The 115,343-nt window shown below is 41.2% G+C and carries 104 protein-coding genes and 11 pseudogenes (1 of these 115 only partly in view); 74 read left to right on the top strand and 41 right to left on the bottom strand.

Features of this window, described 5'->3' with window-relative positions; all coding sequences use genetic code 11:
- Positions 1 to 274: 274 nt before the first annotated feature.
- From cobT to GQR42_RS24310, 6 genes are all read left to right on the top strand, one after another.
- The gene (gene cobT, locus GQR42_RS24285; RefSeq protein ID WP_158201933.1) at positions 275 to 1,354 is read left to right on the top strand and encodes a nicotinate mononucleotide-dependent phosphoribosyltransferase CobT; all 1,080 of its coding nucleotides are present in this window, start codon (positions 275 to 277) and stop codon (positions 1,352 to 1,354) included.
- 277 nt (positions 1,355 to 1,631) lie between these two features.
- Entirely contained in the window at positions 1,632 to 1,838 is a 207-nt protein-coding gene (locus tag GQR42_RS24290; protein ID WP_158201934.1) for a type II toxin-antitoxin system HicB family antitoxin, read from the top strand.
- Complete coding sequence (locus GQR42_RS24295; protein ID WP_158201935.1) at positions 1,831 to 2,043, top strand: type II toxin-antitoxin system HicA family toxin; 213 nt, start codon at positions 1,831 to 1,833, stop codon at positions 2,041 to 2,043. The genes GQR42_RS24290 and GQR42_RS24295 overlap by 8 nt, the downstream gene beginning before the upstream one ends.
- A gap of 371 nt (positions 2,044 to 2,414) precedes the next feature.
- Entirely contained in the window at positions 2,415 to 2,948 is a 534-nt protein-coding gene (locus GQR42_RS24300; RefSeq protein ID WP_158201936.1) for a transposase, read from the top strand.
- A gap of 317 nt (positions 2,949 to 3,265) precedes the next feature.
- The gene (locus GQR42_RS24305) at positions 3,266 to 4,090 is read left to right on the top strand and encodes a tetratricopeptide repeat protein (RefSeq protein ID WP_233271156.1); all 825 of its coding nucleotides are present in this window, start codon (positions 3,266 to 3,268) and stop codon (positions 4,088 to 4,090) included.
- Between the two features lie 174 nt (positions 4,091 to 4,264).
- A complete protein-coding gene (locus GQR42_RS24310; RefSeq protein WP_158201938.1) occupies positions 4,265 to 4,726 on the top strand; it encodes a tetratricopeptide repeat protein in 462 nt (153 codons plus the stop codon).
- Positions 4,727 to 4,876: 150 nt separating this feature from the next.
- Here GQR42_RS24310 and GQR42_RS24315 read toward each other — a convergent pair whose 3' ends face one another.
- Together GQR42_RS24315 and GQR42_RS24320 are read right to left on the bottom strand one after the other, a co-directional pair.
- Complete coding sequence (locus GQR42_RS24315; protein ID WP_158201939.1) at positions 4,877 to 5,146, bottom strand: hypothetical protein; 270 nt, start codon at positions 5,144 to 5,146, stop codon at positions 4,877 to 4,879.
- A 207-nt stretch (positions 5,147 to 5,353) separates the two neighbouring features.
- Complete coding sequence (locus GQR42_RS24320) at positions 5,354 to 7,975, bottom strand: O-linked N-acetylglucosamine transferase, SPINDLY family protein (RefSeq protein WP_158201940.1); 2,622 nt, start codon at positions 7,973 to 7,975, stop codon at positions 5,354 to 5,356.
- Positions 7,976 to 8,219: 244 nt separating this feature from the next.
- On the opposite strand from GQR42_RS24320, the gene GQR42_RS24325 reads away from it, so the two are divergent.
- Positions 8,220 to 9,275, top strand: a complete 1,056-nt coding sequence (locus GQR42_RS24325) for a Fe(3+) ABC transporter substrate-binding protein (RefSeq protein WP_158201941.1) — start codon at positions 8,220 to 8,222, stop codon at positions 9,273 to 9,275.
- A gap of 263 nt (positions 9,276 to 9,538) precedes the next feature.
- On the opposite strand, the gene GQR42_RS24330 is transcribed toward GQR42_RS24325, so the two are convergent.
- Positions 9,539 to 10,153, bottom strand: coding sequence for a DUF938 domain-containing protein (locus GQR42_RS24330; protein ID WP_158201942.1), 615 nt, complete (start codon positions 10,151 to 10,153; stop codon positions 9,539 to 9,541).
- 863 nt (positions 10,154 to 11,016) lie between these two features.
- On the opposite strand from GQR42_RS24330, the gene topA reads away from it, so the two are divergent.
- On the top strand, positions 11,017 to 13,629 hold the full coding sequence (gene topA, locus GQR42_RS24335; protein WP_158201943.1) for a type I DNA topoisomerase: 2,613 nt from the start codon (positions 11,017 to 11,019) through the stop codon (positions 13,627 to 13,629).
- Positions 13,630 to 13,750: 121 nt separating this feature from the next.
- Here the strand turns inward: topA and GQR42_RS24340 are convergent, their stop codons facing one another.
- On the bottom strand, positions 13,751 to 14,536 hold the full coding sequence (locus GQR42_RS24340; RefSeq protein WP_158201944.1) for an SWIM zinc finger family protein: 786 nt from the start codon (positions 14,534 to 14,536) through the stop codon (positions 13,751 to 13,753).
- Between the two features lie 185 nt (positions 14,537 to 14,721).
- Here GQR42_RS24340 and GQR42_RS24345 point away from each other — a divergent pair, with 185 nt between their 5' ends.
- The 13 genes from GQR42_RS24345 (at position 14,722) to GQR42_RS24405 (ending at position 41,994) form a co-directional block, all read left to right on the top strand.
- Positions 14,722 to 18,981 (top strand): SDR family NAD(P)-dependent oxidoreductase, encoded by a 4,260-nt coding sequence (locus GQR42_RS24345; RefSeq protein WP_158201945.1) that lies wholly within the window; start codon positions 14,722 to 14,724, stop codon positions 18,979 to 18,981.
- Between the two features lie 243 nt (positions 18,982 to 19,224).
- On the top strand, positions 19,225 to 21,105 hold the full coding sequence (locus GQR42_RS24350; protein WP_158201946.1) for an FAD-dependent monooxygenase: 1,881 nt from the start codon (positions 19,225 to 19,227) through the stop codon (positions 21,103 to 21,105).
- Between the two features lie 117 nt (positions 21,106 to 21,222).
- Positions 21,223 to 26,007, top strand: coding sequence for a non-ribosomal peptide synthetase (locus tag GQR42_RS24355; RefSeq protein ID WP_158201947.1), 4,785 nt, complete (start codon positions 21,223 to 21,225; stop codon positions 26,005 to 26,007).
- 39 nt (positions 26,008 to 26,046) lie between these two features.
- Complete coding sequence (fni, locus tag GQR42_RS24360) at positions 26,047 to 27,090, top strand: type 2 isopentenyl-diphosphate Delta-isomerase (RefSeq protein ID WP_158201948.1); 1,044 nt, start codon at positions 26,047 to 26,049, stop codon at positions 27,088 to 27,090.
- Entirely contained in the window at positions 27,084 to 27,707 is a 624-nt protein-coding gene (locus tag GQR42_RS24365; protein WP_158201949.1) for a LysR family transcriptional regulator, read from the top strand. Before fni ends, GQR42_RS24365 begins: the two co-directional genes overlap by 7 nt.
- A 105-nt stretch (positions 27,708 to 27,812) precedes the next feature.
- Positions 27,813 to 28,439, top strand: a complete 627-nt coding sequence (locus tag GQR42_RS24370) for a cupin domain-containing protein (protein WP_158201950.1) — start codon at positions 27,813 to 27,815, stop codon at positions 28,437 to 28,439.
- Positions 28,440 to 28,596: 157 nt separating this feature from the next.
- Entirely contained in the window at positions 28,597 to 29,397 is an 801-nt protein-coding gene (locus tag GQR42_RS24375; RefSeq protein WP_158201951.1) for an SDR family oxidoreductase, read from the top strand.
- A gap of 31 nt (positions 29,398 to 29,428) precedes the next feature.
- The gene (locus GQR42_RS24380) at positions 29,429 to 30,373 is read left to right on the top strand and encodes a putative capsular polysaccharide synthesis family protein (RefSeq protein WP_158201952.1); all 945 of its coding nucleotides are present in this window, start codon (positions 29,429 to 29,431) and stop codon (positions 30,371 to 30,373) included.
- Between the two features lie 91 nt (positions 30,374 to 30,464).
- Complete coding sequence (locus tag GQR42_RS24385) at positions 30,465 to 33,743, top strand: non-ribosomal peptide synthetase (protein WP_158201953.1); 3,279 nt, start codon at positions 30,465 to 30,467, stop codon at positions 33,741 to 33,743.
- 56 nt (positions 33,744 to 33,799) lie between these two features.
- On the top strand, positions 33,800 to 34,576 hold the full coding sequence (locus GQR42_RS24390; RefSeq protein ID WP_158201954.1) for an SDR family NAD(P)-dependent oxidoreductase: 777 nt from the start codon (positions 33,800 to 33,802) through the stop codon (positions 34,574 to 34,576).
- 90 nt (positions 34,577 to 34,666) lie between these two features.
- On the top strand, positions 34,667 to 39,130 hold the full coding sequence (locus GQR42_RS24395) for a non-ribosomal peptide synthetase family protein (RefSeq protein ID WP_158201955.1): 4,464 nt from the start codon (positions 34,667 to 34,669) through the stop codon (positions 39,128 to 39,130).
- Positions 39,131 to 39,208: 78 nt separating this feature from the next.
- Complete coding sequence (locus GQR42_RS24400; RefSeq protein ID WP_158201956.1) at positions 39,209 to 39,817, top strand: acyltransferase; 609 nt, start codon at positions 39,209 to 39,211, stop codon at positions 39,815 to 39,817.
- Positions 39,818 to 39,999: 182 nt separating this feature from the next.
- Positions 40,000 to 41,994: an ABC transporter ATP-binding protein/permease gene (locus GQR42_RS24405; RefSeq protein WP_158201957.1), complete on the top strand. Its 1,995-nt coding sequence runs from the start codon at positions 40,000 to 40,002 to the stop codon at positions 41,992 to 41,994.
- Positions 41,995 to 42,108: 114 nt separating this feature from the next.
- On the opposite strand, the gene GQR42_RS24410 is transcribed toward GQR42_RS24405, so the two are convergent.
- Positions 42,109 to 42,561, bottom strand: coding sequence for a porin (locus tag GQR42_RS24410; protein ID WP_158201958.1), 453 nt, complete (start codon positions 42,559 to 42,561; stop codon positions 42,109 to 42,111).
- Between the two features lie 53 nt (positions 42,562 to 42,614).
- On the opposite strand from GQR42_RS24410, the gene pyrE reads away from it, so the two are divergent.
- From pyrE to nuoK, 5 genes are all read left to right on the top strand, one after another.
- Positions 42,615 to 43,304 (top strand): orotate phosphoribosyltransferase, encoded by a 690-nt coding sequence (gene pyrE / locus GQR42_RS24415; RefSeq protein WP_158201959.1) that lies wholly within the window; start codon positions 42,615 to 42,617, stop codon positions 43,302 to 43,304.
- Positions 43,305 to 43,875: 571 nt separating this feature from the next.
- Positions 43,876 to 44,994, top strand: a complete 1,119-nt coding sequence (nuoH, locus tag GQR42_RS24420) for an NADH-quinone oxidoreductase subunit NuoH (protein WP_002734266.1) — start codon at positions 43,876 to 43,878, stop codon at positions 44,992 to 44,994.
- Positions 44,995 to 45,036: 42 nt separating this feature from the next.
- Complete coding sequence (gene ndhI, locus GQR42_RS24425) at positions 45,037 to 45,609, top strand: NAD(P)H-quinone oxidoreductase subunit I (RefSeq protein ID WP_158201960.1); 573 nt, start codon at positions 45,037 to 45,039, stop codon at positions 45,607 to 45,609.
- A gap of 145 nt (positions 45,610 to 45,754) precedes the next feature.
- A complete protein-coding gene (locus tag GQR42_RS24430; protein WP_158201961.1) occupies positions 45,755 to 46,351 on the top strand; it encodes an NADH-quinone oxidoreductase subunit J in 597 nt (198 codons plus the stop codon).
- A gap of 25 nt (positions 46,352 to 46,376) precedes the next feature.
- Complete coding sequence (nuoK, locus tag GQR42_RS24435) at positions 46,377 to 46,682, top strand: NADH-quinone oxidoreductase subunit NuoK (protein ID WP_197533180.1); 306 nt, start codon at positions 46,377 to 46,379, stop codon at positions 46,680 to 46,682.
- A 584-nt stretch (positions 46,683 to 47,266) separates the two neighbouring features.
- Here the strand turns inward: nuoK and GQR42_RS24445 are convergent.
- The 3 genes and pseudogenes from GQR42_RS24445 to GQR42_RS24455 all read right to left on the bottom strand — a co-directional run bounded on the left by GQR42_RS24445 (position 47,267) and on the right by GQR42_RS24455 (position 48,841).
- A pseudogene (locus GQR42_RS24445) lies at positions 47,267 to 47,895 on the bottom strand (DUF1361 domain-containing protein).
- Positions 47,896 to 47,898: 3 nt separating this feature from the next.
- Positions 47,899 to 48,315: an acyl-CoA thioesterase gene (locus tag GQR42_RS24450; RefSeq protein ID WP_158201963.1), complete on the bottom strand. Its 417-nt coding sequence runs from the start codon at positions 48,313 to 48,315 to the stop codon at positions 47,899 to 47,901.
- A 7-nt stretch (positions 48,316 to 48,322) separates the two neighbouring features.
- On the bottom strand, positions 48,323 to 48,841 hold the full coding sequence (locus tag GQR42_RS24455; RefSeq protein WP_158201964.1) for a cofactor assembly of complex C subunit B: 519 nt from the start codon (positions 48,839 to 48,841) through the stop codon (positions 48,323 to 48,325).
- 135 nt (positions 48,842 to 48,976) lie between these two features.
- Between GQR42_RS24455 and GQR42_RS24460 the strand changes: the two genes are divergently transcribed.
- Positions 48,977 to 49,882: a metal ABC transporter permease gene (locus GQR42_RS24460; RefSeq protein WP_158201965.1), complete on the top strand. Its 906-nt coding sequence runs from the start codon at positions 48,977 to 48,979 to the stop codon at positions 49,880 to 49,882.
- 239 nt (positions 49,883 to 50,121) lie between these two features.
- On the opposite strand, the gene GQR42_RS24465 is transcribed toward GQR42_RS24460, so the two are convergent.
- Together GQR42_RS24465 and GQR42_RS24470 are read right to left on the bottom strand one after the other, a co-directional pair.
- Positions 50,122 to 50,460, bottom strand: a complete 339-nt coding sequence (locus tag GQR42_RS24465; RefSeq protein WP_158201966.1) for a DUF5615 family PIN-like protein — start codon at positions 50,458 to 50,460, stop codon at positions 50,122 to 50,124.
- On the bottom strand, positions 50,457 to 50,681 hold the full coding sequence (locus GQR42_RS24470) for a DUF433 domain-containing protein (RefSeq protein ID WP_158201967.1): 225 nt from the start codon (positions 50,679 to 50,681) through the stop codon (positions 50,457 to 50,459). Before GQR42_RS24470 ends, GQR42_RS24465 begins: the two co-directional genes overlap by 4 nt.
- A gap of 264 nt (positions 50,682 to 50,945) precedes the next feature.
- Between GQR42_RS24470 and GQR42_RS24475 the strand changes: the two genes are divergently transcribed.
- Entirely contained in the window at positions 50,946 to 51,170 is a 225-nt protein-coding gene (locus GQR42_RS24475; RefSeq protein ID WP_158201968.1) for a hypothetical protein, read from the top strand.
- Positions 51,171 to 51,260: 90 nt separating this feature from the next.
- Here GQR42_RS24475 and GQR42_RS24480 read toward each other — a convergent pair whose 3' ends face one another.
- From GQR42_RS24480 to dxr, 5 genes are all read right to left on the bottom strand, one after another.
- On the bottom strand, positions 51,261 to 51,866 hold the full coding sequence (locus GQR42_RS24480; RefSeq protein WP_158201969.1) for a DedA family protein: 606 nt from the start codon (positions 51,864 to 51,866) through the stop codon (positions 51,261 to 51,263).
- Positions 51,867 to 52,020: 154 nt separating this feature from the next.
- Positions 52,021 to 53,298, bottom strand: coding sequence for an adenosylhomocysteinase (gene ahcY / locus GQR42_RS24485; RefSeq protein WP_158201970.1), 1,278 nt, complete (start codon positions 53,296 to 53,298; stop codon positions 52,021 to 52,023).
- 144 nt (positions 53,299 to 53,442) lie between these two features.
- Positions 53,443 to 54,114, bottom strand: a complete 672-nt coding sequence (locus GQR42_RS24490) for a riboflavin synthase (RefSeq protein WP_158201971.1) — start codon at positions 54,112 to 54,114, stop codon at positions 53,443 to 53,445.
- A 15-nt stretch (positions 54,115 to 54,129) separates the two neighbouring features.
- A complete protein-coding gene (locus GQR42_RS24495; RefSeq protein WP_158201972.1) occupies positions 54,130 to 55,425 on the bottom strand; it encodes a glutamate-5-semialdehyde dehydrogenase in 1,296 nt (431 codons plus the stop codon).
- A 328-nt stretch (positions 55,426 to 55,753) separates the two neighbouring features.
- Positions 55,754 to 56,926, bottom strand: a complete 1,173-nt coding sequence (dxr, locus tag GQR42_RS24500) for a 1-deoxy-D-xylulose-5-phosphate reductoisomerase (protein ID WP_158201973.1) — start codon at positions 56,924 to 56,926, stop codon at positions 55,754 to 55,756.
- Positions 56,927 to 57,073: 147 nt separating this feature from the next.
- On the opposite strand from dxr, the gene GQR42_RS24505 reads away from it, so the two are divergent.
- Together GQR42_RS24505 and GQR42_RS24510 are read left to right on the top strand one after the other, a co-directional pair.
- Positions 57,074 to 57,421 (top strand): hypothetical protein, encoded by a 348-nt coding sequence (locus GQR42_RS24505; protein WP_233271157.1) that lies wholly within the window; start codon positions 57,074 to 57,076, stop codon positions 57,419 to 57,421.
- A gap of 97 nt (positions 57,422 to 57,518) precedes the next feature.
- Entirely contained in the window at positions 57,519 to 57,665 is a 147-nt protein-coding gene (locus GQR42_RS24510) for a hypothetical protein (RefSeq protein WP_158201974.1), read from the top strand.
- Between the two features lie 509 nt (positions 57,666 to 58,174).
- On the opposite strand, the pseudogene GQR42_RS24515 reads toward GQR42_RS24510, so the two are convergent.
- Positions 58,175 to 59,492 (bottom strand): annotated as a pseudogene (locus tag GQR42_RS24515) (NF041680 family putative transposase).
- A gap of 1,230 nt (positions 59,493 to 60,722) precedes the next feature.
- Here GQR42_RS24515 and GQR42_RS24520 point away from each other — a divergent pair.
- From GQR42_RS24520 to GQR42_RS24540, 5 genes and pseudogenes are all read left to right on the top strand, one after another.
- A complete protein-coding gene (locus GQR42_RS24520) occupies positions 60,723 to 60,881 on the top strand; it encodes a hypothetical protein (RefSeq protein ID WP_158201975.1) in 159 nt (52 codons plus the stop codon).
- A gap of 77 nt (positions 60,882 to 60,958) precedes the next feature.
- On the top strand, positions 60,959 to 61,195 hold the full coding sequence (locus tag GQR42_RS30205) for an alpha-ketoglutarate-dependent dioxygenase AlkB (protein ID WP_371731327.1): 237 nt from the start codon (positions 60,959 to 60,961) through the stop codon (positions 61,193 to 61,195).
- 37 nt (positions 61,196 to 61,232) lie between these two features.
- A pseudogene (locus GQR42_RS24530) lies at positions 61,233 to 62,387 on the top strand (ISL3 family transposase).
- Positions 62,388 to 62,414: 27 nt separating this feature from the next.
- Positions 62,415 to 62,780: pseudogene (locus tag GQR42_RS24535) on the top strand (alpha-ketoglutarate-dependent dioxygenase AlkB); the annotation flags it as partial.
- The gene (locus GQR42_RS24540) at positions 62,780 to 62,932 is read left to right on the top strand and encodes an HAD hydrolase-like protein (RefSeq protein ID WP_257792654.1); all 153 of its coding nucleotides are present in this window, start codon (positions 62,780 to 62,782) and stop codon (positions 62,930 to 62,932) included. The pseudogene GQR42_RS24535 and the gene GQR42_RS24540, both read left to right, overlap by 1 nt.
- 47 nt (positions 62,933 to 62,979) lie before the next feature.
- Here GQR42_RS24540 and GQR42_RS24545 read toward each other — a convergent pair whose 3' ends face one another.
- Positions 62,980 to 63,225, bottom strand: a complete 246-nt coding sequence (locus tag GQR42_RS24545) for a hypothetical protein (RefSeq protein WP_158201978.1) — start codon at positions 63,223 to 63,225, stop codon at positions 62,980 to 62,982.
- A gap of 438 nt (positions 63,226 to 63,663) precedes the next feature.
- The gene (locus GQR42_RS24550; protein WP_158201979.1) at positions 63,664 to 63,873 is read right to left on the bottom strand and encodes a hypothetical protein; all 210 of its coding nucleotides are present in this window, start codon (positions 63,871 to 63,873) and stop codon (positions 63,664 to 63,666) included.
- A gap of 194 nt (positions 63,874 to 64,067) precedes the next feature.
- On the opposite strand from GQR42_RS24550, the gene GQR42_RS24555 reads away from it, so the two are divergent.
- Entirely contained in the window at positions 64,068 to 64,487 is a 420-nt protein-coding gene (locus GQR42_RS24555) for a hypothetical protein (RefSeq protein WP_158201980.1), read from the top strand.
- Between the two features lie 69 nt (positions 64,488 to 64,556).
- The gene (locus tag GQR42_RS24560; protein WP_199273235.1) at positions 64,557 to 65,240 is read left to right on the top strand and encodes a hypothetical protein; all 684 of its coding nucleotides are present in this window, start codon (positions 64,557 to 64,559) and stop codon (positions 65,238 to 65,240) included.
- A 159-nt stretch (positions 65,241 to 65,399) separates the two neighbouring features.
- Here GQR42_RS24560 and GQR42_RS24565 read toward each other — a convergent pair whose 3' ends face one another.
- From GQR42_RS24565 to tnpA, 3 genes are all read right to left on the bottom strand, one after another.
- Positions 65,400 to 66,026, bottom strand: coding sequence for a hypothetical protein (locus GQR42_RS24565; RefSeq protein ID WP_158201981.1), 627 nt, complete (start codon positions 66,024 to 66,026; stop codon positions 65,400 to 65,402).
- 539 nt (positions 66,027 to 66,565) lie between these two features.
- Positions 66,566 to 67,195 carry a hypothetical protein gene (locus GQR42_RS24570; RefSeq protein WP_158201982.1) on the bottom strand — a complete coding sequence of 210 codons (630 nt, stop codon included), beginning with the start codon at positions 67,193 to 67,195 and terminating at the stop codon, positions 66,566 to 66,568.
- A gap of 78 nt (positions 67,196 to 67,273) precedes the next feature.
- Positions 67,274 to 67,684, bottom strand: coding sequence for an IS200/IS605 family transposase (tnpA, locus tag GQR42_RS24575; RefSeq protein ID WP_158201983.1), 411 nt, complete (start codon positions 67,682 to 67,684; stop codon positions 67,274 to 67,276).
- Between the two features lie 78 nt (positions 67,685 to 67,762).
- Here tnpA and GQR42_RS24580 point away from each other — a divergent pair, with 78 nt between their 5' ends.
- The 5 genes from GQR42_RS24580 (at position 67,763) to GQR42_RS24600 (ending at position 71,342) form a co-directional block, all read left to right on the top strand.
- A complete protein-coding gene (locus GQR42_RS24580; RefSeq protein WP_158201984.1) occupies positions 67,763 to 69,058 on the top strand; it encodes an RNA-guided endonuclease InsQ/TnpB family protein in 1,296 nt (431 codons plus the stop codon).
- An 85-nt stretch (positions 69,059 to 69,143) separates the two neighbouring features.
- Positions 69,144 to 69,443: a hypothetical protein gene (locus GQR42_RS24585; protein WP_158201985.1), complete on the top strand. Its 300-nt coding sequence runs from the start codon at positions 69,144 to 69,146 to the stop codon at positions 69,441 to 69,443.
- 39 nt (positions 69,444 to 69,482) lie between these two features.
- Complete coding sequence (locus tag GQR42_RS24590; protein WP_158201986.1) at positions 69,483 to 69,875, top strand: hypothetical protein; 393 nt, start codon at positions 69,483 to 69,485, stop codon at positions 69,873 to 69,875.
- A 139-nt stretch (positions 69,876 to 70,014) separates the two neighbouring features.
- Positions 70,015 to 70,275, top strand: a complete 261-nt coding sequence (locus tag GQR42_RS24595) for a hypothetical protein (protein ID WP_158201987.1) — start codon at positions 70,015 to 70,017, stop codon at positions 70,273 to 70,275.
- On the top strand, positions 70,272 to 71,342 hold the full coding sequence (locus GQR42_RS24600) for an IS630 family transposase (protein WP_158201988.1): 1,071 nt from the start codon (positions 70,272 to 70,274) through the stop codon (positions 71,340 to 71,342). Before GQR42_RS24595 ends, GQR42_RS24600 begins: the two co-directional genes overlap by 4 nt.
- Before the next feature lie 22 nt (positions 71,343 to 71,364).
- Here GQR42_RS24600 and GQR42_RS24605 read toward each other — a convergent pair.
- A pseudogene (locus tag GQR42_RS24605) lies at positions 71,365 to 72,360 on the bottom strand (MFS transporter); the annotation flags it as partial.
- Between the two features lie 139 nt (positions 72,361 to 72,499).
- Between GQR42_RS24605 and GQR42_RS24610 the strand changes: the two are divergent.
- Genes GQR42_RS24610 through GQR42_RS28020 form a run of 3 tightly spaced genes read left to right on the top strand, consistent with a single transcriptional unit; the run spans position 72,500 to position 74,263 of the window.
- Positions 72,500 to 73,426 carry a chromate resistance protein ChrB domain-containing protein gene (locus GQR42_RS24610; protein ID WP_158201989.1) on the top strand — a complete coding sequence of 309 codons (927 nt, stop codon included), beginning with the start codon at positions 72,500 to 72,502 and terminating at the stop codon, positions 73,424 to 73,426.
- Between the two features lie 48 nt (positions 73,427 to 73,474).
- Positions 73,475 to 73,801, top strand: a complete 327-nt coding sequence (locus tag GQR42_RS28015) for a chromate transporter (protein ID WP_199273236.1) — start codon at positions 73,475 to 73,477, stop codon at positions 73,799 to 73,801.
- A gap of 30 nt (positions 73,802 to 73,831) precedes the next feature.
- Positions 73,832 to 74,263: a hypothetical protein gene (locus GQR42_RS28020; protein WP_199273237.1), complete on the top strand. Its 432-nt coding sequence runs from the start codon at positions 73,832 to 73,834 to the stop codon at positions 74,261 to 74,263.
- Here GQR42_RS28020 and GQR42_RS24620 read toward each other — a convergent pair.
- The 3 pseudogenes from GQR42_RS24620 to GQR42_RS24630 form a co-directional block, all read right to left on the bottom strand.
- Positions 74,250 to 74,402: pseudogene (locus GQR42_RS24620) on the bottom strand (IS630 family transposase); the annotation flags it as partial. The gene GQR42_RS28020 and the pseudogene GQR42_RS24620 sit on opposite strands and share 14 nt — an antisense overlap.
- A gap of 68 nt (positions 74,403 to 74,470) precedes the next feature.
- Positions 74,471 to 75,489: pseudogene (locus tag GQR42_RS24625) on the bottom strand (IS4 family transposase).
- Positions 75,490 to 75,522: 33 nt separating this feature from the next.
- Positions 75,523 to 75,706 (bottom strand): annotated as a pseudogene (locus tag GQR42_RS24630) (hypothetical protein); the annotation flags it as partial.
- On the opposite strand from GQR42_RS24630, the pseudogene GQR42_RS24635 reads away from it, so the two are divergent.
- Positions 75,697 to 75,876 (top strand): annotated as a pseudogene (locus GQR42_RS24635) (IS4 family transposase); the annotation flags it as partial. The pseudogenes GQR42_RS24630 and GQR42_RS24635 overlap by 10 nt on opposite strands.
- Before the next feature lie 155 nt (positions 75,877 to 76,031).
- On the opposite strand, the gene GQR42_RS24640 reads toward GQR42_RS24635, so the two are convergent.
- A complete protein-coding gene (locus tag GQR42_RS24640; RefSeq protein WP_158201990.1) occupies positions 76,032 to 76,490 on the bottom strand; it encodes a hypothetical protein in 459 nt (152 codons plus the stop codon).
- Positions 76,491 to 77,602: 1,112 nt separating this feature from the next.
- Positions 77,603 to 78,851, bottom strand: a pseudogene (locus GQR42_RS24645) (ISNCY family transposase).
- 387 nt (positions 78,852 to 79,238) lie between these two features.
- Here GQR42_RS24645 and ltrA point away from each other — a divergent pair.
- The gene (gene ltrA, locus GQR42_RS24650; RefSeq protein ID WP_233271429.1) at positions 79,239 to 81,008 is read left to right on the top strand and encodes a group II intron reverse transcriptase/maturase; all 1,770 of its coding nucleotides are present in this window, start codon (positions 79,239 to 79,241) and stop codon (positions 81,006 to 81,008) included.
- A gap of 625 nt (positions 81,009 to 81,633) precedes the next feature.
- Positions 81,634 to 82,725: a DEAD/DEAH box helicase family protein gene (locus GQR42_RS29235; RefSeq protein ID WP_233271161.1), complete on the top strand. Its 1,092-nt coding sequence runs from the start codon at positions 81,634 to 81,636 to the stop codon at positions 82,723 to 82,725.
- Positions 82,726 to 82,876: 151 nt separating this feature from the next.
- Here the strand turns inward: GQR42_RS29235 and GQR42_RS24660 are convergent.
- Together GQR42_RS24660 and GQR42_RS24665 are read right to left on the bottom strand one after the other, a co-directional pair.
- A pseudogene (locus GQR42_RS24660) lies at positions 82,877 to 83,716 on the bottom strand (IS5 family transposase).
- Between the two features lie 281 nt (positions 83,717 to 83,997).
- A complete protein-coding gene (locus GQR42_RS24665; RefSeq protein WP_158201992.1) occupies positions 83,998 to 84,831 on the bottom strand; it encodes an acyl-CoA desaturase in 834 nt (277 codons plus the stop codon).
- A 119-nt stretch (positions 84,832 to 84,950) separates the two neighbouring features.
- On the opposite strand from GQR42_RS24665, the gene GQR42_RS24670 reads away from it, so the two are divergent.
- The 3 genes from GQR42_RS24670 (at position 84,951) to GQR42_RS24680 (ending at position 89,297) form a co-directional block, all read left to right on the top strand.
- The gene (locus GQR42_RS24670; RefSeq protein ID WP_158201993.1) at positions 84,951 to 86,174 is read left to right on the top strand and encodes a methionine gamma-lyase family protein; all 1,224 of its coding nucleotides are present in this window, start codon (positions 84,951 to 84,953) and stop codon (positions 86,172 to 86,174) included.
- A gap of 836 nt (positions 86,175 to 87,010) precedes the next feature.
- Entirely contained in the window at positions 87,011 to 87,826 is an 816-nt protein-coding gene (locus GQR42_RS24675; RefSeq protein WP_158201994.1) for a prohibitin family protein, read from the top strand.
- A 220-nt stretch (positions 87,827 to 88,046) separates the two neighbouring features.
- Entirely contained in the window at positions 88,047 to 89,297 is a 1,251-nt protein-coding gene (locus GQR42_RS24680; protein WP_158201995.1) for a vWA domain-containing protein, read from the top strand.
- Positions 89,298 to 89,302: 5 nt separating this feature from the next.
- Here GQR42_RS24680 and GQR42_RS24685 read toward each other — a convergent pair whose 3' ends face one another.
- Complete coding sequence (locus GQR42_RS24685) at positions 89,303 to 90,205, bottom strand: DMT family transporter (RefSeq protein WP_158202571.1); 903 nt, start codon at positions 90,203 to 90,205, stop codon at positions 89,303 to 89,305.
- Positions 90,206 to 90,536: 331 nt separating this feature from the next.
- Between GQR42_RS24685 and acsF the strand changes: the two genes are divergently transcribed.
- Together acsF and GQR42_RS24695 are read left to right on the top strand one after the other, a co-directional pair.
- Positions 90,537 to 91,613 (top strand): magnesium-protoporphyrin IX monomethyl ester (oxidative) cyclase, encoded by a 1,077-nt coding sequence (gene acsF / locus GQR42_RS24690; RefSeq protein ID WP_158201996.1) that lies wholly within the window; start codon positions 90,537 to 90,539, stop codon positions 91,611 to 91,613.
- A 157-nt stretch (positions 91,614 to 91,770) separates the two neighbouring features.
- Complete coding sequence (locus GQR42_RS24695; protein WP_158201997.1) at positions 91,771 to 92,298, top strand: zinc ribbon domain-containing protein; 528 nt, start codon at positions 91,771 to 91,773, stop codon at positions 92,296 to 92,298.
- A gap of 111 nt (positions 92,299 to 92,409) precedes the next feature.
- Here GQR42_RS24695 and GQR42_RS24700 read toward each other — a convergent pair whose 3' ends face one another.
- The gene (locus tag GQR42_RS24700) at positions 92,410 to 92,547 is read right to left on the bottom strand and encodes a hypothetical protein (protein ID WP_158201998.1); all 138 of its coding nucleotides are present in this window, start codon (positions 92,545 to 92,547) and stop codon (positions 92,410 to 92,412) included.
- A gap of 123 nt (positions 92,548 to 92,670) precedes the next feature.
- Between GQR42_RS24700 and atpD the strand changes: the two genes are divergently transcribed.
- Genes atpD through GQR42_RS24745 form a run of 10 tightly spaced genes read left to right on the top strand, consistent with a single transcriptional unit; the run spans position 92,671 to position 99,412 of the window.
- The gene (gene atpD, locus GQR42_RS24705) at positions 92,671 to 94,071 is read left to right on the top strand and encodes a F0F1 ATP synthase subunit beta (RefSeq protein ID WP_158201999.1); all 1,401 of its coding nucleotides are present in this window, start codon (positions 92,671 to 92,673) and stop codon (positions 94,069 to 94,071) included.
- Positions 94,068 to 94,475, top strand: a complete 408-nt coding sequence (locus tag GQR42_RS24710) for a F0F1 ATP synthase subunit epsilon (RefSeq protein WP_158202000.1) — start codon at positions 94,068 to 94,070, stop codon at positions 94,473 to 94,475. Before atpD ends, GQR42_RS24710 begins: the two co-directional genes overlap by 4 nt.
- A 30-nt stretch (positions 94,476 to 94,505) precedes the next feature.
- Entirely contained in the window at positions 94,506 to 94,850 is a 345-nt protein-coding gene (locus GQR42_RS24715; RefSeq protein WP_158202001.1) for an AtpZ/AtpI family protein, read from the top strand.
- Positions 94,843 to 95,136 (top strand): ATP synthase subunit I, encoded by a 294-nt coding sequence (locus GQR42_RS24720; RefSeq protein ID WP_158202002.1) that lies wholly within the window; start codon positions 94,843 to 94,845, stop codon positions 95,134 to 95,136. Before GQR42_RS24715 ends, GQR42_RS24720 begins: the two co-directional genes overlap by 8 nt.
- Before the next feature lie 12 nt (positions 95,137 to 95,148).
- Entirely contained in the window at positions 95,149 to 95,865 is a 717-nt protein-coding gene (locus tag GQR42_RS24725; RefSeq protein WP_158202003.1) for a F0F1 ATP synthase subunit A, read from the top strand.
- Complete coding sequence (locus tag GQR42_RS24730) at positions 95,858 to 96,136, top strand: F0F1 ATP synthase subunit C (protein ID WP_002768905.1); 279 nt, start codon at positions 95,858 to 95,860, stop codon at positions 96,134 to 96,136. Before GQR42_RS24725 ends, GQR42_RS24730 begins: the two co-directional genes overlap by 8 nt.
- Positions 96,137 to 96,140: 4 nt before the next feature.
- Entirely contained in the window at positions 96,141 to 96,929 is a 789-nt protein-coding gene (locus GQR42_RS24735) for a F0F1 ATP synthase subunit B family protein (protein ID WP_158202004.1), read from the top strand.
- Positions 96,926 to 97,567 carry a hypothetical protein gene (locus GQR42_RS29750; protein ID WP_305848822.1) on the top strand — a complete coding sequence of 214 codons (642 nt, stop codon included), beginning with the start codon at positions 96,926 to 96,928 and terminating at the stop codon, positions 97,565 to 97,567. The genes GQR42_RS24735 and GQR42_RS29750 overlap by 4 nt, the downstream gene beginning before the upstream one ends.
- Entirely contained in the window at positions 97,560 to 98,453 is an 894-nt protein-coding gene (locus tag GQR42_RS29755) for a hypothetical protein (RefSeq protein WP_305848823.1), read from the top strand. The genes GQR42_RS29750 and GQR42_RS29755 overlap by 8 nt, the downstream gene beginning before the upstream one ends.
- A gap of 56 nt (positions 98,454 to 98,509) precedes the next feature.
- Complete coding sequence (locus tag GQR42_RS24745; RefSeq protein ID WP_158202005.1) at positions 98,510 to 99,412, top strand: F0F1 ATP synthase subunit gamma; 903 nt, start codon at positions 98,510 to 98,512, stop codon at positions 99,410 to 99,412.
- A 395-nt stretch (positions 99,413 to 99,807) separates the two neighbouring features.
- Here the strand turns inward: GQR42_RS24745 and clpB are convergent, their stop codons facing one another.
- The 4 genes from clpB to GQR42_RS24765 form a co-directional block, all read right to left on the bottom strand.
- Positions 99,808 to 102,468, bottom strand: a complete 2,661-nt coding sequence (gene clpB, locus GQR42_RS24750) for an ATP-dependent chaperone ClpB (protein ID WP_158202006.1) — start codon at positions 102,466 to 102,468, stop codon at positions 99,808 to 99,810.
- 92 nt (positions 102,469 to 102,560) lie between these two features.
- A complete protein-coding gene (locus GQR42_RS24755) occupies positions 102,561 to 103,046 on the bottom strand; it encodes a GNAT family N-acetyltransferase (protein WP_158202007.1) in 486 nt (161 codons plus the stop codon).
- Positions 103,047 to 103,068: 22 nt separating this feature from the next.
- Positions 103,069 to 103,377: a hypothetical protein gene (locus GQR42_RS24760; protein WP_002781238.1), complete on the bottom strand. Its 309-nt coding sequence runs from the start codon at positions 103,375 to 103,377 to the stop codon at positions 103,069 to 103,071.
- A 119-nt stretch (positions 103,378 to 103,496) separates the two neighbouring features.
- The gene (locus GQR42_RS24765; protein ID WP_158202008.1) at positions 103,497 to 104,390 is read right to left on the bottom strand and encodes a methylenetetrahydrofolate reductase; all 894 of its coding nucleotides are present in this window, start codon (positions 104,388 to 104,390) and stop codon (positions 103,497 to 103,499) included.
- A 226-nt stretch (positions 104,391 to 104,616) separates the two neighbouring features.
- Between GQR42_RS24765 and GQR42_RS24770 the strand changes: the two genes are divergently transcribed.
- Entirely contained in the window at positions 104,617 to 105,330 is a 714-nt protein-coding gene (locus tag GQR42_RS24770) for a GDSL-type esterase/lipase family protein (RefSeq protein ID WP_158202009.1), read from the top strand.
- Between the two features lie 124 nt (positions 105,331 to 105,454).
- Entirely contained in the window at positions 105,455 to 106,666 is a 1,212-nt protein-coding gene (locus GQR42_RS24775) for an RNA-guided endonuclease InsQ/TnpB family protein (protein WP_158202010.1), read from the top strand.
- A gap of 50 nt (positions 106,667 to 106,716) precedes the next feature.
- Here the strand turns inward: GQR42_RS24775 and GQR42_RS24780 are convergent, their stop codons facing one another.
- A complete protein-coding gene (locus tag GQR42_RS24780) occupies positions 106,717 to 106,923 on the bottom strand; it encodes a type II toxin-antitoxin system Phd/YefM family antitoxin (RefSeq protein ID WP_158202011.1) in 207 nt (68 codons plus the stop codon).
- 332 nt (positions 106,924 to 107,255) lie between these two features.
- Between GQR42_RS24780 and GQR42_RS24785 the strand changes: the two genes are divergently transcribed.
- The 5 genes from GQR42_RS24785 (at position 107,256) to GQR42_RS24805 (ending at position 110,621) form a co-directional block, all read left to right on the top strand.
- Positions 107,256 to 107,510, top strand: coding sequence for a ribbon-helix-helix domain-containing protein (locus tag GQR42_RS24785; protein ID WP_158202012.1), 255 nt, complete (start codon positions 107,256 to 107,258; stop codon positions 107,508 to 107,510).
- 1 nt (position 107,511) lies between these two features.
- On the top strand, positions 107,512 to 107,865 hold the full coding sequence (locus GQR42_RS24790; protein WP_158202013.1) for a type II toxin-antitoxin system PemK/MazF family toxin: 354 nt from the start codon (positions 107,512 to 107,514) through the stop codon (positions 107,863 to 107,865).
- A gap of 377 nt (positions 107,866 to 108,242) precedes the next feature.
- Positions 108,243 to 109,052 (top strand): dCTP deaminase, encoded by an 810-nt coding sequence (locus GQR42_RS24795; protein WP_158202014.1) that lies wholly within the window; start codon positions 108,243 to 108,245, stop codon positions 109,050 to 109,052.
- A 22-nt stretch (positions 109,053 to 109,074) separates the two neighbouring features.
- Complete coding sequence (locus tag GQR42_RS24800; RefSeq protein WP_158202015.1) at positions 109,075 to 109,821, top strand: HAD family hydrolase; 747 nt, start codon at positions 109,075 to 109,077, stop codon at positions 109,819 to 109,821.
- A 149-nt stretch (positions 109,822 to 109,970) separates the two neighbouring features.
- Positions 109,971 to 110,621, top strand: a complete 651-nt coding sequence (locus GQR42_RS24805; protein WP_158202016.1) for a TIGR04282 family arsenosugar biosynthesis glycosyltransferase — start codon at positions 109,971 to 109,973, stop codon at positions 110,619 to 110,621.
- Here the strand turns inward: GQR42_RS24805 and GQR42_RS24810 are convergent.
- The 3 genes from GQR42_RS24810 to speD form a co-directional block, all read right to left on the bottom strand.
- Complete coding sequence (locus GQR42_RS24810) at positions 110,583 to 111,095, bottom strand: L,D-transpeptidase (protein ID WP_125730612.1); 513 nt, start codon at positions 111,093 to 111,095, stop codon at positions 110,583 to 110,585. The two genes, GQR42_RS24805 and GQR42_RS24810, sit on opposite strands and share 39 nt — an antisense overlap.
- Before the next feature lie 78 nt (positions 111,096 to 111,173).
- Entirely contained in the window at positions 111,174 to 111,479 is a 306-nt protein-coding gene (locus GQR42_RS24815) for a DUF6464 family protein (RefSeq protein ID WP_158202017.1), read from the bottom strand.
- A gap of 59 nt (positions 111,480 to 111,538) precedes the next feature.
- The gene (speD, locus tag GQR42_RS24820; RefSeq protein WP_002781248.1) at positions 111,539 to 111,946 is read right to left on the bottom strand and encodes an adenosylmethionine decarboxylase; all 408 of its coding nucleotides are present in this window, start codon (positions 111,944 to 111,946) and stop codon (positions 111,539 to 111,541) included.
- A 194-nt stretch (positions 111,947 to 112,140) separates the two neighbouring features.
- On the opposite strand from speD, the gene GQR42_RS24825 reads away from it, so the two are divergent.
- Entirely contained in the window at positions 112,141 to 112,425 is a 285-nt protein-coding gene (locus GQR42_RS24825; RefSeq protein WP_158202018.1) for a type II toxin-antitoxin system RelE/ParE family toxin, read from the top strand.
- 15 nt (positions 112,426 to 112,440) lie between these two features.
- Positions 112,441 to 112,794 carry a HigA family addiction module antitoxin gene (locus GQR42_RS24830; protein WP_158202019.1) on the top strand — a complete coding sequence of 118 codons (354 nt, stop codon included), beginning with the start codon at positions 112,441 to 112,443 and terminating at the stop codon, positions 112,792 to 112,794.
- 10 nt (positions 112,795 to 112,804) lie between these two features.
- Here the strand turns inward: GQR42_RS24830 and GQR42_RS24835 are convergent, their stop codons facing one another.
- Both GQR42_RS24835 and GQR42_RS24840 read right to left on the bottom strand, forming a co-directional pair.
- Complete coding sequence (locus GQR42_RS24835) at positions 112,805 to 113,458, bottom strand: DUF4335 domain-containing protein (RefSeq protein WP_158202020.1); 654 nt, start codon at positions 113,456 to 113,458, stop codon at positions 112,805 to 112,807.
- 2 nt (positions 113,459 to 113,460) lie between these two features.
- The gene (locus GQR42_RS24840) at positions 113,461 to 114,087 is read right to left on the bottom strand and encodes a DUF3038 domain-containing protein (RefSeq protein ID WP_158202021.1); all 627 of its coding nucleotides are present in this window, start codon (positions 114,085 to 114,087) and stop codon (positions 113,461 to 113,463) included.
- 98 nt (positions 114,088 to 114,185) lie between these two features.
- On the opposite strand from GQR42_RS24840, the gene GQR42_RS24845 reads away from it, so the two are divergent.
- Together GQR42_RS24845 and GQR42_RS24850 are read left to right on the top strand one after the other, a co-directional pair.
- The gene (locus GQR42_RS24845; protein ID WP_158202022.1) at positions 114,186 to 114,704 is read left to right on the top strand and encodes an adenine phosphoribosyltransferase; all 519 of its coding nucleotides are present in this window, start codon (positions 114,186 to 114,188) and stop codon (positions 114,702 to 114,704) included.
- Between the two features lie 10 nt (positions 114,705 to 114,714).
- On the top strand, positions 114,715 to 115,343 hold the 5' portion of the coding sequence (locus GQR42_RS24850; RefSeq protein ID WP_158202023.1) for an ABC transporter permease. Its footprint extends 433 nt past the window's final position; only the first 629 of its 1,062 coding nucleotides appear in the window; its start codon is at positions 114,715 to 114,717; the stop codon falls past the right edge of the window.

A 115,343-nucleotide genomic window follows, 5' to 3' on the forward strand; every position in this document is an offset into this window, starting at 1 on the left:
GAGGCATGAAACCCAACGCCCGCATCGGTTACGCTACTGCTAACCCATACTACAAATAATTGTGCCTCCCTACTTATTCAAAGAGGGCGAATGCAATTCGCCCCTACAATAATATTATTGCGCCAATCGTAGGGGCGCACCGTGGTCAGTGAGTTGATCGAACTGCGTGCGCCCAAAATATCATCTAGATATTTCGACAAAATTGAGATGCAGCCTCAACTATTATCTCATGGAGAGAGCGAAATAGTGATAAGTAATGGGACAAAATCAACGGATGATTAAAATTTACACGGAAGTCGAACGGGGGCAAAATTGGTTACAGCGCCATCAAAAATCTTGTCCGATATTTGCCCTAGTTTTAGGCTTTACCGAGACAGGATTAATCCCCGGAATCTCCACCGCCGGTGCTACCCCGGAAGATAGAAAATATACAGCGATCGCCGATGCCGAATTTATCGTTAAAGGAGTTTCACCCCATCCCCGTTATCCCTTGCCTCCCCTAACGGTGGGAGCCTCCCCTGCCTATATTACCCGCGCCGTAGTGGAAAAATTAGCTATTCCTGTCCGGGTTTTTAACGCCGGTTTACCCTTGCCCCCGGCCGTCGATTATATCGAACTGGGGGGACAACCGGCCCGTTGTCTCTCCACCGGCCGCGCCCTAGATCTCCCCATAGTAAAACACCTGTTCGCCCAAGGATTAGCTTGGGGAGAAAAATTAGCCCGCCAGTCTGGTTATCTAATTATCGGCGAGTGTGTGGTCGGTGGCACCACCACCGCCCTCGCCATCCTAACTGGATTGGGTTATCGAGCCAAGGGCAAAGTGAATAGCAGCCATCCCCAGTGCAATCATGCCCAGAAACAGGCAATAGTTGAGCAGGGATTAGCCCGAAAAGAAATTTTTGATCCTTTTGAGGTAATCGCCGCACTAGGCGATCCTCAGCAGATTTTCGTTGCTGGCATGGCGATCGCCGCCAGTGGGCAGGGTGGGGTACTCCTCGCCGGAGGAACCCAAATGTTAGCCGTTTCTGCCCTAATTCAAGCTCTAGTGGCTAAATATGCCTATCCCGTTAACTGGGAAAATATCCTCGTCGGCACAACTCGCTGGGTAGCGGAAGATAAAACGGGGGATACGGTGGGATTAGCCCGCCTGATCGGAAAATTGCCCCTATTAGCCACACAATTAAACTTTTCCGCCTCTAAATACCCGGTTTTGCAAGCTTATGAACAAGGTTTCGTCAAGGAAGGAGTCGGTGCGGGGGGATGTGCGATCGCTGCTTGTCTGTACCAGAATTGGACTAATCAAGATTTGGTCAAAGCGATCGAAAATTTAATCGGGTTTCAACTAAACTGTTGACTATCTATTTGGGCATCACCTATCGCTGAAACCCTAGATTTTCTATTCTGATAATCTCTCGATTATAGTCTTCATTCAAGCATAATCTTAACAATCATACTCCTCATTTTTGATTGTTTGATTGACTATGGTTATTTTTGGCCATTATCCTTGGGATATAATTATGATAATCTCCCCACCAGATAGGCAATGGTAGCAGTAGCGCAATGCTTAGGTGATGTTATGATAATAATAGTTTTGCCAAAATTTTTATTAAGGACGGGATGATCTTAAAAATATGCAATATCAAGTCAATCTCAAGCAATCAGAAGAGGGATATGCCGTTTGGTGTCCTAGTTTACCTGGTTGTGCTTCTCAAGGGACAACTAAAGAAGAAGCACTCAATAATATTCAAGATGCAATTCAGTCTTATTTAGAAGTGGCTGAGGAATTAAATCAAGGGATCGAATCTTATTATGTAGAAGTTGAATTAAATCATGCCTAGTCTTGCTGGAATTAATCATCAACGAGCAATTAAAGCGTTTGAAAAAGCAGGATTTCAGATTGTTCGACCGGGAAAACATATTACCATAACTGATGGACAACATATTCTCACTATTCCAAGGTCTAATCCAATCAATGCTTATACAATGGGAACAATTATTAAAGGTTCTGGATTAACTATTGAAGAATTTAAAAAACTTTTATAAAAAAATCAACCCATGAACGAACAACGCACCCAATTCTGTCTAAATTATGATTTTTTTGATTGTTGGATTGACTAGGATTTTTTTCGGCTATCATCCCTGTGATACAATTCTGATAATCTCCCCATTTAATCCCTGTACGGGCGAAGCATTCGTGCAATAACTTATCACTAAAATCCTAAATTTTTTATCCGAATGTTTCGCCCCTACCCCAGACAATAACCTTCGCCTATTATCCCTGTGATACAATCACGATAATCTCCCCATTAAATCACTGTACGGGCGAAGCATTTGGGCAATAACTTATCACTAAAATCCTAAATTTTTTATCCGAATGCTTCGCCCCTACCCATCAATTCCCCATCTACCACGCCATGAATGAACTGAAAAAATATCGACAATCTATTCGCTTGAAAGGCTATGATTATAGACTTAATGGAGCTTATTATATAACAATTTGTTCTTATCAAAAGCAGTATTTATTTGGTGAAATTGTTGAAGGAAATATGAAGCAAAATTTACTTGGTGATACTATTGAAACAGTATGGTACAGACTACCTCTAAATTTTAAATTTATTGAACTAGATGCTTTTATTGTTATGCCCAATCATATTCATGGAATTATATTAATACAAAATCAAGCTCTGGAAAAGACCGAATACTATTCTCAATATCCTCGCGGTACAATGCCAGAATCTTTGGGGGCTATTGTGCAGAATTTTAAATCAATCTCTACTCGTAAAATCAATCGTTTATGTAGCGATCGCCTGAAAGTTTGGCATCGCAATTATTATGAACATATCATTCGCAATGAAGATTCTTATCAAAAAATCCGGCAATACATTCTTGACAATCCGCGAAATTGGCAACAAGACGAAAACAATCTTAATAAATTCAAACCAATGTAGGGGCAAATAATCTGTACGGGCGAAGCATTCGGGCAATAACCTATCGCTGAAACCCTAGATTTTCTATCCGAATGTTTCGCCCCTACCCCAGACAATAACCTTCGCCTATTATCCCTGTGATACAATCACGATAATCTCCCCATTAAATCACTGTACGGGCGAAGCATTTGGGCAATAACTTATCACTAAAATCCTAAATTTTTTATCCGAATGCTTCGCCCCTACCCATCAATTCCCCATCTACCACGCTATGAACGAACAACGCACCCAAACATACCTAAACCTCATTAATCAGCTATTATCTTGCAATAATAGCGATGAACCCCGAATCTTACAGGAAAATCAGGAATTGCTGGATGAGGTTGGTACAGGTAATGGTAGCCGTAGCGCAACAATTCGGGAATGCAGGAAGGGAAAATGAGGCGCGATGGTTGCTGAATATGGCACAACAGTTAGCAGCAGCATTAGGGTTATTGGGGGATGAAACCACGGCAACCGCCAACACCCCGCAAAACTATCTCAATTTCTTAATGGAGACATTACGAAAAGTCCAAGAGAATCCTAATCCTCAAGTTATTTATCCCTTCTGGGCGCAAAATCTGGATAAATTGGATGAAAATTTGATATATATTCTTGATAGTTGGGCAAATGATAAACTAGCATCCGTTGATACAAAAGAAGCCTATTTTATTGCTGGAAATATTTGGTACTTCAGTGAATTAGTACAAAAATTCACACTAGGTAGTATTGCCGCTAATAAGGAAATTGCCATTGCTGGTTATGAAATAACCTTAAGAGTTTATACTAAAGGAGCTTTTCCCCGAGATTGGGCAGTTACCAAGCTAAATCTCGCTGTTACTTACTCTGAAAGAATTAGAGGCAATAAAGCTGACAATTTAGAAAAATCAATTACTGGTTTTACTGAAGCCTTGAGAGTTTATACTGAAAAAGCTTTTCCCCAGAGTTGGGCCTTAACACAATATAATCTTGCTCTTATTTACTATGACAGAATCAGAGGCGACAAAGTCGAGAATTTAGAAAAGTCAATTGTCGCTAATCAGGAAGCCTTAAAAGTTTATACCTGGGAAGCTTCTCCCCAAGATTGGGCTCTTCTGGTTTCTGTGTGGAAGGAAGAAGGATAGGGATAATTTTCCAGAAACATAGTCTTCAAAGCTTTGCCTAGCAAGACTCCTACGAATGATAAGCACTGATTATCACACAAAGTCGAGAAGAGCCAAGATTGGGCAATTACCAATTATAATCTGGCCGCTGTTTACCTGAAGAGAATCAAAGAAGATAAGGCTAAGAATTTAGAAATGGCAATTTCTGCTTTTACTAATGCATTGAAAGTCTGGACTTTGGAATCTTCTCCCAAAAATTGGGGTAATACGCAGGATGGTCTTGCTAATGCTTACCTGAATAGGATCAGAGGCGATAAAGCTGAAAATTTGGAGATGGCAATTGAGGCTGCTAATAAAGCCCTGAAAGTGAGAACTTTGGCAGCTTTTCCCCAAGAATGGGCAGCCACGCAAAATAATCTTGCTCTTGCTTACCGTAACAGAATTAGGGATGATAAAGCTGAGAATATTGAAAAAGCGATCGCCTATTATCAAGAAGTCTTGAAAGTTTATACTTTTGAGGCATTTCCTCAAGATTGGGCAACCACACAGAATAATCTCGCGGCTGCTTACACAGAAAGAATTAGAGGAGATAAAGCGGAGAATATAGAAAAAGCAATCGCAGCTTGCCAAGAAGCTCTAAAAGTTGGCGTTGCATAATAGGCGTTGCTGATTTGAGATATGAATCTTCTTGTGTGGGATTTTTAAGGCGTTGCTGATTTGAGATATGAATCTTCTTTTGTGGGATTTTTAAAACCTAGACCCAAACTAACTTTTGGATGGGTGCAGGGTTGTCATTCATACCTTGATTCAGCAACGCCTTAAATCAGGCGCTAAACCTTCCTTAAACTTTGCATCACAAACTACCTGACGCGCTTGCTTTAACGCAGATTCCCAAGTGATTCCCGCTCTCACATCTTCAATGTCGGCTCGACGCGCTAAGATACGAGCAGCTTGTTCTAAATCCCCTTCACAACGTTCAATCACGTCAATATCTCCTAATGCTTTAGAATCCTCTGCCAATTCAGCGCGAAACTGGGCAATTTCTTCAGCAGTAACTTTAGTTGATTCAATATCCATAGGTTGTTCTTATTTACAGACAATACTAATTGTATAGTTTCTATTTTGCCATCTATCGATAGTTTTTAATAGACAGTGTTAAGTGGTAAATTTCTCTTCTCTGATCCAGGTTAAGAGCATCTTAACAATCCTTGACAAAATGAACTTTATGTGGGTTTCTTACCCAGAAACAAACTTTTTCAGCAAACTCTATGTAGTCCTAAAGTTTTATTTATCCTCTCCTGCTACAGATTGATAAAATCTTTCTAGACTTTCTACACAGGTTCGATCATTAAATACTGTATCGATATTCATTTTAGTATAATCTTTGATTGTTTGCCGCCATTGATTATCTAAACCTAAACGGATAGCAATTTCAATATAGTGATTTTTATCCGTAGCAATTGTCTCGGTTATGCCTAATTTTTTTAGGATAGCATAGGAATGTCTTCCGCGCATAAATTCCCCCGGACAGGTAACAACTGGAAGCTGACAGGCAATTGCTTCTAAGGTGGTATTTCCTCCCGACCAACTTAAGTTATCTAAATAGATGTCTGCTAATAAGTTAAGCTGAAAATAATCATTTTGTTCTAATTGTGGCATCATTCCCCCGTAATCTTGCCAATTGAGTCCATACTTATTAAAAGCTTGACTTAATCTCCACTGAAAGCAATGGGTCACAAATTCGCTACGATGGCAGATAAAAATAAATTGACTGTTGGGAACTTGTCGGGCAATTCTAGGAAAAATATCGTCATTTTCTGGCAGATATTTAAATAAACTCTGACAGTTTAAATAGATGATTTTATCCTCAGCTAATCCCATCTCTAAACGAGTTTTTCTCTGGGGAGGAAGGGAAGGTTTGGGATAGGCAATACCTAAATCAGATAAGCGAATTAATTTTTCACTGTAGTGATTATCTCCCTCCGTGGGTTCCATTAATTCACTGGAGATAAAATAATCAATGGTTGGTAATCCTGAGGTGATGGGATGGCCCCAAGTTACACATTGTACTGGAGCTAAACGCAATCCTGCTAGTTGGGTAGTGCGAGGATCCATACCAATATCTAAATAAACGAGAATATGTAACTGATTATCTAAAATATGTTGAGCAATTTTTTCCGCATTGACTAGATTATCAAACTGATAAAAATAATCACTTTGCTCTTGGTATTGTTTGGTAAAATTATCGCAGGTGTTATTAATATCTATTCCATAACAATAAATTTCAAATTGCTCTCGATTTCGCCACTGCAACCATCCTTGAAAGAGTTTCGCTACCGTGTGATGACGCAAGTGAGCAGAAATATAGCCAAGGCGAATTTTTCCCGTAGGTATGGTTAGGTTTTTCACCCAATCAGGAAAGTTAGCTGAGGTAATTTTATAAACTAATTCCCCATATTTTTTTTGTAGTTTTAAATCATTTTGACCTTGATATTGAAGATAAAAATTAGTTCTTAAACCAATACTTTTCCACGCCTCCTGTTGTTGATGAGTAGTGGTTAAATCAAGATTATACAAGATATTATCTAACCGTTTCTCGTAGTTTGATCGATATAGCATAATATCTGCTTGATTTGTGTAAACTATCGGCATTAACCGCATTAATTCTAATTTCAAAGATAGGTGATCGGTAAGATACTCTAAAGCCGATTTAGTTGCTTGAATTGCCACCTCGATCGGATAATTATTTTGTAATAACCAAATTAGGCGCAAATGTAAATCAATATTTTTTGGATGATAGCTAATGCCTTTTTTATACACTTCCAAAGCTTGTTTTTCTTCTTTGAGAATGAGATAGCAATGGGCGCAATTTAAATAAAAATTGCTGTCCTCTATTTTAATTGCTAATAATTTTTGATAATAGTTTAGTGCTAATTGATAGAGTTTTCTTTGATAAAAATAATCACCTGAGTAAAGATCGGCTCTTTTTTGGTCAGCTTGCAGGTTTTCCCAAAGGGAGAGATTTTGACTAATTTCTCGTCTATCTCCTGCCAGTTGTTGGGCAGTTTTATAAGCATTTTTTGCTTCTGTCCAAGCTTGTTTAACTAAATAGACATTGCCTAAATTGATATAAAAAGGATAAAAATCCGCTTGGCTATTAATTCCCTGCTGATAGAATTTTTCGGCTGACTCTAGCTGACCTAATTGATAAAATAAATTACCCAGTTTATTATAAGCATCGACAAAATTAGCATTGAGATCGATCGCTTTCTGATAAGCTGATAAAGCTATATCTAAACGGGATTGTTTTTCTAGCACCCTAGCCATGGTATAATGATATAAGGCTTGATTTTCCTCTAATTCTATGGCTCTTGCTAAACAGTTAAAAGATTCTGTTAGTCGGTTAATTATATAGTATAAGTATCCTAAATCGTGCCAGACATAAGCTAATTGTTCACGCCAAGATAAAATTCTTAAGTAAAAGTCCTCAGCTAAAGTATATTCTCGTCGATTAATTGCCTCTTGCACCTCTTGAAGACAGGAGTTTATCACCGTCAGGGCATAATTTTCTATTTCTTCATCCCCTTCTATTTCTTCTAATTCTAGCCACTGGAGATAGATTAATTTAGCTTTGGCAAACTGCCAGCAATCGAGATTTCTAATTATCTCTTTTTTGAGGAGCATAATTAAATCTTGACTAGACTCTGATTGTAATAGCCAAAATAACCAAATTTCTTGCGCTGTTGCTTGCTGCTCTAGCAGCAGATAAGCTAATCCCAGATAGGGATAATAATCAGTCACTTCTGGATGAACCGCCAGCGCTTGTTGACAAAATAACAATAATTGATTATAGTCTCCCGATGCTAACATTAACTCGATCGCTTGTTGGTGATTACTGTTGATCATTATCTTTGACTCTCGTTGCTCTCATTCCACAATACCCTCGATCGAGCTTCGGGTAACATCTTGGACTTATTGAACTTAACTAGCGATAGATTCGAGGATTTATTGGCTCTATTAAGGCAGAAAATCCTTATTCTACCCTGATTTTCCACTATCTACCGCCCTAGCCGGACAAATAATTTCTCGTGCAGATAAGAATTATTCTCAATAGCTGTATAATGGGAAAAGACAAGCCAAGAATCTAGCAATGAACGATAAAATAACTCGGAGAGTCTTTCTAGGCGCGGGAACAGCCACCTTAGCGGTAGCAGTGGGTCAATTAGGGAAAATAAACGAAGTTTCCGCCCAAACTAAACAATTAAACCTCTATTCCTCCCGTCATTACAACACCGACCGACGATTGTACGACAACTTCACCCGACAAACGGGAATAAAAATTAACCTCGTCGAAGGGGAAGCAGACCCATTAATCGAACGAATCAAAAGCGAAGGCCGCAATAGTCCTGCCGATATACTCCTAACGGTAGATGCGGGGAGACTATGGCGCGCCGACCAACAGGGAATTTTTGCCCCCGTCAATTCCCGCATTCTTACCCAAAGAATTCCCGCTCATTTGCGTCACCCCAAAGGTCACTGGTTCGGGTTTAGTAAACGCTTGCGGGTAATCATGTACAACAAAGACAGAGTTAACCCCAGAGAAATCGATTCCTATGCAGATTTAACCAATCCCAAATGGAAAGGAAAAGTCGTCACCCGGTCATCTAGTAACATCTATAGTCAATCTTTTACTGCTTGGTTAATCGACATCCAAGGGGAAGCGGCCGCAGAAAAATGGTGTCGGGGATTAGTGGCTAATTTTGCCCGTTCACCCCAGGGAAATGATAAGGCACAAATCGAAGCTGTCGCCGCCGGAATTGCCGATTTAGCCCTAGCTAACACCTATTACTTAGCTGGGTATGCCGAAGAAAAAGACCCAGCTAAACGGGCAATTTATGACCAAGTAGGCGTAATTTTCCCCGACCAAACAGGCCGCGGCGCTCACGTTAATATTAGCGGTGGTGGTTTAATTAAAACCGCTCCCAATCGAGAATCGGCGATTAAATTTTTAGAGTATCTTTCTAGCAATGAAGCACAGAACTTTTTTGCTAAGGGTAATCGCGAATATCCCGTCGTTCCAGGGGTTGCTTTAGACCCTTTCCTAGCAAAACTCGGACGCGGTAAAGAAGATACCGTTAGTGTGGCTAATTATGGACCTAATTTAGCCAAAGCAGTCCAGGTAATGAATCGCGCCGGTTGGAAATAAGTTATCAGTTATCAGTTATCAGTTATCAGTGGGAAGTGGGAAGTGGGGAGCTTTTTTCAGTGATCAGTAAACAGTAATCAGTGAACTGAAAAATCACATCTGATAAAAAAGGTCGAATCTAAAACTTAATTGGTTAAGCTAAAAGCTTTGATGTACTTAGTTTATAAACTTCTTTTTAGGTAGGAGAATTGCCAGATTCTTTCTTTTGCCTATTGCCTTTTGCCTTTAGAAGCTGATTACTGATTACTGTTCACTGATAATTGCTATGTTAAGGCAAATAAAACCGAGAGATTATTAGCTGGCATAGGAATTACTTCTAACAATTGTAAACCTCGATCGCTCGCTGCTTGCACCACATCTTCTAAATTCCTAACTCCCCAAGCAGAGTTTTGAGAACGGAGAGAAAAATCAAAGCTTTCGTTACTAGGAGAAGTATGTTTTCCCTGTCGTTTATAGGGACCATAAAGATAGAGAATTCCCCCCGGACTGAGAATACGACTTGCTCCTGCCATTAAAGCTAAACAAGCTGACCAGGGGGCGATATGAATCATATTAATATTAACAATCGCATTAATGACGATATTTTCCTTTTCTACCGCCCAAACTGACTGATGAACATCGATAAATAGGGGGCGATCGAGATTAGAACTAGGATAATAATCACACCAACTGCGAATACTATCTAGAGCCAGAGGGTTACAATCCGAGGGAATCCAACGACAAGGAGCAAGACGAGGGGCAAAAAAAACAGCGTGTTCACCCGTGCCGCTAGATATTTCTAGGATATTCCCAGTCTTCGGTAAAAATTGCCTGAGAACTTCTAAAATCGGCTGACGATTGCGTTCTGTTGCTGGAGCGTATTGACGTAAATCAGACATAATTAGGGCTTGCTGAAAAAGTTTCTCGTGGGGTCAGGGTGTAGGGTTTTACCCATTTTTATCTGGTAAATTACCTAATTTTCGTTGAGTATAGGCTACATATCAGGACAGGCAAAAGGGGGAATAAATAATCATTTTTTAATAACAGGATTTAGTGTTGATCATAAAGGTGAAGCGTAACCTAGATCGGTAATCAGTGTCAGCTTTTTTCTCCCCTCTCCCTGCTCCCCAACTCCTACTCTGCAATAACTACTGGCAGCCAGAAATACGTTGGATTCATATCATACTTTGTGCCTTTTGTCAAAAAAACTTTTTTTTTGCAATAAAACTACACAAAAAAAAGATCATCGTTGTGGGTGAAATTGACTAATTTACCCGTCTTAATTAGGATAACCTTCTAGGTGTGGCAAGGGTTTCAACCATTGCTGCCTAAAAAAGCCAAGAATGCCCGACTATGAAATTCTATCAAATCGCTGTTACCACTGCAACATCGTTGTTAAATAAAAATCTTTCTCAATTAATTTTTAAGAATTTATAAATATTGCGAAATGTTAATTTAAATATTCTCAAGTGTTTGGAGTCAGTAGATAATTTTTGCTTATCTTTGGCGAACATTGGGTTAGGAGTCAGTCATCAGTTATCAGTGTCAGCTTTTTTCTCCCTTCTCCCTGATCCAGAAAAATATTAAGTTTTATTAAGAAGTTAGTGACAAAAGACCAGCTTTAATCTCTATTATCGTAGTAAGTCGCTTTTGACTGGAATCAAGCCAGTCAAGATAAATAGTAACTTTTGCCCATCATCAAACAACGATTGTCAGTCTAACTAAAACAGTCGCTGTGGCCATGCCCTCGTGATCAATTCCTATGTCAACCCTGGTTATTGTCGAATCCCCCACCAAAGCTCGGACGATCAGTAATTATCTGCCTAGCGGCTATCGAGTCCAAGCCTCCATGGGCCACATCCGCGATCTGCCCGCCTCTGCCGAAGAAATTCCCCCCGCCCACAAAGACAAATCCTGGGCCAATTTGGGCGTGGATGTGGAGAACGATTTCGACCCCCTCTACGTCGTCCCCAAAACCAAAAGTAAAGTCGTCAAAGAATTAAAAGAGGCCCTCAAAGGCGTAAATGAATTGATCCTCGCCACCGACGAAGATCGGGAAGGGGAAAGCATCAGTTGGCATCTCTTGCAGGTACTCAACCCGAAAGTCCCCACCAAAAGGATGGTATTTCATGAAATCACCAAAGAAGCAATCCAAGCGGCCTTAAAAAATTGTCGCTCGATCGACGAAAATTTAGTTCACGCCCAAGAAACCCGCCGCATACTCGATCGCCTCTACGGTTATACCCTCTCCCCCCTACTCTGGAAAAAAATCTCCAAAGGTTTATCCGCCGGCCGGGTGCAATCCGTGGCGGTGCGTCTGCTCGTGCAGCGGGAACGGGAACGACGGGCTTTTAAAACCGCCAATTATTGGGACCTGAAAGCGACTTTAGAAAAGGACAAAAATCAATTCGACTCGAAATTAGTCACCTTAAACGGTCAAAAAGTGGCAAATGGGAGCGATTTCGATGCCGACACCGGCAGACTGCTCCCCGGTCGCCACGTCACCCTCTTGGATCAAGCAGCGGCAGCAGCCTTAAAAGAACGCATCGAGGGCAAAATCTGGCGGGTTAGCCACACAGAAGAAAAACCCACCACTCGCAAACCTTCCCCCCCCTTCACCACCTCCACCCTACAGCAAGAAGCCAACCGGAAACTCGGCATATCTGCCCGCGACACCATGCGAATCGCCCAAAATCTCTACGAACAGGGCTACATCACCTATATGCGGACAGATTCCGTCCATCTTTCCGATCAGGCCATCACCGCCGCGCGCCATTGTGTAGAACAAATGTACGGAAAAAATTATCTCAGTCCCCAACCCCGGCAGTACACCACCAAAAGCAAAGGCGCACAGGAGGCCCACGAAGCCATCCGGCCCGCCGGTAGCAGCTTTCGCCTCCCCCGGGAAACCGGCCTGAGCGGACTAGAATTCGCCCTCTACGACCTAATCTGGAAACGTACCGTCGCCTCTCAGATGGCCGATGCCCGTATTACCCAGATCGCCGTTAATATTCAGGTAGAAAATGCCGGATTTCGCTCCTCTGGTAAAAGAATCGACTTCCCCGGCTTTTTCCGCGCCTATGTGGAAGGTTCCGACGATCCAGAAGCTGCGATCGACGACCAAGAAATAATCTTACCCCCCCTCAACGTTGGTGATACCCCCAATTGTCGGAAACTAGAGGCGATTAGCCACGATACCCAACCTCCCGCCCGTTATAGCGAAGCCTCCCTCGTAAAAATGCTCGAAAGTGAGGGAATCGGGCGACCCAGCACCTACGCCACCATTATCGGCACGATTATCGATCGCGGTTATGCCCAAATGCGGAATAAAACCCTCATTCCCACCTTCACCGCTTTTGCCGTCGTCGGTTTATTAGAAAATCATTTCCCCGACCTGGTAGATCCCAAATTTACCTCGAAAATGGAAGAAACCCTCGACGATATCGCCACCGGTTCCGCTCAGTGGTTGCCCTATCTCGATCGCTTCTATCGCGGCGAAAAAGGGCTAGAAAGCCAAGTCAAAGAGCGCGAGAGTCAAATTAACTCTAGCACCGCCAAATCGGTGATTTTAGAAGATTTACAGGCAACTATCAAGATCGGCAAATACGGTCCCTATCTGGAAGTCCCCCGAGGCGATGAAATCCTCACCGCTTCCATCCCGGCCGATTTAACCCCAGCGGATCTGAACCCGGAACAGGTGGAAACCCTGCTGCGACAAAAAACCGAAGGTCCGGATAAAATCGGTCTTCATCCCGACACCGGAGAGCCGATTTATCTGCTCGTGGGTAGTTACGGTCCCTACGTCCAGTTAGGAGATGTCAGCGATGACAATCCCAAACCGAAACGCGCCTCCCTACCCAAAGGAGTCAAACCAGAGGACATCACCCTCGAACAAGCGGTGGGTTTATTGGCACTGCCGCGACTGCTGGGAACCCATCCCCTCACCGGAGGCAAAATTAAAGCCAGTTTAGGTCGTTTTGGCCCCTATATAGTTCAGGAAGAGGGCAAAGAAAAAGAATATCGTTCCCTGAAAGCCGGCGATGATGTCTTAACTATAACCCTCGATCGAGCTTTGGCCTTATTAGCCGAACCGAAAAAAGCTCGCGGCGCTCGTGGTTCTACCAAACCACCCTTAAAAGAATTGGGTAAACATCCCGACGACGGCGAATCCGTGGGATTGTACGAAGGTCCCTACGGAATTTATATCAAGCACGGTAAGACTAACGCCAAGATTCCGGAGGGAGAGACGGCCGAAACCCTGACCCTAGAACAAGCTTTAGCGGCACTAGCGGCCAAGACAACTACTGCCAAGAAAACCACCACTAAAAAAACTACTTCCCCGGGCAGTAAAACTGGCAAAAGTAAGACGGTTTAGCAGTTAGTGGTGGGGCGATTTTCTCCATGGTCAATTCCTCACCTGATGCAAAGGACAAATCCAGTTAGCTCTTTTGTCCTCTGCACTACTTTGACTAGGCTGCTCCCATACCCCAAATTCCCTACTGTAAAGCAATCGCCATCGCTTCTTGGGGAATTTGCCGGTAAATTGGCTTGAAAAATTGTTCTATGGCATCCGATTCGGGGGCAGCGAGGGGAAAATTGCCTAAAATGTCGAGGATGGTTTGATTTTCATTCCCCGGCGTAATCACAACTAGGGAGGGGTCTAGCTCTTCATCGTACTGCCAAAAGCGATCGATAGGGCGGTCGGGGGCAGTTTTTTCAACTACTGTGGGGGTTTCACTGACTGCTAAAGGTTGATTATCCGAGGAATAGGAGCGTTTTTCTCGTAAAGCTTCCAGAATTTGGCTTTTGGTTCGGCCGCGCAGTTGCAAAAGCAGGAAGGGATCGACAATAAAACGATCGCCCAATTGATAGTATACTGCTCCTATATGTTTGCAGGGGTTGGCTTGATCGGGACAGGTGCAACGAGAGCGAATATCAGCCAAGGAAAAGGGAAATAAATTCACTCCACTATCGATAAAAACACGCTCAATATTATCGGGCATTTGTCCGGTGAGCAATTGAGCGGAATAAATGGCCTTTTTGGAGAGAAGCTTAATAATATAGTCCCATTCTTCATCACTAAAAGCCGCTAGGGATAAATCCACTATATAAGGCTCTGGTTCACTGCCTTGTACTCTAGCAATAACTTGCGAGTCTTCAAAGTCAATACTTAAAACATTGCCCTCTCTAGCGTAGAGTCTAGCTCGTTCTAAGCGTTTTTTAAAGCGATAGGAATCGAGTAGTTCTAGCCATTTTTGTACCCACCAAGCTTGTTCTGTCATTTTTTATTTCGTCCTCGCAAATGCCTTGACTATCGTACCCCAAATCAGGTATTCTAGGAAGATAGCTCAAAAAGTGATACAATTCAGACTTGAATTGGCGTATTATAGATGTCGAATTGGCTACGCCTAAAAGTCCTTATTGAAGAAGCTTTCACAAGATGTACACAAAACAGAGGATTTTAGGCATGAGGACTGATCACAAAAATCCGAAATTAAATTGTCAGAAATTAGCCGAAGTATTTTTATCAAATCCTTTGATTGAAGATTGCTATTTTATGGTACGAGAGGGGGAATTAGTCGCCTATATCGTTTCCTCTGGAGCTTGGAATTCTGAACAATTGTCCTCCGATTTAGAGTCTCAGTTACCGGATAATCTTATACCTAATATCTATGTACAGATTTCGAGTTTACCCTTAACCGAGAGCGGTGATGTCGATGAAGTTGCCTTAAAAAATATCGAAATTATCGATGACAACCAAGTTCAGGAGACAGAAGAAAAACTACGCTCTTTGCCAGATATTGATCAAGTTGCCGCCGTCATTAATTCCAAAAAAATTAAAATTTTACCCCTACATATATCCGATTTATTGCCCTTAAAACCAGAGAAAAAAAATGATCATCAAAAATCTGAAACCCTGATTCATCTGGGGATTCACACTTCTAACACTCAAGCTGGAATCAGTCACGGACAGCTTTTAGAAGAATCTGAACTGCAGCCTAAAACTTTGGCAGAAATCCTCCAAAAAGCGGCTGAAAATCATTCAAATAAAGGGATTATTTATATTCAATCTAATGGCTTAGAAGTTTTTCAATCCTATCAACAATTATGGGAAGACGCTCAACAAATACAAGCCGGATTACAAAACCAGGGTTTACAATCTCAAGATAAAGTGATTCTTCAGCTATCGGAAAACTATGATATCATTTCTGTGTTTTGGGGGTGTATTTTAGGGGGATTTATTCCCGTTATTATTTCAGTGCCACCCAGCTATAAAGATTTTAATAATGAAATTCATAAAATATGTCAAGTTTGGGAGTTGTTAGATGAACCAATTATTATCACAAATAAATCCCGTCAGCAAGAGATAAAACATTTAGAGCAATGGTTGCCTAATCAAACCTTAAGCTTGAGTTTTATTGAAGAATTAAAAACTTATTCTCCCCATCAACCTCCTATTAGTCAACCAGATGATATCGCGTTCTTTAATCTAACATCAGGCAGTACAGGAATACCGAAATGTATTGCATTAACCCATAAAAATGTGATCTCTCGTGCGCGAGGAACAAACATAATTTGTGAACATCAAAACGACGATGTTATTCTTAATTGGCTTCCTTTTGATCATATTGGCAGTATTTCAGACTGGAATATTCGCTGTGTCGAGTTAGGATGCCAAATGGTTTATGTTCAAACTGAATATATATTAGGTCGTCCTTTGAATTGGTTAGATTTAATTGCTAAATATCGAATCACCCACAGTTGGGCTCCTAATTTTGCTTATAATTTGATCAATGAAGCTTTAAAAAAAGAACCCGATCAAAATTGGAATTTAGATTGTGTCAAATTCTTTTTGGCAGCGGGTGAAGCTGTTTCTGGTCAAGCAGTTGGAGAATTTATTAATACCCTTCATCTTCAACATAATCTGAAAAAAACGGCGATGCGTCCTGCTTTTGGGATGGCAGAAATGGGGTCAGGAATTACCTATTATCAACCTACAGAACAACAGCCATTACTTTTTCATACGGTTGATAAATCCTCCTTGAATTCTTCCTTAAAACGAGTCCATCCTGAACATCCCAATGGTGCAACCTTTACGGATTTAGGATTACCCATTCCGGGGGTATCCATTAGAATTGTTAATACTGATAATTCCCTGCTACCAGAAGAAACTATTGGTCATTTACAAGTTAAAGGAGATGCAGTTTCACCGGGGTATTATAAAAACCCAGAAGCGAATCAAGACGCTTTCTTAAAAGATGGCTGGTTTAAGACAGGAGATTTAGCATTTATTAGTAACGGTCATTTAGTCATTACTGGAAGAAGTAAAGAAACCATTATTATTAATGGAGTGAATTATTATAGCCATGAAATTGAAACTGTGGTTGAAACCATTGACGAAGTAGAAGCTTCTTATACTGCCGCTTGTGGGGTTCATGATCCTAGGAATAGTACCGATCAATTAGCTTTATTTTTTAGTGCAGAAACCTTTGATCAACAGCATCTAGCAGAACTACTGAAAAAAATTAGACGAAAAGTAATTAACAGTTTTGGGGTTAATCCTGAATATTTAATCCCCTTAAATAAAACTGAAATTCCTAAAACTTCCATTGGCAAAATTCAGCGATCGCAATTAACAAAACGGTTTGCGAACGGAGAATTCAATTCTATTTTAAAAGAAATCGATATTCTATTAGAAAATGCTAATACCCTTCCTGATTGGTTTTATCGGAAAGTTTGGAAAGCTCGCTCTCCAGTGAACTTAAACTCAGAGCTTTCCAACCATTCGACTTTAATTTTTCTGGATGCCTTGGGTTTAGGAGTATCTTTAGCAGAAAAAATTCAAGGGAAAAACTTACCCTGTATCACCGTTTTAGCAGCAGAAGAATTTTCTCAAATTAGTCAAAATTGCTATACCCTTAAACCAGGGAACGCTAACCATTATCAACAGTTAATGGCATCTTTGTCCGAGCGAAAAATTATCCTTGGCAATATTATTCATCTGGGTACTTATCAAGACTATCAGGGAGAAATTTCAACAATTGAACAGTTAGAAAAAGCACAAGAAAAAGGAACCTGTGATTTATTATTCCTAGTTCAATCTCTGGCTAAAATTCATGACCTGAACTCAAAAATTCAATTGCTATTTGTTTCTAGTTATAGTCAATTTGTCATAGAAACCGATAAAATTGCCTATGAAAAATCTCCAGTTTTAGGACTGATAAAAACCCTAGCTCAAGAACTTGCTTGGTTAAATACTCGTCATCTGGATTTACCCCTAGATAACCCTGAAATTAATTCTCGTTATCTGCTGCAAGAACTATCGGTTTTATCCAAGGAAAGAGAAATTGCCTATCGCAACGGGAAACGTTTAATTGCTGGTTTGGAAAAAGTCAATTTACTCCAACACACCCAACAGGAATTACCCTTTAAATCAGGGGGAATTTATCTGATTACCGGTGGACTAGGAGGAATTGGCAGACAAATTGCTCAGTATTTGCTCAAAAATTATCAAGCTCGTTTACTGTTAATTGGAAAAACACCTTTACCAGAAAAACATCTCTGGAGTGAGTACCTCAAAGTCGAAGATAAATTATCCTTAAAAATCAAAAATCTTCAAGCTTTAGAAAACCTTGGGGGACAAGTAATTTATCAAGCGGTAGATGTGGCTAATTTCACTGAAGTTAAACAGGCTGTAGAACAGGTGAAAAAACAATGGCAAGGAGAACTTAATGGGGTGATTCATCTGGCTGGAATCTACAAAGATTGTTTACTTCTGGAGGAAACTCAAGACGGTTTATCAACAATTCTTCGACCTAAAGTAATAGGAACTTGGGTTTTACATCAACTCCTCAAAGAATCTCAGGGAATTTTTATTAGTTTTTCTTCCTTAGCTAGTTTTTTTGGAGGAGCGGCTTTGGGTTCCTATGCGGCGGCTAATAGTTTCCTAGAATCTCTGAATAGCTATCAAAAATCTAAGAATTTGTTCCCCAGTTATTGTTATAGTTGGACAACTTGGCAAGAAACCGGGATTAGCCAGGGTTATCAGATGCAATATATAACCCGTTCTCAAGGGTATTATGATATGACAGTGCGGCAAGGTTTAGACTCATTTCTAACGAGTTTATATCACAACCAAGGACAATTAATGATCGGTTTAGATGGGAGTAATAGCAAGATCAACCGTTTTACCTCTTTGTCTGAAGGATGCCAAAAGTTAACCGCTTATTACACCCGTAAACCCACAGTTCAATCGGTCAATCTATCTAATCATGTTAGCCTAAAAGATCGATTTGGAACGTCCTATCAATGTCCCCTGGTTCAGCGACAATCTCTCCCTATCAAGGACAATGGAGACATTGATAAGCGACAATTAATCAAGGAACTCCAAGGCAAAGAAAATAGCGAATTGATAGCACCCAGAACGGAAACGGAACGTCAAGTTGCTAACATTTGGCAAAAGGTGTTAAATCTATCTCAAATTGGAGTTAATGACAATTTCTTTGAACTAGGAGGACATTCTTTGCTGGCAAGTCAAGTAATCTCTCGTTTACGGGATGTTTTCTCGGTAGAATTGTCGTTGCACAGTTTATTAGAATACCCAACCGTTGCCAGTTTAGCTCAAACGATTGAGGTGCTTAATGTCGCCAAAAATACCCAAACTGTATCCAAAAGTGGTACAGTCATGACAACAGCCTCAGAAGATTATGAAGAAGGAGAATTATGAAAATAGCTTAACTAAAATTTAAGCTTTTCAGAACCCTTTTGGGAAAAAATGTTAAAAAAAGTAGCCATCATAAAAAATTTATCCAGAATATGATATAAGTAATTTCAGGTTGAAACAGTCTTTTTGTGGAGTATGTAAGCGGTTGCTCCCATAGCAACTGACTTTAACAATAGCCACTAACTCCTCGCCATTGATAACCTTTATTTCTGCAATAGTTTTTCGTCTTTGAGGACAATTAAGTTTATGAGAACCGTTGAATTTTTATCGCATCTGAATCATTTAGGCATCACAATTTGGATGGAAGGGGATAAGCTGCGCTATCGTTCTCCCCAAGGCGTTATGACTCCCGATTTACTCGAACAATTGAAAGAGTATAAAGAAGAACTCATCGTCTTATTGCGTGAACAAGCTGACAATTTCAGTTCAGAAACTGACTATGATGTGGCAATTTGTGGCGGTGGATTAGCAGGTTTAACCTTAGCGAGACAGTTAAAACTAAAACAACCTCATCTTTCGGTTGTTGTTCTTGATAAAATGGCTCGTCCTTTACCAGAAGCTGGTTTTAAAGTGGGAGAATCAACCGTTGAAGTTGGGGCTTTTTATTTAGCAAATACACTTCAGTTAACCAGTTATTTTGATAATCAACATTTGTCAAAACTGGGATTACGTTATTTTTTCAAACCTCAAGAAACTGAATTTCATAAAAGACCTGAACTGGGATTATCAGAGTTTCATGCTCCTAAATCTTATCAAATTGATCGGGGTAAATTAGAAAATGATTTACGCCAATTTAATATTGAAGCAGGAATTGACCTTAAAGAAAATTGTTCGGTTAAAGACATCGAGTTAGCTGAAGGACTACAGCAACATCATAAAATTATTTACACTCAAGGCAGTGGAGCGAATCAAAAAACTCATTGTATTAAATCCCGATGGGTTGTCGATGCGATGGGTCGCCGTCGATTTATACAGAAAAAACTAGGTTTAGCGAAACCTAATCATAATAATTACAGTGCGGTTTGGTTCCGAGTTGAGGGTCGTTTTGATGTCAGCAATTTTGTTCCAACCAGTGAAGAAAAATGGCATCAGCGTGTTCCTAATAACAACCGTTATTATTCTACAAATCATTTATGCGGTGAAGGATACTGGGTTTGGTTAATTCCTTTATCCACAGGTTATACCAGTATTGGCATTGTGACTCGTCAAGATATTCACCCGTTAAAAAATTATCATAACTATGAATTAGCCTTGCAGTGGTTAAGGGAAAATGAACCCGTTTTAGCGGCTCATTTAGAAGGTAAATCCCCTGAAGACTTTAGAAAGATGCCGAAATATAGTTACTCCTCCAAACAAGTCTTTTCCTGTAATCGTTGGACTTGTGTTGGTGAAGCAGGTTTATTTCCCGATCCTTTTTATTCCCCCGGTTCAGATAGTATTGGTTTTGGCAATTCTTTAACCACCCAAATGATTGAACTTGACCTTAAAGGTCAACTAACTCCCGAAAGAGTTGACGATGCCAATCATTTTTATTTAACCTATCACGATGGGTTAACCTTTAATATTCAAAATTCCTACAACTGTATGGGAAATGGGATAGTGCTGTCAACAAAATTCATCTGGGATACTTTAGCTGGATGGACATTCAGTGGCTTAATGATGTTTAATTCCATCTTCCTTGACCTGGAACTTAAGATGAAAGTTCAACAGATTAATGCAGAATTTTTCTCTCTTTCCTATCGAATGCAACAACTATTCCGAGATTGGGCAAATCAATCCCTGGGTCGGGTTAGCTTTGAATTTATTGATTATTTAGCAATCCCCTTTGTGAATGAACTGCGAACTCGGAATTTACAATCTAATAAAACTGAAGCTGAAATTATTGCAGCTTATCGAGCCAGCTTAGAATTATTTGAAGAATTTGCCCAAGTCATTTTTCAAATTGCCTTAGAAGATACCAGGCCCGAACTCTTACCTAAAATTAACGAACACCCCTGGTTAAATGCCTGGGCGATTAGTCTGGATGCGAGTAAATGGGAGGCTGATGGTCTATTCTCTCCTAAGAGCGAACCTCGGGACTTAGAGGTTATTAAACAACAATTCCGGGGAGCCATGAGCCGACAATAAACAAATAGAGTTGCTCAGATATGCAACAGTAGCTCAATTTAGAGCTACTGAACTCAGCCAAAAATCGCCCCCATTCGATAAATACCAGAACATTAATTAAGGAAAAGGATACTATTAATGAAAGTCGCAGAATTTTTATCTTACTTAAATAGTTTAGAAATCAAGCTTTGGCTTGAGGAAGAAAAGTTAAAATATCAAGCTCCCCAGGGAGCAATGACACCGGAAATCAAGCAAGAAATCGGCACAAGAAAACCAGAAATTATTGCCTTTTTAAGAAGTGCAATACCCCCGTCTAAGACGGTTGAATCTGTTATATCTCCCGTTGCCAGAACTGAAGCGTTACCCCTATCTTTTGCTCAACAGAGAATGTGGTTTCTCTATCAGATGGATCAGCAAAATTCGGCTTATAATGAAGCTCTAACCATCCGTTTAACGGGACGCTTAAACATTGACATTTTAGAGCAAACGATTAATGCTATTATTCAACGCCATGAGAGCTTACGGACAACCTTTCCAATGGTTGAAGGAAAACCTATTCAAAAAATTGCTCCATCTCTAAAGATTAAATTATTAGTTGTTAATTTAAAAGATATACCCCAAGGGCAAATTGACAAACTGATTATTGAAGAACTACAAAAACCCTTTGATTTAACTCAATCTCCCCTATTACGATGTACTCTTTTTGATTTGGGATATGAAAATTATATTTTAGTCAACGTTTTCCATCATATTATTATCGATGGTTGGTCAAAAGGCATTTTATTTAAAGAATTATCTGAATTTTATCAAGCATTTTTATCTAATTCCACCGTTTCTTTACCCGAATTAACCATACAATATGCCGATTTTGCGGTATGGCAAAGACAATGGTTACAAGGTGAAATCTTAGAAAACCAATTAAATTATTGGAAAAAACAATTAACGGCTGCTCCTCTTTTATTAGAACTTCCCACTGATAAACCTCGTCCAGCTAATCCCAATTTTCGAGGTCATAGTATCTCGTTTCAAATTAACTCAGAACTCACCGAAAAACTAAAACTTCTGAGTCAAAAGTCAGGGGCGACTTTATTTATGACCTTACTGGCTGCTTTAAACACTTTACTCTTTCGTTATAGTGGTCAGGATGATATTTTAATCGGGACACCCACGGCCAACCGAAATCGACAAGAAATTGAACCTTTGATTGGTTTTTTCGTCAATACTTTAGTGCTGCGGAATTCCTTAGAAGGAAATCCGACTTTTTCAGCCTTATTACAGCAAGCTCGCAATGTTGTTTTAGAAGCTTATGCTAATCAAGATGTCCCCTTTGAGCAAGTGGTTGATGGGTTAGAAATCGAACGAAGTTTAAGTTATAATCCCTTATTTCAGGTCATGTTTGCGTTGCAAAATGCCCCCCTCAATGATTTAGAATTACCCCATTTAAAAGCTCAATATCTAGCCGTTGAAAACCAGAGAATTAAATTTGATCTCAGCTTAATTTTAGAGGAAATCGATACAGAACAAGGGTCTTATTTAGAAGGTTTTTGGGAATATGATAGCGACCTATTTACCGACGAAAGAATTACCCGCATGGTGGGTCATTTCCAAACCTTATTAAAGGGAATTGTAGCCAATCCTCAACAAACCGTCAGGGAATTACCCTTACTGACTGAATCGGAAAAACAGCAATTATTAGTAGAATGGAATCAGACTCAAACCTCTTATCCTCGGAATTCCTGTATTCATCAGTTATTTGAACAACAGGTTGTTAAAACACCTGATGCTATAGCGGTCATCGATGGAGAAAAATCTCTCACCTATGAACAGTTAAATCAAAAAGCCAATCAACTCGCCCATTATTTACAAAAGTTAGGGGTTCAACAGGATCAATTAATCGGAATTTGTGTCGAGCGTTCGCCCTTAATGATTATTGGATTTTTAGGAATCTTAAAAGCTGGAGGAGCTTATGTACCACTGGACACAAGCTATCCCGAAGAACGACTTGAATCTATCATAAATGATGCTGAAATCAAAATTTTATTAACGCAACAGCACCTCATCAAAAAACTACCAACAACAGTCAATCAATTGATTTGTTTAGACCGAGATGAAGACAAAATTAAACAACAAAGTCAACAGAATCCTCTCACTCATGTTAACGCTGAACATTTAGCCTACGTCATCTATACTTCAGGTTCTACAGGTAAACCTAAAGGAGTTGCTATTCCCCATCGAGGAGTGACTCGTTTAGTCTGTAATACTGACTATATAGATTTAAACTCAACCGATAAAATTGCTCAAGTTTCTAATGCTTCCTTTGATGCCGCTACTTTTGAAATTTGGGGGGCGCTGATACATGGCGCACAGTTAATAGGAGTAGATAAAGATACAGTTCTTTCTCCTGAAAAATTTGTTCATTTTCTCCAAAAATCTCAAATTACTATTTTATTCTTAACGACAGCTTTATTTAATCAGTTAGTCCAGACTATTCCCCATGCTTTTCAAAGCTTAAGATATTTACTTTTTGGTGGCGAAGCAGTTGATCCTCAATGGGTCAAAGAATCCCTTAATAAAGGAACGGCTCAAAATTTACTTCATGTTTATGGGCCAACAGAAAGCACAACTTTTACCTCTTGGTATTTAATTAAAAATATTCCTCCAGAAGCTACAACTATTCCAATTGGTCGTCCTTTAGCCAATACAGAAATTTATATTCTTGATCCCTATTTGCAACCTGTTCCTATTGGTGTTAAAGGCGAATTGCATATTGGTGGTGATGGTTTAGCCCGTTGTTATCTCAATCGTCCTGACTTAACTGAACAAAAATTTATTCCCCATCCTTTTAGCGAATATTCATCAGCACGCCTGTATAAAACAGGTGATATAGTACGCTATTTAGCCGATGGGAATATTGAATTTATTGGACGTATTGATCATCAGGTAAAAATCAGAGGTTTTAGAATTGAATTAGGCGAAATAGAAGCCGTTTTATTTCAGCATCCTCAAGTCAAAGATGGAATTGTTATCGCCAGAGAAGATCAACTTGGAATCAAGCGTTTGTATGCTTATGTTGTTCCGAAAGATAAGCAACTCACTCAGCCAAAATTACGAATTTTTCTTCAAGAAAAGCTGCCCAATTATATGATTCCTGCTTTCTTGATTTTCTTAGATGCTTTTCCTCTTAATCAGAATGGAAAAATTGATCGCAGCGTTTTACCTATACCAGAAATTGATGTTAATGAATTAGAAAATTATCTTTTTCCTAGTACCGATAAAGAAACAATTCTAGCCCAAATTTGGCAGGAAGTTTTGGGACGGAATCAAATTAGTATTAATGATAATTTCTTTGAGTTAGGAGGCGATTCAATTATCGCTATTCAAATTGTCGCTAAAGCGAATCAAGCGGGATTAGAAATTACTCCTAAACAACTATTCGGCTATCAGACAATCGCTCAATTAGCACTCGTAGCGGAGACGACTGCTACCAATGAAATTGACCAAGGATTAGTCACAGGTGAAGTTCCCTTAACTCCGATTCAACAGTGGTTTTTTGAACAACACTGGCCCGAACGTCATCATTTTAATCAATCTATCTTGTTAGAGGTTCCCAATAATCTACAACCAGATTTATTAAAACAAACTATTTCTAAATTACTCTATCACCATGATGCTTTGCGGTTACGCTTTGTTCAACAAGGGGAAAAATGGCAACAAAATCACAGCGACGATTGCAATAGTTTTGCCTTTGAATTGGTGGATTTATCTCATCTGTCTTGCGATGAACAAGTAACCACCCTAGCTGAAATTTCAGAAGTTCAACAACGGACACTCAACCTAGAGCAAGGTCCCTTAATGGCGGTGGTTTTCTTCAAATTGGGTGAGAATGGACGATTGTTAATTGTGATTCATCATTTAGCAGTAGATGGAATTTCTTGGCGGATTATTTTGGAAGATTTAGCCACGATTTACCAACAATTAGAAAGCCAAGATTCTCGGCAACTTCCCCCCAAAACCAGTTCCTTTAAAACTTGGGCTGAAGAGTTGCAAAACTATGCTCAAACCCCAGAATTTAACACGCAATTTAAGTATTGGCTAAACCGTGATTTACCCTCGGTTTTTCCCCTTCCTTTGGACTATCAAGGTGAGGCTAAGTCCAACATTGTTGCCCATGCAAAAACGGTTTCTTTCACCTTAAATGAAGAACAAACCCGCTTACTGTTACAGGAGGTTCCCCAAGCTTATAACACCCAGATTAACGATATTTTATTGACCGCTTTAGTCCAAGCTTTTGGTCGTTGGACAGGTTATTCTCAGCTTTTACTTGACATGGAAGGTCATGGAAGAGAGAATGTAATTGAGTCCGTGAATTTATCTCGAACTGTGGGTTGGTTTACCAGTATTTATCCCGTCTTTTTGACCTTAGAAAATCTTGACCATCTGGGGGAATGCCTCAAGTCCATCAAAGAGCAATTGCGACAAATTCCGAATCGGGGATTTGATTATGGAATTGGATATTATCTCAACTCAGATTTAACGATTCAATCCCAGTTAAAAAATCATCCAAAAGCTCAAGTTAGCTTTAATTATTTAGGTCAATTTACAAGTCATCAAATCGGCGAGATAGGCTGGAAATTATCTCAAGAGTCCAGTGGTTCCATTCATAGTCCTTTGGGACAACGTTCCCATTTAATTGCGATTCATGGAATTGTGGTTGATGGGCAACTTGACATGGAATGGCAGTATAGCGAAAATTTTCATCATCAAACAACGATCAAAAATTTAGCTGCTGCTTATCGAGATTCTTTAGAAAGCCTGATTAACCATTGTTTATCAGCAGAAGGAGGCTATACTCCCTCGGATTTTCCCGATGCGGCTCTTAATCAAGCAGAACTAGATGAACTGCTCTTGGAACTCGATTTTTAAACTCAATTTAATGTTCAACCCTCATGCTTGATAACAACTATGTCACCGCCTAATCTTCCCAGTGAAATTGAAAATCGTAAAAGCGAACATCTACGAGTTTGTATCGAAGAAGATGTGGAATTTCAACAACTTACAAGCGGTTTAGAAAAATATCGTTTTACCCATTGTTGTCTTCCTGAACTTGACCGTAGTGAGATTGAATTGGGGACAACCTTTTTGGGGAAATCTCTAAAAGCTCCAATTCTCATCTCTTCCATGACTGGAGGAACAGAATTAGCCCATTTAGTCAATACTCGATTGGCAATGGTCGCTCAACGTTATGGTTTAGCAATGGGAGTGGGTTCTCAACGCATTGCACTCGAACAACCGGAATTAGCGCCGACCTTTGCAGTCCGTTCTCTGGCGCCAGATATTCTCCTGTTAGCGAATTTAGGGGCTGTACAGTTAAATTACGGCTGCGGTTTAGAGGAATGTTTAAAATTGGTGCAATTATTAGAAGCTGATGCCTTAATTCTCCATCTCAATCCTTTACAAGAATGGGTACAATCGGGAGGCGATTCTAATTTTAAAGGTTTACTCGCTAAAATCGAGCAAATTTGCGCTCAATTGCCCGTTCCCGTCATCGCCAAAGAAGTCGGAAATGGCATCTCTGCGGTGATGGCCAAACAATTAATTGAAGCAGGAGTCGCCGCGATTGATGTGGCGGGAGCCGGAGGCACGTCCTGGGCCAAAGTTGAAAGTCAAAGGGCCAAAGACAACAGACAACGGCATCTCGGACAAGTTTTTGCCGATTGGGGTTTACCTACGGCTGAATGTATTACCGCCATTCGGTCTGTGAATTCAACCATTCCTTTAATTGCTTCTGGAGGCTTAAAAAATGGCTTAGATCTTGCCAAATCTATCGCTCTAGGAGCCGATTTAGGAGGGTTGGCTCGTCCGTTTCTCGTAGCAGCGATTGAATCAGAAGCCGCCGTTGATGAGTTGGTAAAATTTTTAATTGCTGAACTTGAAATTGTTTTATTTTGTACTGGAAATCCTAATTTATCCACCCTTAAAACTTCAGGAGCCTTAAAACCATGTTAAAGTTTTCAATGGAATTGTGTTATCCTCAGCCCGATGTCAAAACTTTAAGCGTTGGCACTTTGGGTCCAAAAGAAACCAGTAGTGAACAAACCTTAAATTATCTAATTTCTCAATGGAAATTACAACAGATTTCGGTTAATAGTCATTTATTTGATAGCTTTACAGATTTAAAGGAATCTTTACTGCAATATCAGATAGATTTGGCGTTAGTTCCCCATGCCTATGAAAGAATTAATGATTTCTATATGGAACCGAGGTTTAAACTAGGTTTTATCTTCACCTATCCCACACCCGTTTACGGATTAGCCAAGCGAAAAAATGAAGAAATCGTTTTAGAAAATTGTACCCTAGTTACTCATCCCGCTCCTCTTCCTTTACTTCCTTATTTATTACCTGGCGACCTGAATCAAAACAAGATTAAAATCAAATTTGTGAATTCTACCAGTGTTGCCGCTATTCACCTTAAACAAGGGTTGGCAGATTTAGCCATTACCAATGAAAATGCCCTCCGAGAACATGATTTAGAATTTATTTCACAATATGGTAAAATTGATATGAGTTGGTCTTTATTTCACAAAAAGGAAAACACCATGATTCAAGATATTTATCTACCCTGACCTACTTAAAAAAGCTACCTATCCGCTCAGAATAGTTGCCTTCATCACATAAAAATAATTGAGAGGTTAAATCTCAATTTCATTTTGAACCTGCACCCTGAAATCATGTCTGAATTTTTCCCAATTTCCAAGCCTCTTAAACTCAATCCTCATGTAGAATTAGAGGTTTTTCAATGCCAAGATACCATTTTTCAATTATCTGTTATATCTCCTAATGCTAAACTTGAATCCCACCAACATCCTGAAAGTCAAATTGGCATGGTACTCTCAGGAGAACTGGAACTGTATATTAAAGATGTGATTAAACCCTTAAGAGCTTTGCAAGATGTTCATGTCGCCGATGCTAATATTTTTCATGGTTTTGTTAATCCCTTATCCGAAGCGATGATTGGATTTGATCTTAAACGGATTACCTCTTCTTTACCTTCCCAAGATGTTGTATTAACATTATCAAAAAACCAAGATAAAATTACTCATTTACCTTGTCAATCTGTTAAGGGTTCTTGGTTTGAAATTGTCATGACGACAATTCCTTCTGGTTACTCCATTCCCCTAAATCAAGGTGAGCAAGAAGAAATCGGATTTATTTTGAATGGAAAATTAGAAATCTCCATAGAAAATGAAGAACAGTGTTTAGAATATGGTCAAATTTATTATGCTCCTTCAACGGTTTTGAAAAAAGGTTATAATTCATCGAATCAAGATATTCATTTGATTAAAATTTTAATTTAGTTCGTTTTAAAGTTCTAATACTAAATCCGTTGAGTATAGGTAACATATTAGGATAGGCACTCATGCAAGAGGCAAGAGGCAAAAGGGGGAATAGATAATCAGTTTTTAATAACTGGATTTAGTATAATTTTAACCGCAAAATGCTAGGACAAAGTTTATGGATTTAGGATTAAAAGATAAAGTTGCTTTGATTACGGGAAGTAGTGCGGGAATTGGGTTGACCATTGCTGAAAAATTAGCAGAAGAAGGCTGTCACTTAATTATTTGCGGTCGCAATTTTCAACGCTTAGAACAAGCTTATCAATCTCTGGCTCAAGCTTATCCTGCCCAACAAATTCTGAGTTTAGTGGCTGATGTTCATCAAGCTCAAGATTCTGAACAATTAATACAGGACTCTTTAAATCAATATGGCAAAATTGACATTTTAGTTAATAATTCTGAAGGAGCTAACTTTGCTGAGAATTTAATTGAAAACCTTTCCGATGACGATTGGTCAAATGTTTTTCAGGGAAAATTAATGGGTTATATTCGCTTAACCAATTTAGTGTTACCGATTATGAAAAAACAACATTGGGGAAGAATCGTTAATATCGTTGGGACATCGGGAAAAGAGCCATCCCCTCGTTTAGTTAAATCGGGTGTTGTCAATGCAGCTTTAATGAATTTTACCAAATCAGTAGCTAGACAAACCGCCCCCTATAATGTTTTAATTAATAGTATTAACCCCGGCGTTATTGACACCCCTAGACATCGAGAATATTTAGAAATTTATGCCAAAAAGGAAGGAACAACCCCAGATTTAATCCGAGAAGGAATTCTTAAAACAATTCCTATGAATCGGATTGGTACCACTGAAGAATTTGCTAATCTCGTTGTATTTTTAGCTTCTGAATGCGCGAGTTATATAACGGGAATTACTATTCCCCTCGATGGTGGTTTATCCTCGTCAGCATTTTAAATTCAACCCTCCAACATCATCAACAAGCATCATGAACACACAAACTAAACTCTCAAACCAAGCTCTTAACTATTATCCCATCGCAGATAAACAGGTTTTTACCGTGTATTCCTATATTAGTAATAGGATTAATATGTGGAAGACAGAAAGACAATTAAAACAAGAACTTCTCAATAATTCTTCAGTCATCTTTGTTTATCAAATGGGTAAAGTCGGTTCAATGAGTACCTATTTGACCCTAAAAAAACATCTCCAAAATCAAGCTATTTATCATATCCATAATCTGAATTCAGAACATTTTTCAAAAATTTGGGCAACAATGCAACTGGAGAAAACTTATCATGCTTTTACCTTTGGGCATTCCTGTATGACCAAATATTTAAGCGAACATATTGAAGAAATCAAAGGTCAAAAAAGCATTAAAATTATTACCGGAGTCCGAGAACCCATCGCCCGTAATATTTCTTGGTTTTTTCAAATCATTCATTGTGCGTGTGTTTTTCCTGAATTTTTCATAAAATATGAGAAGGGATTAATCACAATGGATGATATTATTAAGAAATTCTGGTCTCAAAATTTTGTCTATGGAAAACAGTATGACTGGTTTGAGGAAGAATTAGAGGCTGTTTTTGGCATTGATATTGCTTCCATGGATTTTCCCAAAGAAAAAGGTTATGCGATTGCGAATTTCCCAGACCGTAATATTGAATTATTAGTCTTAAAGTTAGAGAAACTTGATTCTTGCTTAAAAGAAGCCTTAGAAACTTTTTTGGGAGTTGAAAATTTAGATTGTGAACGACTTGACCGAGCAGACTTTTTAGACGAGAATGACTATCTCATCTATGAGAATTTAAGAAAGAGTCTCACCTTTAGTGATGAATATTTAGAAGAAATTTATGATCAACCATTAGTGCGTCATTTTTACACCGATGAAGAAATTAACAAATTTAAACTCAAGTGGTCTAGTCAACGTTAAAGGTAATTCGTTCTAAGTTTATCGGGTTTCTTGAATAAATTTTATTCAAGAAATTCACGCCTATTTTGATTCAATCTATTGGGAAAAAACAATGGTAACACCTCACAAATCAAACGTTAGTAAAAAAGATATTGAATCCATTTATCCCCTTTCTCCCATGCAGCAGGGGATGCTTTTTCATTCTTTATATAATCCAGAATCAAAGACGTATTTATCACAAATTCAAATCACCTTACAAGGCAATTTAGATATTAATGCGTTCCAACAAGCTTGGCAAAAAGTAGTAGATAGACATAGTATTTTACGGACTTGTTTTGCATGGAAAAAAACCAAACAGCCTTTGCAAGTGGTTAGAAAAAATGTCAGCTTGCCTTGGTTTAATTATGATTGGCGATCCCATTCTCCCTCCGAACAAGAAACTAAATTTCAGGAATTGTTAACCTCTGATAAAGAGCAATATTTTGAATTAGATAAAGTCCCCTTACTTCGATGTCATTTAATTCAAGTCGAAGATAATAAATATGAATTCATCCATACCGGACATCATATTTTATTAGATGGTTGGGCAACAGCAATTCTGTTGAAAGAAGTTTTCGAGTTTTACGCTGGACTTATCAACCATCGACCCGTTAATTTACCCACACCTCGCCCTTATCAAGATTATATCAATTGGGTACAACAGCAAGATCAAACCCAAGCCGAACTCTTTTGGCGACAAAATCTTCAAGGCTTTACCTCTCCAACTCCATTAGTCGTTGATAAACCGTTAAATCCTCTTGTTACTCAAAGTAAAAATTATCTTCATCAAAAATCAAAACTTTCTCCAGAAATTACCAGTCGTCTGAAATTACTCGCCCAAGAATATCGCCTTACTCTTTCTACCCTAATTCAAGGAGCTTGGGCTTTATTATTACATCATTATAGCAGTGAATCAGACATTGTATTTGGGGCAACCGTTTCGGGACGACCGCCCAATTTTACAGGGATTGAATCGATGGTGGGGATGTTTTTAAATACCTTACCCGTTCGCATCCAAATTGAGCCTCAACTTGAATTATTAACTTGGTTTAAACAATTACAACAAGACCATTTAGAACGAGAGCAATATAGTTATAGTTCTCTAATTGATATTCAAAAATGGAGTGAAATTCCCTCCCCTCATTCAGTTTTTGAAAGTTTTGTTGTCTTTGAAAATTTACCCTTTAGCGAAAATGATAGTGATAATTTAGGGGGTTTACAAGTCGGGGAAATGCAAGATTATGGTAATGCTGATTATCCCTTAACGGTTATTGTCACCCCTGGGGAAGCCTTAAGTATTAAAATTATTTATCCTCAAGAACGATTTGAAAATGACACCATTAAACGAATGTTAGGTCATTTCCAGACCTTATTAGCAGGAATCGCCATTAATACCCATCGTCGGATTCAAGACTTACCGTTATTAACGGAAGCAGAACGTCAATTATTATTAGTTGAATGGAATCAAACGATACGAGAAAATCCCCTAAAACAGTGCGTTCATGAATTATTTGAGCAACAAACTCTCAAAACTCCTTCAGCCATTGCCGTTGTTTTTCAAGAGCAACAATTAACCTACAAAGAACTGAATGAATCTGCTAATCAACTGGCTCATTATTTACAAAAACTTGGGGTGAGTTCTCAATCTTTAGTGGGGATTTGTTTAGAACGGTCTGTCAATATGGTGATTGCCGTTTTAGCAGTGTTAAAAGTAGGCGGTGCCTGTGTTCCCCTAGACCCAACCTATCCTCAAGAAAGACTTTCTTACATCCTGCAAGACACCCAAATCAAAACCTTATTAACCCAAAAAGATTGTCAATCTCTTTTAAACAGTGCAACCATTTCTCAACGGATTTTATTGGATGAACAAGGGTCAGAAATTGCCTTAGAAACCAAGACTAATCTTGACAACCCCGTGAGTTTAAAGGATTTGGCTTATATTATTTATAGTTCAGGCTCTACGGGTGTACCCAAAGGTATTATGATCCTACATCAATCCTTAACGAATATTATTGAGCATCATCAAGTAAAAATGTCACCAGAGAGAAATTTTTTGCAATTTGCTCCCTTTAATTTTGATGTCAGCTATCACGAAATCTTTGCGGCCTTGTGTTTAGGAGGAAGCTTATTTATTGTTCCAGAAGATTCTCGTTTAGATCTTGCTAAATTAAGTCAATTGTTGGCAAATAACCCCATTCATAAAGCGATTTTGCCCGTTACTTTGTTACAACAATTAATGGAAACCTATAGTGAGGAAACCTACTTATTTGCTAACTTGCGTGAAATTATTTCAGCTGGAGAGCAATTACAAATTACTCCAAGGATGATTTCTGTATTCAAGAAACTCGAACATTGTACCCTTTACAATTATTATGGCCCCACAGAAGCAGACATCGTTACCAGTTATAGCTTTGACCCTAATCCTGAGCTTTGGCCGAAGTATATTCCCATTGGTAAACCCGCTATTAATGTGCAAGTTTATATTTTAAATTCCTATCTTCAACCCGTACCCATCGGAGTTACTGGGGAGTTATATGTTGCGGGTGGCGGTTTAGCGCGAGGTTATTTCAACAATCCCCAATTAACCCAAGAAAAATTTATTGCTAATCCCTTTAGCGATAATTCATTGCTGTATAAAACTGGGGATTTAGCGCGTTATTTACCCAATGGAGATATCGAGTATTTAGGAAGAATTGATGATGGGGTGAAAGTTAGAGGTTACAGAATTGAATTAGGGGAAGTGGAAACTATTTTAAATCAACATCCTCAAATTGCCCAAGCTGTTGCTACAGTTCAGGGAGAAACCGCCAGAGAAAAATATTTAGCCGCTTATTTTATTCCCCGTCCAGGTGAAACCATAAACCAAGTTGAATTACGTCATTTCCTCGAAAACTGGCTACCCGACTATATGATTCCCTCTGCTTTTGTTATGATGGAATCTTTTCAACTCAGTCCTAATGGTAAAGTTGATCGAAAAGTCTTACCAATACCCGATAAAAACCCCTTATCGTTAACTCAAAATTATGTTGCTCCTCGAACTGCAATTGAAGAAGTTTTAGCAGGAATTTGGGCAGAAATTTTAGAAGTCGAACGAGTTGGGATTGAAGACGATTTCTTTCTGTTAGGTGGGCATTCTTTAAAAGCGATTCAACTGATTAGTAAAATTCGTCAAACCTTAGAAATTGAAATTTCTGTGCGTCAACTTTTCAATCACTCAACCATCAGCCAATTAATTCAAGTCATGATTGAATTAGTGGGGAATGAAGAGTTACTGAATGAAATTGCCGTAACAGTTCAAGAAATTTCCCAACTTTCACCAGAAGAAGTTCAAGCTTTATTATCTCAAAGCTGAACCTAAATGACTTAAACTTTCTCTAATGGACATTGATTTAAACTTAAGGAAAAAAAATGACAAATCATCTCTTTGATTTAACAGATAAAGTTGCAATTATCACGGGTGCTGCCCGAGGAATTGGTCGGGTATTAGCCCAAGGATTAGCACAAGCTGGAGCTAAGGTGGTAATTGGTGATATTAATCAAGTTGGTGCTGAACAAACGGTTCAACTCATTCAAGAAGCAGGAGGCCAGGCCATCGCAATTGAGACGGATGTTCGTCAACGTCCAGCTTGTCAGAATTTAATTGAACAGGCCGTTGCTCATTATGGTCAACTCGATATTATGGTTTGTAATGCCGGGGTTGAAATTCTCAAAAACACTCACGAATTAGAGGAATTGGAATGGGATGAGGTTATTAATGTTGATTTAAAAGGTTATTTTAATTGCGCTCAACTCGCAACCAAACAAATGCTGAAACAAGGTACAGGAGGTTCAATTATTATGAATTCTTCTATCTGTGCCTTCGTTGCTGTTCCCAAATCTTCAGGAGCATATAGCGCCGCCAAAGGTGGTGTTAATCAATTAGTAAAATCCCTAGCGGTCGAATTAGCTAGTCACAAAATTCGAGTCAATGCTTTTGCACCAGGGTATATGAATAATATGATGGAAGGAACAGAAGGTTTACGTTCAACTTCCGATGAAATGGACGAATTATATACTAGAATTCCCATGAAACGAACCGGAGATTTACAAGAGTTAATTGGTCCCGTCGTATTTTTAGCATCCGAAGCTTCCTCTTATGTAACCGGAGCAATTTTAATGGTAGATGGAGGTTATACCGCTATTTAGCATCAATAATTAAACAATTTTTAGGTTGATTTGTATCCATCAAACCAACCTAAAATCACTAGATTAAAACCTATTTAACCCAGGGTAAAAATGAATCATAACTCTCAAGACAAACAAAAATTACTCAAGCTGTTACTACAAAAAAAAGGAATCGGTGTCAAAACAAATACGATACCGCCTAGAGATAAATCTCAACTTGTACCGCTTTCTTTTTCTCAAGAAAGACTTTGGTTTTTGTACCAATTGGAAGCTCAAGGCTATACCTATAATATGCCGTTTCGCTTTCAAATTGACGGCAATTTAGATATTGATATCTTTAGGAAAGCTTTGGAAACTATTATGCAACGTCATGAATTGTTGCGAACTTGTTTTCAAGAAGTTGACGAAATTCCCCGACAAATTATTAACCCGAAAATTCAGTTAAATTTGCCTTTGTTGGATTTACAGTCTTTATCTTCTGCGGAACAAACCCAAGAATTAGAGAGATTAACCGAACAAGAAATTTATACTCCCTTTGACTTAACCCAAGCTCCCTTAATGCGGACTTTTTTGGTTAAATTAACAGCTGATTCTTATCTTTTATTTTTAAGTGTACACCATTCTATTTTTGATGGCTGGTCAATGAAAGTTTTACTCCAAGAACTTTCTCGTTTATATCAAGCTTTTTTACAAAAACAATCTAATCCTTTACCCGATTTACCTATTCAATATGGTGATTTTGCCGTTTGGCAAAGACAACAGTTACAAGGAGATAAACTCACCCAGGAAGTTAATTATTGGCAGCAACAATTAACCGGAATTCCACCCTTATTAGAAATTCCCACTGATTATCTTCGTCCTCCCCTACAAACGTTTAAAGGCAATAATTGTACATTTAAACTAAGTCCAGAATTAAGCCAACACCTGAAAAATATTAGCCAAACGTCAACCGCTACCTTGAATATGACGCTGTTAACGGCTTTTAATGTTTTATTATATCGTTATAGCCGTCAAGAAGATATTGTGATTGGGATTCCCAGTGGTAATCGACAATTTCCTGAGATTGACCCCTTAATTGGTTGCTTTATTAATACCTTACCCATTCGCACTCAGTTTCAAGAAAATCTCTCATTCAAAGCTTTATTAAATCAAGTTAAACAAGTCGTTTTAGAAGCTTATGAACATCAAGATTTACCCTTAGAGAAGGTAGTAGAAACGGTAAATCCTGAACGAAATATAAGTTATAGTCCTTTATTCCAAGTGATGTTTTCTTGGGAAGATATGCTGCACATTGATCATTTTTCGATGGCGGATTTACAATTAACTCCTGTCACGACGAATGCTTTAATTGCTCAATTTGATTTAACCTTAGCCATGCAAGAAACGACTGAGGGTTTAGTTGGATCATTTGATTATAATTGCGCTTTGTTTAATCAAGACACGATTGAACGCATGATTACCCACTTTAAAACGTTATTAGAAGGAATTGCCGTTAATCCTGAACAATCGATTGAATTATTACCTATTTTACCTTTATCAGAACAAAAGTTATTAGCTCAATGGAATCAGACTAATATTGCTGAAAATCCAAAGGTTTGTATTCATGAATTATTTGAACATCAAGTTTTAAAAAAACTAAATGCGATCGCAGTAGAATGGGGAAATGAACAAATAACCTATCAAGACTTAAATCATCGTGCCAATCAATTAGCTCATTATCTCCAATCTAAGGGGGTTAAATTTGAATCTTTAGTGGGTATTTGTTTAGAACATTCTGTATTTATTATTATCAGTTTATTGGCAATTCTTAAAGCGGGTGCTGCTTATCTTGTTTTAGCTCCCAATTATCCCCAAGATCGTTTAAACTTTATCTTAAATGATGCTCAAGTCTCGGTATTAATTACTCAACAGACTTTGGTTAATTTATTCCGTGATTATCAAGCAGAAGTAGTTTGTCTGGATAGTGAAGAAAACTTAATTGCTAGTCAAAGCCAAAACAATTTAGTTAACCCTATTCGTCCAAATAATTTAGCTTATATTATTTATACCTCTGGTTCCACAGGCACTCCGAAAGGGGTTATGATTGAACACCAAAGTTTAGTCAACCATAGCTTAGGAATCATTAAAGCTTATGATTTAACAAGTCATGACCGAATTTTACAATTTGCTTCTTTTGCCTTTGATGTAGCTGCTGAAGAAATTTATCCAACCTTTTTAACGGGTGCAACTTTAGTCATGCGTCCTGCATCAATGTTCCCTTCTTTAGCCGATTTTACTCAATTTATTCAGCAAAATTGTTTAACGGTCATTAATCTTCCGGCTACTTATTGGCATGAATGGGTATTAGAGTTATCTCAAACTTCAATAACTTTACCTGAAACCCTACGCTTAGTGATTACAGGAAGTGAAGAAGTATTAGCAGAGCGATTAATATTATGGCAAAAAATAGTATCAAATAGTCAACGAGAAGATATCACTTGGTTGAATGCCTATGGACCGACAGAAGCGACGATAACCACCACGGTTTTTAATCCCAATTTGAGTCATAAAATTGCTCAAATTCATTCTGTTGCCATTGGTAAACCGATTACAAATACACAGGTTTATATTTGTGATCACTATTTGCAACAACTCCCCATTGGAATACCAGGAGAACTGTTAATTGGAGGTTTAGGTTTGGCCAAAGGTTATCTCAATCGCGATGATTTAACCCGTGAAAAATTTATTACTCATGCTTTTAATTCATCAGAATATCAACGTTTCTATAAAACTGGAGATTTAGCTCGTTATTTACCCGATGGAAATATAGAGTTTTTAGGAAGGATTGATAATCAAGTCAAAATTCGAGGGTTTCGTATTGAAATTGGCGAAATTGAAGCCGTATTAACTGAATACCCAGATGTCCGAGCTACGGCGGTAATTGTTCAAGAAGATCAAACAAATAATAAACAATTGGTAGCTTATATTGTACCAAAATTTCAATCCATTGATATTGCAAAATTGCGGATTTTTCTGAAACAAAAAATACCAGATTATATGATTCCAGCATTCTTTGTACAGCTGCAAGAATTGCCGTTAATGAGTAGTGGTAAAATTGATCGTAACGCTTTACCCGCACCCACCGAAAGTCAGGATCAAAAAACGGTAATTGTACCCCGAACAGCTACAGAAAAAATTGTTGCTGAGATTTGGCAAGATGTTTTAGGGTTAAAGCAAATTAGTATTTTCGATAATTTCTTTGACTTAGGAGGTCATTCCTTAAAAGCTGCTCAAGTCATTTCTCGACTGCGAGAACAATTAGCGATTAATATTCCTTTAAACTATCTTTTTTCAGAACCGACGGTAGCAGGTTTATCCTCTAATTTAGACCCAAATTTATCTGATAAAATTGAGAGTGATCAAATCCCAGATTGGCAAGTTGAAATCACCTTAGATGCTACCATTCAACCGCCGAATATTCTGACTTTCTTTCCTCAAAAACCTGATCATATTTTGCTAACAGGAGCTACGGGTTTTCTCGGAATTCATTTATTAGCTGAATTATTAGATAAAACAGAAGCTAATATTCATTGTTTAATTCGAGACAAAAATTTAGAACAAGCTCAAGCCAAAATTTACCAGAAATTAAAAACCTTTCAATTATGGGATGAACAGAAAAGCTCTCGTATTATTCCTGTCATTGGTGATCTATCCCAAAAACGTTTAGGAATGTGTGAACCTGATTTTCTCGACTTAGCGAATCAAATGGATGTGATTTATCACAATGGAGCTTGGGTTAATGCCATTTATCCCTATTCAATATTGAAACCAACTAATGTTTTAGGAACAGAAGAAATCTTGAGATTAGCGTGCTTAATTAAAACCAAACCTGTCCATTTTGTCTCGACGATTTCTGTTTTTTCTCCCAATTATGCTCAAGGAAACTTAATTCAAGAATCTGATCCCCTGGGTATAAATCATGGACTCAACGCTGGTTATACTCAAAGTAAATGGGTTGCCGAAAAGTTAATCATGGCAGCTCGAAAACGGGGACTTCCGATTACAATTTTTAGAGCATCTCGAATTATTGGACATAGTAAAACCGGAATTTGTAATAGAGAAGATTTGTTTTGTCGTATGATTAAAGGGTGTATTCAATTAGGAATGATTCCTGATTTTGGTGATAGTACAGAAGATCTCACTCCTGTGGATTATGTGAGTGGTGCAATTGTACATTTAGCCAGTCAAGAAAGCTCCTTAGGGAAAGCATTTCATTTGTTGAATTCTCACCCAACCTTAAATCGTGACTTATTTAATTGTGTTCGGGAAATGGGTTATCCGTTGCAGTTGGTTTCCTTTGAAAAATGGCGATCGCATTTAAGAGAACAATGTAAAATCAATACAGATAATGCTTTATCTCCGGTCTTAGATAATTTTTCAGATGAAAATTTATCAGCAGGTTATCCCCCCCAGTTTGATTCTCAAAATACGGTAATGGGGTTAAAAGGGACAGCGTTTAATTTTCCCCCGATTGATCACAAATTGTTAAAAACTTATTTTGAATATTTTACTAAAAGTGGTTTTTTAACACAATAAATGTCGATTTAATCAAACACGACAGCTAAATTAAACCAACTTATGTGATCACTTTATTGATTTCAGTAGGACAATATTATGTTTAATCTAAGACATCAATTATATTTATTGATTTCAAAATTTTTAGAAGAACAAGAACGAATCGAAAAACGTAAACAACTTTCCGAAAATGCCACGGTTCACAGTTCCGTAAAATTTATCGGAAAGTGTGAAAATTATAGGGGAGATAAAAGTTTAATTACTATCGGAGAAAATACCGTAATATTAGGTGAATTGTTTTTATTTACTCATGGTGGAAAAATAGAAATAGGTAAAAATTGTTATATTGGTGAGAAAACTCGAATTAGATCAGCCAATTCTATCAAAATTGGAAACGAAGTTATAATTTCCGATGATGTCAATATTTATGATACGGATGCTCATTCATTAAATTATATTTTAAGACAGAAAGAATTTGTGGAAGTCGTCATTTTAAATAATCTGATTAAGGATGCTAAGGATGTTGATATACAATCTGCACCCGTGGTGATAGAAGATCATGTTTGGATTGGATTTAATGTGGCAATTCTTAAAGGAGTTACGATTGGGAAAGGAGCAATTATCGGAGCCGGTTCGGTAGTGACAAAAGATGTAGAACCTTTTACAATAGTTGCTGGGAATCCTGCCAAAATTATCAAACAATTATGAATCTGATCCAATGCCTAAACAATAGATTAATATTGATTCCTGATAGGTAAAAAATTCAGAAAATAGCAATAATATAATTTGTGATAATAATGGAGATTTTTATGGTATGCTGAATTAATGTCTAACTTAAGAGATAGACATTCAAAGTTCTAATGTCCCCATTTTAGCGCAAGGAGAATCCTATGAATGTTGCCGAAAAAAACTCAGACAGCATGAATCTCAAGGAAGAGACTCGAACTTTCAATCAATCTCTTCAAGAATTTTTAAGATTTATTCAAGTTTATTGGTATCCTAAAGAACACCAGGATAGAGCTTTTTCACAGATTATTCGTTCCTGGGGAATGCTCGTTTTATTGTTTTTTTTATTAGTGGGAGTAGTAGGTCTTAATGCGTTTAATAGTTTCGTTTTTAGAGACTTAATTAGCGTCACAGAAGCTAGGGATGCAGAAAAATTAACTCATTTTGTCATTATTTATGGGATTACCCTAGGCAGTATGACGTTTTTCACAGGATTGTCTAGGTTTCTTAAAAAACTAATTGCGCTGGATTGGTATCAATGGATCAATAGTAGTATCTTGCAAAAATATTTCAAAAATCGTGCTTATTATCGAATCAATTTTAAAGGCGATATAGAAAATCCAGATCAACGTTTATCCCAAGAAATTCAACCCATCGCCAGAACAACGATGGACTTTTTAACAACCTGTGTTGAAAAAGTTATGGAGATGCTGGTTTTTATTGCCATTCTTTGGTCAATTTCTAAAACCATTTCTATGGTGCTTTTCGTTTATACGATTATTGGAAATATTCTTGCTACCTATATTACTCAACAATTAAATAAAGTCAATAAACAACAATTAGAAATAGAGGGAACCTATAAATACGCCATCACTCATGTTCGGACACACGCCGAATCAATTGCATTTTTTAGAGGGGAAGAAAAAGAGTTAAATATTATTCAAAGAAAGTTCAATCAGGTGATTAAAATCATGATTGAAAGAATTAATTGGGAAAGAACCCAGGAATTTTTTAACCGCGGCTATCAATCCATTGTTCAAATCTTCCCCTTCTTAATTGTTTCCCCATTATATATTAGTGGTGAAATTGAGTTTGGACAAGTTAATCAAGCCAGCTATTGTTGCTATTTCTTTTCCACAGCTTTATCCGTGTTAGTTGATGAATTTGGACGCTCCGGTGAGTTTATTAATTATATTGAACGTTTAGAAGATTTTTCCCAAGCGTTAGAGGATGTAAGCGAACAAAAAAAACCAGTTAATACCATTAAAGTCATTGAAGATAACAATCTAACTTTTGAGGATGTCACCTTACAAACTCCCGATGCCGCTAAAGTGATTGTTGAACATTTATCCCTGTCCGTTGAACCTGGGGAAGGTTTATTAATTGTTGGTCCGAGCGGTCGAGGAAAAAGTTCTCTTTTACGCGCTATTTCTGGGTTATGGAATACAGGTACAGGTCATTTGATGCGACCTCCCCTCGACGATTTATTATTTTTACCCCAACGTCCTTACATCATTTTAGGAACCCTGCGCGAACAGCTAATTTATCCTCAAACGACAACGGAGATGAGTGAATCCCAATTAAAAGAAATCTTACAAGAAGTTAACCTACAAGATGTTCTTAATCGCATCAAAAATTTTGATGAGGAAGTGGATTGGGAAAATATTTTATCCTTAGGAGAACAACAACGTCTAGCCTTTGCGCGACTATTCGTTAATCAGCCAGATTTTGTGATTTTAGATGAAGCCACCAGTGCTTTAGATTTAAAAAATGAAGATCATTTATATAAACAGTTACAACAAACTGGCAAGACCTTTATTAGTGTCGGACATCGAGAAAGTTTGTTTAACTATCATCAAAGGGTTTTGGAACTTTCCGAGGATTCTACTTGGCGATTAATGAGAATGGAAGACTATCATCCATCAGCAGCGATTGCCACTCATTCTAACAATGCCAAAACCGTTGATGAAACCATAGAAATTGTCTCTGAAATTAACAATCAAGACAATTTTACCCATCAAGAAATGCAAAAACTGACCAACTATAGCTTAAGTACCATCAAAAATAAAGCCAGTCGAGGTCAAACGATTATTGCCAATGATGGCATGAGCTATAGTTATGACAAAACCCTTGATATTGCAAAATGGGTGAGAGTTTAGCTTCTCAGGGAGCTTCGCTCGAACTTAAAAAGGCATCTTGCCGCAGTTCGGGAACCTTCAAAGAAGATTCTCGACCCATTACATTGTTCGCCAATTCCGAGTTAAATTGGCGAATTAAAAGCCGCCTGGACTTAAATAACTGGGATTTTCCTGTAGGGAAGTATCGAAGGGATTGGGTAAATCTTGGGTGCGAATTAAGGGACCAGACTGTTGCTGTTGCATGACATCATAGTATAAAGTTTCGGTTAATTTGGCATCCCGGGTAATCATATTATCGAAATAGGAACCTTGGGGAAAAGTACGCCAACCAAAAAGAGAGTTGAACTGTCCTAAAATGTTGGTGTAGTCGTAGAAACGACCCGTATTGTTATTAACAGCGCGGTTAAACAAACCGGGGATATTATTAAATCCCACCGCCGTATCGGGAGAGGGGACAAGTTGCAGTTGTTGGGTTTTTACCGGTGCAGGATTGCTGGCGGGTGAATTTTGGGCGATCGCATTAGACGAACTCAACCAGACTAAACCGGTTAAACAAAACAGGGAAGGAAGTAAAAATTGAGCGCGCATGGGTAAAAATCTCCTCACAGGGGTAGGGTTAATTAAAAAATTGCTTCAATGGGATGAGAAAGAAATCAATACTAGCGATCGAGTCAATATATAATGACTTTTGGCTCAATTGTAACCGAAATTTTGGAGTCAGTCAGGCTCCCAATCCTGAAAATATGGCTAATTCCTCGGTAGCGACTCTCGATACTGCTTCCCTGCGTCAATTTCTCCTCGATGCTCTTGTCCGTCTTGCCTATCGAGAGGGGGATTTCACCCTGTCCTCAGGACAAAAAAGCAGCTACTATATCAACGGTAAACAAGTTACCCTCACTGCGGAGGGAGCTTTAGCCGTGGGGCGTTTATTGCTGTCCCTACTGCCTCCAGATACCCAGGCGGTGGCAGGATTAACCCTAGGGGCGGATCCGATTGTCAGCGCCGTTATTGTGGTATCTGCCTACGAAAATCGCCCGATTCCAGCCTTAATCGTCCGTAAAGAGGCAAAAGGTCACGGAACCATGGCTTATATCGAGGGGCCGACTTTAAACCCCGGTGCCGCGGTGGTTGTCCTCGAAGATGTGGTGACAACGGGGAAAAGTGCCATGGTAGCGGTAGAAAGATTACGGGATGCCGGTTATCAAGTAGATTTAATCATTGCTTTGGTGGATAGAGAGCAAGGAGGGGCGGAATTTTACCAATCTCAGGGAATAAAGTTTCAAGCTTTGTTTTCGATTCGAGACCTACAGGCGGCTTATCAGAAAAAATAGGGTTTGCGGCAAAAAGTTTTTCCTGGTGGCAGGGTGTGGGGTGTGGGGTGTGGGGTGTGGGGTTTTACCAGTTTTGAGGTGGCCAATTACCTAATTTTCAGGGAAAAAGTCCAGGAATTTTCCCCCTGATCACTCCCATGCCTGGTACTTTTTGATTGACAAAAAGTCTAAAAGTCTTACCCAACAAAGTTTTTAGATTTTTTCAGCCTACCCTAAATAGCGGCGATTGGCGATAAACGCTCGATAACTGGGTTTTAAAAGTCGGTAAAACTTATCGGATGTTGCCTTGAGAAAATGGCTGTATTTTTTTCCTGTGAATAATTGGTCACTAGCCGAGGTTTTCGGCGCTAAGAAACAGCTGGGAACATTGATAGATTCAGAGTCTAACTATTGACTAATAGCTATTCTCGGCGGGGGAATCAAGATTCCTTGACTCTCTTGGCCGCTAAGAATTGAAGCCTTTTTCACTTTCTGATAACCCTCAGACCGACTAACTGTATACTAGGCTATAAGATTTGCTTAAAAATCTTCGGACCATGCCGAACTATCGACAGTACAGCGATCGCCAAATATGAATCAAGGCATAGATTTACAAGAAAGTTTCATTAAATCCCTAACAGACTTGGGATTAAGTGGAGGACTGGCTAAAGCGATTTGGATGCCTTTACCCATGTTCCTGATGATTATAGCCGCCACGGTGGGGGTTTTAGTCTGCGTCTGGTTAGAAAGGAAAATTTCCGCCGCTGTCCAACAGCGTATCGGGCCGGAATACGCAGGCCCCTTGGGCGTTTTACAACCGGTCGCCGACGGTCTGAAATTAGTCTTTAAAGAAGATGTCGTCCCCGCTAAGGCCGACCCTTGGTTATTCCTCTTTGGGCCAATTTTGGTGGTGATGCCAGTGTTTGTCTCCTATCTCATCGTTCCCTTCGGTCAAAATCTGCTGATTACTGACCTAAACGTGGGTATCTTTTTATGGATTTCCTTGTCCAGTATTGCCCCCATTGGCTTATTAATGGCGGGTTATGCCTCCAATAATAAGTATTCCTTACTGGGAGGCCTGCGGGCGGCGGCGCAATCGATTAGTTATGAAATTCCCTTGGCTTTATCGGTATTAGCGATCGCGATGATGTCTAATAGTCTCAGTACCATTGATATTGTCGAACAACAATCCGGTTATGGCATTTTAGGCTGGAATATCTGGCGCCAACCGGTGGGTTTTCTGATTTTCTGGATTGCCGCTTTAGCTGAGTGTGAACGTCTGCCTTTCGATTTACCGGAAGCGGAGGAGGAATTGGTCGCCGGTTATCAAACCGAATACGCGGGGATGAAATTCGCTCTCTTTTATGTGGGTTCCTACGTTAACCTCGTGCTATCGGCCCTAGTGTTCGCCGTCCTCTATCTTGGTGGTTGGGAATTTCCTATCCCCGTCAATGCTTTGGCCGGCTGGTTGGGAGTTAGTGAAACCAATCCTTGGCTACAAATTATCACCGCTTCCCTAGGGATTACGATGACAGTATTAAAAGCCTATTTCCTCATCTTCATCGCTATTCTCTTGCGTTGGACAGTACCCCGGGTTCGCATTGACCAATTACTCGATTTAGGCTGGAAATTCCTCTTACCAGTATCTTTAGTTAATTTACTACTTACCGCCGCCCTAAAACTAGCTTTTCCCTTTGCTTTTGGCGGTTAATTTCCTTTTTTGCCCTGTTAACCTACTATCCCCCTGACCATCATGTTTAACATCCTCAAACAAGTCAGCGATTACGCCAAAGGTAGCATTCAAGCGGCGAAATACATCGGCGAAGGTTTATCCGTTACCTTTGATCATATGCGTCGTCGTCCGATTACCGTCCAATATCCCTACGAAAAGTTAATTCCCTCGGAACGTTATCGGGGTAGAATTCACTTTGAGTTCGATAAATGTATCGCTTGTGAAGTTTGTGTGCGAGTTTGTCCGATTAATTTACCAGTAGTAGATTGGACTTTTAACAAGGAAATTAAAAAGAAAGAACTCAAACACTACAGTATCGATTTTGGGGTCTGTATTTTCTGCGGCAATTGTGTGGAATACTGTCCGACTAATTGTTTGTCCATGACCGAAGAATACGAACTAGCGACCTATGATCGTCATGAATTAAACTATGATAACGTCGCCCTAGGCCGTTTACCCTACAAAGTCACCCAAGACCCGATGGTAACACCTCTGAGGGAATTAGGTTATCTACCTAAAGGTGTCATCGAACCCCACGATTTACCCGCCGGTAGTCAACGCGCCGGTAAACGTCCAGAAGAAATTACTAATTAATTAGCAGTTAGCTATCAGCCGTCAGCGTTTTTAGGTAGGAGAATTGCCAGATTCTGTCTTTTGCCTCTTGCCTCTTGCCCCTTGCCTTCAGAAGCTGATAACTAATAACTAATAACTCTCAAACATAAAAGGAGATGAAACTACTGTGAATTTAGCCGAGGGCGTTCAAATAGTATCTTTTGGCATTTTAGCGGCCCTAGTAATCGGGACAGCTTTAGGCGTGGTACTATTATCTAATATCGTTTATTCCGCCTTTTTATTGGGCGGTGTTTTTATCAGCATTTCGGGTTTATATCTCTTACTAAATGCTGATTTTGTAGCGGCGGCACAAATTCTAATTTATGTGGGCGCAATTAACGTTTTAATTCTCTTTGCCATTATGCTTGTTAACAAGCAAGAGGACTTTTCTGATATTCCTAAACGTTGGATCCGTCGGGCATCTACTGCTTTAGTTTGTCTGGGTTTATTTGTGCTGTTATCGACCATGGTTTTAATCACACCTTGGTCAATTTCTAGCACTTCTCCCGCCGTAGTGACTAATACTTTAGTAGAAATCGGTAAGCATTTCTTTAGTGATTTCTTGCTACCCTTTGAATTAGCTTCCGTGCTATTATTAATGGCCATGGTCGGAGCAATTATTTTAGCCCGTCGTGACCTTATCCCCACCCTGAAAGCTGAAGAACCTACGGCCACAGCCTTAACCTTACCCGAACGACCCAGAGAATTAACTGCCCCTAAATAAGACCAAAGAAAGAGGTATCATGCAGATTCAGTTAGAGTATTATTTGTTATTAGCGGCGGCTTTATTTTGTATCGGAATTTACGGTTTAGTCACCAGTCGCAATGCTGTCCGGGTTTTAATGTCGATCGAATTGATGCTCAATTCTGTTAACATTAACTTGATGGGTTTTTCCAACTATCTTGACCCCGCTAATATCAGAGGCCAAATTTTTACCATTTTCGTGATTACCGTAGCGGCAGCCGAAGCAGCCGTGGGTTTAGCGATTATCCTTACCATCTATCGTAACCGCGACACCATCGATATGGAACAGTTTAACCTGCTCAAATGGTAAGGTGGTGAACTACCTCGACCCGCTATGCGCAATTGAACTCACGGGGGAATGCCTGAAGATAGAATACCTAGGCTCACCTTTTGGACGTACTTCCCCTCCTTGAGCAGTATTAATTTTTGTGATAGCACCCTTGAAAAATTGGGTATTGTTTGCACAAAATAGTCGCAGTAATCTTTCTAGGTCAGCGTCATGACTTCTACTCTAATTGGCAAGAGTTCTAATCTCATCAGGTGGTGAACACTACGAGAAACTGAGAAAACGGGTTTCTTCGAGAAACCCGTTTTCTGGACTGCCAAGGGGTAAGATTGCTTTGCAGGGGGTTTTAGCTGAAAGAGAAAGGTTAACGCGGAAATTATCCCCCTCGCCATCACCCGCTAAAATTTTCATGGAGAGGAAGTAATTCAGAGATAAGGGACTGTGGAGTTGTTGGGTTTCGTTCCGAGGGACTAACCTACGAAACTCACCCCATCACCAGTCAATTGACTTTTTCAGCAAGCTGACTCCTAACCCCACCAACAAACTTTTTCGGCAAACCCTAATTAATCCGAAAGGGACTAGGAGAGGGTCTAAATCCCCCATAGGCGTTAATTGTAGCCGAAAAATCGATTGTAAAGCCTTTTATTGATCTCGTATACTAGCCAAATAATTAAAAAACAGACAGAGATGAATATCAAAGGTTTTTTAGTCAGTAAATTCTGCAAACTCCAGAAGAATTCCTGCGGTTGAGTGACTAGATACCAACTATTCAGTCGGAGAAACCTTCCTAAATAGATACCGATCGCACTTAAAAATGGAGAGTTATTTCTAGGGGTAAAACTGCTGAATTTAGCTGACTTTGCTGACAATAACTTTTTAAATTAAGTAAGGAGAGAACGTATAGCTGAAAGCCAAGGAAAATAAAGATACTATACTGGGGAATTAAAACTAAAAAAATTAAACTTTTGGCGTAATCCTGCTGAACATAAGAGATTAAATGAATGCTATCGGTGAGAATATAAGGAGCATTGGGTAAAAAAAGCAGGAAAAATAAGAGAATTAACCACCAGAGTAGGGAACGAGAAAAAGCGATCCGAAATAACCAAAAGCTGAGGATAAAGGGGATAAACGCCAGAAAAGAATTCCAGATAATCCTCCCGGTGCTAAGGTGAAATAATTGCCAAGCATTGTGCCACCAATCCCTAGTTAAAATCATTGTTAAATCTGCCCAAATCATCCCTTAAATACCAGTCTCCTCTAGGGTTGATAAATATCCTAACCAATTTTTTAAAGATTCCGGGAAAGGGATTCTTTGTCTAGCGGTGGGAGCGATGCACACATGGTGGGTTTTCGCTTTTCCGACCATGATTTCAGCCAAATAAATTTTATACTGCAATTCAAACTCGTTTTCGCTTAGGGATCGGGCAGTGAAATTAATCTGTATTTGATCGCCACAAACAAGGGGACGAAAAAACTGGATTTCCGCTTGAGTAATCGGTAGAGCAACCGGAGAATCTTTCAAAAAATCCTTGATATTGATGCCAAATTGTGCTAAAGAAAACTCGTAGGCTTCATGACAGATCGAGAGAAGATGGGCAAAATAAACCACACCGGCCGCATCGGTATCGGACAGATAAATTAGGCGCTCGTAGGACATAAAAGGCTTATTGTCTTTCTAGAAAGGTTAAACTATCTTGTAGTTGTCTTAACTCGTCTCGATGGGCTTTGACAGTTAATTCCGTTTGCTGAGATTTGCTTTCTACTTTAAAAGCCACTTCCTCTAAACGGCCGACTTTTTGCCAATAGAAAACACCCGCGAGGGGAGATAAACCCACAAGAGCAAAAATATAGGGATTAGTATCAGGAAATAACAGCGATAACACCAGTGAGAAGCAAAATAAACCCAAGGCCGCCAAAATTGTCAAAAATATCGATAGAAAGGGGCTAGGCGGCACAAAACCCTGTAATCTGACAATATTCTGTTCAGGTTCGATCGCCTTGACTTGATAGGAACGTCGGTCAAAATAATCTCGCAGTTGTTCTAATAGTTGGTCGTCACTGGTACTGGTAAGATAGACACGCTGTTCGATACGCTCTTTGACGGAACCGCGAATAAAAAAGAATAATCCCACCATGAGCAGGAGAGTCAGAAAAAAAGTTGAGGAAAGAACGGGGGTATCCATGGCGGCAGTTAGGAGCGAAAAAACTTACAATTAATCCTAATTATCCTAACCTATCTTCTCCCCCGATTCAGAAGATAGTCCCTAGGAGCAAAACCTCGATCGAGAATCAGAAAAATTTAACCCCAAGGCAGATTCATGGGCAACAATCTATTAACAGGATTAATCGAACCCTTACAGTATAGTTTCATGCAGAGATCCCTAATTGAAGCTATCATCGTCGGCATCATTTGTGCCGTGGTGGGAACCTACCTGATGGTACAACGTTTGGCTCTCTTGGGGGATGCCATCAGTCACTCGGTCTTACCTGGACTAGCGATCGCTTTTATTGGTAATTTTAATCTTCTCCTGGGTGCTTTACTAGCCTCAATGGTCAGTACCCTACTGATTAACTTGATCCGTAATCGTTCCCCAATCAAAGAAGATGCGGCCATGGGTATTGTTTTCTCGGCTTTTTTTGCCCTTGGCATCACCCTGATCACTCTCATCCAAAAAAACAACAAAATTGACCTTAATCACTTTCTCTTCGGCAATATTCTCGGTGTTACTGCTGCCGACATCCGCGATACCCTAATTATTGCCATTATCGTTTTATTAACCGTTTTGCTCCTGTATAAAGAACTATTATTCTACACTTTCGACAAAATCGGGGCGCAAGCGGCAGGTTTACCAGTAAATTTATTAGATTTAGGCTTAATGCTCCTGATTGGTCTGACAATCGTTGCTAGTCTGCAAGCGGTGGGAGTAATCCTCGTTTTGTCCCTTTTAATTACCCCCGCGGCCACTGCCTATCTTTTAGTTACCCGTCTCCATCAAGTCATGGGTTTAGGTGTGGGTGTGGGTATTATCTCTAGTATCAGTGGGATGTATTTAAGTTATTACTGGAATTTACCCTCTGGACCGGCGATCGTGCTTGTCGCTTTTACCCTATTTATGTTGGCCTTTTTATTCAGTCCCCGTCAAGGAATTTTCAATCATCCCTCTAGTCTAGGTAGTCAACTTTCTATCTGGGTAGAGATGAAAAATTTGTTGAGAAGACGTTAGTTTGCAGGAGAAGGTGGTATTGAGCAAAAAAAGCCAACGGCCGAGATAACTGCGATAATTTGCTAGACTTTTAGAGGCTCTTGCCCTGATATTGTATTAATTTTATCGTTTCATATTGTACTTAAGCGACATACCAGACCACAGCATTAGGTTAATTCTTCCCCACAAGAATCTGATATTGGAGAATAGTCATTTGACCTCTTGTATTGGGTAGCTCTTGGATTCATTAGCCTGTACAGCTAGTTTCCGCTAATTTCTACCAATGTCTCACCAGCAGCTAAAAGTTCTAAAGCCCTGGACAAAGTCTCACTCAAGATTTCACGCAACCGGGCATTAGAGGTGTTGCCACAAGTCAGCCAAATAATTTGTGGGGGCGAACCAAGTCGCTCAACTAAATCTACAAAATCGCTATCTTTGGTCATTAGGATAGCTCTTCGAGCTTTTGCAACCTGAAAGATTTCAGTATCTTCAGCATCTCTGAGTCCAAGATCACGCAAAGCCACAGCTTCAATCTCAAGTGTAGTGCTAATCCAGGTGGCAATTGCGGGAGACAAATGTGCGTCAACCCAAATTGTCATGCCACTAAAACCGGGTGATTAAGCTTCCGCGAGGCATATAAAAGCGCTGCTTTCAAATCATCTGCCTCAAGATCAGGCATTTCATCTAGAATTTCTCCCGCGCTTAAACCTGCCGCGAATAGATCTAACACATCTGATACCCGGATTCTCATTCCTCGAATACAGGCACGACCACCGCACTGCCGAGGATTAACTGTAATTCTTGAAAGCAATTCCGCCATTATAAGGTAGCTCTTACGATCTTTACCTTTATTGTGAACTAGAGTGCTAAAAGTTTCAACAAAACAGGGTAGGCATAGTTCACCTTGTCAATAATGAAAATTATAACCAAGGTGGTGGACATCTATCCCCATTTCTGTTGAAACTTCTTGTAGAAATAGTCCAAAGTTTCTCCAAAATCCTCTTGTCAATAGCTTTTGAGATGCTCTCACCCTGTTATAACATATAATTAATTTGCAAGAGTTCTAGTTAACTTGGTTAGGGCTATGGATTTATTAAAAAATCGCTTTGTGCAGTCGTTAGGAGTCGGGGCGTTGTTTTACCTCCTAATGCTTTCCTTAAATTGGGTGGTGTTGTTCACCCTGAGAATTCTTGAATCTTTTTCTAGTTGGTATCGATACCGCGCCGCTCCCTATTCCTTCCAAATCAGTATCGGGGTGACGCTGGCCTATTTGCTGATCACGGCCGTCTTGAGTAGTCGGCATGATTAGTAGTAAAACGTAGGGTGCGTTAGACGGCAAAAATTGCTGATTTGACTCGAAGGTGACAATCCGTCGTAACGCACCACCTATGATCAACATTTACTCATACCGGCGGTTACGTTTGCGGATAATCCAGAGGATAAACCAGATAACGAGGGCAAGTAAAGCGATTTTTGAGACGGGAGCCAGATATTCTTCCACAAGGGGGTAATTCTTCCCTAAAAAGTAACCTGCTGCCGTTAAAAAAATGACCCAGAGGGTCGTGCCGATGGTGGAGTAAACTAAAAAGGGAATCATCGCCATGTGATTCATCCCGGCAGGTAGGGAAATCAAAGTTCGTACTCCAGGAACCAAACGACAGAGTAAAACCGCTTTACTACCGTGACGGTTAAACCATTGATTGGCTTTTTGAATATCTTTAGCGGAAACGGTAATCCATTTGCCGTATTTATCGGCTAGTTTTTCGATTTTTTCCTCATCCACAACCCGACCCAGATAATACCAAGGTAGCGCTCCGATGACTGTACCAAAAATCCCCGCTACCACTGCCGGAATAAATTCCATTTGTCCCTCATGGACGGTAAAACCCGCTAGGGGCATAATTAATTCCGAGGGAATGGGAGGAAAAAGATTCTCTAAAAACATTAATAGGGCTATGCCTAAATAGCCCATAGAAGTCATTGTATTTGTAATCCATTCAGTCATAATTTTTTAGGATTTAGAAAACAGTTTTAAAGTAAAGTATTTTCAGTGAACAGTAATCAGTGAACTGAAAACTGAAAACTCACACCTGATAACTGATAACTGATAACTCACACCTGAAAACTCACACCTGATAACTGATAACTGATAACTGATATTAGGTTCCGGAAGTCCAGGAGTTGATATATTCTAATTGGGCTTCAGTGAGGGTATCGATTTCAATCCCCATGGCTTGCAGTTTCAAGCGGGCGATTTCTTGGTCTAATTCGTAGGGAATCGAGTAGATGCCGGGGGCCAATTTACCTTGATTTTTAACCAAGTATTCTACACCGATCGCCTGGTTAGCGAAACTCATATCCATAACGGCGCTAGGATGACCTTCGGCGGCTGCCAGGTTAACTAGGCGACCTTCCCCGATAACAACGACGGATTTACCGCTTTTTAGGCTATATTGTTGGGTAAAGTTGCGAACTTCCTTAACATTATCGGCTTTTGCGCCTAAAGCTTGCAGGTCGATTTCAATATCAAAGTGACCGGAGTTGGAAACAATCGCCCCATCTTTCATCAGGTCGAAATGTTCGGCCCGGATAACGTGCTTGTTACCAGTTACGGTGATGAAGATATCGCCTTCTTTAGCGGCTTCATCCATGGGCATAACCCGGAAACCGTCCATCGCTGCTTCAATGGCACGCACGGCGTTAATTTCGGTGACAATTACATTAGAGCCTAAACCTTTGGCCCGCATAGCCACACCTTTACCACACCAACCATAACCAGCCACAACCACGGTTTTACCGGCAAGGAGGATATTGGTGGCGCGAATGATACCATCAAGGGTAGATTGACCTGTACCGTAGCGATTATCAAAGAAATGCTTGGTTTCTGCGTCGTTAACGTTCATTGCGGGGAAGGATAACACCCCGGCTTTGAGCATGGCTTGCAAACGGACGATGCCGGTGGTAGTTTCTTCGGTAGTACCGATAATGTCGGGTAATTGGTGACTTCTTTCTTTAACTAGGGTGGCCACTACATCACAACCATCATCGATGATAATCTGGGGTTTGTGATCGAGGGCGATTTGAACGTGACGGTGATAGGTGTCGTTATCTTCCCCTTTGATTGCATAAACGGGGATGCCGTAATTAGCGACCAAACAAGCGGCCACATCATCTTGGGTGGAAAGGGGATTACTGGCAATTAGTAACGCATCAGCGCCACCGGCTTTTAGTGCGATCGCCAAATTAGCGGTTTCGGTGGTAACGTGACAGCAAGCGACTAAACGCAGTCCAGCAAAGGGTTTTTCGATAGCGTAACGTTCGGCTAATTGACGCAAAACGGGCATTTCCCGTCCGGCCCATTCGATGCGTTGTTTGCCGATGGGGGCTAAACTAATATCTTTAATGTCGTATTTCTGTTGAACTGGTGTTGCTACCATAAGGGGTTTTCCTTAAATACAAGCCTCGGCTATTGGTTAATTTAACTTAACATTGTCTGGGGATTTTGGCTAATGTCAAGCTTTTCACTGGGTTTTTATATAGGAAAAAGTTATCAATCAGATTTCCACTGGGTTACGCATTTTTTAATAACCATGTTCAGCCAGAAATTCTAGGCTAATCTCGGTAGGAGGGTGATAAGAGCGCATTCTTAGCAATTTTTCCACATATTTGCCTAAAATATCCCCTTCTAGATTCACCCAATCGCCTAATTTTAAATGGGAAAGATTGGTTTCGGCGTAGGTGTGGGGGATGACTGCCACTTTAAACCAGCTGCCGGAGGCATCGCAATCGGCCACGGTTAAGCTAATGCCATTAACAGCTATACTGCCCTTACCGACGATATAACGAGCTATATGGGCATTCCACTGGTCTTCTAGGGAACTAGGGGCAGAAAAGGTCATTTCCCAAGAATTAGCCACAATTATCGATTCGAATAAACAGCCAATTCCGTCCACATGACCGGTGACAAAATGACCGCCGATTTTACTACCCACCCGCAAAGAGGTTTCTAGGTTAACGTTGGTTTTTGTTTGAATCCTTCGTCCCAAAGTAGTGCGCTGTAGGGTTTCCGGGGAAGCGGTGGCCAAAAAACCCTCTGGGAGAATTTGCTCAACTGTCAAACAAACCCCATCCACAGCCACACTATCACCAATCATTAAATCTTGGAGAATTGTATTAGAGGATACAGACAAATATAGTCTATCAGTATCCACGACCCGAATCGTTCCCAAGGCTTGAATTAATCCTGTAAACATCTGCTTTTTTCTCGACTATAAATCTTTGTGAGTGAAAGATTGGGCATTTTCCCCAGAATAATCGGCGACAATATGACCATCTCCGGCTAATTGATATTTGTAGGTCACTAATCCCTCTAATCCCACCGGACCGCGGGGAGGCATTTTTTGGGTGCTGATACCCACTTCGGCCCCGAAACCGTAACGGAAACCATCGGCAAATCGCGTGGAACAATTATGAAAAACTCCGGCGGCATCGACTTGATCGCTAAAGGTCTTGGCTGTGTTAAGATTTTCGCTGACAATGGCTTCCGTGTGTCGAGAACCGTAATAATTAATATGTTCGATTGCTGATTCTAGACTATCAACAATTTTAATTGACAGAATTAAATCACTATATTCGGTTTGCCAGTCTTCTTCTGTGGCCGATAGCACGTTAATAATCTGACGAGTTGCTTCATCTCCCAATAATTTAACCTTTTTTTCCTCTAATAATTGTGCCACTGCGGGCAAAAGTTGTCTAGCGATGTCTTGATGAACCAATAAAGTTTCAATGGTATTACAAGCGGCAGGATATTGGGTTTTGCTATCGACGGTAATCCTGATGGCTTTGCTTAAATCTGCTTCTTTGTCGATGTAGAGATGACAGATACCATCGGCATGACCGAGGACGGGAATGCGGGTATTATTTTGGATATAACGAACAAATTCGTTAGAACCTCTAGGAATAATTAAATCGATGTATTGATCAAGTTTTAAGAGTTCCTGAATTTCTTCTCTTGTTGTTAACAATTGCACCGCCGCCGAATTAACTTTAGTTTCACTCAATGCCCGATGAATAATTGTTACTAAAGCTTGACAAGAACGGATCGCCTCTTTCCCCCCTTTTAAAATAACGCTATTACCGGATTTAATCGCTAAACTGGTAATTTGAATTAAAGCATCGGGACGAGCCTCAAAAATAACACCTAAAACCCCTAAAGGACAGGTCATTCTCCGAAGAATTAAACCTTGATCTAATTCCCGATTAATTTGCATAGTAGCTAAAGGATCTGCTAATTTAGCCACATCTCGCACCCCGGCAATAGCGGCTTTTAATTTGCTGGGACTTAACTCTAACCGCGCACATAAAGCCGGAGATAATTCCATCGCCTTGGCTGTTTGAACATCGGCGATATTAGCTTCTAGTATCTGAGCAGCATTGGCAGTTAAAGCCTCAGCAATAGCCTCTAAAGCTTTATTCCTTTCTTCGTTAGTCAGGATAGCCAGTTGACGACTCGCTTGACGGGTTTCTCTGGCGATTTCGGGGAGGGATAGAGAAGTTGTAACCATAGAAAATTAAAAGTAATAACCGCTATCTTGTTTATCTTATCTTATTTTTGAGAAAGTTTCAGGGTCATTAGACCTCTAGTCAGGAGAATTAAGAATGAATCATAATCAATTAAATGATCTATTTACAGATTTTAGGCAATTTAATCCTTATTTTTGCTGGTTTTGAACCCTCAAAAATTAATTAGGCAAGAGGTTTATTGAAGGTTATCAACTCTTGTCATGATCATCATAAATCTAGTTAACTAGAAAAAATAGCCGAAATTAGTGATTTTTCTATCCTATATCTGTAGAGACATTATAGTTAACATCCCTACAGCATCTAGACTATCTAGACCGGATTGGCAATCAGACAGTTAGATACCTCTTGACGCGCCCAATTATCGGCGGCTAAAATGTCATCTAGGCTAGGGGTAGAACTGTTATGAATTGTGAAGCGATCGCAGACTTTTTCAATCACCCGGGGAATATCTAAGAAGCTAATCTTTTCTTCTAAAAATAATGCTACCGCTTGTTCATTGGCCGCGTTTAATACTGCTGGCATTGCCCCACCCGCACGCCCGGCTGCGTAGGCTAATCCCATACAGGGATATTTTTGATGATCGGGTTCTTTGAAGGTTAAACTGCCGGCTTTAACTAAATTTAAAGGTTCCCAATCGGTATAAATTCTTTCAGGCCAAGACAAGGCATATAACAGGGGTAAACGCATATCAGGCCAGCCTAATTGGGCTAAAACTGAGGTATCCTGTAACTCAATTAAAGAGTGAATAATACTTTGGGGATGAATAACAATATCGATCGCATTGTAATCGACACCAAATAAATAATGAGCTTCGATAACTTCTAGACCTTTATTCATTAAAGTAGCCGAATCGATGGTGATTTTTCTGCCCATCGACCAGTTAGGATGTTTGAGGGCATCAGCTACGGTTACTTGCGGCAATTTTTCCACCGGCAAATCGCGAAAAGCTCCCCCAGAAGCGGTGAGAATAATCTTTTTTAATCCCCCAGTAGGAACTCCCTGTAAACATTGAAAAATAGCTGAATGTTCCGAATCGGCGGGTAATAATTTAACTCGGTGTTTTTCCACTAAAGGCAGCACCACCGGACCGCCAGCAATCAGGGTTTCTTTATTAGCGAGGGCGATATCTTTACCGGCAGTAATAGCGGCAATTGTCGGCAGCAATCCCGCGCAACCGACAATTCCCGTGACGACGCTTTCGGAATCGCCATAACGGGCCACTTCGATGACTCCTTCCTTTCCTGCTAGGATAATCGGGGTGTAGTCAAGGTCAGAAATTAGGCTTTTCAGGTCTTCTAGTTGACTTTCGTTATTAATCGCCACGATTTGCGGGCGAAATTGCCGAATTTGCTCCGATAGTAGTTGAATATTATTACCCGTGGCTAATCCCACCACTTGAAACTTATCGGGATGATCGGTGACAATATCGAGAGTTTGAGTACCGATCGAGCCAGTAGAGCCTAAAATCGAGATTTTTTTCATTAGAAACTTAATATAATTTGGGGATTAGCTTTAAATATACGTTCTCTGGGGTCCTTCTGGCACGTCAGCGTAAATATTAAACATTTGTTAAAAAAGTTGATAGGTTGACTTTTTTATGCTATGGGTTAGAAAGGGTCGGCGATAGAGATGGTGAGAGAATCGAATAGAAAAGCCAATGGATTAGGCTGTCTAGCGGGGGGTCTGGTTTTTTGCCTCTTATTTCCCCTGTGTGTTTACGTTTTTGGTTGGTTATCCTTCGCTCTTGGGATGAGTTCGGTAGGGGGATCAATCATGATGGGGATTCTGTCCTTAACTCTTTTATTTGGGGGAGGATTCGCATTACCTATATTCCTCAGTTGTGCCGTGGGAAAAGCTGTTATACCATTTTTCAAAAGTAATGACAGAGATGGTTATGCCTGGTACATCTCAATTTTGTCGAAATATCTAGATGACATTTTGGGCGCACGCGGTGCGCCCCTACCATTGGCGCAATGATATGATTGTAGGGGCGAATTGCCTTCGCCCTCTTTGAACAACTTCTGCTGCTCACCTATAGGTGAGAGAAAATCACCAACAGGAGATGCACCCGGTTATGCCTGCTACGAATAAAGAAAAATGGTATAACACAGTCATCACCACCGCCAGCAGTCCCCAACTGTCAACAGGAAAACGAGCGATCGCTGTCCGGTTAGTGGATGTGTTCGGCAATGATGCCAGTGCCACAGCTGAGGTGAGATAAAGTTTTTGGGAAGGGGGAAACCGGAACCGCAGACATCTCACCTTAAGATTTATCTCGCAATCAAAGAACAAGGGATCCGCCACAGCCTCCCCCGCCCCGGCATCCCCTCCCCCCCCAGCCCTTGGGGAGGGGGGGAGCCAGAGACTAAAACACAAAAGAATACCAAATTCCAAACTAATCGGACTACCGGCAAAGCTTCGATCGCTCGGGCCAGAAAAACCAGCTTGGCCAAAATTATCGGACTACCGGCAAAAATCTAGAAAGCTGATTTTGCTGGAACCTTCGCTCTACCCGGAGCCACGCCAAACTAATCGGACTACCGGCAAAGAACGACCCTCGATAACCAGCCGAGCGGCGAACTTCGATTAATCCCACGGCTAAAGCTTATCCTCGCCGCTCCGCTTGCCTGTAGTTTAGACTAACTGTAGTTTAGACTAAAAAATTCGCCTAAAAATAATCCAGCCTTATGAAAATAGCTGAAATCAAAAATCTTTAAGCAAAAAGTAGAGTTAGGATGCTTTTGTTGCCGATTTTTTAGGGGTTGAATGTCGTTTTTTCACAGTAGGATAGGTCTTTCTTTTACTGCGAGTCTTCCCTTTTTCCCAGCCGGGAGACTTTCCTCTAGTTTTAGGTGGTTGAGCGGGCGAACCAATCTCTATCAAAAGGGAAAACAGAGACTGTGCTACCCTTTCAGGAGTTAATAGGGTTTGCGGTTTTTGCCAAGGAAGATGATAATCTGCTACCAAATCTTTGGCTAACCATAATTGCCAAGTCATCAACGGCATTAAATCACTCCATCTCTCACATTGAACAGGTGTACTTAAAGAAGGTAAAGTCCAATGTAATCTTTGCGAGCGCAAAGCGATACCAATGGTCAACTCCAAAACGACGTGCATATTGTGACCAAACTTTTTCTAAGGATAAAAATGCCTCTCCTACCCAAATTAACCATAAGGGGCGATGTGCCTCTCCCGTTTTTTTAGGATTCAACCTTTCCACTTTAATTAGACTTAATTTCTGCTGAGAAGCTGTTTTAAAATGTAACTGTTGCCATTGACTCACTCGGATTAATCCGAGTTTCGGATCATTGATTTCCACTGTTGCGTCGGTTGGCCACCATGTGGATTCGTCATTGATTTTAAATTGTCTGCCATGTTTTTTTGGTCTTCCCTTACCCCCATAAGCTTCTGGTTCGCCATATAGACAACAATTAAAGCGGATTCTCATCAGTTTACTTGCTTGGATATCTGCTGTTTGATTTACCCATGAACTATTGCCGTATTCACAATCTAATACTACCAAAACTTTTTGTTGAATTGTTTTGCCGACTTCTTGGAGTTGCCATTTGGCTTTAGCTATCGGTGTTTCAAAGGATGTGATTCTTTCATGTCTTAAGGGTAATGCCCAACTTCTTTCCCCTTCGGGTAGCCAGACAATGGTGCTATAGCCTTGTCCTAATACTGTTCCATTTTTTGATGCCGCGCTATGTTGATAGCCTCTATCTTTCATCGTTTTAGCATCCTTCAATTCCCATGCTGTATGATCTATTGCTAACAAAACATACTCCAGTTCTGGTATTTCCTGAACATATCTTTTCATTAACTGGTTTCGGTTGGGACGACAATCTTCAAGAGATTCGTATGTACTATGCCATTTCCTTCTGAAGAAAGGGGACAGTGACAAGTCTCCCAAGCAATAGGCATTTCTGGTGGTCATGATGCTATCCATTAAGTCAAAGGTGGCATCTTTGGCATTACCTAACAGTTGGTAGGTATCTTGGCGAAATCTGGTATATCTGTTATATTTGGTCCTAGAGAGAGGATAAATTCTTGAACATCTTTTATTTTCTCTCTATTTTGCTTGATTCTTCCTCTTTTTTCTTTTTAGGTTTCTCATTTAGTCTAAACTACAGATATGAAGCAATTAAAATAATTTTTATTTGGATAGATTCTTTAAATAAAAAAACTTTTACTCTTGAAATAATATTAAGTGGAAGCTAATAAATACTTAATTAAAAAACAAAGAGAAATTGCGGGTTTCGCGGGCGGGGGGATTCTCCTTCTTACCCATGCTTACCGGTGAAGTATGCCCCCGCACCTTGTCCCCCGCGCCGGCCACCCACCCCACCACCCCACCCGCCGCCCCGTCCTGATCACAAAACGGAAAAAGAAGGGCTAACAGGGGTGGCGGTTTTTTGGAGCTTATCGGTGGGGTGGGACCCCTCTGGTCGCTTGCGTCTTTCGCTCGCCTTTGGGGTCTTGAACTTCGCTGACGGCGGGCTGGTGGGGGGGCGAGCGAGCCGCCAGCTTCCCGCCGGGGTCCTTGAGCTTTTTTCCTTGACTGGCGCGCGCTGCGCGCCAGATATATTTATTTTTCCTTGAAACTATGCTATAATGATAATAGTTTCTGGGGATTTGACCTATGCTTTCTCTTTTTTCTGCCTGGTCGGTTGGTTTTTCTGGCTCTCGCTCTCCTTCTCTGGCTGCTGCGGCTGCTCTAAGCGACTTGCTCCCTCTTATATCTCCTTGCTCTCGGATTTCGGTGGGCTGCGCCGACGGTATCGATCGCTTGGTCCGGGACTTCTTTTCTGGGTCCCCCTCCCTGCTGGTCTTCTCGGTGGCCTCTGGGCGCTTTGGTTCTGGGCGCTCGGCCTTTGCCCGCCGGTCGATCGCTTGCGTCCGATCGGTTGCCCGCGGCGATCGAGGCTTGCTGGTGGTCCTGCCTTCCTCTCCGATCTGCCCGGCGGTCGTCTTCCCGGCGCGGCGATTCTTTGGGGGCGGCTCCGGTTCTTGGGGGTCCGCGGCCTTTGCTCTCGGCTCCGGGCGGCGAGTCCTTTTCTGGCTGCCCGGCCCTTCGGCTCCCCCTGCTTGGGCCGGGATCGAATGGGAGCGCTGGAATTCTTCCTGGTGGCTGGGGCTTCCCCTTCCCCCCCCAGCTCAGTTATCTCTCTTTTAGTTTTTTTGTACTATACTTGGCTTTTTAGCCCGGGCATTTTCTTGATTATTCCTTGAAACCGTGCTATAATAAAAGAATGAAACTCAATAGGAGCAAGGCTTTATGACCTACCGATGCCCTCGAATTAATCCCTATCCAGAAGAAACTCCGATCACCGACAGACAGGGCTACTACCTAAAAGCGAATAGCGCCAAAGAAGCGATCGAATGGATGGGGCGCAGATTCCCTGGAGAAGAATTCATAATCGAAATTTGGCAATAATCCCAGAGCGGGGAGCTTCTCCCCGCTATTTTCCCAATCCACAAGAAAAATAGCGATCAAAAATGGCAATCATAATAATGCAAAAAATGCCGCCATCAGAGAGAAAAATTTTGATCGGCGAACTAGGCAAAATAATCGAGGAAGCCCCCCTATTTACCCCGCAAATGCCCAAATCAGGGGCAAATTTTCACTATCAGATGAGCAATTGCGGGCAGCTTGGATGGATCAGCGATCGATCAGGCTATCGATACACCACTAATCACCCAATCACCGGGAAGCCTTGGCCGCCTTTGGCTCTTCTAGGTTCTGTGTGAGCATGGTATAATAGTAACACAGAACGGGAGGTGGGTTATGTGGATAAATTTTGAACAACTCCTCGATTTACCAAATGTAACAGTGGTCAATTATCAAAAAATTGAGCAGACAATTTTCCTAAAGCTCGCTCTTTTAAATGAAACAATTGAATGTCCGAATTGCCATCAAATCTTGGACAGAATCAATCAGACAGAGTATAATCTAGTCAGAGATTTGTCAAGATTAGGCAATCGAGTATATTTAGAAGTACCACGCCGCCAGTTTCATTGTCAAAAGTGCCAAAAGTATATCAGCGAAAGACTGAGTTTTATGAGATTAAGACAGCCTCAGACAATTCGCTATGAATCGATGATTTATGAGAGAGTAAAAAATTGTAGCATCGAAGAAATAAGTCGAGAAGAAGGGTGAGGATGGGAAGAAGTTGAGTTAATATTTAATCACTGTGCTAAAGAACTAGAAAAGGAAGAGTGGGAAGCACCAGAACGAATAAGCTTGGATGAATTTAGTAACTTAAAAGGACAGAAAGATTTCATAACAACGGTCGTAGCTCTGGACAAGAAAATTTTACTAGATGTGATTAAAGGACATAAGCAGGAAGAATTAATGGAAGCCTTAAAAGCACAGCCAGACGCAGTTCGGGAGAAGGTGAAAGAAGTGAGCGTCGATATGTGGTCAGGATTTACAGCAGTGATCAAGGAATTATTTCCCAATGCTAAAATCATCTATGACCGTTTTCATGTAATGGCTATCATCAATGACGAGCTTAATAAATTGAGAAAGTTAATGGGGGTGCATGAAAAAGGATTACCTCATTTATTATGGAAGAATAAAGAGGACTTAAAGGACGAGCAAAAACAACAACTAGAAGTTATCCTGAAAGAACATCCATGCTTAGGAATGGCCTGGGAAATGAAAGAAGAAATTAGACAAATTTATCAAAGTTGTAGAACCTTCAGAGGTGCTGAGAGAAAATTGGAAAAATGGATAAGAATAGGTGGGATATTATATCAAAGTAGTGCCAGCATGATCCAGAAGCATTTGCCGGGTATTTGTAATTACTTTGAAAATCAGACAACCAACGGATTAATTGAGGGAATGAATACCAAAATAAAGCTTATTAAAAGAATGAGTTATGGATTTACCAATTTTCAACATCTTCGACTTAAGCTGTTTGCTTGCTTTAATTCATAACAAAAATTAACACACGAAAACCAGAAGAGCCCGCCTTTTCCCCCTAGCCTCGATAAAATTATTAAAATTCTTAAGCAAAAAGAAGCAATACCAAATAATTATCGGCCAGAAACTTGCCTAATTAATAAATATTTAGAAAATAGCAGATTGGGCCTGCACCAAGATAATACCGAGAAAAATCTAAAAGCTCCGATTATCTCTATCTCCCTAGGGGCCACAGGAATTTTTCAGATAGGAGGATTTACTCGGAGCGATCCGATTAAAGAAATAAATCTCGAATCGGGAACTATCCTAATCCTATCAGGAGAAGATCGAATGAGATTTCATGGATTAAAAAAAATCACCAACGGACAAAAAAGAATTAATTTAACAATCCGACAAATTTATTTCTAATTTACTCCGCATCTTTAAAATCTTTTAAAAATCCATCAAAAGCTTTAATGGTGGGCGATCGATTAGAAGATGAAAAAGCCGCAAAAAATGCAGGGATCGACTTCTTAAGTGCCGATATTTGGAGATTTAGCCCAACCGATCGCGAATTTTAAGAAGAAAAAATCTCGCAAGTCCCCACTGCTCACGGTGGGGATTTTTGCTAGGGATTAGTGGACAAATAAAGAGCAATCGCCTCATCAAGAATAGCCGCAATGCTTTTTCCTTCTCTCTCGGCCTTAGCCCGGATAAGCGGATCATGCTCCTTGAGAAGCCGCAGGGCGATCATCTTACTCGATCGAAGCCCAGGATATTGATTAACCCCCTTCGGATTATTTACCGTACCTTTTGGCGCTCCTTTGCCAGCCATTACTTCACCTAAAAACTTTAATCTAATCCATGATAACACGGTTTAAAAAAAATTATTATTCCCCGTTAGCATGGCATAATAATTATAGAACCTATTTGGTATCTCTCTTGTGACGCTTCACGGGTAAGAATTACAGGCATTTTGGCTAATTCGCTCTAATTCATACTGGGCAAGGATTTTGGGAAAGATACCAAATGGACTCTATAGACCGTGACCAGGGGAATACCATTAGCGATCGCTGTCTCTTTGTCGGCGGCATTGAGAATTTTCCCTACTTTCCCCATCTCTTTATTATTTAATCTCTAGTCTGTCCTAACAGATAAAAGTTTTTTATCTTCAATAATTGATATTTTATCATTAATTGGAGAAAGACCAGATCGAGCGAATTAGTTCGCAAGGGAAGATCACAGAAAGAGAAGCGTCCAAAGAAAAAAAGCTAAAGCCCCCCGTGTAGCTTCCATGATTCGGATAAGACTTTTATTTTTCGCAGTTGTCGGGATGCTCTAACTCTTGCAAAAAAGAGGCGATCACCTCTCTAACTTTTTCCTGCCAGTTATCGATCTTTTTCAGCTTGGCATATTGAGAGGGCGGCAGCCTTAACGTTAACTTGGCCGTGCAAGGCTCGTCCCTATCGGTAGAGAACCTATGTTCTACTAAATCGGGGTTGCCCCCTGGTCTTCCTCTCATCTTCTTTTTTACTATTCTCGGCCTTAGTCTAACATGACGACACGCTATAAAGTTTTGTAAACTTTAGGCAAAAGTCTTACTTATAGCATGACGACACGCTATAATAGAATTATCGAGTTAAGAAACTCGAATCAAACGGGGGAGGACAACGGCGAAATTGCATCCCCCGACGCTCACCAAATTGAGGTAATGACATGATAGCAGAAGAGATCAAGAGTTCACCCAATGGTAATTTCAAACTTTACCAACTTTGCAAAAATGTGGTGATCTGCCAGACCGCCACAGACCCGCACGGCTGGGGCAATGCCACGGAGGACGAGCCAGCCTTTATGGTCTATCTAGGTTGCAAAAAAGAGGAAGTCGAGGGTCACATCCGAACTTTCAATATTTTTTATCGCTGCTACTGGTGCGAAGTCCGCAAACCGAAATATTTAAAAGAATTTGAAGCCGAGATCAAGATTCGGGGAATGCAGCGCTATATCGATTCCCACGCTTTCGGACTCGATTACTTAGTCGAATCTCAAGCTGGCAAGCACGGCCAGATCATCCATTTCGATGAAATAGATTTCGATGAGTACAACTATCACACAACGGGCTATATGCCCAAGTGGTAAAACTTATTCCCCCACTTTGGGGGATTCTCAAACAATTTTAGTTCAAAGAAATGCAAGGAGAAAATCATCATGGCTACTAAGAAATCTCATCAATTTTCCGTCTTCGGCACGCGACCCGATAATGCTATTTGTTTACCCGATATCCCCTACTCGGTGCGGATCAATTGCAAAGATGGCGGGCTTTTTATCGGCGGATCGGAAGCGCAGCATCGCAAAACTAACCCCGACCAAAAGATAGATATCGGCATCATCAAAGTTTCCAAATTCTTCGGCAGTTTGGGCAAGATCGAAAATGTCCCCTGGATTCAATTATTCTACATCCCGGCCCCGAACGTTTCCCCCGAAATTCTGCCTAAAAATACGGTCTGTGTTTCCTACATTAAAAAGCAGTCGATTTCCAACCTTTTTAACAAGGTTCAGGAAGCGATGAACCACGGCGAACCAGGTATGGGCATCTTTACGATTGGCTTCAATCGGGAAGTAGCAGACAAAGGACCCTACTACAGCGTTAGTTTCGACTGGCGCGAACGGCAATCGGAAGAAGAAAAACAGCAACTAGGACTTATTAGCGACTTCGTGATCGCTTGCGGCAATCAGCTGATTGACTTAGAAGCAGCAACCGGCTCTTCTAGGTGTAATCATCCCTACCTAAGGGTACGCGCACCTAAAACGCTATTGACAATTAGCCAATTTTGTGAGGCATTTCAAGTGACGAAGGTTTTTGTTGATACGGCAGCTTGGTTCGTTAAGTGAGGGGAGAATCACTCGGACTAATGTAGCCCCTCTAAATGAAGAAAATCAAGAGCCTGTCCTACTGGATTACTACGGCAAACCTCCTGAACAGCAGGTCGATAAATATGAAGAAAATTATTGAATTTTATTTTATTTTGCTATTATGAAATGCTTTTGATGTCAACTCTTATCAGGGAATTTCTCTGTGAGAGTTTTGCCAAAATAATATTGACACCAAAACTCGGCAATTTCTGCGACTAAAGGAGCGGATTCAGAAGTTAGTCCACTGCCACAACTTGAGTTATAGCGTTCAGCATAATCTCTCGCCATTTGGTAACTCCAATAAGCATAATCTGAACTTGTCATACAGCGCAGGGCATCTTCAATTATTAAGGCATATTTGTTATTGATGACACGAATTGGTGTTGAAAATCTTATGTGTCTTTCCCAACCTTGAATTTGTTCTAGTTGGGTTAACAATTTATACAAATCTTGCCGTTTATCTGGAGTTGACTCTTCTAGGTAATCTTCCATTTTTTCAACAGCATGGTTAATTAGTTGGCAGTGTTCTGTCCAAGCTTCTTCTCCAAGAAAAGACCTGGTAGTTTGATTAGATTCCATCTGTTTGATTACCAATTTAGCTAGGTACAGCGCAAAATTAGCGGCGGCTTCCTCTTCTTGGCAAAGACTTTTGAGACTGGTGAGCCTTGTGACATTGAGGGCATATTTGGTTTGGTATAGTTCCCTCGCTGTCTCAGCCAATTTGCGAATTTTAGGAGTAATATTCTTATTAGTTTTAGTATCCATTATTCGTTTCTCATTATTTTTATCATACCTTCTTAACGGTTCTTCGTTACTTGGTATAGTTCGATCAGGGGGCATAAATCGACTAAATCCTTATCTGGCAAGAGATTTAATTGATTAGTTCGCTCTAGATAAAAAACAATTGACAAAAATCTCCAAATGCCTTTTTCTATAAGGGATGGAACCCTTATAACTCCCCTCCATTGCATAACACAAACTGAAGAACCTGTTACATTTGGTAAATCGAGGAGTTGATTAAAATTTATCCACATAACCCACCTCCTGTTCTGTATTAATATTATACCATCCTCACACACAACCTAGAAGAGCCGATTTTAAGGGTTTAGTGATTGAAAATTGGTTTCTCTAATCTGTAATTGTTCCGTGTTTCACCTTTCCCACCCCACAATGCTCCCCCAGAAAGATGATCGCCACGTCATCGATCGCTGCCTAACGATAAGATATTGTCCACTCCCCTCACTTAACGATTCGTTAAGTGAGAAATTCGTTAAGTAAGCAGCTCAAACTGGGTTAAGGTTCCGTTAGGGTGGGCAGTTCTCGATACTTTCTAACATTCGTTTGATGGCTCCATCGATGGTTGCCGTACCGACGCGATTTCGGTATCGTAGCAGCCGCTCCCAAGTAGCCTGTTCTAACCTGACATACCACTCACAGCCATTACCAGCCCTGTAATTCAGCCCTTCCCTGACCTGAAATTTAGCGGCCACATCGATGGTTTTTGGAGAAAGGAAGTCCGAAACTAACATTTCCCTGTTCCCATCCTCAAAAAGGATGATGGCCGCGTAGGGATTGGGCAACGCGGTTATCTCCCCCGTCTGTCCTTTTCTGGGATGCTCACCGGCAACGGTGACAAAATTTCCCACGGTCAACCGAGTAGATTTAACCGACCCATCCTCACTTAACGAATTTTCCGTTAACGTCCCGTCTTCAGGGGATATTTCACTTAACGATTTTCGATGCCGACCGATGTTAGTGGTGTCCATGGTCGAGATAGTCCCGTGTTTGGTCTGATAAATTCTTTGTCTCTCACTTAACGATTCGTTAAGTGAGAGACGTAAACGATTGACCAGATCGGCGGAAACAAAACATAATTTGGCAATATGGTTGTTACTGTAGCGTGACCATTCCCCGTCCCGCAAGAGCATCAACACGAAAAAAGACGGGAGCTTGGTAGCCCCGTCGTTTCAACACGGGGCGGAAAAGCGACGCGAGCGGATTTATCCGCCGTCCTAATGTCTGTCATGATGTGGGTCATTAATATAAGCCATTACTTTTGCTGTACTAACTTTACCAGAAGTGTCATAAAAATAGCTTTTTGTCCAAAGAGAGGGTAGTTTTGTTAATTCTGGAAATTCTTCTCTTAGCATTCTTGAACTTCTTCCTTTAAAAGCCTTGACCACTTCAGATATAGCTGTTTTCTCATCATATTCTACTAACAAGTGAACATGATCTGGGGCTATCTCTTTAGCCTTAATAATCCAACCTTTATCAGATGCAACCGATTCCAAGATTGTTGCTAATCTTAGTTTAATGTCGCCCCTTAGCACTGGCTTACGACGTTTGGGAATCCAAACTAAGTGAATAGTTGCAAGCCCTACCGAATGGTTGTTGTGTCTAGAGCCAAACGAATCTTTTCTCATATATACTGGTTGATAGCTTGACAGTAGACAACCAATAGGTTAACATGAATATTATTCCGTTAGCAGGAGTAAATTAAATTGTTTGGATGCCAGCAGGTTTTAATTAAAGCAGACAAAGAGACAAGATCAATTATTGAATATCTAGGTCGTGAGTCGAATAGTTTATACAATTGTTCTGTTTATTATGCTCGTCAAATTTGGTTGAAGACGGGTAAGATTGTTACTGGATTTGCTCTGACAAAAGAAATGAAGTTTAATCCTCACTTTAAGGCTGGATATGCTTCGTCAATGCAGCAAACTTGCTTAAATGTTGGTGAATCCTTTAAATCTTTTAAGAAACTTTTAAAAAAGTCTATTAAAGGAGAGTTAAATCAAAAGCCTAATGTGCCGAAGTATCGTAAAAGCGGAGGATTGTTTACGGTTACTTATCCTAAAAAATGGTTAAAGTTAATCGAGGGCAAAATAAGGTTCCCTCTAGGAGAGCAAGTTAGAGCGTGGTTTGGATTAACAGAATTTTTTCTGCCTTTTCCTGTTAATTTAAAATGGGAATTAATTAAAGAAGTCAGAATAGTTCCTAGAAATACTTGTCTTTATGCAGAATTTGTTGATCAACAAATACATTGTGAACTCAAAGAGGGGCGAAGCCTACCGACGCATCTTGACTCAACCAAGGTACTAGGGATAGATCACGGATTAAATAATTGGTTAACTTGTGTTTCTAATATTGAAACCAGCTTTATTATTGATGGAAAACATCTTAAATCGGTTAACCAATGGTACAACAAACAAATAGCGACATTGAAAGAAGGAAAACCTAAAGGATTTTGGTCAAGAACTTTAGCTCATGTCACCGAAAAACGTAATCAACAAATGAGAGATGCCGTTAATAAAGCAGCCAGAATAGTAATCAATCATTGTTTTATCCATGGTATTGGTACTATTGTTTTTGGCTGGAATCAAGGTCAGAAAAACGAGTCAAATATGGGGGCGAAAAATAATCAAAAGTTTGTACAAATTCCCACAGCTAAACTTAAGGAAAGAATTGTTCAACTTGGCGAACAATACGACATTAAGTTTGTTGAGACGGAAGAAAGTTATACCTCAAAAGCTTCTTTTTTGGACAATGATGAGCTACCTAAATATGGTGAAAAACCCGACGGGTGGCAGTCTTCAGGAAAACGAATTAAGCGCGGTTTATATCGTACTGCTGATAATTGGTTAGTCAATGCCGATTGTAACGGCGGCGCAAATATTCTAAGAAAAGTAAAGACAATGCTTAAATTAGATTTGAGCAGAGTTACTAGAGGCATCTTGACAATGCCCATCAGAATTAGATTTTGGTCTAATTCTGTGCTAGAATCTGCGTCGCTTTAGCGCGCAGAGTGTCAACTCCGAGATTTCCCCTAAGAAAAAAACGGTCAACCCCGTCACATCTTCAGAAATTTTCTTAGGGGAAAATTTGGGACAGAACGATCGCATCTCTGAAATTTCTCCTAAGAAAAATCCGAGTGGTTCCCTATATGCCTTCATCCAAGACAAGAAGGATCGATACGGTAACGTGAAAGCTTATCCAAAAGTTGAGGGCGAGCGTTCGACTGTCAATCCCGATCATTGGTTTTGGGCTTACTGTTGGGACGAGAAGGTTAACGGTAAATGGAAAACCTTCAAACGGTCAGTCCCCCGTGAGAAGCTGTCAAAGGTGCGAATGGCGATCGATGCTAATCAACCCGTTTCAGAAATCCTGAAAATTATTGGTTAAGGTTCCGCACAACGACCGCCAGTCCCCGCATCCTCTACCTTGATTCTCTCTAAAATACCTTTACTAGGGGATACAGATGTATCTTCAACCAGTACAAAATTATCCCCTGGTAAAGAGGATGTCGAGAACAAACGTCCGCGCCGTCGTAGGGGGGAGGGTTCGGGTTATTTCATCACCACTTATTCTCAAAAGGCGAAGTACGGGCGCAAATATCTCCAGATTTTCTATCAAGTCGAATTCGGTAAGCGCAAGCGATCGATCTACCTTGCACCTGAAAAGGTAGATCGGATTCGAGAACTCGATCGCATGGGCAGACCGATCGAGGAAATTCTAGAAGCGATCGATTTCCCCAAAGCGCGGGAGGTTTTAGAGGAATACCAGCAGTTTTTACGAAACAAATCGGTAATCAATCCAAGTAATAGGAGCTTATAAGATGACAGAAGTTTCTCAGCGAGATTTTATCAAGAAGATCAACCAACTTACCCGCAAATCTAGTTTTTATTAACGTTTCAACGAATGCCGCTATAGCCATGTCAAGGGCTACATCGACCACGACGACGTTATTTTCTCTATGGCTCGTTTGCTGACGAGTTATCAGTGTTATGATGCCGATATTTTCGAGATGGATTTCACTCACCGCACTTCTTTGATTATTCTCGATCGAGCTTATCAAAAAGGTTTCGGTTCCTATTGGTTGAGCGAGTCTCTTTTTGATGCTTTCTGCAATAGTCAACTACCCAATACGGTCGGGCAGCTCAAACAGGTAATACCATTTTTCAAAAAGTATGTCATACTTGGTAAAGGTATAGTTTGTGTGGTAAAAAGGCAATGAGTGGAGTCCCTAATATTAATGTTGCTGAGTCAGTAGAAGAATTAAAATCCTTGTTGAAGCAACAAGTAACCTCTTTAAACTTTGCTAAAGTACAATCCCTGTATCTACTAAAAATTAAGGAGGTAGAAACGGTTCGTCATCTCGCCGTGTTAATAGGACGCTCAGAAAGAACTATTCATCGCTGGTTAAGTTGTTATCGAGAAGGAGGAATAGAAAATCTCTTGTCAGAACCAGAAAAACTGGGAAGACCCAAAAAGATTTCAGTGGAAGAAGCCGCTCTAATTCAGAATGAATTAAAAGACCCAGAAGGATTTCAAAGTTATAAAGAAATTCATTTTTGGGTATCAATTATTTTAGAAATACCCACCAGTTATAGAACTGTTTACCGTCTCGTAAGAAATGAATTACAAGCTAAATTAAAAGTGGCTCGACCTCAAAATTTAAAACAATTACCAGGAGAAGTAAAAATATTCCAAAATAATCTATATGAACAGCTACAAGCTTTACTAGAAAAGGAATCTGAAAAAGTTAGTCAATATTTAAAAGTCCGCTTCTGCTGTCCAGATGAAAGTCGCTTTGGCTGTCCTACCATGGTCAGAAATAAAATAACAATTAAAGGCATAAAGCCCCTTGGTAATTTTCAGTATAATTTTCAATATCTCTGGCTCTATGGTTTAATAGAACCTCGAACAGGTAGCAGTTTTTTTTATGAATTCTCTCATTTAGATGGGGAATGTTTTAATCAATATTTAACGCTTTTTTCTCAAGCTTTTTCTGAGGAATTACATATTATTCAATTAGATAATGCTCCCGCACATACGGCGACCGACCTAGAAATACCTGATAATATTATCCTATTTTATCAACCTCCCTATTGTCCAGAAGTAAATCCAATTGAGAGAGTTTGGCTATATTTGAAAAACCTATTGGCCTGGGGCAATTTTAACTCCCTTGATAACTTAAGAAGTAAACTTTACCATCTTTTAAATTCTCTATCCAATGACACGCTCGGGTATTTGACGGGATGGTCTTGGATTTTAGAAGCTCTATGTCTGTCAGGAATTTAGAAAAATGGTATAAGGTTTGGGTGGGTACATTGACCAAGGTTTGACCGATACCGGCCCCAGCCCACAAGAGCAGTAATCCCTGGAGATTGACCATTGGGACGGGTAAAATTGTAAGGCTCATTAGCACAGCCCCAACCGTCGTTAAATGGGTTCGTTTTCCCTGTTGCTGAGTGTTGCCCAAACCGAGGGAAGCTACCGTCGCTCCCAACCCAAAAGCCGCCATTGGCCAACCATACTCCAGCTTACCCAGGTGTAAAACGCCTTGGACATAACCCACGGTATTCACTAAAATCCCTGCGCCCGCTAAGGAAACTACCAACTGCATTGCTAGGGCGTAACGAATCAGACGATCGCCGAAAAGACATTGGGTTCCTGTGCCGATGTCCCGTCGAATTTGGGCCAAGTTACGGACAGGCTGAGAGGTTGAATTAGCTAACAGTTTTCCTGGCAAGGTAAAAATCAAACCAGCGGCGAGCAAAAAAGTCAGAGCATCGCCCCAAAAGATCGTTTTTGTTCCCACCCAAGCGGCGAGACTCCCAGCTAATCCTGGCCCCAACACCCCCAACAGTTGATAGGTGGCACTAGAGAGGGCGATCGCCTGGGGATATTCATCATCCTTTGTCACCAGGGGAATGGTTGCGGTATAGGTTGGGGTAAAAAAGGCATTAAAGATATTGAGTCCCAGAACCAGTCCATAGATTTGCCAAGCCTGCGTGACCCCAGGAAATAAACAGACAATTCCCAGTCGTGCCAGATGGGTCATCACCATCATTTGCTTGCGGTCATAACGGTCGGCGATCGCCCCAGCAATGGGGGACAACAAGACAAACACCGTTACCCTCAAGGTTAAGGCCCCCGCCAGGATGCTCCCTGCCCCTTGACCCGCCAATTCAAAGGCTAATAGGGCCAATCCGACCCAAGTGAGTGCATCCCCCAGCAGATTAATGGTCTGGGCTAGGTATAACTGGGCAAATCGAGGGTTTCGCAAACAGTAAAAGATTGGTGGCAGTTTACCCATAGTGCTGATTGGGTTCACAAAATTAATTTCTATTTTATGCCCCCAGGGGGGATAAAGATCTAAGAAAAGGTTTTAGTAACAAAAGTTGCTTTTTAAAGCAACTTTTGTTACACTAAATTTCAGATTTCTGAGTTCCATCTTGAATTGGCTTGTTTTTACTTACTCCCTGTCATCCCAGTCGTCCTCCAGTCCACGAGTAACGCTGTGGCGAAGGTTGCGGCGGCTTGGGGCCATTCCCTTAAGTGGCGTACAGGTCTTACCCGATCACATTAATTGTCTCGAATCATTACAATGGCTGGCTCAAGAAGTACGAGAAGCCAAAGGAGAAGCTGTAATCATGCAGGTAGAACAGTTTGATGGCATCAGTCAGGAAAGCCTGATCAATAAATTTCGAGAAATTCGCCGAGAAGACTATGCCGAACTGGCTAGAAAAATTAGTGAATTAGAAAACAATATTAGTGTCAAAGACTTAAATCAGGATTATTCTTCCATTCGTGAAACCCTAGAAAAACTCTACAAACAATATGGTGAAATTCAAGGAATTGACTTTTTTGATTGTCCTGAGCAGGAACAAGTTTCTCTGCGCCTCAAGCAAGTAAGCCAAACTTTGCTCTCTTCAAGTCCGATGGTTTCTATTACTCCTCAAGATATTAATACTTATCGAAATGTCCAATGGGTTACTCGTCCACAACCGCACGTAGATCGTTTAGCTTGTGTTTGGCTTATCCGGCGATTTATTAATTCAGAGGCAACTATTAAATACAGTAAAAAAGCAAAAGTAGATGAAATTCCCTTTGACATGAACGTTGGCTATTTCCAACATCAAGGCAATCTTTGTACTTTTGAAGTAATGGTAAAATCCTTTGGAATCACGGAAGATACTGGTTTACAGAAGTTGGGAGAAATTGTCCATGAAATTGATCTCCGTGATGGATTATATTTACACCCACAAATCCCAGGAATTGATACTTTATTGCGGGGTTGGTTACTCGCTGGTTGGACTGATACTGTTTTAGAAAACTGTGGTCTCGCCCTCTTTGATGGTCTATATGCCGCTTGTCGTTGACCAATGGCTTGCTCAATTAATCATTAATTACCTTGATTTTCTCTCTCTATGGAAACACTTAAAACTTTAGAAACTGAGACCCGCCCCTATTCCCTCAAGCAATTAATGTATTACTTTTTGAAGTTAGGGACATTCGGTTTTGGTGGCCCCATTGCCTTAGTTGGCTATATGCACCGGGATCTAGTAGAAGAGAAACAATCTATTTCCGAAGCAAACTATCAGGAAGGATTAACTTTGGCCCAGGTCGCGCCTGGCCCCCTCGCCGCTCAATTAGGCTTTTACATGGGCTATGTTGATTACGGTATTCTAGGTTCTGCTTTAGTGGGACTTACTTTTGTTTTACCGTCATTTTTAATGGTGGTGATTTTAGGTTAGTTATACACCCTTTATGGTAGCTTGAGTTGGATGCAGGCGGTCTTTTATGGGGTGGGAGCGTCAGTCATCGGCATTATTGCCATTAGTGCCTATAAATTAACCAAAAAAACGGTGGGGAAAGACTGGCTACTCTGGGTCATCTATGGGGTCAATGCCGTAGTGACTATTATTACTAAATCGGAGAAAGTAGAACTCATTTTAGGTGCAGGCTTCTTAGTTTGGTTGATACAATCACCTCCAAAAAACTGGTTTAAGTCCAATAAAATGAATAGTTTTGCTGGCCTTTATATCTTGCCATTCTTAAACACGACTTCCGCCATCAATCCTGGATTACTAGGACAAATTTTTATCTTCTTTGCCACAGCCGGTTCTTTCGTTTTTGGTAGCGGTTTAGCAATTATTCCTTTTTTGTATGGTGGAGTCGTTAAGGATTTTCAATGGCTATACTTTAGACGTTCATAATCTGAGATTTATTAAAATTCTGAAATCGTAGAGTCAGCAAGGAATCCAGTTCTTTTTTATGTTTCAGATGGGCATCATTCAGACATTCATAAATAGCTGAAGAAAAGTCAGAAAAGTTTTCATAATATTTACCATATAAACCAGAAACGTTGAATCTCGTAACAAAACTTTACATTTAAGAACATAACAACCCCAAAACGCCATTTTTCAAATTGAATAGACAATTTTCCTAAACCAGTGTACATAGCTGATATGTTGACACATAAAACTCTGTAAATAGCGTAGTTTATCTAATAAGCTTTTTCCAAAATCTTCCGCAATATCAATTAATTGCAAAATTAGGTAGGCGATAATACAGCTATAGATTTGTATCCGAATTCCATTTTCATTTTTGGTGATGAGATTGTCGAGTTTCAGGTGCATTTTCAAGAACTTCCATAGGAGTTCTATCTGCCATCTTTGTCGATACATTTCCCCGATTTCTTCATTACTTACCGCTCCTTTCCCTTCTAAAGGTAAATCCGTTGCTATCCGAAATTCAGTCCGACTTTCTAGGTCACAGAAAGCTACTACTCTTACCTCTACTTGCCTTTTTCCTTTTCCCAGTTTACACCGTCCATTTTCCAGCATTTCTAGAGTCATATTATTTTTAACTCTTAGAATAAAGTGTTTGTCTTTTTCTTCTAATAATTTTAGAATTCTCAGACGAGAAGCAAACCCTCGAGCCATCGCCCCCACTCCATTTACGGGGATCGCTGCTACCGTTTTCTCTCCTTATGAGCGAGTCATGACCTTGCCCGAAATGGCTCACGATTCCCTCTACGGTTGTCGTGATACTATTAAGACCCGAAAACAGCTGGACTTGATGCCATCCTTCCTCCCACAATAATTTACTCGTTAAGGTGATTATTGTTGAGTCAATGGGAAACATCGCTCGTGCGTCCGCCTTTCCTTTTTTGGCGATTAATCGTTTCGTTAACTCTTCGATTATTTTCTCGAATGGTTCACTTTCTCGGATTTTACTGGCTTTAGAAAATGTGGAGAGATTAAGGTTGATTCCTTGAAGAGTCATCCGCGTACATAAATCTCTCATACTGACGAGGCTTTTATCTAGAGCGAAACCTATCCAACTGGACACGAAGGTAAATGTACTAATCGCCCTCGTAGTCATTTTTGGGCAGTGGATTGAGAAGATCTTTTATGAGTTTTGAAAAATTTGTCATCAGGGCAAACTCACTATTGTGAGGGTAATAAGTTGTCTAGATTCTATCTATAATAGCATTTTTTGTCTCGCTTTTCTCAACGTTCAACACTTCTGCATTCAGACATTCATAAATAGCTGAAGAAAAGTCAGAAAAGTTCTCATAATATTTACCATATAAACATTTCTGTTTTGACAAATTTCCACAGCCTTTCAATTAAATTTAGATTAGGCGAATAAGACTGGCTTGTGGCTTCATCAGCTTCATCCAATTCCGCTCAAGAAACACGGTCGTCGTGCTAAGAGTCTTTTTCGCTTAGGTTTTAACCATCTTCGTCATCTGATTCTTAACCCTTCTTTGCCCAATTATCGCGATTTTCTTCATTCCCTACAATTTTTGTCCTGTACTTAGCCTTAAATAGGTTGCCTAACGGCTGAACGCATCGGCGGCAAACAAACTCGGCAATACCACTGCGACTCTCGACCGTCCGCTGCCGTGACGTGTTAGCTTGAGATCGCTAACATTAAGTGCCAATGAACTCTAAGGAAAGTTTTGTAGCATCTTATTTACATTAGACCTGGTGGAGCAAGCAGGATAGTCCGGTAAGCAATTGAAACAGTAATTCCATTAGCAAATACTAGACACCCAAAAGTTTTTGCTGTCCATCTGATCTTAAATATCCAAATTAGGCTCATCATCTCAATGGCTGCATTCAGCAGCGCAGCCAGAATGCAACTCACTATCCAAGTAACTGGATTGAATGTCCCCCAGTGAAATAGTGGATGGATCGTTATAGTTGCAATCAACTCCCAAGCAATGCCAGATAAAGGGATGCCAATAATACCTACGGCTGTAGAAATAAGGTTCATCACAAGAGTCATCAACCCTACTTTCCATATTTTTTCTTGAGTCAGCCATATTAAGCAGAGAAACTCGATCAGGAGACTAATTCCAACAATCCACCATGTGTTTATACGTTCAACCAGATACAAAGATGGCCAAATGACGTTTGCGAGAATCATCATTTCTATAGTTAACAGCTTGGCTCAATATTAATAATTATGCTTATAGCGTAATTCTTGGCCAAAAATTCATAGATGACCTCGAAGCACTGTCCCCACCAAAAGTATAGCAGCAAGCTAACTATATAATATACGGAAACGTGCGAAACGTTTAGGCATGAAACAAGGCTGAAATGCCCGAAATAACCGCCTAGTAAGGTCTTCAGTCCCCTGACTGAATCTAATAGGTCAACCTCGACCAACCTTATAACTGTTTATATGTCCCAACGTTTAGTATCACCCGATACCAAACTAGGCAAGGGAACTCAAGGTCAATACACTTTGTAACAATTATTTACAATTGCTACAAAGGTGAGAGTAACGGCGATAGCCACCCCCAGATTCAGAAGTCACGACTCTGAGACTGAAGCGGGGAACGGAAGGCTCCTAGATGTAACCTAACATCCGAACCGAGACCACTGCCAACCATCCATGATTAGGCGTGAGCCAAATGTCTGACCTGAACCATCGTAAATATTAAGCAGTGAAACAGGTTGACACACTGCGTTCAAAAGAATAAGGGGAATAGTAAGGAACTCTTACAATCACTTACACAGACCTTTAAAAGTACCCCGATGGAGAGGACAAATCTAAAGATGGAACGCCCATATAAACGGAACGTGATAAATCCTTTTAGGCTCTGAGTATCGGTCGAAATACTCAGTAGTGACAAGTGTAAGCGCAAGCCTTTAAGGGTGTGAGATGTAACCAAAAGCCAACGCCTGACAGTAATAGTCAGGATATGCTAACAGCAGCAATTCTCATTTTGAAAACAAAAGAAGATAAAGTTCTCTATGTGAACAAGAGAACTTCTGTCTAATTATCATTTTTTTTCAAGATAATCATCATAATTAGCTTCAAGAGACAGTTTTAAAATATCTGCCCATAAAAAACTTATCTCAACTCATAAATTTAGCTGAAATTCTGACCTAATTTGTGGTTTTTTCAATGAATAAAATAATCTTTCCTTCTCTCGAAAAATTGACATTTTTAACTAGAATTTATTTTTTTGAGCGGGACATATTCGGTAAGAATAAACAAGAAAAACTCTGACCAATTCTTAAACCAAAAATATTTTAATAAAGTACGAATATCATTAAAAAAACTGGTGCGAGTAACTAATAACTCACGAATCTTTTGATAAGTATGATTAACTAAATCTAAAACGGTATGAAATAAAAAAGCTAGTAAATTTAAAGACAACAAGAACTCGCATAAATGACTTTGACCATGACCAAAATTATGTTCTAAATTATAACCGTGATTTTTAAGAACGTTATTTCCTTCATTCTCAACTTTCCATCTGCTGCGTCCAGCTTTGACAATTTTTTCAACATTATTTTCAGTAATTTGATGATTGGTAATCCAATTATTTTGATAGATAATTTTCTGTGTTTTTTCATTAATGACCGTGACTTCACACCAATTAACTTCGAGACTTGACTCGACCTCTCTCAGAGGAACTTTAGAAACATAACGATAACGATAAATGAGATTCTTTCGTCCATCCCATTGTTTCTTTTCTACGGTTTTAACTTCTCCACTTTTTTCTAAAAATTCTAGCCATTCATATAAGGTTTTATGAGAAGTTTCAAGACAAACAAAAATAAAATTATAACCTTGTTTTAGAGCTAACTCACAGATAGGTTGGCGAGAGTATAAGTCATCTCCTAACAGGGTTACAGGATAACCATACTTCTTTTGATGATTCTTATCTAACCATCTTTTAACAGCCGCATTTTCACAATCTTGTTTTTGCTGCCCATCTTGTTTTTTAATAAATTCTGGTTCTAAATTAATCACTTGTTTTTGCTCAGGAGAAACCACAATTGGCGTGACGCAACCATGAAAATAAGTTGTCGTTCCATTACGATGATTGCGGCAATTACAATGGGGACAACTAATTTTCTTTGAAGAAAAATATTCCGTACCATCTAAAGCTATTAAAATTTCCTCATCTAAGTAGAAAATTTTTTTAATAACTCCCGGTTTTTTTAACCATTGATAGACTTGTTGAAAAGAGCCAAATATTGTGGCAGCTGGGATAGGATCTAACAGGTTTCTGATTTGATGATCACAAGGTATTTTTTTGATACCAAATAAACTTGAAGCATTATCTTTTCCCTTACTACTTTTCATCAAACGTTGATGCTCTAAAAAAGAAGGTGACTGAGTAAAAAAAACCGAAAAAGCCGCCTTAACTGCATCTTCTACCTGATATTTGGTATTGTTTCCTGGTTTTCTGTCATCGGGTAAGTCATGGAATTCTTGAACTAAAAATTGTATTAATTCAGGAATTTCTAAAGTCACAGCCTTTTTCGTCATCGCAGAACAGTTTGATTAATTAATATTTCCAACTTAATAATTTTACCTCAACAGACAACAATCATCAATTTTTATTTGGTTCTCTTTCTGATGTAGAGAACTTTTGTTCTAGATTTCTCCCATCTTTCAAATATTTTGAGTATAAATACTCTATATACTCACTTCTCTGCGATGCAGTCGCACTCGCGGGAGCGCATTTTGTAGCTTGCTTAAAGCTTTGTTTCTGTCTGTATCACTTGTTACTTTTTAAAATGAGAATTGCTGTGCTAACAGGTTAGGGTTTGTCTGTAAGGATAGAGTCTAGTAGGAGTCTATAGGACGAAAGCGAGAGAAGGTAAAGGATTCGGGAAACCGAAAACCACTAAGACTACGAATGTATGGAAGGCTATCCACTGGGCGAAAATCCAAAGATATGTTTTCAAGCTCCAAAAGAGAATATACCAAGCGGCTAAATCGGGACAGGATGCAAAGGTTAGAAAGTTGCAACGTCTATTAGTGAAATCATACTACGCTCGTCTATTAGCAGTACGCAAAGTAACCCAAGATAATCAAGGAAAGAAAACAGCAGGAGTCGATGGAGTGATAGCAGTATCCCCAGAACAAAGGCTAAATCTAACCGAAGAAATCAAGGGAACACTGAAAGCAAAACCGTTAAGAAGGGTGTGGATTCCTAAACCCGGTAGGGATGAAAAACGTCCACTAGGAATACCAACCACCAAAGATAGAGCTAGACAAGCGTTGGTTAAGTTGGCGCTTGAACCAGAATGGGAGTCAAAAATGGAAGGAACCAGCTATGGTTTCCGACCCGGAAGGTCTGCCCATGACGCAATATCAAGGATATACACCACCATTAATACAGGTAGCTACTTTGTATTAGATGCCGATATTGCCAAGTGTTTTGACCGAATTAATCACGACTTTTTACTGTCTAAAATTCACTGTCCAAGTTCCCTGAAAAGAGACATTAAACAATGGCTCAAAGCAGGAGTATTGGATAACGGCGCATTTGAAGAAACAGATACAGGGACACCCCAAGGAGGGGTAATAAGTCCACTACTAGCCAACATCGCACTGGATGGAATGGCAAGATTGACCGAAACACAATTCCCTAAAAGGAAGAATAGAAATCAAGCTGTTCTAATAAGATACGCCGATGATTTTGTAGTGATTTCACCATCACTAGAAATTATTGAACAGTGCCAAACTGCCATTTCCGAATGGTTAAAACCGATAGGATTAGAACTCAAACCAGAAAAAACCAGAGTGTGTCACACACTTAACCCCATTGAGTACAAGGGGAAAATAGAAGAACCCGGTTTTGATTTCTTAGGATTCAATATCAGACAATACCCAGCCGGAAAATACAAAGCAGGTAAAATAACGAAAGGAATACCTAAAACATTCCTAACCCACATTAAACCTAGCCAAAAAGCAGTTAAAGCCCACACAGAAGCGATTAAAGGTGTAATCAAGAAATACAAAACAACACCTCAATCAGCCCTGATTAGTCACTTAAACCCAATCATTAGAGGTTGGGCTAACTACTACTCAGGAGTAGTATCTATGGATACCTTCAATAAACTAGATTACACAATCTGGTTAATGTTAAGGGCATGGACAGTATCAAGATGCGGTAAAGCGAACTACAAAAAGCTGAGTAATTATTTTAGACCGGGAACAGTCAAACTCAGCGATGGGAAAGAAAGACACGAATCCTGGTTATTTCAAACCAAAGACGGGTTTCAATTATGGAAGCATAACTGGACTCCAATTGTCAGACATACCTTAGTACGCACCGACGCTTCACCTTACGACGGAAATTGGACTTACTGGGCGACCAGAAGAGGACAAGCAATCGACACACCTACAAGAGTAGCCAAACTACTTAAGAAGCAACAAGGCAAGTGTAGCCGATGTGGACAATACTTTACCCCCTCAGATTTAATTGAAGTTGACCACATTCACCCTATCAGCTTAGGCGGAAAGGATGAATACAAAAACCTTCAATTACTACACCGCCACTGTCACGATGATAAATCGGCAACTGATGGAAGCCTTAAATCATCTACATTAACATCATCAGAAGTTAGTGTAGATAATACAAGGTCAACCAAAAGAAGTCAAGTTGTATCCTTAACAAGGGAACAGTTAAACTAGGAGCCGTGTGAGGTGAAAGTCTCATGCACGGTTCTGAATGGGAGGGGAGGTCGGTGACGACCTTCTCGACCCCTAATTTTCCTTATATTACGCTAAATACGCACTTTTTCAAGAATCTTTCCGTATATTACAATCAAATGGAATGATCGCAGGAAGGTTTTCGTATATCACGCCCAAAAGCGTGTTAGCCAGATTAGCGTACTGTAAACAGCACTAATTGTTGTCTTTTTTTAGGGGTGATCGGCAACATTACTGTCAATTTACCCCTAGTTTTCTCTCTTGGCTTAGTCTGTAACCAATCTTTACAAAGCTGTAACTTGATCCCAGGGAATAAGTTAATCTAGCATTAGGCGATCGCTCCTCAGCAATTGAGAAAGTTTTCACAACGTCCAACGGTAGCAAGCAATTATTGTCCAGATCAGCGATCGCTGAATAATTGCCTCACGATTAGCATTGACGTTACCCCATCAAACCGACTCTATAGAGGCAGTGGGATTGATTTAGCGATCACTATCGAATATCCAAGAAAAAAAACACCTCACCTTAAGGGTGGTGAAGACGGGATCAATAATCAAAGCGGCTAGGCAATATACCATTAAAGAATCATCTCCCCGCAGTAAACACCATGCCAGTTAAAGGCCAAGCCAAGACAATAGGAATGCTAATTCCCACCCTTTTACAGGGGGATGTAGAGGGGTGGAAAAATACGGGCTGGGCCGGCGTTACCTCAACCACGGAGGAACTGCTCCGCTACTGGTTTGAAGAGGAACGGGAAGGTGCTAACTTTCACCCCTGCCAGCAACAGGCGATCGAAACGATCATCTACTGTCACGAAATTCTCGGCATCCAAAACCCCTACCAACTCTATCAAGAGTTCGCACCTGGACATCCCCGTGTGGCAGAAGCGGCACGATCAAAGACTTTACAGGATGAACTCGCTCCTATTACCTTCCCTAAATACTGTCTCAAAATGGCGACGGGAAGCGGTAAGACTTGGGTGCTTAATGCCCTGCTAGTGTGGCACTATTTCAACGCGCTCAACGATGAACGTCCCGGATTATTTACCCATCGCTTTCTCATCGTCACGCCGGGCAAAGAAGTCCAGAAAAGAATCCTAGATGCTGTCAAATTGGGCGGCGAAGCTGACATCAATAAACCCCTATTCATGCCCCCCGGTGTGCGCTGGCGCGATCGCTTCTATTTTGAGCTTTATGAACCGAGCGACTTCCGAGAAAACCTCACTCTCACCGATGACTCGTTTGTAGTGGTGACGAACTGGCAGCAGTTTCGCTTCGCTAAGGATGACCCGTCTCTCTGGGAAGATTTATTAGGGGAACGAGAAGAAACTCCCAAAGCGGAAATCATCGCCGACCTGCTCACCAAATATCCCGATATTTGTATCCTCAACGATGAAGCCCACCACGTCCATGCTGCCAAACGCCCCAATAAAGAGACGGGCAAAGATGAAGAGTTGATCTGGCGGCGATTCATGACATTTCTCCATCAACAACAGTCAGAACGCCATGCAGATAAGGATTATCGGGTATTTCAGCAGATAGATTTCAGTGCTACTCCCTTTTTCGGCAGCGGCGAGAATAAAGACTATTTTCCCCATATCGTCTATGACTATAACCTTGCCCAAGCTAGTGCCGATATGCTGGTTAAACAATTGTTCCTAGAACAGCGCCAGGGATATAATACCATTTTTCAAAAGTAATGACAGAGATGGTTATGCCTGGTGCATCTCAATTTTGTCGAAATATCCAGATGACATTTTGGGCGCACGCGGTGCGCCCCTACCATTGGCGAAATAATATTATTGTAGGGGCGAATTGCATTCGCCCTCTTTAGATCTCTTGCAAAAGTAATCAAGATATATCCTTTTGTCGGTAACGAAGTTCGTAATTGTAGATACCAGCAATCAAATTCAATCTCAGACCAAATCGCCGTCTGCGATTTCTGTATCTTGATGAAAGTATCCGAAATATTTTGAGACGACGATGAATATGTTCTATAACTATGCGCCGTTGTGATAACTGACGATTGGCTTTTTTTGGCTCTTTACTTAGTTTTTTTTTCTTTTTTTTATGAGGAATTTGACTGTTTTGATGGATTTTCTGAATTCCTTGATAGCCTTTATCCCCTAATATTTCTATTTCCTTATTTAACCTTATTTTGCTCTCTTTCCACAGTCGAAAATCATGGACTCTTCCTTTCTCACAACGGACACAGATTACCTGCTCGCTTTTTTGATCGGCAACGACTTGCGACTTTAATGTGTGGTATCCCTGCTTGCCACTATAGTATGATTTCTGTTTTTTTTTGGGTCTTTCTATCTCCTGTTCTGACACATCCACCACTATTATTTATATTTCACTATTACTTTCTAATAGGGCTTTTTTTCCGGGTAGATTAAACAGACCTGATTTGATGAGAATATTCTCTACTTTCCTAACAATTCTATACGCCGTTGATTCGTTAACACCCCAACTATTTCCCCGATGAAAATAGGTGCGATATTCTCGCCAATATTCTAATGTTATTAGTAGTTGGTCTTCCGTACTCAATTTGCTAGGCCTACCTGTCTTTTTTTGCCAAACTTTTTCTGCCTTTAGGACTGTTACCATATCCTTAAATGTATCTGGATACACGCCACACAAGCGTTTGAACTCTGTTGGCTTTAAAGTTTTTACTTGTTCGTAAGTCATCTTTCAATCTTAACTCTTGGACTATTTTATCCTATTTTGTCTAGACTTATGCAAGAGATCTTTTGAACAACTTCTGCTGCTCACCTTAAGTGAGAGAAAATCACCAATAGGATACCATTTTTCTTTATTCGCGTCACAACGAATGCAGGCTTGGCAAGCATTCGAGCGTGGATGTCTGTCATGGATTTAGAAATTTGGTATTAGATTTGGGTTAAGTCGCAGAAAAAATAACCGAACTTAAACTTAAGTTCGGCTAGATTTAATTTAACTACTGGACAAAACTAACTTTCTGTCGCCGTTGCCGTGGTGGGAGGCAACTTAATATTAGTAGCTAATCCCAGAATTTGCAGCAGACGAATGGTCATCCAAGTCAGATCAACCTCCCACCATTGTAGGCCATGACGGGCCGAATACTGATAGGCATGGTGATTATTGTGCCAACCTTCACCGAAAGTTAAGAGAGCAACCCACCAACAATTTTTAGAATTATCGTGGGATTCATGGCTAACATAACCGAATTTGTGGGTGGCGCTGTTGACAAACCAAGTGGAGTGGAAAACTAAGACCAAGCGAACAAAAATTCCCCAAATTACAAAGGGCCAACCACCCATAGCATAGAGAATTAAGCCTAAAACAATTTGGATAGGAACAAAATAATTTTGACAGAATTTATAGAAAGGATCGTCGGCGATATCTTGGGTAAAACGGGCAATTTCTTCGTCGGCAGGAATTTCGTGCAGCATCCAACCCATGTGACTCCACCAGAAACCTTTATTAGAATCGTGGGGATCGGGGGCAGTATCAGAATATTTATGATGAATACGATGTAAACCTATCCATGCGATCGCACCTCCCTGACAAGCGAGGGTCCCGCACAAAACCAGAAAGTATTCTAACCATTTGGGAGTCTTAAAACTCCGATGGGAAACCAAACGATGAAAACCGAGGGTAATTCCTAAACCCCCAGTAATCCAATAGAGAATCAATGTTACTCCCACAGCACCCCAGCTAAAATTGCCAGGCAAGAAGGCTAAAAGAGCCACTAAGTGGATAAAAGCCATGTAGAGGAGAGTCACCCAGTCAATGGGAAGTTTTTCGGAAGTCGCAACAGTCATTGAATAACCCAAAGGGAAACAACAGGAGACAGAGCATCATTGTCTTATCTGTCTCGATTTGACACAGGGGGAACTTTGACGCTCAATAAATAGTAACAAATATCACAGTCTATTGTTTTATGGATATCCCCTCTCTACTCCACAGGGCAGAAAAGGCCTTACTCCCCATCTTTTCGGAAATTGACGCACAGGTCAAGGAAAATCTCCGTCAAGTCCTCTGTGCTTTTCGTGAAAACCGCGTCGGGGTGCATCATTTTGCTAGTGTTAGTGGTTATGGTCATGATGACTTGGGACGGGATACTCTAGATCAAGTGTTCGCTCAAGTCCTGGGGGCCGAAAAGGCGGCGGTGCGGGTACAATTTGTTTCAGGAACCCATGCGATCGCCTGTGCCTTGTATGGGGTTCTCCGACCGGGGGATGAGATGTTAGCGGTAGCCGGTGCGCCCTACGATACCCTAGAGGAAGTAATTGGAATTAGGGGCAGTGGTCAAGGCTCTTTAAAGGATTTTGGCGTTAGTTATCGCCAATTAGAGCTAGATTCTACTGGTGCGATCGATTGGTTGGCTTTAGCAACGGCAGTTAAACCCCAAACCCGTTTAGTACATATTCAAAGGTCTTGCGGTTATTCGTGGCGATCGAGTTTGTCTATTGACGAAATCGAGAGAATTGTTCATATAGTTAAACAACAAAACCCGAATACGGTCTGTTTTGTCGATAATTGCTATGGAGAATTTATCAACACCCAAGAACCCACCGACGTGGGAGCAGATCTAATGGCCGGTTCTCTAATTAAAAATCCCGGAGGTACAATTGTCACGGCCGGGGGATACATAGCAGGTAAAGCGGAATTAGTGGAAATGGCCTGCTATCGTCTGACAGCACCTGGAATCGGTAGCGAGGGAGGGGCAACTTTTGACCAAAATCGTCTTCTTTATCAGGGATTGTTTCTAGCGCCGCAAATGGTGGGAGAAGCGATGAAAGGCAGTCATTTAATTGCCTATGTGGGGGATAAGTTGGGTTATCCAGTCAATCCCGCTCCTTTTGTGCCTCGACGCGATATCATTCAAGCGATTAAACTCGGTTCCCCCGATAAGCTGATTGCCTTCTGTAAAGCCATTCAAGCCTATTCTCCCATCGGTTCCTACTTGGATCCCATTCCTGCCCAAATGCCGGGCTATGAGAGCCAAGTAGTGATGGCTGGTGGCACGTTTATCGATGGTAGCACCTCGGAATTCTCCGCCGATGGACCCCTACGGGAACCCTATATCGTTTTTTGTCAGGGGGGAACCCATTGGACTCATATTTCCCTGGCCCTAGAACAAGCGATCGCTGCTTTATCTTGAATGGTTCCTCTCACCCTCCTTCTCTCCCTTAGTTAAAGTCGTCAGTCGTCAGTCGTCAGGGGAGCATCTCATTTATGTAAGTGAGTAATTATACTTAGGGTATGCTGAAAAAGTTTCTCGTGGGGGTAGGGTGTGGGGTGTGGGGTGTAGGGTGTAGGGTTTTACCAATTTTCATCTGGTCAATTACCTAATTTTCAGAGAAAAAGTCCCTGAATTTTCCCCCCGATCCCCGCAATGGCTGGCACTTTTTGAGGGTAAAAAAGTCTAAAAGTCCTATCCAACAAGGTTTTTAGATTTATTCAGCAGACCCTACTTATCCCTAAAACTGCTTTTTAGCAAGGCTTTCAAAATAGCTTGACATAAAAACCTGATTTAGGGGTTACAAAGGTGAGATGCTCCCAGTCGTCAGTCGTCAAGTCGTCAAGTCGTCATACCTTCTTTAAAAACTCAGTTATGGATTGTTTCTCCCCACCCTATACTTTTTAAACAGGATTTATACCAAATTTCTAAATCCATGACAGACATCCACGCTCGAATGCTTGCCAAGCCTGCATTCGTTGTGACGCGAATAAAGAAAAATGGTATCCTATTGGTGATTTTCTCTCACTTAAGGTGAGCAGCAGAAGTTGTTCAAAGAGGGCGAAGGCAATTCGCCCCTACAATAATATTATTTCGCCAATGGTAGGGGCGCACCGCGTGCGCCCAAAATGTCATCTGGATATTTCGACAAAATTGAGATGCACCAGGCATAACCATCTCTGTCATTACTTTTGAAAAATGGTATTAGTATAAGAACAGTGCTACGATAAAACTGATCAAATATCTAAGAAGTTGTCATGAATTACAATCGCCATATAATACCATTAATGGCCGGGGGAATTTTGATATTAGCCATTACTACCATACTGCGCCCTTTTGTCATTATTGATACGGGCGAACGCGGCGTTGTCATGTACTTTGGCAAAGTGCAAAAACAAATCCTCGATGAAGGAATTCCTCCTGTTATACCGATTGTTACCAAGATCAAGCCCCTCAACGTTCGAGTACAAACAACGGAAGTAAAGGCAAAAGGAGCTTCTAAGGATTTGCAAGATGTGGAAACAACTATTATCGTTAACTGGCACATCGACCCCGACAAAGTTAATCAGATTTATCAACAAGTTGGGGATATAAATGTGATTGTCTCTGGTATTATCAACCCAGCAGTATCGGAAATTGTCAAAGCGGCAACAGCACAACGTCCCGTACAAAATATCTTGCAAGAGCGGGGAGAACTCAAACGTGAAATTGACACTTCCCTCGCCGAAAGATTAAGACGTTATGGGATAATTATCAATGATGTATCTCTCGTTAATTTTGGTTTTTCTGAAGAGTTTAACGCGGCGATTGAAGCCAAACAAGTAGCGGAACAAAAGGCAGAAGAAGCTGCTTTTCGCGCACAACAAGCAGAACAGGAAGCGAAAGGGGAAATCAACCGCGCGAAGGGACAGGCGGAAGCTCAAAAACTATTGCGCCAAAACCTAACAGCAGAAATTTTACAACAACGAGCAATCGAAAAGTGGGATGGACGTTTTCCTGTCGTCATGGGGGGTTCAGGCTTCCTTCCCCTGATCAACATCGATTCCAATTTGTTATCATCTCAAAAAAAGTAAATAACTTTAGTTCGCGTTAAAGAGATTTTGCCATGACTTCCACGAAAGAATAGGGCCAGCTACGGTAAAATTTCCAACAAGAACGAGCATCGTAGATCGACAAAAATGAGATGCACCCAGTTTTCCAACTTGTTTAACTCGATGCTGGATGGGAAAATCATCACAAATCTAACTATACTCATTACAATATAAATATCAACGACCACGATTAAAAACTCTTATGCGGGTAACTCTAAAATCGGCCTTGAGTGATAGTAATATCGATGCTAATCAAAGCAGCAGCCAACGTCAACTGATGCTCTCGATCGCCGCCACCAGTGAGCAGATTAACACAAATTTACCGATTAATCTTTGTTTAGTTCTTGATCATAGCGGTTCTATGCAGGGAAAACCCCTAGAAACGGTCAAAAAAGCAGCCTTCAGTTTAATAGAATCCCTCGGAGTTAACGATCGTCTCTCGGTGATAGCTTTCGATCATCGCGCCAAAGTTATTCTTCCCTCCCAATCGCGACAGGATGATCTGACCTTAATTCGCTCAAAAATTCAACAATTACAAGCGGGGGGAGGTACGGCGATCGATGAAGGGATAAAATTAGGTATTCAAGAAAGTTCTACCGACAGCAAAGGTTATGTATCTCATATTTTTCTGCTTACCGATGGTGAAAATGAACACGGAGATAATCGACGCTGTTTAAAATTAGCCGAAGTGGCGGCTGAGTACGGTATCACCTTAAATACCTTAGGTTTTGGCGATCGTTGGAATCAAGATATCCTAGAAAAAATTGCCGATATCGCCGGTGGAAGTTTATCCTATATCGAAAGACCTGAACAAGCTTTAATTGAATTTACTCGTCTATTTAACCGTCTGCAATCTGTGCGGTTAACTAACGCTTTCCTGCAATTAGAATTAGCTCCCCAGACTCATTTAGCCGACTTAAAACCCATTGCCCAAGTTGCCCCAGAAACTATAGAAATGAGCCTACAAAAAGAGGGAAATTTTTACATCACCCGTTTGGGGGATTTAATGATAGATGAAGAAAAAATTCTCCTCCTCAATCTCTATATTGACCAAATTCCTCCCGGTACTCACACCATAGCTAAAGTGAAGATTCGCTACGATGATCCCGCTTCCGGTCAAAAAGGGCTAGAAACTGCGACTTTTAACCTTGATATCACCTCCCAAGCTCTCTATCAATCCCAATTAGACGAGCAAGTTCAGAAATCAATTCTCACTTTAGCCAAATATCGTCAAACCCAAATCGCCGAAGAAAAATTAAAACAGGGCGATCGAGCGGCCGCCGCCACCATGCTACAAACCGCAGCCAAAACCGCTCTACAATTGGGAGAAAAAAACGCCGCCACTGTCCTTCAAACTAATGCCACCCGTTTACAGGTGGGAGAAGAATTGAGCGAGGGCGATTTAAAGAAAACCCGCATTATTGCTAAAACAAGACTACAAACCGATGAATAAACCACTTATTGAAACAAAATCCCAATTCCTAGCAAAGCAATCATCACCCCGAAAATCGCCCGCAAGTTAATCCGATCCCCCATCATGGCTGCGATCGGTAAGACAAATAAAGGACTGGTAGCGGTGAGAGTTTGGGCAATACCCACAGGAGAGAATTTTAAAGCAGTCTGCTGTAACCAAATTCCCAAAAACGTACTGCCGAAAGCGGTGACAATAATAATAGCAATCAGACGCAATGACCAGTTAATCGGTGGTGATGATTCCTGACGGCGAAAAAACATCAGAATTAACACTATTCCCGTCCCCGCTAACAGACGAAGAAGGGTACTCTGCAAAGAAGACATTCCCGACTCCACCAGCGCCTGACGAGATAAAACCGCCCCCACCGCTTGGGAAATCGCCGCCATTAAAGCCCAGGCAATTCCTTGCCGCCAAGGACGTTGACTATTGATTTCGAGAGTTTTTTCGGAAATAACCCAAGCAACCCCGAAGATGGTCAAAATAATGCCAATATAAGCCGATATTTTCAGGGATTCCCCCAAAAAAGTCGCCGCTAGAATCGCCCCCAAGGGAGGCGAAAGGGTTTCTAACAGGAGGGTTTTTCGCGGTCCCAAATAATTAAGGGCGGTAAAATAGGCCGTGTCACCGATTCCTATACCAATTGCGCCACTTGTCAAGAGTATAAATACGGAACTTTGCTGATTAATATCGCGCCATTGTCCAGAAAGGGGCAGCGTCAGGGCAATTAAAGCGATTGCGACTACTCCTTTCAGAAAATTAAGCAATAAAGGCGGGATTTTCTGGCCTAATAGACTATAAATCGCCGCAGAAACCGCCCAAAGTGCCGCCGCACTCAAAGCCGCTATCTCTCCTGTTAAATTTTCACCGAGACTAAATCCGTTGAGCATTATGATATTTGTCAGGAGACAGGAGACAGTTATCAGCTTCTGAAGGCAATAGGCAATAGGCAATAGGCAGCTTTGTTCTCCCCACACCCTACACCCCACACCCCACACCCCATCTCCCCACTTCCCCGAACATTTGTCAAGACTGCGGGCAAAAAATCCGCGTTTGTTCACACAGCTTAATTAAGAGTTGTAACTTTTAATGAACAGGAAGGGAGTCTAGGGCTGAGAGCTTGCTATAGTGAATCCTAGCCGTTTTTTCACGGTTCGTCATTATCATCTCAGAGCCTTTACTCGTCCTAATCATCATCCCAGAGTAAAATCAATAATCCCTATGGTCAGCACGATCCAAAAACCAGAATTCGAGGAAATCCGTCCGGGTATAAAAGTTCCCGCTAAAGAAACGATCCTCACTCCCCGCTTCTATACCACTGATTTTGAAGCGATGGCGGAAATGTCGATCGCCGCTAACGAGGAAGAACTGAAGGCGATTTTAGAGGAATTCCGTACCGATTATAACCGGCATCACTTCGTTCGCAATCAAGAATTCGATCGCTCTTGGGAGCATATTGATGGCGAAACTCGCCGCTTATTCGTGGAATTTCTGGAAAGATCCTGCACGGCCGAATTTTCCGGCTTTCTTCTCTACAAAGAACTCGGCAGACGTTTAAAAGACAGAAATCCCCTCCTCGCAGAATGCTTTAACCTCATGTCCCGGGACGAAGCGCGTCATGCTGGGTTCCTTAATAAGGCTTTATCGGATTTTAACCTCTCCCTTGACTTGGGATTTTTAACCAAAAGCCGTAACTACACCTTCTTTAAACCGAAATTTATCTTCTACGCCACCTATCTTTCCGAAAAAATCGGTTATTGGCGCTATATCACCATTTATCGTCATCTTGAACAACATCCCGAAGATCGGGTTTATCCGATTTTTAACTTCTTCGAGAATTGGTGTCAAGACGAAAACCGTCACGGGGACTTCTTCGATGCGATCATGCGTGCGCAGCCTGATATTCTTAATGATTGGCGCGCTCGTCTCTGGTGTCGTTTCTTCCTGCTTTCGGTCTTCGCTACGATGTACCTCAATGATACTCAGCGTTCTGGTTTCTACGCCATTCTCGGTTTGGACGCTCGCGAGTACGATAAGTATGTAATCGAGAAGACCAATGAAACCGCTGGCCGCGTCTTCCCGATTGTTCTCGATGTGGATAGTCCTGAATTTTATGATCGCCTAGAAATTTGTGTTCGCAATAACGAGGGATTACGGGCGATCGATAGCGAAAACAGTGCCGCACCGGTTAAATTCCTGAAGAAATTGCCTATCTTCGCCTCTAACGCTTGGCAATTCCTCAAATTGTACCTGATGAAACCGATTCGGGTCGATAAATTAGCCGGTAGCGTCCGTTAAAAAGTTTGTTTTCTTGAGACATGGTGAGGGTGGGTGAAACCACCCTTTTTTTGTCGATAAAATTCTTAAGAAAATCCTCTAACATTTCTATCCTCGCTAGACTGGATCCTAGGGGTGTGAACTAGGTTTTTACTTTTTACTTTTCACTGTCAAAAATATGGCTATTTATAGTGAATTACCCACAGGACAACGTCTCTATCTGGATAATCAAGGGCTGCAGACGATTGTAACCCTCGCTAGTGGTGCAGTGGGACAACAACAGCAGTCTAGCAGTAGTTTTGCTACGGGAGTTTGGACACAAGAACCCCAAATAGAGATAGTTCCCCAAGGGGCAATTATTGAAATTATCACCGAAACCGGACCCCACAGAATCCAAATTCAGGGAAGCAGTATCGGTTTTTCCTCTCCTCATACCTCTGGAGTTTCTCAGTCCTCTCAATCGACCACTACTACCAGTTTCTCCTCCCCACCGATGCAACCGATGCAACCGATGCAACCGATGCAACCGATGAAAATGGGTAATATGTCAATGAATTTTGCTCCCATGGAAATGCAAATGGGAGATATGAAAATGAGTATGGGAGACACAAAAACCGTCAGTAAAGCCCAATTTTGTAGTCAATGCGGGGCAAAAGTAGCGGCAACCGATCGCTTTTGTAGTAGCTGTGGTCATCAGTTACAGTAATAAAACCTGTTTAGCTAAATCTATAACTCCTTTTCGGGCAAAATTCTCTTTATATTAGCTGAATTGACCGGCTTCTAACCAGATTCGTCTACGGCGATCACACTTTTCGTACTAAATCGCCTTTTCAACGATGTCTAACATTCTCAACATCTGTTGACGACAATGGGGACAAGCAGAGACAGGCGATCGCCGAATTTTTCTCGGTTTAGTACATTTGTCTAAAGATTCCGAATCCTTAATCTGTTGCAATCGTTCCGCAGTATTCCCTATCTCGATTTATTTGATCTCTGGATGGACTGGGGCGGTGAGTGAGCATCTAGATGGTAATATCAAGCCGTCCTAAAAAGACGGGGTTTCAGAGCCAATTTTTTGATGAACGATCAACGAGATATTAACAAACTCAACGCTGGCTCTGTAGTGTCAGTGCGAGGAAGCATCATTGATGTGTATTTTTCCCAAAGGCTGCCAGAACTTCATAGCCAACTTCAGGCCGGAGAAGATGGCAGTGTAGCGATGGAAGTTGTGGCCCATCTTAACTCCCAACTGGTACGGGCCATTTCACTGAAGCCAACAGCCGGTTTAGCTCGCGGTTCTCCAGTCATCGATACGGGTCATCCCTTGCGAGTTCCAGTGGGCGAGAGGTTGCTCGGCAGGATGTTGAATATATTTGGGGAAACAATTGACGGACAAGAACAGATAGCTGAGGGAGAATGGCGTTCAATTTATGCAAATCCGACTCCCCTGTACGAGCGAACCACTAGCTCGGAGATTCTCAAAACCGGTATTAAAGCCATAGACGTGCTTGTCCCGTTGGAACGGGGGGGGAAAGCAGGATTATTTGGCGGAGCGGGTGTTGGTAAGACGGTTTTGATTACCGAAATGATTCATAATATCGTCAAGCAAGATCAGGGAATTAGTATCTTCTGTGGAATTGGGGAGCGATGTCGGGAAGCCCTAGATTTATACCAAGAAATGCGCGGAGCCGGGGTTTTGCAGAATACGGTGATGATCTTTGGGCAGATGGATGAACCGCCAGGGGTCAGATTTCGCGTCGGACACGCCGCACTGACGATGTCGGAATACTTTCGCGACACGGCCAAACAAGATGTCTTACTGTTAATTGACAATATCTTCCGCTTTATTCAGGCCGGTTCAGAGGTATCAGGGTTGATGGGACAATTGCCCTCGCGGGTAGGGTATCAGCCGACATTAGCAACGGAACTGGCAGAGCTAGAAGAGCGGATTTGCAGTACGGCTACGGGCGCAATCACCTCCATTCAAGCAGTCTACGTCCCGGCAGATGACTTTACAGATCCGGCGGCTGTTCATACCTTTTCCCATTTATCGGCATCAATTGTACTCTCTCGCCAGCGAGCAAGTGAGGGGTTTTATCCGGCGGTGAACTTACTGCAATCGGGATCGAAAATGTTGATGCCGCCTATTGTCAGTGAGCAACACTATCGCATCGCCCAGGCAGTGCGACAAACCCTAGCGAACTACGAAGAACTCAAGGATATTATTGCCATGCTAGGATTAGAAGAACTTTCACCGGCTGACCGCCAGATTGTAGCCAGAGCCAGACGATTAGAAAAGTTTCTCACCCAGCCTTTCTTTTCTACCGAACAGTTTACAGGAATAGCGGGTAAATTTGTCGAGCTAGAAGCGGCCTTAGCGGGATGCGATCGCATTCTCAAAGATGAATTTTCGGATTATCCAGAGAAGGCACTTTACATGATTGGCACGATTGATGAGGCTGTAAAGGTAAAGCTATGACAGGCAAGATGAAACTCCTAGTTATATTGCCCACCCGAATCCTATTAGAGACAGAAGTCATTAAAGTCACAGCAGAATCGGGAAGCGGTTGCTTTTGCCTGCTGCCACATCACATTGATTTTGTCACTGCTATCTTGCCCGGATTGCTGTCTTTCACCACTCCTCAAGGGCAGGAAAGATTTATGGCCGTGGATGAGGGCATTTTGGTCAAATCTGGTTTTGACGTGCGGGTTTCTACTCGCCATGCTGTTGAAAGTGCCGACTTAGGATGCTTAAGAGAGGCGGTAGAAAAGCAGTTTCAAATCTTAGATGAGCGGGAAAAACGCACTCGCGTGGCTCTGACAAAACTGGAAGCTAACATGATCCGGCAATTTATTGAACTAGGAGGGCAGCGAGGAGACTAGACGAGAAATAATAGAAATATGGGTAATAAAATGGCAGCAAGAAGTCATCAAAAAAATCGTTTGCGCTTTAGCCGCAAGGTAGGAGTCCAGGAAGAGCGTAAACTCAGAGCTAGAGTAGAAAAAAAGCACAGTATATGGTTTGGACTGGGGTTATTGGGATTGGTCGGCTGGTCAGTCGTTCTACCCACTCTCTTAGGTATGGCACTCGGTATCTGGATCGATCGAGAATGGCCGAGTCGCTTTTCCTGGACATTAATGTTAATGTTGGCTGGGTTGATGCTGGGCTGTCTGAATGCCTGGCAGTGGGTTAAGCGCGAACAATCCGCCATCGAGCGCGCACGCGAGCAATCGAAAAAGGAACTCAATCATGATTGAACTGCTGTATTTTCCTCTGGCATTATTGGTGGGAATGGCCTTGGGTTTGGCGCATTTTGGGGGATTGTGGCTAACGGTGCGTCAACTCCCCAGAACCCATAATCCCACGGTGTTAACTTTGATTAGTTTTTTGGGGCGTACAAGCATAATTTTACTGGGATTTTATGCGATAATGGCTGCAGTCCCCCACTTGCAAGTCCTCCACTTGCTGTTAAGCCTGGCCACCTTCTTCTGGACGAGAAATCTAATATTGCAGCAGGTACAACCTAAATTCAGAAGCAACTAAGTACAATAGCTCATGTATCTAAGTCCTGACAAGATTATTTTCTGGCAATCAGGAGCAATTGCCCTTAATGCTACTCTGTTATTTACTTGGGGGTTAATGGCGTTATTGGGCATTAGTTCCTGGCTAATCACGCGCCGACTATCGACAGATACTCGTCTGTCTCGCTGGCAAAATGTTTTGGAAGTTGTCATCGAAGAATTGCAGGGTCAAATACGAGATATTAGCGGATGCCAACCGGATATCTACTTGCCATTTATTGGTACTTTGTTTATTTTCATCGCCGCTTCCAATCTCTTAGAAATCATCCCGGGCTATCATCCGCCCACGGCCTCTCTTTCTACAACGGCAGCACTTGCTATCTGCGTTTTTTGGGCGGTGCCATTTTACGGCATACGTCAGTCAGGGTTAAAAAAATATCTCAAGCACTATCTACAACCCCATCCCTTGATGTTACCTTTTCATGTGATTGGGGAACTGTCACGCACTTTGTCCTTGGCCATCCGGCTGTTTGGCAATGTGATGAGTGATGTCATGATAGTAGCTATTCTTTTATCCATTGCCCCTCTCTTTTTCCCGATTATCATGCAGGTATTGGAGCTACTGACTGGATTAATTCAAGCGTATATTTTTGCGATTTTGGCTATGGTTTATATTGCTTCGGCAACAGAAGCACAGCAAGTGGTTAATAATTCTCATACAGGAGAAAAGGAGCAAAGAAACCATGAATAATATTGGCTTGACGGCAATGATATCAATTTTAGCGGCTGGATTAACTATGGCGATCGGTTCAATCGGGCCGGCACTGGGAGAGGGAAGAGCCATCGCTCAAGCTTTGACCGCTTTGGCGCAACAGCCAGACGAAGCCAATACGATTACTCGAACGTTATTTGTTGGTTTGGCATTTATTGAGTCAGTGGCAATTTATTGTTTTGTGATTTCGCTAATTTTAATTTTTGCCAATCCTTTTTGGGGTTATGTAGTGACTAAAGCGGGGGGATAATTCCGTGGCAGTTGATTGGTTTACCTTCTTGGCCCAAATTGTTAATTTCTTGATTTTGGTGGCTGTACTGCAAAAGTTTCTCTACCGTCCTATTATTCAGGCAATGGAACGTCGGGAAAGAACAATTAGCGATCGCCAGCAAGATGCAGAACAAAAGTGCCAATTAGCGCGAGAAGAAATCGAAAAATACCAAAAAATGCAGCAAGATTTTGCGACTGATCGCTCGACGATGTTGGCTCAAGTTAAGGCAGCAGTTGCACAGACGCAAACAGAGTTAATGCAAGGTATCCGCACTGAAGTAGAAGAAGATCGATCCCGCTGGCAAGAAATAGTTCAACGGCAAAAAGATGCCTTTTTGCAAGAGTTGCGACATCGAGCATTACAACAGATTCAGGAGACAATTCGCCAAGTTTTGGCAGCTCTAGCCGATGTCCAGCTTGAACAGCTTGTCATTCAAGTTTTCCTCAAGCGAGTTCGCAATTGGGATCGGGAAGAGAAACGAGTGCTTTGTCAAGCGATCGCCGCAACGGTCAAGACGCAGGAGGCAATCATCTCTAGCAGCTTTGAAATCTCGGAAGAATTGCGGCAGCAAATTATCTCAGTTCTGCGCCAAGAACTTGTTGGTGATCTGGATATAAAATTTGAAGTGAAACTGGCCCTTATCTGTGGCATTGAGTTAAAAACCTCTGGCCGAAGAATCGCCTGGAATGTCGAGGAATTTTTGAACGACTTTGAAGAGGATTTAGCCGTTGTCTTTACGCGAGAGACGAGAGATAATCAAAAAATACCATGAACCGAGATGAGCAAGCTTTACACCGATTGCTAGAGGATACCTTCTCTACCTGCCAACGGATTTTAGGCGAGCAGCGCCCACAACTCAAATACCGAGAAATTGGCACGGTAAACTTTATCGGTCAAGGGATTGCCCGGATTGCTGGCTTGCCAGGCGTAAAATCGGAAGAAATTGTTTGTTTCCTGGGAGATTCTCTGGGTATGGCCTTTAACTTGGATATTGATGAAGTCGGCATTATCCTCTTAGATAAAAGCGAACATTTAAAAGCAGGGGATGAGGTACGCCGGACGGGACGAGTGCTAGATGTGCCAGTGGGTGACGGACTCTTAGGGCGAGTAGTCGATCCCATGGGTCGCCCCTTGGATAACCAGGGGCCAGTGCGGGCGGCACAAAGATATTTGGCCGAGCGAAAAGCCCCAGCAATTATGGATCGCGCTCCGGTGACAGTACCGCTGCAAACGGGCTTAAAGGTGGTGGATGCTCTGATTCCCATCGGGCGAGGCCAGCGAGAATTGATTTTAGGCGATCGCCAAACAGGAAAAAGCTCGATCGCTCTTGACACGATCATCAACCAGAAAGGTGAAAAGGTAATTTGCGTTTACTGCGCGATTCGGACAGCGCAGTTCGGCGGTGGCTAAGTTCGTCGCTGACTTGCAGCAGTATGGGGCGATGGACTACTGTTTGGTCGTCTTTGCCGCTGGAGAAGAACCACCAGGCTTGCAGTTTATTGCTCCCTACGCCGCCACGGCCATGGCAGAGTATTTTATGGAGCAGGGCCATGATGTCTTGATTGTTTATGATGATTTGACCGCTCATGCTCGCTCTTATCGAGAGCTATCGCTGCTATTACGCCGTCCTCCCGGTCGAGAAGCTTTTCCTGGCGATATTTTCTACATCCATTCTCGCTTGCTCGAACGCTCTACACACCTAAATGCTGCCCGAGGAGGTGGTTCTTTAACTGCATTGCCGATTGTCGAAACCGAAGCCCAAAATATCTCTGCTTACATTCCGACCAATTTAATCTCAATTACCGACGGGCAAATCTATCTCTCTCCCGTGCTGTTTCAAAAAGGAATTTTGCCGGCGGTAGATGCGGGTAAGTCGGTGTCGCGAGTGGGGGGGAAGACTCAATTAGCTGCCTATCGTGCTGTAGCGAGTGATTTACGCCTATCTTATTCCCAGTTTGAAGAACTAGAGGTTTTCTCCCGTTTTGGCACTCGTTTAGATGAAGTCACTCGTCAAACTTTAGAACGAGGGCGGCGCGTGCGGGAAGTTTTGAAACAAAATCAGTACGAACCGATGCCGGTTCCCGAACAAATTGCTATACTCCTAGCGGTGACATCAGGAGTATTTGATCGATTGACGATTGCGGAAATCCCAGCGGCCGAAAAAGCCGTCGCTTTAGCAATACGACAGCAATTACCCGAAATATGCGTTCACCTACAATCTGGCAAAAAACTGAGCGATGGGGATTTCCAGAATTTAGTCAATATAGCCAAACAAGCAATTGCTATCCCGGAATAAATTAACTCGACTTCACGCTCAATTGTTTTACAATCAATTGCCAATCAACACACATCATGCCCGTCCTTGAATTGCTACAACGACGAATTGCTATCGCGCAAGAACTTCAATCCGTTGTCAAGACCATGAAAGTTCTTGCAGCGGCCAGCATTCATCAATATGAACGGGCAGTAGAATCCCTTATCGAGTATACTCGTACCATCGAGATGGGCTTGCAAATTGTTTTAGGATCAGCAGTATATCAGCACCATGCGATCGCCGCACCCCCCAGAAAGCTTCCGAGAAATAGTCATTTAGGTGCGATCATATTTGGTTCAGATCAGGGTATGTGCGGTCAGTTCAACGAGCAGATTGTCCGCTACGCCGTTACTCAGATTCAGCACTTGTCTATTGACTCCAGCCAACTCGCAGTCTTGGCTGTAGGTGCGCGGGTAATTCCCCCCTTAGAAAATGCGGGAGTAGTCAGCGAACGGAACTTTGCGATGCCCACTTCTCTTGCTGGCATCACGTCAATGGTTCAAGAACTTCTACTACACATCGAAATGTGGCAATCTCAAATGCCAATAGATAAAATTGCCTTGTTTTACAATAAGCCTCGCTCCAATATATCCTATCAACCTCATGCCTTACAATTATTGCCTGTGGATAACAAATGGCTACAAGACTTACAGCAAAAAAGGTGGGTAGGAGCCACTTTGCCTACTTTTACCATGGATTGGAGTCAGTTGTTTTCTGCCTTGATCGAGCAATATTTGTTTATTTGTCTGTATCGTGCTTTGGCTGAATCTTTGGCTAGTGAAAATGCGAGCCGACTGGCATCGATGCAAGCATCCGAGAAAAATATAGAAGAGCAATTAGCACAACTTCACGCTCAATTCCAACAGGAACGGCAAACTGCTATCACCGAAGAAATGTTGGAAATCGTCTCTGGTTTTGAGGCACTAATTAGGGTTGGCTGAAAAAGTTTCTCGTGGGGGCAGGGTGTGGGGTTTTACCGATTTTGAGGGGGTCAATTACCTAATTTTCAGGGAAAAAGTCCCTGAATTTTCCCCCCGCTCCGTCCAATGGCTGGCACTTTTTGATTTCCAAAAAGCCTAAAGATATTATCCAACAAGGTTTTTAAGTAGGCAGGCACAATTATTTGTAGGATGGGTTAGCGCACTTCGTAACATGAGCGGGCGTTGGGTTTCATGCTTCAACCCAAACTACGTTCATCTTATATTTAATTCCACCCACCCACTTAGATTTATTCAGCAAACCCTATGTAAAACCTGTTAGCTGGATCACAAGAACTTTTGGGGCAAAATTTTGTTTATATTGTCTAAATTGGGGGGAATATATCCCCTATCTGGTTTTAATCCGAACTGAGGTTAACCACAGCTAATTCTAATGTTTGCCCTTCCCTTTCTAGCTCCTTTTTGCTAAAACTTAAAACTTCATCCAGACAATCAATTACTACCGTATCCCCTTCCATAAAAGCTTGTTCGAGAATTTTTGTGGCCAAAGGATTCTCCAACTCCCGTTGGATAGCACGTTTTAAAGGTCGCGCACCGTAGGTAGGATCGTAACCAACAGTAACGATATGATCTTCTGCGGCCGTAGTTAATTCTAGATTGATTTTTTGTTCTCCTAATAATCTTTCCAGACGCTGTAATTGCAGACGAACAATGTAACGCAATTCTTCTTTTTTCAGGGTATGGAAAATAATTAAATCGTCGATACGATTCAAAAATTCGGGACGAAAATGACTCCGCAAAGCTGTTAAAACCCGTTTCCGCATCTCCTCATAATCGGCATCTTCGGAAACATTTAAAATGTGGTCACTGCCAATATTACTGGTCATCACGATAATCGTATTCCGAAAATCCACCACGCGCCCCTGAGAGTCGGTAATGCGCCCATCGTCAAGCACTTGTAATAAAATGTTAAAAACATCCCGATGGGCCTTCTCCACTTCATCCAATAAAACCACAGAATAGGGACGACGACGCACCGCTTCCGATAGTTGTCCCCCTTCCTCGTAACCCACATAACCCGGAGGCGCGCCGATTAACCGCGAAACCGCGTGTTTTTCCATGTATTCCGACATATCGATGCGAACCATGGCCTCCTCGGAGTCGAACAGTAACCCCGCCAAGGCCCGCGCTAACTCGGTTTTACCCACTCCGGTAGGTCCCATAAATAGGAATGAACCAATCGGACGCGAGGGATCTTTCATTCCCGCGCGCGCTCGTCGAATCGCCGCTGCTACTGCCGTGACCGCTTCATTTTGTCCGACAACTTTTTTCTGTAAATGAGACTCTAATTCTAATAATTTTTGTCGTTCTGATTCCATTAAACGATTGACAGGAATTCCTGTCCAACGGGCAACTATTTCGGCAATATCGGCATCAGTTACCTGTTGTCTTAACAGGGTAGAACCTGCCGCTTGAATAGTTTCTAGTTCTTTTTCTTTTACTTCTAATTCCCCTTGTAAAATTTCTAGCTTGCCATACTTTAATTGGGCCGCTTTATTGAGATCATAAGCCCGTTCCGCCTGTTCCACCTGTAGGCGTAATTGTTCCTCTTCCTCTCGCAATAATTTAATTTCCTCGGCGATATGTTTTTCCGTTTGCCATTGGTCAGCAAGAGGCTTTTGTTTACTTTCTAATTCCTCAATTTCTTCGATAATTCTTTCTAAACGCTCTTGAAAAGCTCGATCTTTTTTCTCCTCTTTTTCTAAGGAGAATTTTTCCATCCGTAACTGCATTAAGCGACGATCTATCATTTCCAAATCGGCGGGTTTAGTGGTACTTTCTACCTCTAATTTTGCCGCCGCTTCATCGACTAAATCGATCGCTTTATCTGGTAAAAAGCGATCGCTAATATAACGATGGGATAGGGTAGCTGCTGCCACTAGGGCCGAATCGGTAATTGTCACCCCATGATGCAGCTCATAACGTTCTTTTAAACCCCGGAGAATTGAGATAGTATCCTCCACGGAAGGTTCCTTAATATAAACCTGTTGAAAACGTCTTTCTAAAGGGGGGTCTTTTTCAATATGATTGCGATATTCATCCAAAGTTGTCGCCCCAATACAGCGCAATTCTCCCCGAGCTAACATAGGTTTTAATAGGTTGCCCGCATCCATCGATCCCCCTTCCCTAGAACCCGCACCGACAACGGTATGTAGTTCATCGATAAAGAGAATAATTCGCCCTTCTGATTGGGTAACTTCTTTCATAACTGACCGCAATCTTTCCTCGAATTCGCCTCGATATTTTGCCCCAGCGATTAAACTTCCCATATCGAGGGAAATTAACTGACGATTTTTCAAAGATTCGGGAACATCTCCGTTAACAATCCTTTGGGCCAATCCTTCCGCAATAGCGGTTTTTCCTACTCCCGGTTCACCGATTAAAACCGGGTTATTTTTCGACCGTCGCGAGAGGACTTGTACCACCCGTCGAATTTCTTCATCGCGACCGATAACCGGGTCTAATTTGCCTTCTTTGGCCGCTGCTGTTAAATCCCGTCCATATTTATCTAAAGCTTCGTATTTTTCCTCTTGATTGGGTTCAGTAACCTTTTGAGTGCCGCGAATCGCTTTGATGGCTAATTCTAAATCTTGGGGGTCAAGATTGAAGGTGCGTAAACATTTCCGGCCAACCCTTTCATCTTCGGCAAAACCGACGAGAAGATGTTCGACGGAGATAAATTTATCTTGCCAACTTTCCCGGGATGCTTCCGCTCGATCGAGCAGCAGATCAAGACCACGACCTAGGTATAATTGATCGACGATGGCCACTTTCGGCTGTCGGTTGGTGAAGACTTCTAGCTGTTGTTGCAGTCGCGGAATTTCTATATTAGCTTTTTGTAAAATCCGGGTGGCTAGACCGTTATTCTGCTCTAGGAGGGCAATAATAACGTGTTCCACCTCTAAGGTCTGATTTTTAAAGCGTCGCGCAATTTCTTGCGATTTAACAATCGAATCCCAAGCTTGTTCGGTAAATTTATTCGAGTCTGTGGGTTGCATTCTGCACCAATGAGGAAAGCCAGTGTCAGAGGTATAGTATAGCAAGGAGTCTCGATCGATCACAAAGTTCCAGGAGCCACAAAAGCTCTGACTTATTTATCGCTATTACCCAATTCCGTTAAAGCAGTCCCGGTGAGACGACAAATTTGCCACTCTTTGAAGACCTTAGCCCCCATTTTTCCATAAAAATTGATCGCCAGTTGATTCCACTCTAAGACAGTCCATTCTAAAAGTCCTGCATCCCTAGCGACGGCAATTTTAGCCACAGCCATTAGTAAAGCTTTCCCGATACCTTGACTGCGATAATCGGGTAAAACGAAGATATCTTCTAGGTAAAGCCCCGGTTTAGTGATAAAGGTGGAATAGTTAGCAAAAAATAGGGCAAAACCGACTATTTTACCCTCTACTTCCGCCACCAATGCTTCGATGTAGGGTTTTTCTCCGAATAAATGATCCCCTAAAGCTTGACTATTTCCTGTCATTAAATGGCTGAGTTCTTGATAGGCTGCTAAGGCAAGAATTAAGTCAAAAATAGCCTTGACATCGGTAGCAACGGCAGCACGGATGGAATAATTCATGATTGCTGGTCAAATCTTGATTTTAATGCTGATGATGTTTATGGGGAGATTCAGCAGGGGGAGAATTAAGATTGGAAAAATGGCCGTTATTTAATCCCATCCCAACGCTACCAATACTGAAAAGTCCCATGGACACAAAACCGGCTGCAATTGTCCCCATGGCCACGGTTCCAATGGAAACTACTCCCATAGGCACAATACCGATGGAAATAACGCCCATGGGGACAATACCAATAGAAATTATACCAGTGGGGGCAATACCGATCGACAACCATTTTCGCCCGGAATTACCACAACTATTCTCTTTTTCTTGACCTAGATTGGAATCCATGCTTTTAATCCCGAAGATGCTTTCAGCCTTCCCATCCTAGGTTAGGGGTAGAATTCTTGTCAAAAGACCGCTAGTCAAAATGAAAGTTAATTTTTTATAAAAACTATTGACTTTTCATCTCAGTTATGTATTGGCGGAATACCGGCCAGATCGAGAATTTTCGGGACTAAATCCTCTCGTTTTATTGCCATGATGTGGACACCTTGACATAACTGCTGGGCTAATTTTATTTGTTCGGCGGCGATTTTGATACCTTCTTCGAGAGGATGAGCTGCATCGGCGAGTCTTTGAATGATCTGGTCGGGAATTTGCACCCCTGGCACATTTTTATTTAAAAATACGGCATTTTTAGCCGATTTTAACAGAAAAATTCCCGCTAGAACTGGTTTATCGGCGAGGGAGGCCACCTGCTGCATGAACTTATCAAGGCACTCGAAATCCGTAACTAATTGACTTTGAAAAAACTGCGCTCCTGCTTCGATTTTACGCTCAAAACGGCGTTGAAGACCAGACCTACTTTTTGACTGCACATCGACGGCAGCCCCGGCAAAAAGTTCTAACGGTCCATCTGGTAAAGATTTATCGTTAAGGTCAAAACCTTTATTCAATTTATCGATTAATTTTAACAAACGTACCGATTCTAGGTCAAAAACTGCCCTAGCTTGGGGATGATCTCCTGCTTTGACGGGATCTCCGGTTAAAGCTAGTATATTTCTCAATCCCAAAGCATGAGCGCCCATGAGATCTGCTTGTAATCCGATCACATTGCGATCGCGACAGGCCATTTGACAGATGGGTTCAATGTCGTGTTGATAGAGAATAGCGGAGGCTGCCAGAGAGGACATTCGCACTACGGCGCGACTGCCATCGGTAATATTAGCCGCATGAACGCGATTTTTCAGCCAGAGGGCCATTTCTAACATATGACTGGTATTACCACCTTTCGGGGGAGTAATCTCGGCTGTAATCAAAAATTCTCGGTCTTGAACCGCGCGTCGTAAACGAGTAGTCATTGAGTTATCTAGGTTTTAATCATAGATTCTATAGCAGATTTAGCCCAGAAATGACTCGGAGGGAAGCAATGATCATCGGGCTGCGTGCTTTATACTGGTCAGTGTCAGTGCCTAGCTGATATCTAAGTTAGCTGGCAGGAAAAATTTTCTAATGTAGTATAATACACGGACAGTTTAACCAAATTCGTTTACAAGTGTAAAGGACAACCGATTCGATCGAGCGATCATGCAAACTCTTTCTCGTTTACCTACTAAAGACAAAGGCCTAATCATGCCCCATCCCCTCAAAATCGTCGCTTTAGGTGATAGCCTTGTGTATGGCTATGGCGACCCCGTAGGTGGCGGTTGGGCCGAGCGCTTACGTCGTTTGTGGATGGAAAGTGCTGGTCATGCCCTGTATAATTTGGGTATTCGCGGCGATCGAGTGGTACAAGTGTCCGAACGTTTAGAACAGGAATTTCGTCTCAGGGGGGAAATTCGCAATCGTCTCCCCGACCTGATTCTTCTCTCCGTCGGTGTTAATGATACAGCCCGCTTGGGCCGGCCCGATGGTCGCACCTACACCGATCACGATCTTTTTCAAACTCAAATCGAAAATTTACTCACCCGAGCCCGTTCTCTTTGCCCGGTTTTGTTTATAGGTATGATTCCCGTGGATGAGCGGAAAATGCCCTTTTTAGATTGCTTTTACTTCAACCATGGCGATCAGTATAGTTTTAAGGAAACCACTAAACAAGCTTGTCTAGAACAAAATATTCCCTATCTCGATTTATTTGATCTCTGGATGAACCGGGGTGATCTGTGGTGCCAAGAAAGATTAATGGAAGATGGACTTCATCCCAATGTGCAAGGCTATCAATCAATTTTAGAGGATATTTTAAACTGGTCGCCCCTCACCTCCTTTGTCGGTGTGGATGGTTTTATCTTAAATGTCGGGTGAAGACCCTCAGTTTCACTGACGGGATGAAACCCGACCAATATAGAACAGCGAAGCACCACTAAATCCTTGACAGTTTTGTGCTGGATATGTTAGCATAAAGAAAGTTGTTTGAGGTCGATAAACAATGATTGTCTTAGAAATGAAAGCCGTGGTTAAACCAAGTCAGTGTTCTGCCATTGATGAGGCTATTCGTACAGTACAATTCATCAGAAACAAAGCATTAAGGCTTTGGATGGATGCCAAGAGAGAAGACAAAATCGATAAATATTCTCTCAATAAATATTGTGCAGTTCTCGCCAAACAGTTCAAGTTTGCGGATGACCTTAACTCTACAGCCAGACAAGCATCAGCAGAACGGGCTTGGTCAGCTATTGCTCGTTTCTATGACAATTGTAAGAAAGGAATAAAGGGAAAGAAAGGCTATCCTAAATTCCAAAAGAATAATCGTTCCGTAGAATATAAACACTCCGGATGGAAACTATCGGAGGATAGAAAGAAAATTACTTTTACCGACAAGAAAAACATCGGCACGGTTAAACTGAAAGGAACTAGAGACCTAAATTTCTATCCCTTAGACCAAATTAAACGGGTAAGGATTGTCAAACGTGCTGACGGTTATTATGTGCAGTTCTGCATTAATTTAGATGTTCGGGAATATGCAAAACCTCTTGAACCTACTAAAAAATGTGTAGGGTTGGATGTAGGTTTAAAAGTTTTCTACGCTAACAGTGATGGGGAAACGGTAGAAATACCGCAATTCTATCGCAAGGCAGAAAAAAGATTAAATCGTCTGAATCGGAAGAAATCTAAAAAGTTTAGAAAAGGTCAACCCCAATCAAACAACTACCAAAAAGCTAGAAAGAGATATGCTAGAAAGCATTTAAGAGTAAGTAGGCAACGTAAAGGCTTTGCCTCAAAAGAGGCATTGCGCGTCATTAAATCTAACGATTTCATCGCTTACGAAAACTTAAATGTTCAAGGCATGGTAAAAAACTCTAAACTAGCTAAATCTATTAATGATGTGGCTTGGTCAACTTTTCGGCAATGGTTAGAATATTTTGGTTTTAAATATGGTAAGGCTACGGTAGCAGTAGCCCCCCATAACACGAGTCAAAACTGTTCTAATTGTGGTCAAAAAGTACCTAAATCTCTATCTACGAGAACCCATATTTGTCCCCACTGTGGCTATGTAGAAGATAGAGATATTAACGCCGCTATCAACATTCTCAAAAAGGGACTAAGTACGGTAGGGCATACCGGAACCTTTGGGCTAGACCCAATAAACGCTTGGGGAGAGATTCCCTCTGGTTTGGTTGGATACGTCCTGCCAGATTAAGGAAACTCAGTGAACCAAGAATCCCTCGCTTTTAGCGACGGGAGTGTCAATCAACCGTTTACAGGAATTGCACAAAAGTGATATCCTCTGTTCTCAGTGGCTCTAGGAGCATCAAAATCATCGGCTATCCCAACTTTTCCCGCAGCACTTCCGGGTTGAAGCGGTGGTTTCTTGGCTAACTTTACAGGACCTAATTTAACTACAGGTTCATTCTTTTTTGTGATGATAATTTCTTCACCTTTAAGTACAGCTTCCAATAACTCATTAAGTTAATTTTTTGCTGGTTTTAATTCAACTGTAGTCGTTGGTTTACCTGACTGTTCAACAATACAAACAAGCGATGGATTAAGTTATATCTATATCTTTACTTTTAATCATTATAGTTAACTTTTGAGGAGCGGTATCTTATCCGACAAAGCCCCGAACCTAAAAACCGAGGCGGGATTGTCATATGATAAATTATAGCGGTTCTCGCATCTGCGAGGCACAGTTTAACCTTTGCTGATTAAGCTTTTCAGAATCGATAATGTACCTCTTGTGAACAGGAAACGCTATATCATATAAATAATATTACCTCATCTCCCGACCCATGACCCAATCAAGCACCAAACAACGGATATCTATTACCGTCGATTCTAAATTGCTTCAAGATATTGACCAATTGACGGAGAATCGCTCTGCTGCTGTCGAAGAAGGATTGCGACTGTGGTACCGACAGCAGATAGAAAACCAGTTACGCACCTTCTACCAAACCCAAAAACCAACTGAACGGCAATTTGACCTGGACTGGGGAGAATTCGCCCAAACCCAAATGGAAGAAATCCTCGACCCGGAAGGACTCTAACATGGAAGATGACAATTATCCCCACCAAGGAGAGATTTATTTAATTCGCGCCCTTAAAACCATAGGAGACACCAAAAAACGCCCCGCTGTTGTCGTTTCTATCAATGTCAGGAATCAGCTTTCTAGCAGTGTTTTGGTTGTTCCCTTGACCAGCGATTTAACCGGTGGAGAAACCCCTACCCGTATTTTGATCGAAGCGGGAGAAGGTGGACTCTTAACAGATTCTCTGGCCTTATGCGACAATATCTCAGCGATTCGCCAAGTTTATCTCGAACAAGGTCCCTATGGCGCAATTTCGCCTCAATCCCGACAACGAATTCAACAGGGAATTAAAATTGCGATCGCTATCTTTTAATTCCCTGTTTTATTGGGAAAGATAAAAGTTAGCCAACTTAATTCCCTGGGAAAAATTTGCAGCCTGTAGGTATAATTCTAACCAAGTGCAGAAATACCATAATTGCCATAACTTAAACCCCATCCACAGGGAAAACCGTAGTTTTGCTTTTTCGGCTACGATCCTTGCATAGCAATACTTTTAAGGCTTAGTGGCTTGCCCGTGAAATTCCAGTTCTCTAGCTGGTTGCGGTTTAACTATTTATTTGTCATCCAATTACAGCGTTTCTCACAAAGGTGAAGTATATATCAAATCTTGCCGCTAAAGGATTTCAGCCTACCTCGTCTACCGGAGAAACGCTGTAACAAGTAATCACAGATTATTTTGGAGTTTGTCTAATGTCAGAAGGAATTCTTTCTAAACAAGATATTGAAGCCAAAATTGATTCAGGAGAATTGGTTTTAAATGCTGTGAAAGCTAATTTGGAAGCTTGCAGCTATGACCTAAGAATTGGAACAATTTTTAAAAATGGTCAAATCATCAATGAAAATCATCCAGATGCTAATAGGCAATTTGATATTCAACCGGGTGAAATTATAAACTTATTTACATTGGAAGAAATCAAGCTATCGTCAAAAATCATGGCGACTGTTTTTGCCAGAAATGCTGAGAGTTCATTTAAAGCTCTCCTTGTTCTGAATCCAGGTCATATAGATCCTGGCTTTCAAGGACTTATTACTATTAAGGCGATTAACCTCGGGAAAGACCCTTTAAGTATACAAAGAGGTCAAAAAATTTTGACAATAATTTTTGAGGAAATGCCAAATTTCACTACAAGTCCTTACAATAGACAGATGTCAAGAGCAGAGCAAGAACAAAAGTTTAACGATGTCCTAGTTCAGCAAAATACATATAATTTATCTCAAATTATAGTTGGAGGCTCAGATTCACCTTATTTTACTAAGCAGGAAGTAGAAGCTAAAATACTAGATCTTCGCTCAAATTTCGCAACAAAAGATGACGTTAAATCTATAATTATAAGTCATTGGGCAACTTGGCTATCTCTTATATTCACGTTTATTGCAGCCGTAGCTGGTGTTCTTGCTGTTGTGGTCAGTATGCAACCGAAATCTGAGAATAATAATCAAAATCCAATTCCCTTAGAGAGTCCAAGTCCAACACCATCTCCAAAGGGAACTCAAGGTTAGTAATAATCAAGGTAATATAAAAATGGCTAAAAGTGGTCTGATTGTATTTGATTTAGATGATACTTTGCTAAATACCAGCAATGTTTATTGGCTTGCAAGAAAGCTTTTTGTGGAAAAATTATCTGAAGAATTACAAATTAATGAAGATAAATTAATTGAAGAATTTGAAAAAATTGATTATCTTCAAATGCAAAAACTAAAGCATTCTCCTTATCGTTATACTCGGAGTATGATAGAAACTTATAAATCTGTTTCTCATAAGATAAATCATCAAATATCCCAGGAAACTTTAAAAGCTATTAAAGATTTTGGCCGTTTAATTTTAAAAAATACACCAAATACTATTAAGGGGGCTAAAGAAATTCTTGATTGGTCATCTCAAAACTATTCTCTTGCATTATTGACAAGAGGTGAAAATTCATTTCAAAAAAAGAAGTTACACAAAAATGAACTGTATAAATACTTTGATTTTATAAGAGTTGTGCCTCACAAAAATGCTGAAATTTTAAAAAAATTTATCCAAGATATAGGCTTTGATTGTCAAGATGTTTGGGTTATTGGTGATTCACTAAAATCAGATATTAATCCAGGCATTGAAATTGGAGCAAAGTGTATCTTGTACGGCTATCATCATCCACATTATCATTGGATACAAGATCATGAAAGTGTTGCATTAGGCTCTTTTTACAAAGTTGATAATTTATCAGATATTAGACAAATTCTTGAGTCAGATTCTAATTCTAATTCCGAATCGAGGTCGATGACCTGAAAAAATCCGATATTTTGCAGGACTTGCACTTGAAGCCATCGTAGGTTGGGTTGACGTAAGGAAACCCAACACACAATTAGATAACCAACTACAATAATCTATTGACAGTATGCTAAAACTGATAATTAATATCATCGTCGCAATCACTCGTGGACTGGAGACAACAACTAATTATTTTTACCCGTTATCCGGAATTGGGGAAAGTAAAAACCCGGATGATTCCAGCTTTGGCAGCCGAGGGAGCCGAAGAATTGCACCGCAAACTGGCTGAATATACTCTCGGTAAATTAGCGGGTTTAAGGAATTATCTCTCCCTAATCATTTACTACCATGGCGGCAGCGAGGAGAAAATGCGTACTTGGTTAGGTGAGCATTATTCCTATCATTCTCAACGGGGAAAAGACTTAGGAGAAAAGATGCAAAATGCTTTTGCTGATGGTTTTGCTCAAGGGATGACAGCGATCGCTATTATTGGCACAGATTGCCCAGAAATCGGGGAAAAAGAGATTTTAGCAGCCTTTGAGGCCCTAAAAACCCACGATATGGTTTTAGGGCCAGCGTTAGATGGAGGATACTACCTAATTGCTTTAAAACAGGTCTTTCCAGAGCTTTTTGATGATGTTCCCTGGGGAACGGGGGAAGTCTTGGCAAAAACCCAGACAATCGCCGCTAAACTGGCTTTAAAAACCGCTTATCTGCCTAAATTAGCCGATATTGATCGCCCGAAAGACCTGCCTATCTTAAAAAAATACCTGCCGGAATTAAGGTTGAACGATGACGGGGGTTCCCATGCGGACTAAATCAAACAACACTTTCACATCCCGATTCCGCATCCGCACACAACCATGGGAAGCGGCGCTACCGAGGGAATTTTCGGCGGGGGTTCCGTGAAAACCGATGGAATTTTTGCCGTCACTCCAAAAACCGATCCATCTTTCCCCTAGGGGACTATTGGGACCGGGGGTGCTGACTTTGCCTGTCCAGGGACTTTTCCAGACGGGATTGCGAACTAATTCTCGCACCTCAAATTTACCGGTGGGGGTTTCCCAGCCTTTTTTGCCGACGGCGACGGTAAATTGCGCTAAAACTTGCTTATCTTGATAAACGTAAACTTTTCTCTCTTTCAGTTTTAGAACCAGATGGGTAGCGAGAGTTTGATTGGCTGCCGTATTCGGGGTGACGGTGCTGATTTGGTTAGCTTGGGCCGGATATAGGGGTAAACAAGTTAATCCTAATCCGATGATTAAGAGGGTCAAATTTCGTTTGAACGCCATTGTTCCCACACTCCTCAATTGCGATAGCGATAATTTTTAAGGATAGCAAATAGGGAACTTTTTGGAAGCTCAAGCCGCTTACACTGTGCCAGTTCTAGCTTCGTACTGCCGACAACCTTCACAAGGACCCGGGGGATTAACCGCACAACGCAAATGGGGGGAATACGCATTAAAACGACAACTAAGATCACCGATAAAGGACAGTTTATTTTCTGTCCCTAGAGGGATTGACAAAAAATCACTGGCCATCACCGCACTGTATTCGTGACGATAGCGAATCCTTCTCAAACGGTTGCTTAATCTCTGTTGGGATCGGTTAATTAACCAGAGACTAACGAGAGAGGAAAAGACAGCGAGGATAAAAACAAAGGTTATCCTGATCACGATTTCAGTTTAGGCGATCGCCAGTGCTGCTAACTTATTATCGAGGCAGTCCCTAGAAATTAGGCCATAACCAGGGAAGATTTAAGGGGTTCTTCCTTTTTGCTTTCATAAACTGCCGCAGGACCGGGGAATCCTCTGGTTAGTTCCCGCACTTTAATCTCACCTGCTTGCAGGGATTTGGTCAAAATTTCCATGGCAACCACGGGTTTACCCGCACCACAGAAGAATAAATCAGCGGCGAAATAGCCGTGTTCAGGCCAGGTGTGGATCGCGATATGAGATTCAGCTAAAGTCGCCGTCGCGGTAACTCCGTGGGGACTGAACTGGTGGACACACAAATCGATCAGCGTTGCTTCTCCTGCCGTAATTCCATCGAGGATAGCGCGACGAATGCGCTCGGGATCGTTGAGGAGGTCAGCAGGTACTTGCCAAGCATCGACAATCAAATGGGTTCCCAGTTTGGTCATTTTTTTTTCAATACTCCCTATCGAAAAACCTTCACAGATTTACCAGTGTAACACAATTTTTCTAACTTGTGCAAAAAAGATCCGGTTTTTTTCGGGTACTTTCTCTAAAAACTGGGACAGAGCAGGGGAGAAGGGTGTGGGGCGAAGGCTTACGTCTGCTTGACAATAGTATCGTTAGGCGTTAGGATTTGGTCATGATCGTCAATTTCAAGTCCGAAGAGACTAAGCTCATTTTCGAGGGGTTTCAGTCTCGTCACTATCCCCCTGATATTCAATCGGTCGCTCTACGAAAACTGCTAATCCTTGCAGCGGCGGTATCGATTAATGATCTGCGTGTCCCACCGGGTAATCGGTTGGAGAAGTTGCAGGGCGATCGTCAGGGCCAGTACAGCATCCGTATTAATGACCAATGGAGAATTTGCTTCATTTGGACTGATGAAGGCAATGCTGATCAGGTAGAGATAGTGGACTACCACTAAAATTAGCTAAATGCGATGAATAACAACACTTCGACACATTTCGACAAGCTCAATGTAAAAGCTCAGTTGCACCGGTTGCCCAATATCCATCCCGGTGAAATCCTCAAGTTAGATTTTCTGGAACCGCTCAATATTACCCCCTACAGACTGAGTAAAGATTTAAGCGTAGCTCAAACTCGTATCGGTGAGATTTTAGCCGGTAAGCGTAGTATCACTGCGGATACAGCTTTGCGTCTGTCACGATATTTTGGTAACAGTCCTCAGTTTTGGCTGAATCTTCAAACAGACTACGATCTCCGTCAAGCTCAGGCAAAGAATGCCGAAGTTTATAACCACATTCCCATCACTCCATTTACAGATGTAGCTTAGGGTCCTAATTTTATCTGGGAGGGGGGACGGGATTAGTGGGGACGGTGGGACTGGGAGAAGCGGCAGGAATGGGGGGATTTTCGGGTTTACGGACTTGGGGGACGGGTAACAGATAGAAAAGTAGGGCGCAAGCGACAAGACTGCCTAATCCCGCCAAAAAAGGCACTGTTCGACTGGCCACCGATTCATTAACCTTATGGTAGCGACGGGAAACTGGCTGTAATTTCAGGGTTAGGTCGGGTAAAGTGCGAGTATCGGCAAAAAATTGGTCAATCGCTTCTATTAAATCGAATAACTGCACGGTACTGATTTCTATCTTGACCGGACTTTCTGGGATATTCAAGTCCGTTGATGGATACCAAACCAGACGATGGAGATTATGGTCAATCTTTTCTAGGTACACATGATCTGGTTCATGGACGGGATCTTGGGGATGACGAACACCACTCAAAAATTCTTGGGCATACTGACTGACCGCTTGTACTAAATTTTCCAAGAAAACCCGACCACCTTGCAGGACTTTATTGGCCCCGATTAACCGACATTCTACGTTAGTCAAAATTGAGAGTAAAGGTCGGCTATCACCGGGGTTAGCCGGGGCGAAATTATCGCCGAAACCATCGAGAATCAGGGTACAATTGGGCAAGCTATACTGTCTTCTCATTTCTACACGATCTCCCCATCAAATAAACTAATCCAAAACCGCTGCATTCCCGTCGTACCAGTACAAAATAATAACCGATCGAGGAGGGATAAAGCTAGTTCATTTAGGGCATTTTCATCAGCTAGATAAACCGATACTTTGGCCCGACGGGGGTTCATGCGACTGCGAAAATTGGAGCGAAATCTTTCTAGGTATTCTGATAAAAGAAAATTATTATCCACGGGTAAACCTTTTGATTCCATCTGTTGCCGCGCTAACAGTAATTGTCGGATGGATATAGCTAGGGGTTTGGCCCGATAACTGGCAATGATAACTAAAGCTTTTGCTTGGTCAAGGGTGAGACGGTCGAGGGTGTAGGAAATTCGCCAGGGATTAGTACAGCGTAAGCGCCAGAAAATAATCCGGTTTCTGACAATTTTATCAAGTCCTAGTTCTTTAGAGAGGGCTAACAGGGCCTCCCCGGCACCGACTTCTAAGGATTCCAACGCTAATAGCATTAAATCGATATGCTGTTGGAGATGTAGGGCGCATTGCTGACTGGCAATCGGAAAATCGGGTAAAACGCTTAAAATAACTGGTTTTTCTGGGGCTGATGTTGTAGATTCGGGCGTTAGGCTAGTAGAGGTCATGATATAGGATAACTAGAACACAAGGGCGGTCGAGTCAGGATATTGTAAATTGTATTGTATAGATAGCTGTCCCCCATTTTACGAGACACGGAAACCGAATGGATCTGAAATCACTGATTCGCGATATTCCTGACTTTCCCAAACCGGGTATTGTCTTCCGCGATATTACTACCCTACTCAATCATCCCCAAGGATTACGTTACACGATCGATACCCTAACGGCAAAGTGTCGCGATTACGGTTTATCCCCCGATTACATTGTCGGTATGGAATCGCGGGGTTTTCTCTTTGGGGTTCCCTTAGCATACCAGTTAGAAGCGGGATTTATTCCTGTCCGGAAACCGGGCAAATTACCCGCCGCCGTTCACAGTATCGAGTATGATTTGGAATACGGAAGCGATAGCCTCGAAATTCACCAAGACGCGGTGGCATCCCATCATAAAGTCTTAATTGTCGATGATTTGATTGCGACGGGAGGAACGGCGAAAGCGACGGCCGATTTATTAGAAAAAATTGGTTGCGAGGTGTTAGGATTTGCCTTTATCATCGAGTTACTCGACCTCGGGGGTCGGGAAAAGTTACCAGATTTACCGATTATTACCATCATCGATTATTAGGGTTTTTTCTATGACGGCGACTGATGATAATTATAAGGCTAAAACCGCTCGATCGAGTGCTAATGGGTTAGAATCTCTCCTAACTAGCGAAACTTTTTTATATATTGTCAAGCGTGTTCTCCAGGGTTTATTAACTCTGTTGTTGGCCTCGGCTTTGAGTTTCGCTATTATCCAATTAACCCCCGGCGGTTTTCTAGCTTTGCTTGACCTTAATCCCAAGATTAGTCAGGAAACTAAAGAACAATATATTGCTCTTTTTGGTTTAAAAGACCCGCCGATTGTCCAGTATTTTAAATGGTTGTGGCAGGTGGTAACTCAGTTTAATTTTGGTCTGAGTTTTACCTATTTTCGTCCCGTGTCTTCCCTATTATTAGAGAGAATTCCGGCGACGTTATTAATGTCTTTGACTTCCATCATTTTAACCTGGGCGATTGCGATTCCTTTGGGCATTCTCAGCGCCGTCAAACAAAACCAATTTATCGATAAATTTTTCCGAGTTATCAGTTATCTTGGTCAAGGTTTCCCCAGTTTTATCACTGCCCTTTTACTGCTAATTCTCGCCCAAAATGTCTCGCCGCTTTTACCGGTGGGTGATATGACCAGTATTAACTATTCGGAATATTCCCCTATCGGTAAAGT

This window comes from Microcystis aeruginosa FD4, from assembly GCF_009792235.1.
Lineage (GTDB): Bacteria > Cyanobacteriota > Cyanobacteriia > Cyanobacteriales > Microcystaceae > Microcystis > Microcystis viridis.

What these genes read in the sequence shown, in the direction of transcription:
- GQR42_RS24830 (WP_158202019.1), top strand. Translation starts at nt 112,441, where the DNA reads ATGAATAACAACACTTCGACACATTTCGACAAGCTCAATGTAAAAGCT.
- GQR42_RS24330 (WP_158201942.1), bottom strand. Translation starts at nt 10,153, where the DNA reads ATGTCTGATTTACGTCAATACGCTCCAGCAACAGAACGCAATCGTCAG.
- GQR42_RS24400 (WP_158201956.1), top strand. Translation starts at nt 39,209, where the DNA reads ATGTTTAATCTAAGACATCAATTATATTTATTGATTTCAAAATTTTTA.
- GQR42_RS24355 (WP_158201947.1), top strand. Translation starts at nt 21,223, where the DNA reads ATGAAAGTCGCAGAATTTTTATCTTACTTAAATAGTTTAGAAATCAAG.
- tnpA (WP_158201983.1), bottom strand. Translation starts at nt 67,684, where the DNA reads ATGAGAAAAGATTCGTTTGGCTCTAGACACAACAACCATTCGGTAGGG.
- GQR42_RS24675 (WP_158201994.1), top strand. Translation starts at nt 87,011, where the DNA reads ATGAATTACAATCGCCATATAATACCATTAATGGCCGGGGGAATTTTG.
- GQR42_RS24490 (WP_158201971.1), bottom strand. Translation starts at nt 54,114, where the DNA reads ATGTTTACAGGATTAATTCAAGCCTTGGGAACGATTCGGGTCGTGGAT.
- GQR42_RS24300 (WP_158201936.1), top strand. Translation starts at nt 2,415, where the DNA reads ATGAATGAACTGAAAAAATATCGACAATCTATTCGCTTGAAAGGCTAT.
- GQR42_RS24840 (WP_158202021.1), bottom strand. Translation starts at nt 114,087, where the DNA reads ATGACCTCTACTAGCCTAACGCCCGAATCTACAACATCAGCCCCAGAA.
- GQR42_RS24315 (WP_158201939.1), bottom strand. Translation starts at nt 5,146, where the DNA reads ATGGATATTGAATCAACTAAAGTTACTGCTGAAGAAATTGCCCAGTTT.
- GQR42_RS24555 (WP_158201980.1), top strand. Translation starts at nt 64,068, where the DNA reads ATGATAGCAGAAGAGATCAAGAGTTCACCCAATGGTAATTTCAAACTT.
- GQR42_RS24665 (WP_158201992.1), bottom strand. Translation starts at nt 84,831, where the DNA reads ATGACTGTTGCGACTTCCGAAAAACTTCCCATTGACTGGGTGACTCTC.
- GQR42_RS24770 (WP_158202009.1), top strand. Translation starts at nt 104,617, where the DNA reads ATGCAAACTCTTTCTCGTTTACCTACTAAAGACAAAGGCCTAATCATG.
- GQR42_RS24730 (WP_002768905.1), top strand. Translation starts at nt 95,858, where the DNA reads ATGAATAATATTGGCTTGACGGCAATGATATCAATTTTAGCGGCTGGA.
- GQR42_RS28015 (WP_199273236.1), top strand. Translation starts at nt 73,475, where the DNA reads ATGGAAACACTTAAAACTTTAGAAACTGAGACCCGCCCCTATTCCCTC.
- pyrE (WP_158201959.1), top strand. Translation starts at nt 42,615, where the DNA reads ATGAGAAAGAAATCAATACTAGCGATCGAGTCAATATATAATGACTTT.
- ahcY (WP_158201970.1), bottom strand. Translation starts at nt 53,298, where the DNA reads ATGGTAGCAACACCAGTTCAACAGAAATACGACATTAAAGATATTAGT.
- GQR42_RS24295 (WP_158201935.1), top strand. Translation starts at nt 1,831, where the DNA reads ATGCCTAGTCTTGCTGGAATTAATCATCAACGAGCAATTAAAGCGTTT.
- GQR42_RS24800 (WP_158202015.1), top strand. Translation starts at nt 109,075, where the DNA reads ATGGCTAAAAGTGGTCTGATTGTATTTGATTTAGATGATACTTTGCTA.
- GQR42_RS24550 (WP_158201979.1), bottom strand. Translation starts at nt 63,873, where the DNA reads ATGAGAGGAAGACCAGGGGGCAACCCCGATTTAGTAGAACATAGGTTC.
- clpB (WP_158202006.1), bottom strand. Translation starts at nt 102,468, where the DNA reads ATGCAACCCACAGACTCGAATAAATTTACCGAACAAGCTTGGGATTCG.
- GQR42_RS24460 (WP_158201965.1), top strand. Translation starts at nt 48,977, where the DNA reads ATGGGCAACAATCTATTAACAGGATTAATCGAACCCTTACAGTATAGT.
- GQR42_RS24455 (WP_158201964.1), bottom strand. Translation starts at nt 48,841, where the DNA reads ATGGATACCCCCGTTCTTTCCTCAACTTTTTTTCTGACTCTCCTGCTC.
- ndhI (WP_158201960.1), top strand. Translation starts at nt 45,037, where the DNA reads ATGTTTAACATCCTCAAACAAGTCAGCGATTACGCCAAAGGTAGCATT.
- GQR42_RS24640 (WP_158201990.1), bottom strand. Translation starts at nt 76,490, where the DNA reads ATGATGATTCTCGCAAACGTCATTTGGCCATCTTTGTATCTGGTTGAA.
- GQR42_RS30205 (WP_371731327.1), top strand. Translation starts at nt 60,959, where the DNA reads ATGCAAAAAATGCCGCCATCAGAGAGAAAAATTTTGATCGGCGAACTA.
- GQR42_RS24565 (WP_158201981.1), bottom strand. Translation starts at nt 66,026, where the DNA reads ATGGATACTAAAACTAATAAGAATATTACTCCTAAAATTCGCAAATTG.
- GQR42_RS24470 (WP_158201967.1), bottom strand. Translation starts at nt 50,681, where the DNA reads ATGGCGGAATTGCTTTCAAGAATTACAGTTAATCCTCGGCAGTGCGGT.
- GQR42_RS24595 (WP_158201987.1), top strand. Translation starts at nt 70,015, where the DNA reads ATGGCTCGTTTGCTGACGAGTTATCAGTGTTATGATGCCGATATTTTC.
- GQR42_RS24845 (WP_158202022.1), top strand. Translation starts at nt 114,186, where the DNA reads ATGGATCTGAAATCACTGATTCGCGATATTCCTGACTTTCCCAAACCG.
- GQR42_RS24370 (WP_158201950.1), top strand. Translation starts at nt 27,813, where the DNA reads ATGTCTGAATTTTTCCCAATTTCCAAGCCTCTTAAACTCAATCCTCAT.
- GQR42_RS24375 (WP_158201951.1), top strand. Translation starts at nt 28,597, where the DNA reads ATGGATTTAGGATTAAAAGATAAAGTTGCTTTGATTACGGGAAGTAGT.
- GQR42_RS24695 (WP_158201997.1), top strand. Translation starts at nt 91,771, where the DNA reads ATGGCTATTTATAGTGAATTACCCACAGGACAACGTCTCTATCTGGAT.
- GQR42_RS24505 (WP_233271157.1), top strand. Translation starts at nt 57,074, where the DNA reads ATGGTGAGAGAATCGAATAGAAAAGCCAATGGATTAGGCTGTCTAGCG.
- GQR42_RS24670 (WP_158201993.1), top strand. Translation starts at nt 84,951, where the DNA reads ATGGATATCCCCTCTCTACTCCACAGGGCAGAAAAGGCCTTACTCCCC.
- speD (WP_002781248.1), bottom strand. Translation starts at nt 111,946, where the DNA reads ATGACCAAACTGGGAACCCATTTGATTGTCGATGCTTGGCAAGTACCT.
- GQR42_RS24395 (WP_158201955.1), top strand. Translation starts at nt 34,667, where the DNA reads ATGAATCATAACTCTCAAGACAAACAAAAATTACTCAAGCTGTTACTA.
- GQR42_RS24725 (WP_158202003.1), top strand. Translation starts at nt 95,149, where the DNA reads ATGTATCTAAGTCCTGACAAGATTATTTTCTGGCAATCAGGAGCAATT.
- GQR42_RS24290 (WP_158201934.1), top strand. Translation starts at nt 1,632, where the DNA reads ATGCAATATCAAGTCAATCTCAAGCAATCAGAAGAGGGATATGCCGTT.
- GQR42_RS24365 (WP_158201949.1), top strand. Translation starts at nt 27,084, where the DNA reads ATGTTAAAGTTTTCAATGGAATTGTGTTATCCTCAGCCCGATGTCAAA.
- GQR42_RS29750 (WP_305848822.1), top strand. Translation starts at nt 96,926, where the DNA reads ATGAACCGAGATGAGCAAGCTTTACACCGATTGCTAGAGGATACCTTC.
- GQR42_RS24450 (WP_158201963.1), bottom strand. Translation starts at nt 48,315, where the DNA reads ATGTCCTACGAGCGCCTAATTTATCTGTCCGATACCGATGCGGCCGGT.
- GQR42_RS24755 (WP_158202007.1), bottom strand. Translation starts at nt 103,046, where the DNA reads ATGAATTATTCCATCCGTGCTGCCGTTGCTACCGATGTCAAGGCTATT.
- GQR42_RS24495 (WP_158201972.1), bottom strand. Translation starts at nt 55,425, where the DNA reads ATGGTTACAACTTCTCTATCCCTCCCCGAAATCGCCAGAGAAACCCGT.
- GQR42_RS24680 (WP_158201995.1), top strand. Translation starts at nt 88,047, where the DNA reads ATGCGGGTAACTCTAAAATCGGCCTTGAGTGATAGTAATATCGATGCT.
- GQR42_RS24480 (WP_158201969.1), bottom strand. Translation starts at nt 51,866, where the DNA reads ATGACTGAATGGATTACAAATACAATGACTTCTATGGGCTATTTAGGC.
- nuoH (WP_002734266.1), top strand. Translation starts at nt 43,876, where the DNA reads ATGAATCAAGGCATAGATTTACAAGAAAGTTTCATTAAATCCCTAACA.
- fni (WP_158201948.1), top strand. Translation starts at nt 26,047, where the DNA reads ATGTCACCGCCTAATCTTCCCAGTGAAATTGAAAATCGTAAAAGCGAA.
- GQR42_RS24520 (WP_158201975.1), top strand. Translation starts at nt 60,723, where the DNA reads ATGACCTACCGATGCCCTCGAATTAATCCCTATCCAGAAGAAACTCCG.
- GQR42_RS24465 (WP_158201966.1), bottom strand. Translation starts at nt 50,460, where the DNA reads ATGACAATTTGGGTTGACGCACATTTGTCTCCCGCAATTGCCACCTGG.
- GQR42_RS24510 (WP_158201974.1), top strand. Translation starts at nt 57,519, where the DNA reads ATGCCTGCTACGAATAAAGAAAAATGGTATAACACAGTCATCACCACC.
- GQR42_RS24405 (WP_158201957.1), top strand. Translation starts at nt 40,000, where the DNA reads ATGAATGTTGCCGAAAAAAACTCAGACAGCATGAATCTCAAGGAAGAG.
- GQR42_RS24720 (WP_158202002.1), top strand. Translation starts at nt 94,843, where the DNA reads ATGATTGAACTGCTGTATTTTCCTCTGGCATTATTGGTGGGAATGGCC.
- GQR42_RS24410 (WP_158201958.1), bottom strand. Translation starts at nt 42,561, where the DNA reads ATGCGCGCTCAATTTTTACTTCCTTCCCTGTTTTGTTTAACCGGTTTA.
- GQR42_RS24785 (WP_158202012.1), top strand. Translation starts at nt 107,256, where the DNA reads ATGACCCAATCAAGCACCAAACAACGGATATCTATTACCGTCGATTCT.
- GQR42_RS24350 (WP_158201946.1), top strand. Translation starts at nt 19,225, where the DNA reads ATGAGAACCGTTGAATTTTTATCGCATCTGAATCATTTAGGCATCACA.
- GQR42_RS24380 (WP_158201952.1), top strand. Translation starts at nt 29,429, where the DNA reads ATGAACACACAAACTAAACTCTCAAACCAAGCTCTTAACTATTATCCC.
- GQR42_RS24390 (WP_158201954.1), top strand. Translation starts at nt 33,800, where the DNA reads ATGACAAATCATCTCTTTGATTTAACAGATAAAGTTGCAATTATCACG.
- atpD (WP_158201999.1), top strand. Translation starts at nt 92,671, where the DNA reads ATGAACGATCAACGAGATATTAACAAACTCAACGCTGGCTCTGTAGTG.
- GQR42_RS24810 (WP_125730612.1), bottom strand. Translation starts at nt 111,095, where the DNA reads ATGGCGTTCAAACGAAATTTGACCCTCTTAATCATCGGATTAGGATTA.
- GQR42_RS24835 (WP_158202020.1), bottom strand. Translation starts at nt 113,458, where the DNA reads ATGAGAAGACAGTATAGCTTGCCCAATTGTACCCTGATTCTCGATGGT.
- acsF (WP_158201996.1), top strand. Translation starts at nt 90,537, where the DNA reads ATGGTCAGCACGATCCAAAAACCAGAATTCGAGGAAATCCGTCCGGGT.
- GQR42_RS24775 (WP_158202010.1), top strand. Translation starts at nt 105,455, where the DNA reads ATGATTGTCTTAGAAATGAAAGCCGTGGTTAAACCAAGTCAGTGTTCT.
- dxr (WP_158201973.1), bottom strand. Translation starts at nt 56,926, where the DNA reads ATGAAAAAAATCTCGATTTTAGGCTCTACTGGCTCGATCGGTACTCAA.
- cobT (WP_158201933.1), top strand. Translation starts at nt 275, where the DNA reads ATGATTAAAATTTACACGGAAGTCGAACGGGGGCAAAATTGGTTACAG.
- GQR42_RS29235 (WP_233271161.1), top strand. Translation starts at nt 81,634, where the DNA reads ATGCCAGTTAAAGGCCAAGCCAAGACAATAGGAATGCTAATTCCCACC.
- GQR42_RS24795 (WP_158202014.1), top strand. Translation starts at nt 108,243, where the DNA reads ATGTCAGAAGGAATTCTTTCTAAACAAGATATTGAAGCCAAAATTGAT.
- GQR42_RS28020 (WP_199273237.1), top strand. Translation starts at nt 73,832, where the DNA reads ATGCAGGCGGTCTTTTATGGGGTGGGAGCGTCAGTCATCGGCATTATT.
- GQR42_RS24600 (WP_158201988.1), top strand. Translation starts at nt 70,272, where the DNA reads ATGAGTGGAGTCCCTAATATTAATGTTGCTGAGTCAGTAGAAGAATTA.
- GQR42_RS24560 (WP_199273235.1), top strand. Translation starts at nt 64,557, where the DNA reads ATGGCTACTAAGAAATCTCATCAATTTTCCGTCTTCGGCACGCGACCC.
- GQR42_RS24385 (WP_158201953.1), top strand. Translation starts at nt 30,465, where the DNA reads ATGGTAACACCTCACAAATCAAACGTTAGTAAAAAAGATATTGAATCC.
- GQR42_RS24475 (WP_158201968.1), top strand. Translation starts at nt 50,946, where the DNA reads ATGGATTTATTAAAAAATCGCTTTGTGCAGTCGTTAGGAGTCGGGGCG.
- GQR42_RS24685 (WP_158202571.1), bottom strand. Translation starts at nt 90,205, where the DNA reads ATGCTCAACGGATTTAGTCTCGGTGAAAATTTAACAGGAGAGATAGCG.
- GQR42_RS24710 (WP_158202000.1), top strand. Translation starts at nt 94,068, where the DNA reads ATGACAGGCAAGATGAAACTCCTAGTTATATTGCCCACCCGAATCCTA.
- GQR42_RS24715 (WP_158202001.1), top strand. Translation starts at nt 94,506, where the DNA reads ATGGCAGCAAGAAGTCATCAAAAAAATCGTTTGCGCTTTAGCCGCAAG.
- GQR42_RS24765 (WP_158202008.1), bottom strand. Translation starts at nt 104,390, where the DNA reads ATGACTACTCGTTTACGACGCGCGGTTCAAGACCGAGAATTTTTGATT.
- topA (WP_158201943.1), top strand. Translation starts at nt 11,017, where the DNA reads ATGTCAACCCTGGTTATTGTCGAATCCCCCACCAAAGCTCGGACGATC.
- GQR42_RS24790 (WP_158202013.1), top strand. Translation starts at nt 107,512, where the DNA reads ATGGAAGATGACAATTATCCCCACCAAGGAGAGATTTATTTAATTCGC.
- GQR42_RS24760 (WP_002781238.1), bottom strand. Translation starts at nt 103,377, where the DNA reads ATGGATTCCAATCTAGGTCAAGAAAAAGAGAATAGTTGTGGTAATTCC.
- GQR42_RS24745 (WP_158202005.1), top strand. Translation starts at nt 98,510, where the DNA reads ATGCCCGTCCTTGAATTGCTACAACGACGAATTGCTATCGCGCAAGAA.
- GQR42_RS24320 (WP_158201940.1), bottom strand. Translation starts at nt 7,975, where the DNA reads ATGATCAACAGTAATCACCAACAAGCGATCGAGTTAATGTTAGCATCG.
- GQR42_RS24305 (WP_233271156.1), top strand. Translation starts at nt 3,266, where the DNA reads ATGAACCCCGAATCTTACAGGAAAATCAGGAATTGCTGGATGAGGTTG.
- GQR42_RS24310 (WP_158201938.1), top strand. Translation starts at nt 4,265, where the DNA reads ATGGCAATTTCTGCTTTTACTAATGCATTGAAAGTCTGGACTTTGGAA.
- GQR42_RS24825 (WP_158202018.1), top strand. Translation starts at nt 112,141, where the DNA reads ATGATCGTCAATTTCAAGTCCGAAGAGACTAAGCTCATTTTCGAGGGG.
- GQR42_RS24340 (WP_158201944.1), bottom strand. Translation starts at nt 14,536, where the DNA reads ATGACAGAACAAGCTTGGTGGGTACAAAAATGGCTAGAACTACTCGAT.
- GQR42_RS24345 (WP_158201945.1), top strand. Translation starts at nt 14,722, where the DNA reads ATGAGGACTGATCACAAAAATCCGAAATTAAATTGTCAGAAATTAGCC.
- GQR42_RS24325 (WP_158201941.1), top strand. Translation starts at nt 8,220, where the DNA reads ATGAACGATAAAATAACTCGGAGAGTCTTTCTAGGCGCGGGAACAGCC.